This window comes from Gardnerella sp. DNF01141 (assembly GCF_049244255.1).
Classification (GTDB): domain Bacteria; phylum Actinomycetota; class Actinomycetes; order Actinomycetales; family Bifidobacteriaceae; genus Bifidobacterium; species Bifidobacterium vaginale_E.
On record NZ_CP058391.1, the window covers coordinates 346,029 to 461,371 of the forward strand.

The following is a 115,343-nucleotide window of genomic DNA, read 5'->3' on the forward strand; positions in this document are numbered from 1 at the left end:
GCTGCATTCCGCGCTATTCCTCAGCTTGAGGTTGTGCGCCCTGCAGACGAGTACGAGACTGCTGAAGCTTACCGCTACTTCTTCGAGAAGAAGAACAACTACCCAACCGCTATGATTTTGACTCGCCAGGGCGTTCCAACCCTCGCTGAGACTGCTGAAAAGGCTCGCGAAGGCGTAAAGCACGGCGCTTACGTTTTGGTTGATTGCGAAGGCACTCCAGACGTAATCATCATGGCTACTGGCTCCGAAGTTCAGTGGGCTGTTGCCGGTGCCAAGACTTTGGCTGCTGAAGGCATTAAGGCTCGCGTTCTTTCTATGCCATCTCTCGAATGGTTCGAAGAGCAGGACGAAGAGTACAAGGAAGCAATCTTGCCAAAGTCCGTTAAGGCTCGCGTTTCCATCGAAGCTGGCTTGGCATTGCCTTGGTACAAGTATCTTGGCGATTGCGGCAAGGCTGTTTCTATCGAACAGTACGGCTTGCAGGGTGACGGCGGTCAGAACATGATCGACTTGGGCATTACTGCTGAGCATGTAGTAGAAGCTGCTAAGGCTTCTATCGAAGAAGCTCGCGCTTAAGATAAAGTAAGCAAAATAAAAAAATCTTGATGTATCAAAATAAAATTGGTATGTCACAAAACTCGAAGTGCTAACGAAACACTTCACAAGAAACAGCGACGGCGTGTTGATGCCGAGCTACCGTTGGTTTGGCATCAACCGCTGTTTCTTGTAAAAACGCCAAAATACCGACGTGCCCCAATTGGTGGAGCACAGTGTTAAGGAGATAACATGACTGAAGCAACGCAGCGCACTAGCGATTCCGGCGTTTCTATTTGGTTGGACGATTTGTCCCGCACCCGCATTGAGTCCGGCTCTTTGCAGGATTTGATTGCTAACAAGAATGTTGTTGGCGTTACCACCAACCCATCCATCTTCCAGAAGGCTTTGAGCCAGGTCGGTCCATACGATGCACAGCTTAAGGAACTCGGCAAGGTCGACGTTGAAACCGCTATTCGCGAGTTGACCACCACCGACGTTCGTAACGCAACCGATATCTTCCGCGAGATTGCTGAAAAGACCGACTTCGTTGACGGCCGCGTCTCCATCGAAGTTGACCCACGCTTGGCTCACGATACCGCCAACACCGAGAAGCAGGCTGAAGAGCTTTGGGCAAAGGTTGATCGTCCAAACGTTATGATCAAGATTCCTGCAACTTTGGAAGGTCTTCCAGCTATCACCGCTACCCTTGCTAAGGGTATTTCCGTGAACGTAACCTTGATCTTCTCCCTCGAGCGCTACGAGCAGGTTATCGACGCCTTCATCGAAGGTATCGCTCAGGCTGCCGCTAACGGCCACGACTTGAAGCACATTGGTTCCGTAGCTTCCTTCTTCGTCTCCCGCGTTGATAGCGCCGTAGATAAGCTCCTCGAAGCTAACGGTTCCGCTGAAGCTAAGGCTCTTGAAGGCAAGGCTGCTGTTGCTAACGCTCGCTTGGCTTACGAACTCTTCGAAAAGAAGTTCGCAGCTGACCCACGTTGGGCTGAGCTTGAAGCCAAGGGCGCTAAGAAGCAGCGTCCACTTTGGGCTTCTACCGGCACGAAGAACGCAGCTTACTCCGATTGCAAGTACGTTGATGAGTTGGTTGCTGAGCATGTTGTTAACACCATGCCAGAAAAGACTTTGAACGCTCTTGCTGATCACGGCAACGGTGCTGCTTCCATTAAGGGCACTTACGAAGAGAGCCACGCTGTTATGAACAAGCTTGCTGAGCTTGGCATCAACATTAAGGACGTTACCGACAAGCTTGAGGCCGACGGTGTTGCCGCCTTCATCAAGTCTTGGGATTCCGTGATTGCAGACGTTCAGTCTGGTATCGATCGCGTAAACTCCTGATTTTACTAATCGTCTGATAGCGAAACTGCTAATCAGCGAAACTGCTAAATAACGAAAGCCGCACCTTGCGTATGTACTAATCTTACGCGGGCGCGGTTTTTGTTTTGTGTTTTATCAATCGCAATAAAATAAGCTACCCAGTGTTACTGACGCAGTCAACAAACTGCGTCAGTAACGAAAAAACAGCATCAAACGTTACTAACGCAGAACACCAACTGCGTCAGTAACGAAAAAGCGAGATTATACGTTACTAACGCAGTCAAGTATCTGCAAAAAGTAACGGTAACGCTAGAAAACAAATGCCGAGGAAACTTACGGCAAATGTTCAACAGCAGCTCTCAGTTAGGTCATAGTGCTCACAGAAACTCAGCCATAACAATCGGCAAACATTCAATCGCACCAACGCGCTGATAGTCTTTAGTGTAAATCAGCAGCTCGCGCGCAATACGCGAAGAAAACTTGCGCGAGAAAACATCAAGCGAAGCATGAGTTTTATATCCAGAACTTTTCACTTCAATCGGCACAATTTTATTATTTTCCGCAATCAAAAAATCAATTTCATAATTGCTCCTACCACGCTTTTCTGCACTAATCGCAGCACCACTACTTGTGCCATCACTACTTGCACCATCACTACTTGCGCAATCGCCACTTACACCATCGCCTTCGTCAATCAGATCCTCCGCAAAAGTGTGATAATACAACCCGTGCCCATGCGCACTCAACATTTGTGCAACCATATTCTCATAAACGTACCCAAGATTCGCTTGCAACTTACCGCTCAGTAATCGCGCGTAAATATCATTGCTCGTAAACGACTTATCCTTAAAAGAAAGCGTAACAAACAACCCAGTATCCGCAAGCAAAAGCTTAAATTTAGTCAAATCCTTATACTGAGCCATTCCTGCAGAAGGGTCAGAAGTGTGATTCACAATGAGAACGGTTCCGGAATCCTTTAGCTGTGCGAGCTGCTCAAGAATATCATCCGCACCTTTCCCAGCAAGAACACTAGAAACGTGGTATCGCGACGTGTTAGACATAAGTTGCGCAGGAATAGCGTCGAAAATTGCGGAAATTTTACCAGTCGCGTCAATCTTCCTAAAATCATCCTCATACAGTGAAAGAATGTCGCGTTTCACTTGATCCACAGCACTAAAATCGTTAGTTTCAATATAACTTTCTACAGCTTGCGGCATCCCACCGACCAGCATATAAAGACGAAAATCTCTAAGAATCTTCCTGTATGCAGCCTGACCGATTGGCTTTTTAGAATCATATAGTTTACGCAGAAGCGGAATAGTAACTTCATCACCAAGCGCTCGAGTAAACTCCTCATAATCCATCGGATACATTTTCAACTTATGTTCTTCGCTAGGAATAAGAATATCCTTAACATTTTTGTGAATCGAAATTAGCGAACCGGTTTCTATATAGTCATATCTTCCGTCACTTACTAAAGCTTTTATGGCTTGACGCGCTTTAGGGCAAAGCTGTACTTCGTCGAAGACAATGCAAGATTTGCGCTCTTTTAAGCTTGTTTTGTACGCTAGCTGCAGCTGCAAGAAAATATAGTTTATGTCCGAAAGGTCATCAAACAGCTCCTTTACTTCTTTCGATGCGGTATAAAAATCGACAAGAATGTAGCTCTCGTACTCATTTTGGACGAATTCTTTTACGATTGTCGATTTACCTACGCGACGCGGACCTTCGATAAGCAACGCTGTTTTGCCTTTGGACTCGCGCTTCCAGGCTAGCATTTCGGAATAGATTTTGCGCGGGAACTTGAGGGTTGATTTATCACCTTCGTAAACCATTGTAATTCCACCTTTCTTCCCAAAATCGACAATTTTATTTTAGCGTATTACCCCAAAATCGACAATTTTATTTCGCAAATTTACCCCAAAATCAGCATTTTTACTACTCTAATATGAAATAAGCGCAGGTGCATATACGCTGTACCTTCAAACGTTACTAACGCAGCGCGACGACATGCCTGAGCGCTGCTATTTAGCGCGCGAAGGCAACTCGGAGCGCCGAGCTTGCTCAAGGTTGAAAGCACGGGTGTGCTTTCAACGCAAGCGAGGTCTGTCTTCGTCAGAAAAGACGAAGACAGGGCAGATTCGCGCGGTTGCTCATTGGGAATCTGGTTGTGTTTTGTGTGCGCTGACGACCTGCCTGAGCGCTGCGATTTAGCGCGCGAAGGCAACTCGGAGCGGAAACTCGCTTAAGTTGGAAGTCCAGTGGACTTCCAACGCGAGTTTCGTAAGCGAGCGCGTAATCCGCGCGAGCGCCAACTGCACCAGTAACAAAAAAACACGTCTATCCGTTACTAATGCAGCGCACCAACTGCGTCAGTAACGAAAAAGCGAGATTATACGTTACTAACGCAGTCAAGTATCTGCAAAAGTAACGGTAATCACCCAAACACCGTTACTAACGCAGTCAGCCAACTGAGAAAATAACAGTAATTACTTGCCAGAAAGAGTTTGCCAGCGAGATTTGGTTAAAACATTACGATGGCGCACGCGAGTTTCATGCATAAGCGGCACATCAACGGAAGAATCCACGCAATATGCTTCAAAACCACACTTTTCCTGAACGCGCTTCGACTTATTGTTGCCATCGTAATATCCGCACCAAATAGTCGTCATGTTAAGCTCGTCAAAACCGTACTGAATCAAAGCTTTCGCAGCCTCTGGAATATAACCCTTGCCCCAAAAAGGCTTACCAACCCAATAACCCAACTCGCACTCATCATCCCTAGAAGTCATATCCGTATGACCGTTAAGCTTTAGCTCAATACATCCAATCGCTTTGTTACTTGACTTTAAGCACACAGCGTAACATTCTTTTGCGTTAAGAAAAACATTCTTAATAGTAGATTTGCTATCCTCAATACTTTTATGAACAGGCCATCCTGCAATAGGCCCAACATCTGGATCTGCAGCATACTTAAATAAATCTTCAGCGTCATCTTGAGTCCAGGCGCGCAAAATTAATCTTTCTGTTTCGATCATCTGTTTACTCATTTTTTATTCACAATCTACTAAAATATTTTGATGATACATTGTAAAACTGTTTGTATACAAAATTTAGAATAAGTAGATTATTTTCCACACATGTGCGGTTTTGTTTACCTAGTGGTTAAAAATATAAGTAGTAGCTCGGCCCTTTCCACAAACTGAAATATCTCCCCTACTAACTAGATTAGACAACAATTGCTTAGCCTTGGTACTACCCACGTTAAGAATATTTTGCACTTGCTCACGTTTTATTGTTCCATGATTATGCAATGCTTCAATAATCTTTTTATAGCAATCGTCAACACTCATACGTTTATTTGATTTATTAGAATCTTGCAAAAGTGTATTTGCAGTAAGTTCTGAATTATAAGTACTATTCACTAAATTTGACGAATCACCATTAAGCTTAGTTTTGTTTTTTGCAGAACTAGATACAAAGTTATTATTATCGCTTACAAAAAATTCAAGAGTAGTACGGTCTGGATTAAATGACTCACTTAACTTTGGATGGCTTATTCCAGCCCAATCACAACCAGCTCTCATGGCATCAAATCCACTTCCTGCACGTTCAACAACAGAAATCAGTGCAAACATTTTAAGAAGTGCGGGATTCCGAGAATCCGAAAAACCTCCAGCTAAAGCCACTTCTATAGGCATACGTAGACACCCAGGGTTTGCAAAAGAAAGCTTAAAACCAGTATTCACACTATTGGGTTCTATAGAAGACTGTGAAAAACTATCAATCTCATTGTTCACAGCATCATTATATGTAATAACAGTGTTACCCCTCATATAATAATCAGCATGAATCAACGTGTTTGCAAGGGCTTCTCTAACTGCCATATGCAAAGGAGTATCGTCAACTCTTAATGATTGCGAATTAAGCAGAAATGGTACATCAATTTTACGAGAAAGACGTTGCCATACAGTATTCCAAAAATCATAAAGATTCCCACTCCACGAACCATCCGAGCTGGTAATTCTATGACTCCACCTACTGTTAGCATTTGTAACTTCTCTATAGTCGAGAAAATAGTACGGAAATTCCGTAAGAATGCACCACTCATGACCAAACATTAAAAGACCTGCTCGAGTGGGATGTAACTTATTCGACTCGTCCTTTGCTAATGCTCCGATTCTCATAAGAAATTCATCTGTATCAAGCGTAAGCCAAGGATGTTGAGGACGCACTGCACTTAGCATATTGCGATAGGATTGTACAGTATCCATATCAAAATCGTCAACACTACGCTGCAGCAGTGGAGATTGATCCATAGAATTTACACTCGAACCATTATCTCGAACCATAGCTTGATATTCTTCTTGCGAACATTTGTAGTCGCCTTCAAAATTGCGACGATACGTACCACCTATAGGATTTCCATTAATATAAATCGGCTTATCAGAACGATTTGCTCTTGGAACAGTTATGCGAATAATAGATTTATTATCATCCGTTTGTTCAATAGAAATATTTTCTTCAATAAGAATATTCGAACTAATTTTATTCTTATTATTTAGCGTATCCCAAATATCTTTTACCATTTGTTCAGGATTATTTACGCCAACAAGTTGTAAATTATGCTGTGCGTCTTCACTTACACCCAACAAGATAGTTCCACCATTCGTGTTAGCAAAAGCACAATACGTTTCCCACATACTTCTCGGCGTACCATTTGAAGCCACTTTTGCTTCTAATTGATTACTCTCTCTTAGTGAAGATAGTGAATTTATATTGAGCATTGTGGTCTCGCTTTGTAAGTTAGGTTTGTTGCAATGTCGTTTTTTTAATTAAGTTTGTATTTATATCCGTGCATAAAATCGGACGTTTTAAGATGCAAATATATTTTCCGTCCGATTTTATATTCTTTATGACTGATTTTAGTAGTTTTGCGTCCAAAAAACAAGAAAACGTCCGTATTTTACAAGATGCGTCCGATTTATAGCTATTTTGCGTCCGATTTGTATTAGATTTTGCGTCCGATTATGATGATTACAATAAATCACTAGAGCAATTCGTTTTAAGCCAGGTAGCAACGCCATCGTCGTTGTTGGAAGCGCAAACCTCGTCCGCAATCGCAAGCAAACGCTGATTACTATTCGCAACCGCAACACCGTATCCTCCGGCGCGAAACATATCTATATCAATAATATCGTCGCCAAAAACAACAGTACGGCTAGGCTTCACGCCCAAACGATCGCAAATAACGTTCAGCGCATGCCCTTTGTTTGCAAGAGGATTTGTAAGCATCCACAGTACGTCTTCGCTAATATGCAAGGAAAAATCATCCGGAATAATACGCTGAAGATCATTCTTCTCGCTATCTTGCGGCACAATAATAATTTTGTCTGCAATGCCGTGCGGAACGTCAGAAAAGTCAGTAATAACAAAATCTTGCTCATTCCAAAGCATACGCACGTCAAAATTCGTGTAACGAACGTCGTTCATAACAATACCAAGACGGAGCGTAGGAATTTTATCAAGCAATCGCAAGCAAACATCACTCGCATGCTGAGAGTCAAAACCAAAACGAGTAAGAGTATCAATGTTTCGTTGTGAAGTAAGCTCACTAACAGTACTATGCGCGCAATCAAAATCAATAAGCGCTCCATTAAGATACGCGCAAACTTGAGCTTTTAAATCGTGAACAAAATCGAAAGCACTGCCAACAGGACGAGCCGTAATAATTGCAAGCGGAATCCCAGATTCGCGCAATCGCTCAGCTGCCTGCACAGTTTCGCTGCTTAAATAGCGGCCTTCAAAAGTATCGGCATCGTGAAGCATAGTGCCGTCAAGATCAGCAATTACTAAAGAAGGAGAAAAACGCAGCATTGTAAGAACCTAAATAAATGAACCTAAATAAACAAACCTAAATAAACAAAAAGAGCACAATCTACTGACCATGCTCTTTCCAAAAAAGAATACTTAAATTAGAGAGAACTTAGTCATTAAGTTCAAAATAACAATTACCGCAACCCAAATCAGTGCAATAATCACTGTCCAACGGTTCAAATTCTTTTCTGCAACACCAGAACTACCGGCGTTCTTCGTTAAACCGCCGCCGAACATGTCGGAAAGGCCGCCGCCCTTGCCCTTGTGCATCAAAATTAACAGTGTGAGCAAAATGCTAGTAAGCACAAGCACTACCTGCAAAACGATTTTCAGAGCGGACACAAGTAACCTCCTGTCTTAGAGTACTCGACTAATTTTAATAAGAACCGTTGACCTATAGACGCGATTGTGCTGCGGTGAGTCGCACAATATTCGACAACTCCTCTGCATCCAAAGAAGCTCCACCAACCAAAAATCCGTCAACATCAGGCTCAGCAATAAGACTTGCAGCGTTGGAAGAAGTCACAGATCCGCCGTAAAGAATACGAACAGTATCCGCAACGTCACTTCCGAAAGTTGCGAGCAAATCTTCGCGAATAGCAGAAGCCGCTTCCTGCGCCGACTGAGCAGTAGCAACCATGCCCGTGCCGATTGCCCACACAGGTTCATAAGCAATAATCAAGCGCTTAGCTTGTTTTGTGTCCAAATCGCGCGTTACGTCATGAACCTGACCAACAGCAAAATCAAGCTCAATACCCTGCTTGCGTTCCTCAAAACTTTCACCTACGCACAAAATTGGAGTCATTCCAGCCGCAAGAACCGCACGCACCTGGTCTACAATATTCGCATCGTCTTCCGGATGATACTTTCGGCGCTCAGAATGCCCAACAATAACCATTGAGCATCCAAGACTAGCAAGCATATCTGCAGAAACATCGCCTGTAAAAGCACCTTGAGCAGTAACGGAAACTGCTTGCGCTCCGTACAATATTGGCAGACTATCAGACTCAACAAGAACCTGAACGCTTCGTATAGAAGTAAAAGAAGGCATAAGAGCCACTTCGCAATCGCGGTAGTCGTAATGCCAGTCACGCAAAAGCCACGCAAATTTTTGTATAAAATGCGTTGCTTCGCGGTGATTGAAATTCATTTTCCAATTACCTGCGACTAGCGGCTTTCTTTTAACAACCATAATCACCCTTAAAAGTTGAGGATTGAAGATTAATAGTATTACGCAAGATTTTATACAAAATTTTATACAAGATTTTACGCGAATTAGTATTATGCCGACTCCGATTTACAAAAGATTCATAAAATCGAAAGCCGGCATAATTGAAAACATTTAGTTTACTTACGACTTGCGTAAAATTTATTTACGACTTGCGTAAAGCTTATTTACTCAAGCACGCTCAATCCTGGAAGAGTCTTGCCTTCCAAGAACTCGAGGGAAGCGCCACCGCCAGTAGAGATGTGCGAGAAGCCATCTTCCGCAAAGCCAAGATTACGAACTGCGGAAGCAGAATCACCACCGCCAACAATGGTGAAAGTACCGTTCTTAGTTGCGTCAACCAAGCCCTGAGCCACAGCGCGAGTGCCAGCAGCAAACTCTGGAACTTCAAACACACCCATAGGACCGTTCCACACAACAGTCTTGGAGTCAACAATCTTGTCGTGGAAAAGCTTCTGAGAATCAGGGCCAATATCCAAGCCCATCTTGTCTGCTGGAATAGCGTCAGCTGGAACAACTTCTGGAGCAACAGGGGTATCACCTGCTGGGAAGCCAGCGTTCACAACAATATCGGTTGGAAGCACAAGCTCAACGCCGTTCTTCTTGGCGGTTTCAATGTAGCCCTTAACTTTTTCGAGCTGATCCTCCTCAAGCAAGGAAGTACCAACCTCGTGACCCAAAGCTTTGAGGAAGGTGAAGACCATGCCGCCACCAATAACAAGACGATCAGCCTTAGAAAGCAAGTTTTCAATAACGCCAAGCTTGTCGGAAACCTTGGAGCCGCCGAGAACAACAGTCAAAGGACGCTCTGGATTTTCTGTTGCGCGAGAAAGTGCCTTAACTTCCTTTTCAACAAGCAAGCCGGCAGCTGCTGGAAGGTCTGCAGCAACATCGTAGTTAGAGCCCTGAGCACGGTGAACAACACCGAAGCCGTCGGAAACAAAAACCTCTCCAAGAGCAGCAATCTTCTTAGCATAAGCTGCACGCTCGGAAGCATCCTTGCTGGTCTCTTCAGCGTTGAAGCGCACGTTTTCAAGCAAAACAACGTCACCGTTGTTCATGGCAGCAACCTTAGCTTGAGCATCCTCGCCGTAGGTGTCTGCAGCCAAAGCAACTTTCACGCCGAGAAGCTCGCCTAAACGAGCTGCAACTGGAGCCAAAGAAAGCTCTGGAACAACCTGGCCCTTTGGACGACCAAGGTGAGCCATCAAAATCACCTTAGCACCCTGCTCACGCAAAGCCTTAATTGTTGGCAAAGCAGCACGAATACGACCATCATCGGTAATCGTAGTACCCTTGAGAGGAACGTTAAAATCTGCGCGAACCAAAACTCGCTTGCCGCTCAAATCTCCCAAATCTTTCAGTGTCTTCATTGGTATCCTTTCCAAATCTATTGGCTTACCATACTGGCTTAATGCGTTCAAAAAGACGTAAAATCAGCCTAAACATTAACTCAATGCCGTGTGCAATTATACCGCAAGTCTTCAACAATCCATATCACACAGCCACTCCAAAAACCCACCAGCCGAAACCCGAGAATACCGCAAACAAAAAGCGCGAGAAGCGAAAACCGCAAACTCGCGCAATTAAAAATTAACTCTACAATAAACAAGCAGTAAAACAGCACTAAAGCTGCTGCATACGCGACTTCTCAACCTTCGCCGAAAGCTGCAAAAGTCTACGAATTCGTCCTGCAATAGCATCCTTCGTAATTGGAGGATCAGCCAAATGACCAAGCTCTTCCAAGCTTGCATCGCTGTGCTCCAAGCGAAGCTTTCCAGCCATCAACAGATTATCTGGAATATCGTCACCCAAAATATCGAAGGCGTGACGAACTTTTTCGCAAGCTTCGGCAGCGGCTTTCGCACTACGACGCATATTCGCATCATCAAAGTTTGCAAGACGATTAGCTTTTCCTCGGGCTTCACCATCTGAGCGCTTTCCTGTCCATTCGCGAGCAGAACGAGGAGCACCAATCAGATTCAGCATGCGTTCGATTGCGTCGGAATCGCGCAAAGTTACGCGCTCAGAGCTGCGCACTTGGCGAGCTTTAGCTGTAATACCTAAACGAGCTGCCATAGTTTGCAAAGCGTTTGCAGCTTCGTGAGTTGGACACACTACTTCCAAGTAGCTTGCTTTGCCAGGATCGGAAATTGCGCCGTGAGCTAGGAAGGCACCACGCCACGCTGCCTTAATTTGGGCGATACTTCCGCCGATAATTTCTGGGGCTAGTCCTGCAACAATGCGCATGCGGCGGTCAAGTAAACCAGATTGTAATGCTAATGCTGCAGCACCATGATCAACAACTACGTCGTAACGAAGAACAGTACCTGCTGGAGTTTGACGCGAAACCTGCGAGATGGTCGCCTCGCGCTGGAAGTGCGTCTTTAAGACCTCTACAAGCCACTGTGCGGAACGCTGAGAGTCAAACTGAGCGCGAATCACAGCTTGGTTATTTACTGGCCTTAAACCGCCAGCAAAGCGCATCATAGCTGCCGCTTGAGCCATAATGACCGTCGGGAGCTCATTGTTGTTGGAAACGAGTTCATTTTTGACGTCGTCAAGAAGAGCCAAGGGACAACCTCCTACTTTTGTTCTTCTTAAAATATGCGTGCTGTTGGATACTCGCATGATGCGTTTGAAAACGACATGCCCGGCTTTCTGTGATACAGAATACGTTGGACATTTTAGCGTTATTTGCACACGTTTGCATATACTTTTAGCACAAAATTTTTGCGTTTGTTTTATTACTTACTAAATTACTTGCTTTATTACTTGCTACCTGCGCTGCAATTCGCGTGCAGATACAGTAACCTGCAAACCGTACAATCGCAAGCGTTTTGCAAGCTCAATACTTGTAGCAACTGAGCGATGCTGACCACCTGTGCAGCCTACTGCAATCGTAACGTAATGCTTATCTTCTTTAGCAAAACCGTCAATAGCAGTGAGCAGCGCCTTTTCGTAAGAGTCCAAAAAAGCGACCGCTGCAGGATTAGAAAGCACGTAATCACTTACAGCCTTGTCTTTTCCGGTTAAATCGCGAAGAGCCGGAACCCAGAATGGGTTAGGCAAAAAGCGCATATCAACCACAAAATCAGCATCCATTGGCATACCGTACTTAAAGCCAAAGCTGAAAATGTGCACGGCTACGGTGGAAGATCCTTTGCCAAGTAATCCTTCGTAAAGTTTGGTTGAAAGTTGATGAATACTAAGACTTGAAGTATCGATAATAATATCCGCGCAATCTTTCAAATGACCGAGTAGCTCTCGCTCTTCTAAAATGCCGTCAATAAGCCTGCCGCCGCGTTGCAAAGGATGGGGCCTTCTAACGGACTCGTAGCGTTTAATAAGCACGGAGTCGGAAGCGTCTAAGAACAAGATTCGCGTTTTTACTCCAAGCTCGTCAATATGCGCAAGAACCGCAAACAGATCGTCGAAGTATCCGCGCGAACGCACGTCAATAACAGCAGCAAGCTTATGCACTTTTGAGCCGGATGACGTCATCATATCTACCAGCGGTATGAGCAGTTTTGGAGGAAGATTATCAATAACGTACCACCCCATGTCTTCCAACGCGTTAGCCGCGTGCGAGCGCCCAGCTCCGCTCATGCCTGTGATTAGCATAACTTCAAAACCGTCTGCTAATTGCATATTGATTGCACCGTGAGTATTTGAGTCTAATTCTTGATGAGTGCTATTTTGCAGGCTGCTTTGCAGATTGCTTTGCTCACTATTTTGCTCACTATTTTGCTCACTATTTTGCATATCACTTTTCGCATCAGCTTGATCTTCGGCGCTCATAATGCCTCCTGTAATGCTTTTCGCATGCAATTAGTTAAATATTCACAATCTTTAGAATTATCGTAATCTGCGGTCTTGTCAGAAGCATTCTCGAAACTATTTTCCGACTTTTCTTCCGATTTTTCTTCCGAACTTGCTTCCGAACTTACTTCCGATTTTACTTTAGAATTTCTGTACTCAAACGTCATAAGCTTTACTTGCTCTAAAGCTTGGTACAAAAGCATTTCTTCGCCGCCAATTCCTAATCCGTATTGTCTAAAAGCGCTAAGCAGCATGCTTGGTCGAGGATCGTACACAACATCAAGAAGTGTTCCAAGGCTTTTTACGCACCTATTTTGACAGTATGCTTTTAACGCTATTGCCAGGCCGTCTGCAACGTGCGCTGGAACGGTGCTTATTACAATATCTGCTTCTGCGATTGCACGAATTGCGTCTAATGAACTTAAAGATTGCAAAATGAGAGATTCGTCACATTCGAATACTTCTTCGCTAAGTGTTGGAAATTCAATACCTTGCACTGATTCGTATTTTGCATCAGTTTCGCTACTTTCAGTTACACTACTTTCAGTTTCGCTACTTTCAGTCACGCTACTTTCAGTCACGCTACTTTCAGTTACGCTACTTTCTAAGCACGGCTCTATGCTTCTGCTATTTGGAAAATCAGTACAGTACTTTTGCAGAAGATTATTAAAACGTTCAACTCCTTTTACGCTACCGTTATCTTCGGTTCTAGCAATAACTTTAACCTGTTCAAGTTTTGAGGCTTGTGCGATTTCTATAAGTGCTGCCATTGCCGAAGATGCCGTGTTGCCGCTGCCAATAATAACAGCTTTTTTTACTTGGCTTATGCGCTCGTGCAAAGCTACAACAAAAGCTCTGATTATGCCACTTACGTCTGTGTTGCACAGTTCAATTTGCGAAGGCGAAGCTGTTGCAGGATTGCTGGTAAAAATCGCTGTGTTTGCGACTTTAAGCGTTTGAGACCAGTAGTCGCAAGGAGTACCAAGTTTCATTACGGTTTTTTTAAGCGGCATTGTAAGGCTTAAGCCTTTCCAAGAATCGTCAAGATGCGCAATAAAATCAGCTAGCTCAGCTTCGCTTACCTTTTCTTTGCTATATTGCCAATTTGTAAGCCCTAAAGCTTTATAAGCCGCGTTGTGCAATACGGGAGATAGCGAGTGCGAAATAGGATCTCCTAAAACTGCGCAATGATATATTTTTGGCATAATCACTCCTCAGTACGCTAATAAATCTTTTGGATCGACACAAAAACGCAACTCTCCTGCGGCACGCTTTGCCACATGATGCGCTACTTCCTTGTGCAATCGGCTCACTAATTCTTGTCTTAAATAAAGCGGAACTCTTACTACAGCTTTTACACGGTCGTCAAAATCGTCAAAATGCTGGTATTTGTCTGTAACAGGCGGGTGCATTGGAACAACGCCTAACAATGGAGGAATTGTTGAAAAATCAGCATTTTGATCAGAAATATTAGCTTTAGCACTTTGATTATTTTGACTAATTTCGCACCCAAGATTTTCCTGCATTGCCCCAATATTTTCAAGCGCACGCATAACCGCATCGCGCTCTCCCCACACACATGCTGCAGTCACAAATGGCGGCAAAACAGCCTGCTTACGCTCCGAAAGCTCGTTTAGCGAAAGTTGCGTTGTGTCCCACAAAGTAAGCGCTCTAGCCAAAATTGGGTACGTTTCGCCAATCAAAAGAACACTTCCGCCGCTAATTCTAGGAGCGCACAAGCTTGCAGCTTTCATCCAAGCGGTAAGTGTGTCAATTCTGGAATCAAGCCCCGAAGCATACAAGCTCACCCAAGTGTCGAGTATTGCCACAACGCCATACGAGCCGCTTTGCGCACCATTTTGAGATTGAACGCGCGGCTCTGCACCGGAGGTTGCCACAACAATTACAGGCTTTTTATCTATGAACTGAATAATTCCGTTCGGCTGATGCGGCGAAGAAAGCAAAATAGGCACGTTTCTAAACAGTTTTGACACTTCTTGCGCAATACCTGCAGCACCGACGCGTATTGCACGAAGGTTAGTGCTTCCGCAATTAGCACAGGACCAATTGATTGCGCTTGCACCACACCATAAGCATCGAAGGGATTTAATCCCCGAACTAATATCCAAAGGTCCAGTGCAACGCCTGCAACGAGCCTGGTGAAGGCAAGAAGAGCACATTGCAGACTGAGTAACGCCATCTTGAGCAATAGAAAGCAGCACAGGATTTCCGTCTGCAAGAGCCTCGTTTATTGCTCTTACAGCGGTATGCGGTATTCTAGCTCCAATGCTTGGGTCAGCAAGTTTTGACAAAGTTTCTCGATTAAGCCAGCGAACCCACGGAACTATTTTTTCACGCAATTCTTTGCGAACTGTTACAGGAACGCTACTTCCACTTACATCTTTTGCAACTTGCGTATTGGAAGAATACGAATCTACTTCGCTTTGACTTAACGCGCTTCTAGAATACGACATTGCTACAAAAACGCCACCATGCTTTTTTGCGCGAAGTCTCATAACGCCACGAGCTTGAGCGTAAGGCATCATTCCGTCTGCATACTGGTATGCGGTATCTTCAACAATAGCGAATAAAGCATCCCCCTCAACCGGAGCATACATTGCAGCGCGCGTTCCAAGCACGCAAGGAACTATTCCGGAAGCTACTGCACGCCAAGCTCTATAACGGTCAGCCGGAGCATCCGCCGCACAAAGACGCGCAACATCTCCATCAAAACCGCCTGCAGAAAAACCACGGTGATTTTCACTAACGCGCTTATACGGTTTTAATCCGTAAGCCATAAGCGCACGCATAACGTCATTTACTTCCCTAAGCGTTGGCAAAACAGCAACAGCCTGCTTCCCTTGACTTACAGCCGTTACAATCATCCAAGCTAAATCTTGAGCCATTCTTAAAGAGCCGGCAGGTGCATCAACTACAAAAGATTTAACATCAGATTTAGTGGTAGATTTAGAATTATTATTTTCGATTTTTTCGCCGTCAAAATCCGCGTTACTAGCTTTTTTAACTAAAGCGTCATGCAAAATATCCGCATTTTCGTAAGATTCAATCATTCTAGCGAAAGTAGCGATAGAAGAATCAGCTTCATTAGCTTCATTAGCTTCATTAGACTTATAAGCTTTATTACTGCTTTCCAAAAGCTTTTTAAGATTTATGCACCAATCTTTTCTACGATGCAAGCGTATGCTATCAAAAACTTCCTCATGCTCAACTCTGGCAACTCGCTGAGGCACAGCAAGACGAAGAATATTCGCGCTAGTTCCACCATAAGCTTTTGCAATAGCGTCAATATCTTCGCGCAAAGACTTAGAAATCAGCACATCCGATGGAAGCACACGCTCTAAAAATCGCAAAGCAGAAGAAGGAGTATCACTATTAGAAGAACGAGACCAAATAACACCTGTAAGCCTTTGCGCACCAAAACGTACGCGCACGAAAGCTCCCGACTGAGCAGCATCATCTTGATCCTTGGACACTAAATAGTCAAAAGTACGACCTAAATGTGAAGCCTGAACATCTAGCATTACGTGAGCAATAGCACAATCGTCTGCAGGAACGCGCGAAACAGCATTACGCTTGCGTTTAGTTTTACGCGCGAATCCGTCTAACGAAGGTTGCTCTGCCATTTTAGCTTCTACTTTTAGCTCGTACTTTTAGCTTTTTAGATTCTAAATTAGATTCTACTTAAGATTCTACTTAAGATTTAATGCGGCTAGAAGCTGATCAGTTCTATTCGTTTCTTCCCAAGGGAATTTAACATCCGTGCGACCAAAATGGCCGTAAGCCGCGGTTTTAGCGTAAATCGGGCGCAACAAATTAAGCTCGTCAATAATTGCAGCCGGACGCAAATCGAATACTTCACGCACAGCACGAGCAATATCAGCACGCGTAATACCGTCAGCTTCAGTACCAAAAGTCTCAACGTTTACGCTTACAGGATCCGCAATACCAATAGCATAAGCAACCTGCACTTCTGCCCTATGAGCAAGACCTGCTGCAACAATATTCTTAGCAACCCATCGAGCTGCATAAGCCGCAGAACGATCAACTTTACTTGGATCTTTTCCAGAAAAAGCTCCGCCGCCATGATGCGCCGCACCACCGTAAGTGTCAACAATAATTTTTCGACCAGTCAAACCAGAATCTGCAGCAGGGCCGCCCAAAACAAAAGAGCCAGTAGGGTTCACAAGCATACGGTATGAATCGTGCGCAACTTTTTGAGCAAGAACTTCGTCCAACACAGGCTTAACAACATGCTCAACAAGCTGAGACTGAAGCCAATCGCTGGAAACTTCAGGATCATGCTGCGTGGAAATTAAAACAGTATCCAAGCGCTTAGGCGCGCCTTTGGAATCGTACTCAATAGTAACCTGAGTTTTCCCATCCGGACGCAAATGCGCAACGATACCATCTTTTCGAACTTTAGAAAGCCTTTGCGCTAAACGGTGAGCAAGATAAATTGGAAGCGGCATTAAAGTGTCAGTTTCGTCACTTGCGTAGCCAAACATAACACCTTGATCTCCAGCACCTTGAGCAGCATAACGTTCCTCGCGAGAAGCAGCACTTTCGCTATTTGCATCTAAACGAGTAACACCTTGATTAATTTCATCACTCTGCTCAGTTAAAGAAACCATGACTCCGCAAGAATCAGCGTCAAGACCAATAGTGGAACTCGTATACCCAACATTACGAACCACAGAGCGCAAAATTCCTGGAATATCGCTATAAACTTCGCCTCTAACTTCACCAAACACCACAAATTGGCCTACAGAAGCGCAAACTTCTACAGCAACGTGAGCGTGAGCGTCTTGACGGAGCATATCGTCCAAAATAGCGTCGGCAATCTGATCGCACAACTTATCCGGATGACCTTCAGTAACAGATTCTGCAGAAATTAACTTAAGTTCTTCCACAATCCCCTCCAATACAAATACTCGTAAAGTGAAAAACGCAGCCGCACATCCGAGTTTCAAGCACAGATGATACGACTGCGATTATGCGCATAAAAAGACGCTAAAGCAATAAGTATAAGCTTTATTAATCAATCACTTAACTAATTAATAAATAAATTAATTGCCTTCGCTTAAATCGTCTTCACCAAGCGTCTCTTCAAGCAAGCCTCTATTAATCTCACGGAAAGCAATAGACAAAGGTTTTTCTTGATTTTGATACTCAACTAATGGACCAACATTTTGAAGCAAACCTTCGTTAAGCTGCGTGAAATAAGAATTAATTTGACGTGCTCGTTTTGCAGCAAATAAGGCAAGCGCATACTTGGAATCCGCATGTTGCATAAGATCATCAATTGGTGGATTCGCAAGACCCGTAGGTGTTGGCTGAGTGCCTAATGCCATGATATTCTCCAAATTCTATGGTGCCACAATAGTTCCAAAACGCCTATTATAGGCTATAGATTGGATATTGCGGTAAGTTCTATTTATAACTTCTTTATAAACTATTTATAAGTTATTTACAGATCGTATTCACGAGCAATAACGTTCCAAAGTTCGTCCGCCGCTCGCTCAGCATTGTCGTTTACAATAACAACATCAAACTCGCTGGCTGCAGCAATCTCAACCTTTGCTGTTTCCAAACGTTTTGCCTGCTGCTCAGGTGTTTCAGTGCCTCTGCCAATAAGACGACGCTTAAGCTCTTCAAAACTTGGAGGCGCAATAAACACATATACAACTTCCAGACCGAGCCGCGAAGCCTCTTGCTTTACTCGCCTAGCGCCTTGCAAATCAATTTCCAGCAAAGTTGGAATATCCTGCTCAAGATGTTCCAAAACAGGCTGCAGCAAAGTGCCATAGTGTGCCATGCCGTGAACAAGAGCAGTTTCTAAAAATTCTCCATTGCGTTTACGCCGCTCAAACTCTTCCTCATCTAAAAACCAGTATTGAATCCCATTAAACTCACCAGGTCTAGGCGCGCGCGTAGTTGCAGAAACAGACAACCAAATATGAGGATGTTTCTCGCGAAGTATGCCTTCTACCGTACCTTTACCGGCTGCAGTAGGACCAGTTAATACGATTAGGCGACGCTTAGTCTTCGAAGACTCAGAAGCAGCCGCATCATCTTTGGTAGACATTTACCTCACCTCTCAATTACGCATGTTCGCCTGAATCAATAAGAGCCTGACGAATATCCCACGCTATTCGCTCTGTTGCGGCAGAAAGTTCGCCAATACTTGGCCCATGAGACGCAATAGAGCGAGAAACAGTTACCAACACATTACCATGCGTACCGGCAAAAACACGCTTTAAGTCGTTAGCTTCAGCACCCTGCCAGCCATAACCTGGGGAAAGAATTGGGCCGGTAAAGCTTGCTACGTCAATTCCGCCGCCGTTCATCCAATCTCCAATAGTAGCGCCAACAATTAAGCCGACTGAACCCAAGCCCTTAGTTTTATTGTTAAAACTTTGAGCTGTTTGAGCAATTCCGTGAGCTACTGTAGTTCCGCGGTAAGTTCCACTTTGGCGAATTGCAGTTTGCAAGCTTGCGCCTTCGCGGTTAGAAGTTAGCGACGCAATAAAAACGCCGCGACCGTTATTAAGCGCTTCGTTAATTAAGCCGCCCATTGAGCTAGCGCCGTAATACGGAAGAAGAGTAATAGCGTCGGCAAGAAGAGGAGCGCCCGGCTTAAAATATGCGTCCGCAAGCGCAGAAATCGTAGTAGACAATCCACCATGGCCGCTGTCAACAATCGTAATAACGTCCATTTGACGAGCCGCGTAAAGCACACGTTCAAGCGCTGCGAAACCCTTAGAACCGTAGCGCTCAAACATGCTGGACTGGAATTTTACTGCCGCTGCCCTGCCGTTCATAGCCTGAAGCATGCGCATTGAAAACAGTTCAGCGCCGAGAGCATCCATGTTGTATCCCCAATTAAGCAACATTTTGCGATGAGGATCAATACCAACACATAGCGGACCATACTTGGCCATAGCGTTCTTCAAGCGCAAGCCAAAATCGGATCGCTGCGCTTGTAATTCTTGATCACGAATGCTCTCGGTCATGTATTAAGCCCGACTTTCTTAACTTTCTGCCTGTTCAATTGCAAACAGTTGTTGAGCATGCTCTTGAATGCTCATCACCTGATAATCGTTGTTCTTAACAGCCTCAATAGCCATTAATACTGGCGCAAATTCGGTAATAGTTGTGAATTGCGGAAGATCTGCCGCAACAGCTGCTGCGCGAATAGCGTAGCCGTCCGTGCGAGACCCTCTTGAATTCGGCGTATTGAGTACCATGTCAATCTTACCATTCTCAATAAGCTCCACAACATTTTTGCCGATTCTTTCGTGAGCATTCCTGCCATTTGACACATCTTTCGCCGTGTCGCCTTGACTAGAAAGCTTGTCTACGATTACAGAATCAATGCCGTAGCGTCGAAGCACAGAAGCAGTACCTTCAGTAGCCCAAATAGTAAAACCAAGTTCTACTAAGCGCACTGCAAGAAGCGGAAGCTGACGCTTATCCGCATCGCTTACAGACACAAACACGTTGCCACTGGTTGGCAAACCGCCCTTGTATGCTGCAAGCTGACTCTTAGCAAAAGCGTGAGGGAAGTCACGGTCGAAGCCCATAACTTCGCCGGTTGAACGCATCTCTGGGCCGAGCAAAATATCAACCGTGCGTCCAACAGGAGTGCGGAAACGCTTGAAAGGAAGCACAGAAGCTTTAATAGCAACCTGCTGACCTGGGTGAATATCACCACCGTCTCCCTTTGGAAGAAGAAGTCCGCGCTTACGCTGCTGAGCAATGGTTTCGCCAGCCATAATTCTTGCAGCAGCTTTAGCAAGAGCAACGCCCGTTGCTTTAGAAGCAAACGGAACCGTGCGAGAAGCGCGAGGATTTGCTTCGATTACGTACAAAGTATTTGCCATAAAAGCATACTGCACGTTAATAAGACCACGAACAGAGCATCCGCGAGCAATCGAAAGCGTACCTTCGCGAAGGCGACGAATCTGATCGTCCGAAAGAGTGCTTGGAGGAAGAGTGCAAGCTGCGTCACCAGAGTGCACGCCAGCCTCCTCAACATGCTCCATAATGCCACCAATATAAAGCTCGTTGCCGTCGTAAAGTGCGTCAACGTCGATTTCAATAGCGTCTTGCAGGAACTTGTCAATCAAAAGCGGCGAAGGCAAACGGCCAGAAACAACCGTGTCTGCACGAGCCTCATCCAAAGCGCGATCAACATACTTTGCAAGCTGAGCATCATCGTACACGATTTCCATGCCACGACCGCCAAGCACGTAGCTTGGGCGCACAAGAACCGGGTAGCCGATTGCGTGAGCCGCATCTTTTGCTTCCTCAAGACTTAAAGCTGTGCCGTAGCGAGGAGCATTCATGCCTTCTTGGCGAAGAACCTCACCAAAAAGCTCACGGTTTTCCGCCAAATCAATAGCCTCAGGAGTTGTTCCCAAAATTGGAACTCCTGCAGCTTTAAGACGAGCAGCAAGCGAAAGCGGCGTTTGACCACCAAGCTGCACAATCACGCCCTTAACAGGACCAAGCTTCTTTTCTGCTTCGTAAATTTCAAGCACATCTTCGAAAGTAAGCGGCTCAAAGTAAAGGCGGTCAGACATATCGTAATCTGTAGAAACTGTTTCAGGATTGCAATTAACCATAATGGTGTCGTAATCCTTGCCCAATTCCTGAACAGCGTGAACGCAAGTGTAATCAAACTCAATACCCTGACCAATTCGGTTCGGGCCAGAGCCAAGGATAATAACAGCTTCGCGATCGCGCTTCTTCAACTCGCTTTCGTCAGCGTAGCAAGAATAGTAGTACGGAGTTGCCGCGTCGAACTCGGCTGCGCAAGTATCAACCGTCTTGTAAACAGGGCGCAAACCGTAAGCCCAACGAAGCTCACGAACCATGTTTTCACCTTCGTCACCAAGATTACGCAAATGCGCAATTTGAACGTCCGAAAGACCAGCAAGCTTAGCGCGCTTCAAAACTTTAGGAGTTAAAGTTTCAGCTTCACGAACTGCGAGCGCAGTCTCGTTAATTTGAGCCAGCTGCTCAACAAACCAAGGGTCGATTTTTGTTGCGGCAAAAATCTGATCCGGCGTTGCCCCGCCCCAAAGCGCGCGCTGAATTTGCAAGTAACGATGCTCTGTTGGAGTATGCATTTCTTCAAGAAGCTTGATCACTTCTTCCTTGCTTGGGCGCTCTCCGTCCCAGCTAAAGCATGCGTGACGCTTGTCGATTGAGCGCATTGCTTTTCCAAGGGACTCCTGGAAGTTTCCAGCCAAAGCCATTGCTTCGCCAACTGACTTCATGGAAGTTGTAAGCGTGGTGTCTGCTCCTGGGAACTTTTCGAAAGCAAAACGCGGAATCTTCGTTACAACATAGTCGATTGTTGGCTCGAAGCTTGCAGGAGTTGAACGCGTAATATCGTTTTGAATTTCGTCCAAAGTGTAGCCGAGAGCAAGTTTCGTTGCGATTTTTGCGATTGGGAAGCCGGTTGCTTTAGATGCGAGCGCGGAAGAGCGAGATACGCGCGGGTTCATTTCTATTACGATAATGCGACCGGTTTGAGGGTTGATTGCGAACTGAATATTGCAGCCGCCTGTGTCAACGCCTACGCCTCGAATAATAGCGATACCAATATCGCGCATCTTCTGATATTCGCGGTCTGTAAGAGTAAAGCATGGAGCTACGGTAATTGAGTCGCCGGTGTGAACACCTACAGGATCTACGTTTTCGATTGGGCAAACAACTACGACGTTATCTTTTGCGTCGCGCATAAGCTCAAGCTCAAATTCCTTCCAGCCTTCAATGCCTTCTTCAATAAGCACTTCGTCTGTTGGAGAATAGTGAATGCCGGCTCCTGCAATTCGGTGAAGCTCTTCTTCGTTATGAGCAATACCAGAGCCGAGTCCGCCCATTGTAAAGCTTGGGCGTACTACTACCGGATATCCTAAAGTTTCAACAATTTTGTCTACTTCTTCGATTGAGTGAGCAATAAAGGATTTTGCGCTTTCCGCTCCAGCTTTTTCAACTACTTTTTTGAAAAGCTCACGGTCTTCGCCGCGGTCGATTGCTTCCAAAGAAGCACCAATAAGCTCAACGTTATATTTTTCGAGGATTCCTGCACGACCCAAATCCATTGCAGCGTTAAGCGCAGTTTGACCACCAAGCGTTGGGAGAAGCGCATCCGGACGCTCCTTCGCAATAATTCGCTCCAAAATCGAAGTGTCAATTGGCTCAATATACGTTGCGTCCGCAAGCTCCGGATCGGTCATAATCGTAGCCGGGTTGGAATTAACCAAAATTACGCGAATGCCTTCTTCGCGAAGAACTCGGCAAGCTTGCGTTCCAGAATAATCAAATTCTGCAGCCTGACCAATAACAATCGGGCCTGAACCAATTACCATAACCGACTTAATATCAGTACGTTTTGGCATAGTAAATTTCTCTTTCCGTAAATCTTAAAATCTTACTTGCTTTTTCGAGTATTACTTGCTTTTTCGAGCGTTTTCGCGCATCAATTGCACAAAGCGGTCAAACAGATAGGAAGCGTCGTGCGGGCCTGCTGCAGCTTCCGGATGATATTGCACAGAGAACGCTGGAATATCAAGGCATTGCAAGCCTTCTACAACATTGTCGTTCAAGTCAATATGGGAAACTAGCACGCGACCAAAGTGACCGTTTTCGTAAGGAGATTGAACAGGTCCGTCAAGAGGAGCATCCACTGCGAAGCCGTGATTGTGAGCCGTAACTTCCACTTTTCCGGTTGTAACGTCTTTTACAGGCTGGTTAATACCACGGTGGCCAAACTTTAGCTTGTAAGTGCCAAATCCGAGAGCGCGACCAAGCAACTGGTTTCCAAAGCAGATGCCAAAGAACGGATATCCTGCGTCCAAAACTTTACGCAAAAGCTCAACCTCGCGATTTGCTTGGCCAGGGTCTCCAGGACCATTCGAGAAAAATACGCCGTCTGCGTTAAGAGCCTGCAGCGATTCGAAGCTTATTGAGGAGCTTACAACATGCACGCGGCAGCCGCGCTCAGCCAAACGGTGAGGAGTCATAGATTTAATACCAAAGTCGACTGCTACAACCGTGTAAAGCGAATCTTTTCCTTCAAAATCTCCGCAAGGCTCAATCGTATACGTTTCTTTAGTACTGACTTCATCCGTTAAACGCAAGCCCTGCATTTGAGGAGTCTGCTTAATTTCGTCAACGAAAGAAGCGACGGTACGAAAAGCCCCGGTTGACGAATCAACCAGGGCCTTATTAGAAAAAATGCCGGCACGCATAACGCCTACCGAGCGTAAATGACGTACCAGCTTTCGAGTATCAATACCACTAATGCCAACGATACCTTGCTTTTGTAAATCGTCTTCCAAGGAACCTTCAGCGCGCCAATTGCTAACTACTGGGCTTGGCTCCTTAACCACGTAACCCGCAACCCAAATGCGATTAGATTCAGGATCTTCGTGATTCATTCCCGTATTACCTATGTGTGGGAATGTTTGAACTACGATTTGTTGATCATAACTTGGATCAGTTAATGTTTCTTGATAACCAGTCATGCCCGTGGAGAACACAATCTCAGCGCGCGTAGAACCTTGCGCACCAAAAGGCTTACCAACGTAAACCTGACCATCCTCCAACACCAATACTGCATCATCACTGCCGAATCCGGCAAAGGTGTCGTTGTAATCCACCTTAACCCCCTTATGGCTTTAGGATATTCGTGGCAAGTCTACTCAGATTGGCGGACGGGCGACGCGCCGGCGATAAGTTATTGCGCATCCTGCATTCTTGAGTTCGTCTATGAGTTTTGTAACTGATTTAGTTTTTGGTTTTGACGAGGCTGGAAAAATTGTGTTTGCGTGCGTCCCGTCCTTCGGGCGCTCTGGCTGCTAAAGGCGCTTATTGTGTTCGCCTATCTTTAAAGAATGTAGCTTCTCAGTCCTCTTTTAGCACTGAACACAATTTTTCCAGCCTCTCAACATACTAAACAACAACACAAAACTCATAGACTCGTGCAAAAAGTTACGCAAAGTGCGTGGAATAGCGCAATAACTTACGCTTTGTCTTGTAATTGATAGGAATGTTTAGTGTGGCATAAGCAGAGCATTAGTGCTAGTGTTAGCTAATCAACAGAAATCGATGGAAACAGAGCACAACTGCAAAGCTTATTACTCGGCAGCAGCTTCTTCGGTAGACTCTTCCGTAGCAGCGTCGTCAGTAGAAGCTTCGCCATTAAACTTTGCTAAGCAAGCGTCTTTATCTGCCATAATCGCGCTCAAAAGACCGTGAATAAACGCAATAGCTTCCTCATCGCTATACATTTTTGCGAGCGCAATCGCCTCGTCAATCGCAACCTTGTCTGGAATTTCCTCGTTAAGAAGCATTTCCCACACCGCAATGCGCAAAATATTGCGGTCAATAACTGCCATTCTGCCAACTTTCCAGCCGGTTGAATAACGGTTAAGCGTCTTGTCGATTCTGTTGCGTCGCTCTCCTACGCCTCGAACAATCTCAATAGCGTACTCTGGAAGCGGAGTTTGAGCGCCAGGCTCTTTAACGCGCTCCTCTAGCAAAGAAAGAATAGGCTGATTCTTTTCATCCGCCTCATAAAGCGTATTCAAAGCCCTCTTACGAGCAGTGGAACGTGCCATAATAGCGCCCTTCTGTGTAACGTATAAAAATTACTTAATAAAGTTGTATTAAAAATTACGCGACCCAGCAACGAATAATCGCCACCGGGTCACACTATAAAAATTATTTAGAAATAAATAGCTAATTTAATTAGATAACTAATTTTTTAATTAGATAATTAATTCTTTAGTTTTCGCGACCAAGGTAAGAGCCGTCACGAGTGTCGACCTTCACCTTTTCGCCTTCACCCACGAAGAGTGGAACCTGGATTTCAGCACCGGTTTCCACGGTTGCAGGCTTAGTGCCAGCGTTAGAACGGTTGCCTTGCAAGCCTGGCTCAGTGTGCGTAATGGTCAAAATTACGGAAGCTGGAAGCTCAACGCTCAAAGGAGTGCCGTCATGGAAGCTTACGATGCAGTCGGTGCCTTCAAGCAAATACTTGCTCTGCTCACCAACCAAAACCTTAGGAATATAAACCTGGTCGTAAGTGGTCATGTCCATGAATACAAAGTTGTCGCCATCTTCGTAGGAGTATTGCAAGGTACGATTATCAACGGTCTCGAACTCCATCTTCATGCCGGCGTTAAAAGTCTTGTCGACAATCTTGCCCGAGAGCACGTTCTTGATGGTGGTACGCACGAATGCAGGACCCTTGCCTGGCTTCACATGCTGGAATTTAACGACGGTCCAAAGCTGACCATCAAGGTTCAAAACCGAACCATTCTTAATATCATTGGTAGTCTGTGCCACGAGTTACCCGTTTCTTTCGCTAATAAAGCTGCAATTTTAGCAGCTTAAGAAATAAACCTTGCTTATTATGCCACAAAGCGTCAACTAATTAAAATAACAACTAAAATAACAACCGCATTTAACGCAATTATTTGTTACTCTGATCGTTTTGTTCCGAAGACTCTGAGTTTTGACTACGACCCATTGGAATATAGCCACCTTGATCATCCTTAGGATGTGGAGCATCAAAAGGATACCCATTGCCATCTCTACTTAAAAATCTATCGCTCACTTTTTTAATTCTATCTTCGCACTTGCTTATAACAGCTTTTATTTTTTGATAAGCTTGCTTTAACTCTTGATAATTATTGCTGCTTTTAGCAAGAGCATTGCCAGCATCATTAATAGCATTTTCTAGACTTTTAGAAGCAGCAGCTAAAATAGGCAAATTTTTCGCTTTTTCTACAAGTTCTCTAGCTTTTTTAACAAGATTTAATAATTGATCACCAAAAGCAGTTCTGCTAGTTTTTAGTAAATTCTTTGCATGCGTTTTAACAGAATTAGCATCTTTACGCAAAGCATCCAATTTGTCTGAAAGCTTATTTTCAACTGTTGTAGAATCGTAAGAATCCGCGCCAAGTGGGCATACTGGAATATCATCATTTAAGTCATCATTAGCATAGCTTAGAGAAGATTCAAAATCATCTGCAGCGTCTTTAGTGGCATCAAAATCTTCATCAAAATCAGCAGCTTTTATATTAGAAGCATCTTTAACATCTTGACTTGATACAATTTTTTTAAGCTCTTCTTTAGCATCGATTACTTTTTTGCGCAATTGAATGCAAATTTTAGAAGGCTCACTTGCTTTTAGATTAGGCTTAGAGTTATTAGCAAATAATGCAAACCATAATCCAGCAACAACTCCGATTGATATAAGAGATACACAAACAATAACAGCAATATCCTTTTTATCGCTTAACAAGGAGTTGTTTGAATCATCATTAGAAGATCCAAAAATATTTTCTTGCTCATACTGAGCAGGATTATTAAAAGAATCCAAATCGCTAGTATCTTGATATCGATTATCATTGCCTTCCATGTTATAGAGATTATTACAATCTTTTGATATTTTTCAATCACATATAAAAGCATCATTACAAAACATTAATTTATAATTATTTTTACAAAAAAAGAACATAAACTAACATAACTTCCTTTTTTGTTTACATGCGTCTATATAATGAACACGTTCGAACAAAAACGAACATACACATGATTTAACCCAGAAGGAAAACCATGAAGAAACATATATTCGCATCTTGCGCATGCGCAGCAATGATTTGCTCATTAATACCAGTTCATCAAGCCATTGCTAGCGAAGAATTAAACACAGGGTTAACGCAGCAAAAAGAATCTGTTGCGACTAATCCAGAAAACAAAGAAAACAAAGAAAACACACTAAACACTTGGCATGAAGCAAAATATCAGGGATTCTTTGATCCAACTCCTACTGGGCTAAAGTGGAAGTTTGACGAATCCACCAATACTCTTGAAATATCAAAAATTAACGGAACAGATTTTGCATCCAACTCAATTGAAAAGATAATTTCATCTAATAAAAATAATCCAGATGGCGTAAATTTTGATACATCTAAAGTCAAAGTCATAAATATTGTTCAATCAGGCGATCAAACTGAAAATGCTGGAAAAATACAACTCGGCAATGGCGCTAGCAATCTATTTTCAAACTTTGCAAATCTAGAAACAATAAACAATTTGGATTTATTTGACACTTCTAATGTAGAAGATATGTCTGGAATGTTTTCTTCAACTCCTAAGCTAAAAAACATTAATGGAACTAAAGACTGGGATACAAGCCGCGTAACAGATATGAGCAGCCTGTTTGAAGATAGCGGAATAATCAGCATAAATCCAATATCTAACTGGGACGTTAGCAACGTTGAAAACATGCAGCTAATGTTTAGAAACACAAAAAATTTGCACACAGTTCACGGATTAGACGAAAAGTGGAACACTAACAACGTTACCGACATGACTAGCATGTTCGAAGGTAGCGCAATCGAATCTGCAGACGGCATTAGAAACTTTAAAACGCGCAATGTTCATCATATGAACAACATGTTCTACCAAGCACATAACCTTTCAAACGTTAAGGGAATTACTTGGGACAACACCTACTGCGATGAAGCAACTGGAATGTTTGAAGAAAGTGGATTAACAACTACCGAAGGCCTAGAAGTGTTTACAAACAACAATCTTTCTTCAATGGGAAGAATGTTTATGAACGCCAACAAGCTAGAAGACATTAAAGCGCTTGAAAACTGGGATATTAGCAATACTAACGACATTGGCAGAATGTTTACTGGAACAACCGCGCTTAAAGAAGCTAATCTTGGAAAATGGAAAACTTCTTATGTTGGAAATATTGTTGGTCTTTTTGAAAACAGTGGCGTTAAAAAGATAACTGGCTTAGAAAATTGGGATACAAAAAACATTTGGAATATGGGAAAAGTATTTTCAAATACTCTTAATTTAATGCAAATACCGGGAATCGAAAAATGGAACACTTCTAGCGCAACAGATATGAACGATATGTTTGCAAACTCTTCTATAACTTCGCTAGATATTTCTAAGTGGGATTTAACGCAAGCTCTTAATATTCAAACTGGTTCATTAAACCAAGGTGTTAAAAACATGTTTGGCGGCAGCAAAATCGATGATATTACTATTCAATCTGGAGTTGACCTTAAGCAAACAAATCTTTCGGCACTTACTGACATTTGGAAAGAAGCAAGCGCACAAGGTGGAAATCTTCGTATTAAAAAAGGTGGATTCTCAAATAGTGCAGAAGAATTAATAAAAAATAACGCAAAATCAAGCGATAATAAGGCTCCTAGAAGATTCTTACGCGGATACTTTATGGCCGCAATAGAGCACGGTGATGCTAGTATTAGTTGCTTGGTTAATACAAATGGAAAGAATAATTTTGTTGATGCAATTGTTAATTGCCAAGATGCAGACAACAAAATAGTTGACTTCCATAATCTAGATACAAACGCAGCAAATACAACTTTAGCTGCAATGCTCGGATTAAAAGATGAAGTGATTACAGATTGGAATAATGGCAACTCTGTTTTTAACACAGATTTAAGCAATCTTGATTTCAGTAAAGATTTTAATTTGACTGTTAAAACAACTGTTAAAACTCAAAGTACTCAAACGGAAAATTCAAACGTTGTTGAGCCTAGTGCAGATGAATCTTTGGGCTCTGATTTGGATTCTGACTCGAATTCTAATTCGGATTCTAATTCGGATTCTAATTCGGATTCTGATTCTGATTACAGTTTGCTCAAGTTATATAGACTATTAGCTTCGTTCAATCAAAATGACTATAACTATAGCCGTTATTATCAAGCTAGCGCTGCTGCAAAAGCATATTCTGCAGAACCATCTAAAATTGCGGAAGCTAAGACTGCAGAAACTAAGACTGCAGAATCAGCTCAATCGCAACAAGAAAATCAAGATACTTCTTACAAAGCAGAAATCACCAAAAAAACTGCAACAAATAAGAAGCATACCGAGCCAAGCAGCAAATCGAGCAGCAATAAGGCTGATTCCAAAGATTTGCAAAGCAATGATTCTAAAGAAAACAATTCTAAAGATGATGATTCAAGTAAAATCGTAAATAAAAAGAAGGGCGCACTAAAAAATAATAACTCTATCGCAAAATCAGCCTCTTCAAACAAGAATACGAATGTATTAGCGATTGCTATATTAGTTGTATTTGGTTCTACAATTTCTGGAATTGTGACCTTTGTTTTAAAGAAAAACTAAAACATTTGCAATAATCTTCCGCAAAATGTTGTTCTACACGACACGTTTTACAACATTTTGCGGAAAACTCTAAGATTTTTAGATATTTATTAAGCGCCATATTGAAGAAGATATTTAGCAGCGCGCGAAGCTAATTCCTCACTCATTACAGGATTTCCGTCGTCGCCTTTAATACGCTCAGCTGCGGCGAAAATTTCGCGCACGTTTGCAATCGGCAAAACTGGGAATCCGAATTCTTTCTCTACTGCTTTTACTGCTGAAAGCTCGCTGTCTTTTGTGCGCTCCATTCTATCTACTGCCAAAATCAAGCCAACGACTTCCACCTTTGCTTCCGCTTTAAGCTTCGGCAAAGTTTCGCGAACTGCAGTTCCAGCAGTCATCACATCGTCAACAAGCAGAACTTTCATGCCGTCTTTTAACGGTTTTCCAACCATAATTCCGCCGTCGCCGTGATCTTTACGCTCTTTGCGGTCGAAAGTAAAGCCGACTGGCATATTGTGATTATTTGTTAAAGCCATTGCTGTAGAAACTGCCAGCGGAATGCCCTTATAAGCAGGGCCGAAAACAGTGTCGATATTTTTCGGAAGTTTGCCGTCTTCGATTCCTGCAATTACGCGCTGAGCGTAGTATGCGCCTAGATTTGCGATTTTCATGCCGTCGTCAAAAGCGCCCGCGTTAATAAAATAAGGCGATTTACGACCAGATTTTAGCGTAAAGTCACCGAATTTAAGCGCGCCTGAATCGAGCAAAAACTTTGTAAAACGCTCGTCTAATTCTGCCATAATTAGCTCTCTTTCTTAAAATATTTTTTAAATACTTTCTAAATACGCTTACTTTCTTAATTTCAGCGCCAAGTTTTGCCTTCAGCAAGCAAAGACGCAAGCTTTGGACGCGAATCAAGCAAATTATCAAGCTCGCGAGCAATGCGAATCGGAGCAGTAGGGTCCACCAAAGCGGCAGCACCAACTTCTACAGCATTCGCTCCAGCATACAAGTATTCCAAAGCTTTTTCGCCAGAATCAATGCCACCAATGCCAATAATTGGAATATCTGGCATAGCTTGGCGAACTCGCCACACGAATCCAAGTCCAATTGGGAAAATAGCCGGACCGGAAACGCCGCCCGTGCGGTTTGCAATAATCGGCTCGCCGGTTCGAATATCAATTCGCAAACCAACAAGCGTGTTAATCATGCTTAAAGCGTCTGCTCCAGCATCAACCGCAGCTTTACAAATCGACACAATATCCGTCACGTTTGGCGTCATTTTTACAATCATCGGCTTATCTGTCATTGCGCGAAGACGCGTAATTAAGCGGTGCAATGCAACCGGATCCGTACCAACGCTCATTCCGCCGTGAGTTACGTTCGGGCAACTAACGTTAATTTCAAGCATGTCGGCCGCAGAATCAGCGAGCTTTTCCACAACTTGCGCATAATCGTCGTCGCTGTGTCCAGCAACATTAGTAATAACAAGCGCTCCCATGGATTTTAGTTTTGGCAACTCGTCAATAAGATAATGGTCAACTCCCGGATTTTGCAAGCCGACTGCGTTTACCATTCCAGAAGGAGATTCTGCAGTGCGCGGAGAAGGATTTCCTTCCCAAGGAACTGGAGAAACGCCTTTAGTGCAGATTGCGCCAAGTTGACTCACGTCGTAAAAGCGCCTGCATGCTGCGAGTTGGAAGGTTCCGGAAGCTGTACCAACCATGTTCTTCCACTTAACGCCCGCAACTTGAGTTGGATGCTTCCACACATGGCTTGTGTCAAAGCCTAAAGTTTCAGCGGAATTTGTTGCAGAATTTACGCTATTTTCGGAATTATTTTCGGCATTTACGCTATTTACAGAATTATTTACAGAACTCATGATTTTACTCCCAACCCAAACGATTCGCATCAAAAACAGGACCGTCGTTGCAAACTTTCAGCCTGCCTTCCAAAGTGTCAACCACGCAAGCAACGCAAGTTCCATAACCGCATCCCATACGCGCCTCAAGACTCAGCTGGCATTTAACGCCGCGCTCATGCGCCCAGTGAGCCACAGCTTTCATCATTGGCAATGGTCCGCAAGACAAAATAACCGTTGGCAAATCGTCGTCGAAATCAAAATGCTTAACTTTTTCAAGTTCGTCAAGAAGCGTAATAACAGTTCCTTCAGCATTCGTAATACTGTGCACGTCTGAAATATATTCCTTCATTAAGTCGTCTGCAAAACGCTTACTACGGTAGCCAAGAACTGCCGTTACGCTAGAATCCTTGCGCGCACCCAAAGCCTGAGCTGCGAACATTAAAGGCGGCACACCCAATCCGCCACTAACTAGCACGTAATGCGCAGGAGAATCAATATTAAAGCCCAATCCCAAAGGACCTAATGCGTCAACTTTATCTCCAGAGCGAAGATGCGAAAAAACTTCCGTACCCTTGCCAACAACCGCAAAAATAAGCGTAAAAGTATCTCCATCAACGCTTGCAACTCCAAAAGGACGCGGAAGCATAGCAGTTGGGTCAGGGGAATACAAGTTCACAAACTGCGCAGGAGTAGCTTTCTTCGCAATCTCCGCATCCCGCAAAGTCAAACGATACACGCCTTCGTCAAGCTGCTCGTTATTAAGCACTTCTACAGACCTGCGCCCCCAAAGACGCGAATATTTTGCGCTTTTACTTTCATCCTCACAAGTTGAACCGGAAGAGTCAAAAGCGTCTTCACGTAACGTAACTATGGCGTTTCCATAGGCTTTTCGCGTTGGAATAAACATGCCATCACTCATGTGGTTTCCCCTACCCTTGTATGTGTTTTGTACCGTTGCGTTTTATTTTTAAGTTTTAATTATATTTTTAGTTATATTTATTTTAGTTATACATTCTAGCGATACACCGCAGTCCGCAAGTCGTCGCGCATATTTCTAGCAGCAACAGCTGCAGATTCGCACACAATATCAAGAATATTATCAAGAGACATATTTCCTTGATTTTTAGCGTAATCTTCAGACTTTTTCCACGCGCCAATAATACCGCGAGAAGAGTTTACAATAGCACCATCACCGTTTGCATCAAACATTCCAGCAACATCTTGAGCCGTGCCACCTTGAGCGCCGTAGCCTGGAACTAGGAAGAAAGTGTGCGGCATAATCTCGCGCAAACGCTTTCCTTCTTCCGGATGCGTAGCGCCCACAACAGCACCAACCTTGGAATAACCGTGCTTACCAATGCTTGAAGTACCCCAGTTTTCAATCAAATCCGCCATATGCTCATACACTGGCTTTCCGTCTTGCAAAATAAGCTCCTGAAGCTCCTTGCTAGAAGGATTCGAAGTGCGAAGCAGCACAAAAATGCTTTTATTATGCGAAACTGCTTCATCAATAAAAGGCTTCACACCATCCGAACCCATATAAGGGTTTACTGTAAGCGAATCTTCATGCCAAACGTCCAGATTTTTAGAGCTTTTTAGAAGATTTTTAATAGATTGAGGCAGTACGTTACCAGTAGCATTTTCGTCTTCAAAATATGCAGAAAGGTTAGCAAAACCGCTTAAATGAGCCGCATATTGACCAGCTGTAGAGCCAATATCTCCGCGCTTTGCGTCTCCTATTACGATTAGTCCACGCGATTTTGCGTATTCGCAAGTCATTGCGTACGTGTCCATTCCGGCAGAACCTAGCGCTTCATACATTGCTATTTGTGGCTTTACAGCAGGCACAAAATCCGCAACCGCGTCAATAATCGCACGATTAAACTCAAAATAAGCCGTAGCTAAAAGCGTTGGCAGCGCTTCTTCGCCTTCTACTTCTTGCAAAACTTCGTCTGCAAGAGCGCTAATAACTTCCGCAGGAACAATACCAGGTTTAGGGTCCAATCCCACAACGCTAGGATTTTGCTTTGCTGCAATCGCATCAATTAATTCATCCATTTACTACCAACCTAAATTATTTATTTCAATCACATTATTGAAAAAACTTCAATCACAGTCTTGAGAACGCAATTTCCGAACCAATAATCGTCGCAACCGGCCTGCCTGTAAGCTTCCAGCCGTCAAAAGGAGTGTTTCGAGCTTTAGAATGGAAGGAATTTGCGTCAACCACCCACTTTTCTCGCATATTAATCAGCACTAAATCAACGTTTTCAGGATGCTCAGTAATATTTAAGCGCAAAGTTCGCTTGTTTGCGCAGCGTGAAGAAACGTTAAGCAAAGCCGCAATATCCGTAGGTCTTCTGCTCATTAATTGCATTGGATTTACTGCCATTAATTCGATTAAATGCTTGTCATCCGTGTATCCTGCATCAACCAAAACTTTGCGGCACACGCCGTACGCGCATTCAAGCCCAATAATTCCGTTAGGAGTTTCTGCAAAATCGCCCGATTTTTCTTCCGCCGTGTGAGGCGCATGATCTGTTGCAATCATGTCGATTGTGCCGTCTGCAATAGCAGCGAGAGTTGCTTGACGATCTGCTTTAGAACGAAGCGGCGGATTCATTTTTGCCATTGAACCGTACTTCAGCACATCCTCGTCGCACAAAGCCAGGTAGTGCGGAGCTGTTTCGCAAGTAATTGGCAATCCCTCTTTTTTCGCTTTACGAATCGCTTCAAAAGCTGCCGCCGTGCTCACATGCTGAAAATGCACGTGCACCCCAGTTTCGCGGGAAGCGTCAATATCTCGCTGAACTATTGCAAGCTCTGTTGAAGCTGGGATTCCGCCAACGCCAAGCATTTTTGCAACCGGCCCATCGTTTACTGCTCCCGTATCATGATGCTCACAATGCTCAACAAAAGGCAAACCAGTTTTCTTCGCCATAGCTAAAACATCTCGCAAAATCGGTTCAGGAACTGCAGCACCGTCGTCGCTTATGGCGGTAATAGGATGCTTTTTCATAGGAGAAGTTTTTTCGGCGTCGCTAATTCCTGCAACATACTTTTCCCAAAGCTCAATATTGCTTGGTTTTAAGCCTTTACGACCCAAAGATGCGCACACGCTTAAATCGTAGCGAACCGGTAATTTTACGCCGTAAATGCAGCCGTAACGCTGCAAATAGTCAACTACGTTTTCTACATCAAAAGGAGCATCTTCCCAAGGCTCGCAGTCAAGAGCAGGAACAGTATTCGGCATAATCAAAACTTGCGTATAGCCGCCTGCCGCCGCAGAATCTGCGCCGGTCATCATGGTTTCTTTTTCAGTTTGACCAGGATCCCTAAAATGCACGTGCGGATCAGCAAAACCAGGAGCAACAACCAAGTCGCTTGCATCAATATCACCAGAAATGCGCGCATTGCCTTCTATAAGCGCATCCTGACGAACGCCATCAACAATAAGATCAATTCGCTCGCCAGTATCCCACACGGAGATATTGCGCAAAGTTAATGTGCCAGCTTCGTTCATATCACTCCCGTTTTGCCTAAGTTTTCGTAAGTTTTCGTAAATTTTGCGTAAGTTTTCGTAAATTTTACTTATTTTCTGCTTCTTCGTCACAATACATGCAGCGATACTCATGCCTTACGGAATCAGCCTTGTAGAACTTGCGTTTAAGAGTTAGCTCACTGTTTGTTATGCAGCGAGGATTCGGGCAAGTAAGAGTTTCAGGCGCATTCTCGTCGGTTGTGTGCACGCGAGGATCTGCCAAGGAAATTCCGTGCGCGTCAACCGATTGCAGCTCGTCTTCTGTAACGTTCACAAAATCGGTTGGCTCGTAGCCGCAAAGCTCGTCGCCAAGAACGGAACTTTCCAAAGCCATGCGCATAAGCATACCGTTTTTAACCTGCTCAAAGTATGCTGCGCGCGGGTCGTTATCAACATCAACAGCAATCTCGTTAATTCGAGGAAGCGGATGCAGCACAGGCATATGCGACTTAGCTTTCTGCAATTTTTCTTCCGTCAAAATATACGTGTCGCGAAGTCGCAAGTATTGCTCGCGATCCGTAAAACGCTCTTCTTGCACGCGAGTCATGTAAAGCACGTCCAAGTTGCCAATTACTTCCATCAAGTCGCGAGTTTCTTCGTAAGAGCACGATTCGGTTGCGTTTATGCGATCAATAACATATTGCGGAGTTTTAAGCTCATCAGGACTAATTAGCACAAAATGAACGTTTCCAAAGCGGCATAAAGTTTCAATAAGCGAGTGAACTGTACGACCATATGTTAAGTCGCCGCACAAGCCGACAGTGAGATTATTGAGTCGACCAAAACGAGCAAGAATAGTTGCCAAGTCTGCAAGAGTTTGCGTAGGATGCATGTGTCCGCCGTCGCCCGCGTTAATAATAGGCGTGCTCACAGCTTGCGTTGCAACAAAAGCAGCACCCTCCTTTGGGTGACGCATAGCGACTACGTCAACGTAGTTAGAAACGACTTTCAAAGTATCGTTTACAGTTTCACCTTTACTTGCGCTGGAAAGTTGCGCGCCTGCAAAACCGATTACTTTTCCGCCTAAACGCAGCATTGCGGTTTCGAAGCTTAAACGAGTGCGCGTGCTCGGCTCATAAAAAAGAGTGGCCAACACTCTGCCATCGCAAGTGTGAGCCACTTCTTTACGGTGCGAATCAATGTATCGCGCTTTGTCTAAAAGCATTCGTATTTGCGCAGTTGAAATATCATCTAATGTAACAACACTTTTACCGGCAAGAGAATTTGCAATCGTGCTGCAAGAAAAAGTCTGATGCAAAGAATTAGAAGAACTAGATGAATTAGAAGAACTAGAGGCGTTCATTGCGTTCGTCATAAATATCGCTTACCTTTCGTCAGTTGGCAAGACGGCCGCAATCACACGCGACCTACACAATTTTACTGATTAGCGTTGACGAATCCCACATCCGGAGTGGCGACATACTAGCATTAACTACAGCAAAAATTAGCGAGCGTAGAAAAGACGAGACATGATTTCTCGGCACTGACGCATGGTTGCTAAAAGATCGTTTTCAAAAACGCGGCCCTGATTCGGCTCGTAGCCAAGGTAAGTGGCGATTCCGCCCAAAGAATACGAGTCTGTTGGAATCACATCCGCGCGAGACATTGACCCAGACCACAGGAAGTTCGCGTTGCGCACTGCAGAACACATATGCCAGCAGCGCTCCAAAATTTGAGCATCCTCATTCTCAATCAAATGCTCAGATTGTAAAGCTTTCAAAGCTTGCATTGTGCCGACCACGCGCAAAGACTCGTAAGTGCCAGCGTATTGCAATTGCAAAAGCTGAACAGTCCACTCAACGTCGCTTAAACCGCCGCGGCCAAGCTTCAAATGCCTGTCCCTACTAACTCCCCTAGGCAAACGCTCAGCTTCCATACGCGCTTTAAGCTTACGAATTTCAGCAAGCTGAGATTCACTAAGAGGATTTTTGGCGTAACGCAAATCGTTCACAACGCCATCAAGTAGCGCATCAGCCAACTCTTTTGAACCTGCAGCAAAACGTGCTCGAAGCAAAGCTTGATGCTCCCAAGTACTAGCCCATTGACGATAATACTTTTCACAAGACTCCAGCGAACGAACAAGCGGACCGTCTTTTCCTTCCGGACGCAAATCCAAATCAACCATGATTTTCGGCTCAAGAGTAAGAGAACCTTGCAAAATATTTCGCAAAATATCTACAGTTGTTTGCGCAAAACGGTGAGCTGCTTCTAAATCGCAATCTTCACCAACCGGCTTGTAAACTACCATTATGTCTGCATCCGAACAGAAGTTTACTTCCCTACCGCCGTAGCGGCCAAGAGCAATAATCGCAATTTCTGCTTGAGGAGCGGTAAAATTCATGCGCAAAGCAGCCTCGCGCATAGACCAGCACAAAGCCGCGTCTAAAACAGCGTCAAAAACATCGCTCATAGCGCGCATAGAAGTATCGTCATCAATAAGACCACACATCCAAGCTAAAGCAACGCGCTCAATTTCCTGACGGCGAAGAGCGCGCAAAGACTGCGCAAAATCCGCAATATTACTAGCATAACGAGCAACCATTGCGCTAGTTTGCATGTCGAGACTTGCTCTATCTCGCGCAGATAGCACCTCATCGTCGCCAAGCCAAGTAATAGACTGCATAGACTGCATCATGGCGTCACCAAGATAGCGCGAATCTGCCAAAACGTGGCAAAGACGCTGAGCCGCGGAAGGAGAATCACGCAAAAAACCAAGATACGTATTCTTACCGCCAAAACGCTCCGCAAGACGCCGCCACGCAAGCAAACCCATATCCGGATTCTGGCCGTCACCAAGCCACTTCAACACCGCTGGAAGAAGAATTCTATGAATTTTAGCAGCCCTAGAAAGCCCTTCTGTAAGCGCTTCAACATGCAATTGTGCAGCTGCAGCATCCGCAAAACCAATAGAAGCAAAGCGCGCACGAGCAGCTTCCGGCGAAAGCACAATAGGATCTGCATCCGTTTGAGCATTAATCGGAAGCATAGGACGATAGTAAATATCCTTATGCAAATTGCGGATTTCGCGGCGAGCTTTATCAAAACGCTCAACCAACTCTTCCGGCCGCAGCCGCACAGCACGCGCAAGACGACGAATCTGATCATTATTATTAAGCTGCTCGGTAGAAATTGTGCGCGCACGATCCAAACCGCCGTTTCCTTGCGCACCCAAATCAGGGAATAAATGCGTGCGATGCATGTTCCACATTTGTTGACGATGCTCAAGAACACGCTCAAAACGGTAGTGTTCCGCCAAAAGCGCTGCCTGAGACCTAGAAACGTATCCGCCTTGAGCCAACGCCTGCAAAGCAGAAATAGTATCCCTTACTCGAAGCGACTCATCCTCACTTCCGTGCACAAGTTGCAGCATTTGCACAGTAAACTCAACGTCTCGCAAACCACCGCGTCCAAGCTTCATGTCTAAATCGCGCTGCGAAGATGGAATAAGCGACTCCACACGCTGACGCATATGCTGACAGTCTGCCACAAAATGCTCGCGGTGAGAAGCCTTCCAAATAAGAGGCTCAACCATAGCACGGTAAGCTTTTCCAAGATCCGCATCACCCGCAGCAGGACGCGACTTCAAAAGCGCTTGAAACTCCCAGCTACTCGCCCACTTTTCGTAATATTCACGGTGAGATTCAAGACTTCGAACAAGAGGACCATCCTTACCTTCCGGTCGAAGCGCAGTATCAATCTGCCAAAGAGGCGGCTCCAAAGAGCCAACAACTGTTGACTGACACACTTTTTGTAAAACCATCGCAATAGACGCGCCAACGCGCAAAGCAGCATCCTGATTCTGCTTGTTTCCGGAATCTGCAGGCTCAACAACATAAATCAAATCAATATCGGAAACGTAATTAATTTCTTGCGCACCAAGCTTACCCATAGCAATAATCGCAAACCTACACGCGGAGGAACCAGTAACCTGTCCGCGAGCAATCGCTAAAGCAGCCTCCAAAACAGCATCCGCCGAGTCGGAAAGCTTACGGCTAATATCCGGCTGCACTTCAACAGGGTCAGCGCTCGCTAAATCAGCCGCCATAATTGCAGCAACATGCTCACGATAGCGCGCACGAAGAGCAGAAACAGCTTGAGCAAAGCCAAGAGAAGTCAAGTAAATTGTGTTAGAAGCATCATTTGCCGAAGAAACCACAGTAGCCTTGTAAGCCTGAATTGCGCAAAGCAGATCAGCGCAACGCTCATCTAAAGTCATTGAAAACAGATGATTAGGATCATATGAAGCCGCTTTAATAAGATCCGGATGCGTGCGCATAAACATTCCCATAGCGCTAGAAGCACCAAGCACCTGCATAAGCGAAGCAAGCGGACAATTCATAGACGATATTGTAGACATTGAAGCAATATCAGCAATAGTTTGCGGCTGCGCCTGCATAATATTTTGAAGCGCAACTAAAGAAGCATCCGGATCTGCGCAGCGACTTACGCATTCAAGAAATTGCTGCAGACTAACAGCATGATTCATGCAATTTTCGCAAATATTTACGATAGTTTCGCGCGCAAAATCCGGGCGAGCAAAGCCAGCTCTAATAAGACTTCTGGAAGTGAGTGCGGAAGAGTTTGCGCTGCTTTCGTTTAAGTTGGTTTCAGCAGTTGCACTATCTGTTCTATTCGCACTTTCCATACCGCAACTCTACACTGTGGTGGCGTACAAAAATCCCTCGCGGATTATCGAAAGATAAATCGCGAGGGATTAGTTAGTTACGCTAGCTAGTTACGCTAGTTACGCTAGAGCTTACTCGTTAGAATGCTTGCGACGGCGAGAAGCCACGCCTGCAGCACCAAGACCTGCGAAGATTGCAGCAAATCCTGCAAACAAGCCAGTTGCAGCACCAGTCTTAGCAATCTTATGGCCAGATGCGCCACTCAAACTATTAAGCAACGCAGCCTTAGCCGCCTGAAGCTTCCTCAAAGCCGCATCAACCTGAGCCTGGGTAGCATTAGGATCGTTAAGCACGCTCTTAGCCTCAGCCAAAGCCTGCCTGTAAGCCACAGCCTGAGCAGTATTAGCATTAGTTTCCACAGCATTGTTAACTTCGATTTGCAAAGCAGTCTTATCTACCAAAGCACCATAAGACTCATGGCCGTTTACAAAACCGTAGCCATTCCAATCTCCAGTACCATTGCCAGAGCCGCCGAAGTGACTCAAGAAGTCAAGAATACGCTTCTTAGCATCTTTAAGCTTCTTCAAAGCCGCATCAACCTCGGCCTGCGTAGCATTAGGATCTGCAAGCACGCGACGAGCCTCAGCCAAAGCATTCTCATACGCTTCAATATCAGCCTTATTGCCAATAATGAAGTACGGCGACTTACGGAAGTCAGCATCGCCGTCAGCCTCGGACTGAAGCTTAGACTTATCCGTGCTATTTCCAGCCTTAAGCTTAGCCTTAGCATCCTGAAGACGCTTCAAAGCCGCATCAACCTCAGCCTGAGTTGCGTTAGGATCTGCAAGCACAGAATTAGCTTCGTCAAGCGCGTTCTTGTACTCGTCAAGAGCCTGCTTAGACGCATCATCACCCTTAGCTTGAGCATTCTGATACTCAGGAGACTTAGTGAAGTCATCACCAGCCTCTTGGCGCAAATCATACTTGACCGTGCTGTATTTGTCTTCAATCTTCTTCTTGGCGTCTTGGAGAGCCTTTAGAGCAGCGTCGAGCTGCTGCTGAGTTGGGACGCCAGTTGCACCATCCTTTGGCTTGCCAGTAGTGCGGTCGAACTTCTCAAGCATATCCTTGGCAGCCTTGAGCTTATCGTTGTAGTCCTTAAGAGCTTGCTTAGATGCGTCATCACCCTTAGCAGTCGCGTTCTTGAACGCAGGAGTGTTCTCGAATACGTCTGTGTTGGTGTCAGTATCGTCGCCGTCCTTAGACTTATCAACTTCGTCATACAGGTCCTTCGGGCTGGTGATGTAGTTCTTAGTAATCTTATCCTTAATTTCCTTCAGATTATTAAGAGCCTCGTCAACTTCTTGCTGAGTTGGGATGTCGGTTGCATCAGACTTTGGTTTACCGTTATCATCGAACTTTTTAAGCAAAGTCCTAGCTTTCTTCAACGCTTTCTTATAAGCATCGACATCAGCATTATCCGACTTGCCATCATCAGCTTTTTTAGCATCAGCATTCTTGAACTCTGGAGTATTTTCGAAGTCATTGTCACCAACGGAAGTTGCACCATCAGCAGTAGACTTCGCAGCCTCATCCTTCAAATCGCTAGCATTAGTTGCAAAGGCATCATCGATGTCCTTCTTAGCTTTCTTCAAAGCTGCAAGAGCCTCATCAACCTGCTTCTGAGTTGGCTTTTTATCTGGATCGGCGTTAGGGTCGGTACTATTTACCTGAGCAATCAAGTCTTGAGCAGCTTTCAGCTTTTCGTTGTAGGCTTCTAGCTTCTTGGTTGCGGAAGTATCCGAAGTCTTATCTTCCTCTGCATCGGCCTTCGCGAGCGCGTTCTTGTATGGCACAGACGCTTCAAACGGAGGAGTTACAGGCTTGCCGTCTTGATCCTTATCGCCAACCTCGTTCTTAAGCTTGTCTGCGTTAGTCTTGTAGCCATTTGTGACTTTGTCCATAGCCTTTTGCAAAGTCTGAAGCGCTTCATCAACTTCCTTCTGAGTTGGGATTCTGCCTCCCGCTGGTCCCTCCTGCTTTGGCTTGCCGTTATCGTCGAATGCCTGAAGAATCTCGATGGCCTTCTTCAAAGCGCTGTCGTTAGTGCTCTCATCCAAAGCTTCAACGGCAGTCTTAGCCGCGCTCTTCTTTTCTGCATCTGCATTCTGATCATCCTTAAGAGCCACAGCATTCTTATACTCAGGCGTCTTCTTAAAGGCGTCATTTGCAAAGTCTTTAGCATCCTTAAGCGCAGCTGCATCGGTCTTGTAGTTGTCGGTAATTTGCTTCTTGGCTGCTTTAAGAGCGTCAAGCGCATCGTTAATCTGCTGCTGCGTTGGACGCTCGCTGTTCTTCTTGCCTGCCTCCGTAGCAGCCTTTACAAGCTCACGAGCTTTCTTGAGAGCATCCTTGTAGGCTTTAACATCCCCCTTGGCGTCTTCGCTCGTATCTGCGTCGGCGTTCTTGAACTCCGACGTATTCTCGAATTCAGTACCAGCTGCGGTTGAACCGTCAGCAGTAGACTTCGCTGCCTCATCCTTAAGAGCTTCGGCATTCGTCTTGTAATCATCAAGCTTGGTACGTGCTTCATCGAGAGCCTTAAGTGCAGCGTTGACTTCTGCTTGCGTTGGCTTTGCGTCTTGTGGCGTATCTGCACTGTCATGCTTCTTCAAAAGCTCTTGAGCTTCGGCCAATGCCTTGTCATATGCCTTCTTAGCTTCTGCCGCCTGCTTGTTCTTCTCGGTATCTTCAACTAACTTAGTTGCGTCATTTGGATCTGCCTTCATGAAGTGAGGATCAGACGCATTGCGGTATGCGTCGGATGTAACAGTACCTTCGGTAGCAGGCGTGTCACCCTGCTTCTCTTTACCGTGCTTTTCGGCGCTTTCCTTGAGCTTGTCAACATTAGTCTTGTAGGCATCAAGAGCCTTGCGTGCTTCATCAAGCTTCTTCTTAGCAGCATCTACCTTTTCCTGCGTAGCCGTTGGATCTTTCAACAAATCCTTAGCTTCATTAAGAGCTTTACCATAATCACCGGCAGCCTTACGCGCAGCATCGTTCTTGGTTTTATCCGGTCCCGAACCATCATCCTTCTGGTAATTTTGCTGCGAGGCGTTCTTAAACGCAGGGCTTGGATGCGTGGTTGCGTCCTCGTTAATCGACTCAATCAGCTCGTCGGTCTTAGTCTTAAACTTATCCAGACCTTCAACAGCTTTGTTAAGCTTTTCAAGGAGCTTTGTCACATCCCTATTCAAAGGCTGACCCTTAGCGTGGGACTGGATGCTCTTAAGATAGTCAGGGCTACTAGTATCTCCATCCTTTGCAGGAATATTATTTGTTGAGATTGGATCACTATCAGGCTTTCCATCAACCGTATCTTGGGGCATTTCATCATTGAAGGCTTTTTGCAGCTGTTCAAGTGCCTTGTCATATGCGTCTTTAGCCTTCTTAGCATCCGATCCTTCAGCACCAGCGGACGCGTTTTTATACGCTGGGCTATTATGAATAGCCAAACTCTGAAGCAACGCCGCCGAAATCTTGCTGGTGTCGGTGGCGTACTTATCGATTGCCTTACGGGCGTCAAGAAGTTGTTTCTTAACTGCATCAACCTTGTTCTGATCTACGGTGCTCCCCGGCTTATTTAATTCATCCATCAAGTCTTTGGCAGCGTGATAAGCGTCGTTATAGGCTTTGAAGTCCTTTGCAGCTTGAGAATCTTTGCCCTCAGCTTGCGCTTTATCAAAGGCATTGAAGTACGCTGGCATCAAATAACCACTGAAGTTGTCAGCAAGCGCTTTACCAAGATCGGTTTTATCCGTAGAGTACTTATCAGCATGAAGTGCTGCTTCAGCGTCTTCAAGATCTTTTTTGGCCTTTTCTACATCTGCCTTTGTAGCTTTGTCATTGGCGAGAACTTCTTTAGCTTTCTTTAGCGCGTCGTCGTAATTCTTAACGACTTGCTGGGCATCAGGATCGTTAGTCTTCGCCTTTGCATTCTTGTAGAACACGCTTTGCTTGTCAGGTTTGGTTGGATCAGGATTATCGAAGCTCTTCTGCACGGCAGCGTCAAGAGGAGACTTGTCGGTTGCGTTCTTGTCGAGATCCGCTTTAGCCTTTTTAAGATCCTCAATAGCCTTGTTTACTTCCTTCTGCGAAGCTTTTGGATCGGCCGCAACCTTATTTGCTTCAGTCACAGCGTTATCGTAAGCTGTACGTTCTGTCTCGCTCGAGTTCTGGTAGGTTGGGTCGGCAGTCTTGAGCTTTTCGTTAGGATCAGCTTGCGTAGCATCACCCGTGTTCACATGACCATGCTGAGCGATGGCATTATTCAACTCATCCTTGTTGGTGGTGAAGTCGTTAAGCTTTGCGCGTGCAGCGTCGAGTTTCGCCTTGGCGTCGTCAACAGCCTTTTGCGTGGCGTTTTCGTCGTCATTTAACGTCTTAGCGTCTTCGAGAGCCTTGTCGTAGGCTTCTTTAGCTTTCTTAGCATCCTCATTCTTCTTGGTATCAGGCTTGCCATCAGCATCTTTGAAGTCGGGATCGCTTACGTTCTTGAACTGGTTCGTTGCTTGCGTACCAGTTGCAGCGCTAGAGCCTTGAGCAGCTGTGCCGTTCTCGTCGATGGACTTCTTAAGCTCTTCTTTCTTGGTAGCATCACCATCAAGCTCGGCGCGTGCCTTATTAAGGTTAATCGTCGCGTTATCGATTTGCGCCTTTTGCTCTTCGGTAAGCTTCGACTCGTCCGTATCCTTTACTTGTGCATACAGCTTAGTGGCAGCATCAAGCGCCTTATCATACGCATTCTTCTTAGCATCAGATGCGTTGTAGTACGTAGACTCGGTTGGAACATCAGTATTATCAACCTTAATAGTCTTGTGCTCGCCAATCGACTTAGAAAGATCCTTTGTCTTATGATTCGTCTGCGGCACAAAGATAACGTTAATTGCCTTAGGCGTGTTGTTTGGATTCTTTTTATACGGATCTGTGTATACACCGCGATAATATGTCAAAGCATATGGTGCAACAAAAAGACGTGTCTTAAAAACTTTGTTCTGCTTAGCAGCAACAGTTACAGAACCAGCCTCGTCGTCCCATGTATACTTACCCACCTGCGACTCTTCATCACCCATATTCGCATCTGAGTTAGCAACTTGTGGATCGCCTATCCAATATGCGCCATTCATCATACCAAGGGTCAGCTCGGTAGTAGGTTCACCATTTTTATCAATTGAATAATGCATATGAGATTTGGTCGGCTTGCCGTGCGAACCTTCGTGATCGAGCTCTTCACCACCCGTAAGCGGACGCAAACCTGTTTTCTGATCCTTAGGTGTGGCTTTGATAAGTTTCACAATCTCAGGAGCGGTGAACTTTTGAGCTTTGGTTGGGTCATAACGATAGATGAGTGTAGTGTGTTTATCGTCACTCCACGAGAAACCCTCATCGCTATCGCGACCATCGAGCTTTTTCTTTACCAGCTCAACGTTATAATCAGTACGAATATCTGGGAGACGCGTGAGTTTATCTTTGGTTATGTCTGATGTAAACTTCGCAAGTGCTTTATCAGTCTTAATGGTTACATTAATATTATTTTCTTGTAAGCCGTTTGAACGGCCTTTATTAGCATCGCCTGCGCCAGTAAGGTCACCCGTAATGTAGGAAAGTGTAATTTGATCTTTGCTGGTAAGGCCAAGCTCTTTGTTGTCTTTGTTAGCGTCAAAAATAGCTGTTTTAATTCGGTCAAGTTCGGCGCTTGAATATCCAAGAGGATTAGCGACAATGACTGATTTGTCGGCTGTAGGAACAGAAATATCCTTTTCTTCAAGCTTTTTCAAAACGAGGTCGCGCAAAGCAATCTTTGGCGCGTCGTTTGGATCCACGCCAGCAAAGTTGATAGTGAATTCACCCTGGTCGTTAATAGTCACCTGATCTAGGCTTACGTTATTAAGGCGCGCAAGCTTGCGTTTAATATCGGCTTTTACCTCGTCGGACACCTTGGACGGGTCAGTGTCCTCAACAATCGGCTTATCAATGCGCGTATCGTAGCGCGCAACCGTAAGCGGAAGCGCCTCAGACTTAAAGCCCAAATCCGTAACCATATAGGTGTTAAGAGTCTTCGCTCCAACTACGTAAGTCTTATCTTTTGCGCCTTGAGCTGAGGTTTCCTTATTAATAGCATCAAACGTAGTCTTGTCGTAAGCATCATCAGCTTTTAAGTTAATATTTTCTGTAAATTTACCAGAAAGCTGATCATTCACCGACTTTTTATCGCTACGCGCAGTATTAATATTGCCAGCTTCAGTAATTGCTGCTTGAACCTTTTCTGCCGTAAGAGGCTGATTATACTTAAGAACCACAGAGCCGGAAGTCTTTGGCGGAACAAGCGTTACAGCACGGAATACGTTTGTTTTATAAGCAACAGTTTCTTTACCATCTTTATTAGTTACATACACGAAAATAGAGCGACTGGCTGTATACTTCTCAGCGCCACCGATATCACCTTTTCTAAAAAGGGTGCTCATTTCAAGAGTTGCAGAACCGTCAGAATTCTCTGTAAACTTATATTCACCAGAATAAGGTTGGTGTTTGTTTAAATCTTTCGAGTAAAAATCAATACCTCTCTCACTTTTTGCATTATTGAAACCATTCGTCTTAGCAGGGAAAATAGCGATACTGGTAATCTTGCCATCTTTTGGCTTTGCGAAATGGAAAGTAACAGTATGCTTTTCACCATCTACGCTGTACGTATTGTCTGAGCTTCCCCAAGCATACGCATTTGGTACAGTGTCAGCGTTATTCTCGTTAATTTCAATCTTGGTATTAGTGGAATCCGTTGTGTTTGGATTAATTTTATTAGGATCTTGACTTGCTGAACCATCAGAAGCGCGATCCTGAACAGCCGCAGCATCGTCAGACGGTGGATTATCTACCGAGCGCTTACCACGACTCTTTACAACAGTCGAGTTATTTTCAGTACCATCAGTATTTACAGTATTCTCGGATTTCTTCTCAGCCTGCTTATTGGTATCCCCAGCCTCTTTATTAGCTTCAGTCTGATCCTTCTTATCAGACTTACCAGTTTCTGCATCCTTACCCTTTTCGTCTACAGAAGCCTTCTCTTCAGCCTCAACCTTAACCTCAGAATCATCCTTCTTATTAGCCCCAGCCTTCTCGCCAGCAGCCATAGGAGCTTTAGCAGGCTCAGCCGCAGCACCAGCTTCCGCAGCCATTGCCGGAGTTGCTCCAAAAGCGAACGCCGCACCGGCTAATACGCCTGCGGCTCCAACCGTAAACGCAGCCACCTTACGAGCGTCAACAGCCTTTTCAATTGCGTTATTTACTGCAGCATCCAAAGTTACCTTGCGTGCGTGTTTCCTAGAATTTGAGCTGGCCATGATCTATCTCCTTAATACCAGATTCTCTCTTAACAAGTCTTTATGAATTTATTAGTGAAGAGCTTGCTGCAGCAATCAAACGCTGATTGAACTACGGTCAAACACATATGAAACTTCTGCACAGCTCTCTGAATCGCTATCTCTTTTATTGATATTTATATTCAATAATACTGAATATACAAGGCTTTTGCAACATATTTGTTATGATGTATAGCCTACTAGACCCCCCCCGCGGGGCTTTATTCCAACGTTTTCGTCAGGTTTTTGTGATCAAAATTAATATAATAAGTGTAAGCTAGATTACAGTTTTAATGGCGATTCTAAACACATGTTTAATATAGAACGCGATTATTTTATGCATTTATACATAGATATACATTTATACGCAGTCGCACGCGCTCACACACATAAAACTTATCTCGTAAGCGCACTTAACATGCACGCTCACGAGATAATGATCAAAAAGTTACCTCCGGAAGGTTAGCGATTCTTAACGCTCCTACCCAATTTTCGTAAACAGCGGCTTCACATTCGACCAAATCCTTCGAGCAATCCCAGGATGATTCATTGTATACAAGTGAATACCATCCACACCCTCGGCAATTAAATCGTTAATCTGCTGAGAAGCAAAAATGCTACCAGCATCGCGCAAGCACTCAGCGTTACTCCCCCAACGATCCATCATTGCGGAAACTTGTGAAGTAATACGAGACGCACACAAGCTCGTCATGCGCTGCACTTGCGAAGCATTCGCCACAGGCATCACCAGCCTCAATCGGCACGTTAATGCCAGCCGCACGAGCTAAATCACGGAAGCGCAAAAAATCCTCGTTATCGTAAAAAAGTTGCGAAATTAAGTGAGTTACACCCGCATCAACTTTGCGCTTAAGATTCTCAATATCCGCCTGCAAACTTTCCGCTTCCGGATGCTTCTCCGGGTAGCAAGCGCCAAGAATAGGCAAATCCGGGTGCTTTGAACGAATGTAGGAAACCAAGTCACTAGCGTGCTCAAAAACGCCGGCCGCTTCCTGGCCTGCAATCACGTCGCCACGCAAAGCCAAAACGCCGGAAACGCCAGCATTGCTAAACATTTCCAAAGCTTCATCAACAGCATCATAATTAAGGTAGCGAGCTGTTAAATGAGCAACAGCATCAATGCCATATTCGGAGCGAATCGTATGCGCAATACGCGCGGTAGCAGTACGATCCTGCAGCTTTCCAGTACCGTAAGTAACCGAAATAAAATCCGGGTCAAGCCCCTTCAAACCATCCAAAGTATCGTAAATCGTACCAATAGGAGATGTGCGCTTAGGTGGAAAAACTTCCAGCGAAAACTTTGGTTTATAAGTCACAACTCACCCCCTGCTCGGCTGATCGATTAGCTTGTTATCTTGCAATTCTTCCCTAACCTCTTTAGCTGCAGCAACAAGATTCTCCAAGCTTGGCCAAGTTTCAGCGTCGCCACGCGTTTTAAGACCGCAATCCGGGTTAATCCAAAGCTTCTCAGCAGGCATCTTGCGCAAAATCTCGTGAATACGCTCCACAAGCTCAGCCTTACCAGGAACGCGCGGAGAATGAATGTCGTAAACGCCAGGGCCAGCCTCAGTTTCAAAATGCGCGTCATGAATAGCGTCAAGCACAACCAAGTCGCCGCGAGAAGCCTCGAAAGAAATCACATCCGCATCCATAGCATCAATGTCGCGAATAATGTCATTAAACTCCGAATAGCACATATGCGTGTGAATTTGCGTAGTCGCAGTAACTGCAGAATGAACCAAGCGGAAAGCAGCAATCGCCCAATCCAAATACTTCTTATGCCAATCAGAGCGGCGAAGCGGCAACTTTTCGCGCAAAGCAGCCTCATCAATCTGAATCACGCGAATACCAGCGCGCTCCAAATCCAACACTTCATCGCGAATAGCAAGAGCCAACTGCTGAGTCTGCTGCTCGTGAGTAATATCCTCGCGAGGCCAAGACCAGTTAAGAATCGTCACAGGGCCAGTAAGCATGCCCTTAACAATATGCTTAGTGCAGCTTTGAGCGTAAGCGCTCCAAGCCACAGTAATCGCAGACTCGCGAGAAACATCCGACCAAACGATTGGAGGCTTCACGCAGCGCGTACCATAAGACTGCACCCAAGCGTTCTTCGTAAACTTAAAGCCGCGCAAATGCTGGCCGAAATATTCAACCATGTCGTTGCGCTCAAACTCGCCGTGAACAAGCACATCCAAGCCAATCTGCTCCTGATGCTCAATGCACTTGGCAATGCGATCGCGCATAAACTCGTCGTAAGCTTCGCGCGAAATCTCACCCTTACGAAGAGCGGCACGAGCGTTACGAATATCTTTAGTTTGCGGGAAGGATCCAATAGTAGTAGTTGGCAAATCCGGCAAGCCAAGAGCTTCCTTTTGCAAACGCTGGCGCTCAGCCCTTTCCGGCAGTCGCACAAAATCAGAATCTTTAAGATTTGAAAGACGATTAGCAACAGCAGCATCCGCCTTCACGCGCGAACCGTCGAACAAAGCCTGATTTTTAGCCAAAACGTTACTTGATTTGCGGCTTTCGTCACTTTCTGCAGCAAGATTTGCAATATCGCGAATCTCCTTCAACTTTTCAACAGCAAAAGCAAAATGCCGCAAAACATCCGCGCCCAAAGCATCCTCACCAACAGTGCTAAAAGGCACGTGAAGAAGCGAGCAAGCAGAAGAAACAGCCACGCGATCCGTAACATTCTCACGCAAAGCGTCAATAAGCCCAAGGCTCACAGCATAATCGTTACGCCAAATATTACGGCCGTTCACAACGCCTGCAAAAAGCGTAGTATTATTGTTCACACCATAACGCTCAATGGCAGCAAGATTTTCATCCTTGCCTTCCACCAAATCAACACCAACGCCGTCAAAACCAAGATTATTCACAGTTTCGTAAGCGTCAGCAATATTTCCAAAATAAGTGTTAAGAAGAATCTTAACTTCCCCACTTCTAGCATCAAGCAAAGGCTTATACAAAGCTTCAAAAAGCTCCAAATCGCCATCTTCTTTATCAAGCGCCAAATAAGGCTCATCAAACTGCAGCCAAGTTGCGCGAAGCTCGCCAAAACGCTTAACAATACTCGCATAAGCGTTAGCCAGAGCCGAAATCACAGACTCAGTTACTTCCAACTCCTGAGCCTCAGGAGTACGAGCCAACTTCAAAAAAGTATAAGGACCAATCAACACAGGCTTCGTTTCCAAGCCCTGCGCGCGAGCCTCCAAAAACTCGTCAAAAGGCTTAGTTCCAGCCAAACGCAAGTCTTGCGGATTCTCAACTTCCGGCACAATATAATGGTAGTTAGTAGTAAACCACTTCTTCATCGGCAACGCCGTCACATCGCCGCGCTCACCCTGGTATCCACGCGCAATAGCAAAAAGCGTATCCTCAGCATGCTCAAAATTCAATTTACGATAACGCTCCGGCACAGCACCCAGCAAAATAGCAGTATCGAGCATTTGATCATAGTAGCTAAAATCATTACTTGGAATTAAATCAATTCCAGCTTCCGCCTGCAAACGCCAATGCTTAGCACGCAAAGACTGAGCAACATCACGCACATCATCCAAAGAAGCATCCTGCTTCCAGTAGCATTCAATAATCTTCTTCAACTCACGATCAGCACCAATACGTGGAAAACCAGACACCGAAGTTAAAACCGTAGACATACATCCTCCAAAAAATTTCTTTTCGACTCACATTTACATTTGTTTCTTTCGACTCGCTTTAGCCTAGCAAAGAAATGCGCGACTGTGGTCATTAAAGAACTTGGGGTGTCGTTATAAGCTTAATTTATATGCTTAATTTCGTATGAACTAACCAGTTGTGAGCAATGGGAATTACTAGCGCGCCACCTTGTTTAATGTGGTGCGAGTTTGGGGGATTTCTTTCCTCGCACGTCCCGTCCTTCGGGCGCTCTGGCTGTTAAAAGAGTTTAGCGTGTTCGCCTTTCTTAAAGAATGTAGCTTCTCAGTCCTCTTTTAGTGCTCGTAAAGAAATCCCCCAAACTCTGCATGCTAATTCGTTAATAACCATGCACATCGCAGAGATTTTTCGATTTTTCTTCTTCGCTCGACGAATCAGCAGCCTACGGCTCTGACGTTCGCCTCGCTCAGTGCGAAAAATCTCAAATCTCACCACACGAATATTCATACACTAAAGTAACGAAATTAAGCTATGGGTGGGTGCGCGGTAGGTAGGAGTGGTTGGTGCGATGTGTGCAGCAGCAATGACGCTAGTGTTTGCTAAGCAACAAGTAATCACCGTCCGCAGAGCAATACTGCAAAGCCACAAAATCACTGTTCACAAAAGCAATACTGCAAAGCTAGGCGAAGGATTTGGGGGTTAGGATTGCGAGAGCCGTGGCGCCTCGCAAGCCGCAAGTTGCAAACGGTCGATCGGAAGCAAGCACCACAATCGACGCATTAGCAAGCCCCAAACGCATCGCCCCAAGCACATCCGGATCCGAATCAGGCGAAGAAAGCCACTGCGCAGCCATAGACATCGTCGGCTCATGACCCACAATCATCGTCGTATGAACATCACCTCGAACCGCCTGCAACTCGTCCATAACCGACTGCATACCACCATCGTAAAGACTTTTGCGCGACTCAACCACAGGCGCATCGCCAAAACGCTTCAACATTCGCTTCAAAGTTTGCTCAGTGCGATTCGCACTAGAACACACAATATAATCCGGCACAAGCTTCAAAGACTCCAAGCCTTTTGCCATAATTTTCGCCTGCTTCAAACCCTTATCGGTAAGGCCACGACCCCAGTCATCACCCATTTCAGGCGCCTCAGCTTTAGCGTGACGCATCAGCAACAAAACATACTTACTATGATGTGCTTTCTTCATAAGCTTTTTCATTGGTGATGCCATAATGATCTCCTACTTAGCTTGACTATGCTCTATTTCTTGCGATTGCACAGTTACTTGCGATTGTAAAGCTTGCAAATCTTGCGGCAATTGCGCAAGCTGCACGTCTAAATCGCGCAATACTTTACGAAGTTTACGATCCGAAATATCGCGCAAAGACAAGTCTTCCAACTGCTCAGCGCGCTCTTCGGCTGTCATATCGTCAATATCGCTCACAGTATCTTTAGTACCATGCTCACGTTTTTTCAAAGCGCTAAAACCTTCAGCCATTGCGCGCGAAACAATCAAAAATCCAGTGTGTCCAATCATCGCGTGATCCGGCCTAACAGCCAAACCTTGCGCTTTCCAAGTGCGCTCCAATGTTTCCTGAATCTCCGGCTCAGTCCACACGCCGCTTTCTCTCAAAGCTTCAGCCATTCGAGACATTTGCGTAGTAGTCGTAACGTACGCAATAAGCACGCCACCAGGCACAATAACGCGATGCGCTTGTTCAAGTCGATTCCAAGGGTCAAGCATGTCTAGCATAATTCGATCCACGCTGTGAGCGTCTAAAGTTTTTGCAACAGAATCAAAATCGCCAGTAAGTAAATTCCACCATTCTGGACGCTTACCGTAGTACAAAGTTGCGTTGGACTCGGCAATACGCGCAAAATCCGGTCGAAGCTCAATAGTAGTCAGCTTTCCACTCTCCCCAACTGCGTCCAAAAGGCTTAAGCTCATAGCGCCAGATCCAGCGCCCGACTCCAAAACGCGCATACCGGAGCGAATATCTCCTAAAGCGATTACTTGCGCAATATCTTTAGGATACATAATTTGCGCGCCTCTAGGCATAGAAAGCACGTAGTCAACCATGCGCGGTCGCATGACTACGTAATCCCAGCCACCAATAGCGCGCGCTGCTTTCCAAGGTTTGTTGGACGATTTAGAAGGATCAGCAATAGTTTGTTGAGCTTCACGCTTCGCACTAACAGTAGTAATTACAACGCCTTCGCTTTGACCAATCACGTCATCGTGACAAATAAGACCATGCTCAGTTTGCGTAACCCCGCCTGAAACAAGTTGTGCAGTAATTCGCTTACCTTTACGATCGGTGAACTGAATCTTTTCACCTACTCGCAACACACCACTACGCGAATTAACTGACTGCACAAAACACCTCACTTATTTTAGAGCGACTTTTTAGAGCGACTTTTTAGCGCGACTTTCATTATTTCTACTATTATAAACTCACCGTTGTAAGCGGCATAGCAGAATCAATAGCAAAGTCAGGCGCTGAAGGGCGAACCCCTGCTTCCACCAAATTTACGCCAAGCATTGCAACCATCGCACCGTTATCCGTACAAAGCTTCAATTCCGGCAAACGCACTTCAATTCCATGCTCCTTGCCGCAAGCCAGCAAATGCTCACGAAGCTGCGAGTTAGCGGAGAATCCACCGCCAATCATAAGCGTTTTAGAACCGTACTGCTCGCAGCCCATCATAGCTTTGCGTGAAAGCACATCCGCCACAGAATTAGCCAAAGAAGCACACACGTCATCAACTGGAATTTCAAGACCCTGAGCCTCACGTGCCTCCACCCAGCGCGCAACAGCAGTTTTTACACCCGAGAAACTGAAATCGTATGGATGCTCCTTGCCGGAACGACCTTGCGTCAAACCTTGCGGCACTTTCAAAGTATCCGGATTGCCAAGCCTGCCATGCCTATCAATATGAGGACCGCCCGGGTATGGGAATCCAAGAAGTCGCGCAACCTTGTCAAAGCACTCGCCTGCAGCATCGTCCAAAGTTGTGCCAACAACGTCAATGCTTCTAGCAATATCATTCACGTGAAGAAGCGAAGTGTGGCCGCCGGAAACAATTAAAGCCAACACATCTTCCGGCACGTCACCGAATTGCAATTGCGTTACTGCAATATGCCCGATTACGTGGTTAATGCCATAAATTGGCTTATTTGCAGCCCAAGCCAAGGCTTTAGCTCCAGAAACTCCCACAGCTAAGCAGCCTGCTAGACCAGGGCCTGCACTTACTGCAATCGCGTCAACATCGCTTAAATCCATGTTTGCGTCTGCCAAAGCTTTAGAAACAACCGGCACAAAAGCTTCAGCGTGAGCGCGGGAAGCAATTTCTGGAATTACACCACCGTAACGCGCGTGCTCCTGCATTGAAGATGCCACCACATTTGACACCAGCGTACGTCCGCGCACAATAGCTGCGGCTGTTTCGTCGCAAGTCGATTCAATTCCTAATACGATTGCTTCGCTCATTGCTATTCCTCGTTATTCCTCAGTTCCGTTATTTTTTGTGGTTAGATCAGCGCACATTGTGTACGCATCAACACCTTCCGGCTGATAGTATCTTTTTCGCAAACCCATTTTCGCAAAACCAAAGCGATTATACAGTGCGAGCGCAGGAACATTGTCAACTCTCACTTCCAGAAGCATGCGTTTAGCGCCAATTTGTTTTGCGGTTTTAATCATGGTTAATAAAAGCTTAGAGGCTACTCCTTTTCGTTGATATTGCTTTGCAACGCCAATTGTCATGATTTGTGCGTCATCGCCGTCAAACCAGTAGCCAGCATACCCGCATAACGTATGCGTATTTTCGTCGATTTGAGCATAATACGCGCGCATAGGAGCTTGCAATTCTTGCGAAATCATGCTCTCATTCCATGAGCCTTTTCCAAACAAATCGGCTTCAATTGGCGCTATTTTTTGCGCTAACTCATCGCAAGTAAAATCGCATTTCGACACTATATTGCAACCTTCGGCTACTGCTGGAAATTTAGAACGCGTTATATCAACAATCATAATTACTCAAATCGTTACAACGCTTCTATTTTTCTTTAGCTCTATTTGCTTCGCCAGATCCAAGTACGTGCTTAAGCGGATTTGGAACGGAAACGTCCGGACGGCGCAAATACAGCGGTTCAACAGCTTTTACGTGCTCATCTTTATTTGCACATTCCAAAGAGCACTGTTCGAAAATCTGCAAGCCTTTCACACCCAAATCAAGTGCAGAAACTTCGGCAATAACGCCAACGCGAGCAATATTTCGCCAATCTTCAGCATACTTTTTAGCACCGTGTCCGAGCACATCCACGCAATAATTTTCGTCATTTACGCTAGCTAAATACTCATTCACACGAGACACAACATTCTGCGGATAGTCAATATCCATATCGATTAACGTATTTCCTTCATCGTCGTACAAAGACATGTACACTTGGCGACGGCGCGCATCGTTTAGCGAAAGCACATAGTTACGAATATTAGAATCGCAAGAATCAGCAGAATCCGGAAGATTTAGCAGCAAATTCTTTTCTATACTGCCATTTTTTACAGCTTCTTTAAATGCACCAGAGCGCATCATAAGACTTTGAGGAAGAAGACTATCGCACCCCAAAATTTGGGCATTATTTGCAAACGCGATTGCTTTCGCAGCAACTAATCCCGCGCGAAGACCAGTAAAAGGAGCAGGACCTACTCCAACAACCACACGATTAATATCCGAAGGCTTAAGCCCCGCATTTTCCACAACTTTCGCAATATTTACTTGCAAACGCTCCACGTGAGTGCGAGAGTCGGTTTCAACGATTGGCTCATGGCCCACAATTCCAACAGTAGAACCAAATGATGTGTCAATAATCAGCGTATTACTCATGTTTATTCCTCGAAGTCATGTACCTGACTAGCTTACTCGCTTACCACAACTTGCTTTATTTATTGCGATATTTGTTGTAATATTTTCTGCTATATTTTCCGTGTATTTCTTAATTACAATTTTGCAAGTCGATTAAGCCAATCCTTGCCAACAGCTTTCAAAGTTACGATTCGCTCACCATCACTAGTAAAGTCGTCAACTTGCGAAGAATCAATAGGCCTTGCAATATGAACTTCTAAGCGCTCAGATGCCAGCACTCCAGCCATTTGCTCACCCCACTCCATAAGCACAACAGTGCCGTCTCCTGGCTCTTCCAAAGCTTCGTCAAGACCCAAAGATTCAAGCTCGTCAAGCAAACGCGAAACAGTATCTTGGCCCGGGGCAAAATTCTCACCACCCAAACGGTAAGCGTCAACGTGAATTAAAGTTGCAGGCTTACCATCCGCAAAAGTGCCGTGCAATTCACGCGCAATCGTAAAAGTTGGAGACACAATCGGCTCACTAATTGAAAGACCCGCGCCAAAACCTTGAGCGAACGTTGTTTTACCAGCCCCAAGAGGACCAGAAAGCAGCAAAACGTCTCCTTCTTTAACCAGTTTTGCCACAGATTTACCAAGCTCGCGCATATTAGTATCCGTAGGCACAGTACGAACTTTTTGCTGTTCTAACACCGTTTCTTCTTTCATACTTAACACAATCTTTCACATAATATTTGTAATTTACGATTTTTAATTTCCTTTAGACGAAATTATCATAATGCATTTTTCAAGCGCATAATTCGCGTCGCTAGATCCGCCTTTGCACTGCTCATCCGCCCAAGCTAAAGCTTGTAAACTTTTAGAAACTCCAGCACTACTCCAGCCTGCAAGCTGACGCATTGCCATTTTAAACGCCCACGGATTTGCTTTCGCTTCCGCACTAGAAATCGTGCCGTTACGAACTGCCATTGCAAGCGCAATTAAACGAACTTTTGAAGCCAAAGCGCCGATTAACGCTATAGGGTCAACTCCTTGCGCAACTGCAGTTCTTGCAGAAAGCACCGCAGAGCCTAAGTGACCTGTAACAGCTTTATCTGCCACAAAAAAGCCGGTAACTTGCGGATCTGCAATAAGATAGCGGTCAACAATATTAAGAGTTATTGGATTATCGTCATAGTCGAAGCATAATTGCGAGCACAATGCTGCAAGCTCGCCTGTTTTTCCACCCAAAACCGCCACAAGTCGTTGCGCAGCTTGCGGCTCAACGCTTCGATTGTAACGATCAAATATGCTCATAACAAAGTTGAGTTTTGCATCGTCTTTTTTAAGATCCGGCACTGTGATTATTTGAGCACCAGCTTTTGTAAGACGAATAACAATAGATTTTCCTTTAAGACCGCCTTCATGACGAGCAATAACCCAGCTTGCAGAAGATTCTACAAAATTATTTTCGTTATTTTGAGCTTGTTTGCAGAATTTTTCAATCGCTTCTACTAAAGACTCATCCGCATTTTGCAAATCGTTAATAGTAACGATTGTGCCGTCGCCAAAAAGCGAAGGGCCAACAGCTTCGTCAAACGCGTACTTATCTGCGGATGAAACGTCAAGCTCAATAATTTCAGCATCCGGAGCATTCTTCTGTATTTTTTCTCGCAAAGTTCTAGCATTAAGATTATTTAAGTAATCATCCCCGCCAACTACAAGAGTCACCGGCATAATACGTTGTGCGCGATTATTACTTGCTGCCATAATGCTCCTTAAACAAACTAACTTTAACCATCATAATATTCCTCTAGAATATGCGTACATATTTAACTACTCGAAGATTTGCGCGGCTTCACTTATGGTTCGCTTTACAGAAGATGCCCATAATTGCCCGATTATGCTTATGCGCTGAACGTAGTAACGATTGTGAAAACTGCGAAAAACAAGCATAAAAACAGCAAATATTACAACTTCTGCACATGCCATCATCCACGCTCCAGCAGCACCCTTCATCCAAGGAAACACGCCAAAAGATGCTTCATCACACCAATACGCGCACTTTTCCATAAAACTTGTTCCAATTGATGAAACTCTCGCAAAAACAAGCGATGCCCCAGCATTAAAACTCGCGCAAGCAAGCGAAATTAAGCCGAATACTGTTGCCCAATCCATAAAAGGCGCAATTATTAGATTCGCCGGCACAGACATAAAAGAAACTTCCGGCTGCATAAGAATTTGCACTGGCATCGTCCACAATTGTGCAGACAAAGTTATTGCGAGCGCAGAAGCGATAAAATGCGGCACATATTGCGAAAATGTTTTCGACAACGGCACTCCCATAACAACAATTCCCAAAGTTGCTGCAGAAGAAAGCGCAAAAGCATAGTCCCAAGCGTACGAAGGGTTTACTAGTAACACTCCAATAACAGTCCAACTTAGCGCGCTTGCCGACTGGTATGGGCGCTTGCAGCACCACGCAACCGCGGATATTATTCCCATAATCAGCGCCCTAAGTACAGATGCTGAAGGGTAAACTATTGCGGCTAAAGAAATCTGCAACGCAATTTGTATTGAAGAAGTAGCCCAACGCGGAAGTAGTAAATATGAGCAGCATCTGTAAATAATCATGCTAAGTAGCAAAAAGTGGCCTCCTGAAACAGCCATAACGTGCATAATTCCAGCATGCTGAAAATGCTGACGAGTCATAGTTGAATAAGTTGCGTCTATTGGATTTAGCGAATTTGTTGCTTCCGTTGGCACATACTCTTGCCCCAACATTCCAATAGTTATTCCCGGAACCAACATTCTTCCTTGAGTATCAAGGTTATTTGTTACGTTATAAAATGATTTCCACAAATTGTTAGCAGAGTTTTGCCAAAAGTTTGCGCCTTGTATAATTTGCACATTTTGCTGAGTTTTTTGCACATGCAATTCAGGCTTATTGTCAAAACGCGAAGATTTTAAGCTAACAGGAACTCGAATCCTCATACCGTAACTAATATTCCTGCAAACTGGATTGTATGCGTAAAACCTGGCATTAACGTAACTTTGAGTGTTTGCAAATTTGTAGACGCGCACATTAGCTTGACAATCTCCATTAAAACTTTTCGAAGCTCTAAAAGGAGTCAACACTCTAACTTCCGCCTCCGCAATATGAGTATTCAAAGTAGATTTATAGTTAGAATAATGAATTTTAGTAAGGTTTTCTGCACGTATTTCTTGCATAATAACGTCTTTTGAAAGCACGCATTGGCCAAGGTATGAAATCATGCATGCTGCTAAAGAAACGTACGCTACTGTTTGAATAGTTCTGCTCCAATCATTGCATTTACGACGCAGAAAAAATGCTACTAAAAAAGCGAAGAAAAATCCTATTATTGCAACTATTCCTGCGTGGATTACTCGCATTTGGCTCAACCATTTTCCTATTAGGCATCCAGCCCAGTAAGCTGCAGCAACAGGAATCATTCTAAAATCTCGACTTCCAGAAACGTTTTCTACTTTTTCTCGCATAATTCACCTATTTAACTTCAACATTTCCGCGGAATTTATTCAAAGTTTTAGGACCAATGCCCTTTATTTGCAGCAAATCTTCCAAACTGTTAAAACCGCCAACTCGTTTTCTATGAGCAATAATGCGCGCAGCTGTTTTTGGGCCGATTCCTTTTAAGCTTTGCAGTTGATCCACTGTTGCAGTGTTAATATTTATGCGAAAAGTATCACTCTTATTAGAAACAGATTTGCTTTTTCTACTTTTCCTACTTTTTCCGCTTTGACTGTTTCGACCGTTTTCAGATCTTTCGCTACTTTCGCCACTTTCGCCACTTTCGCTACTTTCGATACTTTCTCTACTTTCGATACTTTCGCTACTTTCACTACTTTCGATACCGTAGTCAGATTCACCATTTTCGTTATTTTTCTTAGAATTACTATCTTCTAAATCGTCAAAAGAACGCTTTGAATAATCCGCATTATCTTCTATTTTTTGCAATGATTCAGACTTACTATTTTGCACACGCTGATACGTTAACGACTGCGAAATAAGCATGGTAAGACTCGCACACAATGCAACGACAAGCACGAACATAATTGCCAAAGTATGGACTGGCTTCATATGAAAACGCGGAGAAGATTTTATGTTTCTAATAGTTTCGTCAAAAGAGTTAAAAGAGTCAAAATAATTTTCGCGCTTACTTTCGCGCATACTTTCGCGCATATTTTCGCTAAAGTCGTCGTCAAAACTTCGTTTAGAAAATTCTTCTAAAGAAGATGCAATACGCCGCCTAGGCAAGTCAATACCAGGCCTATCAATAGGCAAATTATTAGAATAATGCCGACCAGAATTTTGCCCAAAGTCTTCCATTAAATCCCCCAAATCTTAAAGTTCTTAACTTAACTATTGGGAAACTTATAACACTTCGCAACAAAAATCATCCCCTGTGGTTAAAACCTTTAACATTCTCTACTGTTCAAAGAACACTAAAATTAAAGCTCTGCTGACACCACACTAAACACAAAAACCACAAACTACCCCGCAGCTTAATTGTGTGACTTTAGTTGCACTTAGTAAACCACGCACTTGCGTAACAAACTTAACTAGTCTATGAGTTTTGTGTTGCGGTTTAATGTGTTGAGAGGCTGGAAAAATTGTGTTCAGTGCTAAAAGAGGACTGAGAAGCTACATTCTTTAAATATAGGCGAACACAATAAGCGTCTTTAGCAACCAGAGCGCCCGAAGGACGGGACGCACGCAAACACAAATTTTCCAGCCTCGTCAAAACCAAAAAACTAAATCAGTTACAAAACTCATAGACGAAACCCAAGAATAACAAAAAATGCTGTAAAGCGCGAAAGCAGGCCGTCGCGCAATACAGCATTAATTAAGCCGAATCTTACCTCTCGTCAGGCACAATAGACACAATCTTCGGAGCCTTCACAATCACCTTGCGCGGAGCCTTACCACCCAAGCGATCAGCTACAGCTTCCAAAGCGAGCTTTTCAAGCTCAGAAGCGTCAATATTTGGATCAACTTCAAGCTTTGCTCGAACCTTGCCCTTAATTTGCACAACGGCAGTAACAGTATCCTCACCAACGTAGCGAGAATCCGCAACAGGCCAATCTGCGTGAGCAATAGACTTATCATGCCCAAGCTTGCTCCACATTTCTTCGCAAATATGCGGCGCAATTGGAGCCAGCATAAGAATTAGTGGCTCAACAGCTGCTCGTGGCACGTGAGGAAGCGAAGTCAAGTGGTTGTTCAACACAATCAGCTTAGCGATTGCAGTATTTGGACGCATTGCTTCCATTTCCACAGTCACTTCTGCAATTGTATTGTTAAGAAGCTTAAGCGTTTTCTCATCGAGTGCATCTTCTGTTACTACGCAAGCGCCGGTTTCTTCGTTCACAACGTTACGCCACAAGCGCTGAAGGAAGCGCATGCCACCAACAACGTTACGCGTGTTCCAAGGGCGAGACTCAGAAAGCGGACCCATGCTCATTTCGTACAAGCGGAACGTATCTGCACCGTAGTTTTCGTACATGTAGTCCGGAGTCACAATATTCTTTAAGCTCTTGCCCATTTTACCGAACTCACGGTTCACACTTTCGCCATGCCAAGTAAACGTTGGTTCACCAGCGCCGTTTGATGCGACTTCTTCAACTTCGTCTGCTGGAACATACTGTCCGCGCTCATCCGTGTACGCATAAGCTTGAATCATGCCCTGGTTAAACAGGCGGTGGAATGGTTCTGCAGAATCCACGTAACCCAAATCATAAAGCGCTTTATGCCAGAACCTGGAGTAAAGCAAGTGCAAAACTGCATGCTCTACACCACCAACATAAAGGTCAACGCCGCCAGATACATGCTCTTTGCCTGGACGTTTCGTACCCATCCAGTAGTCATATTCGTCGCTGTCAACCATGTGCTCAGCGTCATTTGGATCCAAGTAGCGCATGTAGTACCAGCAGGAACCAGCCCAGTTCGGCATAGTGTTGGTGTCGCGGTAGTAGGTTTTTACACCGTCTCCAAGATCAATCTGAACTTTTACCCAATCATCGTTTCTGCTCAAAGGCGCTTCAGGCTCCGAATTTGCGTCGTCTGGAGCGTAAGTTTTTGGCTGATAGTCTGGAACGTCCGGCAAAGCAATCGGAAGCTCGCTATCTGGAACTAAGTGAGCTACACCATCCTCGTCGTAAACGATTGGGAATGGCTCACCCCAGTAGCGCTGGCGAGAAAACAGCCAGTCGCGAAGTCGGTAAGAAACCCTACCTTTTCCTACGCCTGCAGCTTCAAGCCAGGTCGTCACCTTTTTAATAGCTTCATCCACGCGCAAACCGTTAATAGACAAAGCGTCACCAAGCTTGTGCGTATGCTCTACTGCAGAATTAATAACAATTCCGTCGTGTGACACGAACGGAGCTTTACCTTCGTAATCTGCCAACTTTTCGTCAGAACCAGGCAGAGGCTCAACCGTGTAGATTACCGGTAAACCGAAGGCTTTTGCAAAATCGTAATCGCGCTGATCTCCGCCAGGAACTGCCATAATTGCTCCGGTGCCGTAATCCATAAGCACGTAGTCGGCAGTAAAGAGCGGAAGTTTTGCTCCAGTTACAGGATTAATTGCGTAAAGACCAGTGAACAAGCCTGTTTTTGCGCCTGCGTCTTCTGTGCGATCTTTAGCTGTTTTTGCGCGAGCTTGAGCTTGATACTCTGCCAAGCCTTCTTTAAGACTTGCGTAGCCACCCTTCCAGCTTTCTGGAACGCTAGCTTCCCAAGCTTCTGGAATATGTTTAAGAATTGGATGATCTACGGAAACAACCGCAAAAGTTGTGCCAAAAAGCGTGTCTGGACGAGTAGTGTACACTTCCAAATCGCGTGTTTCGCCGTCCGCACATGGCACTTCAAAGTGCACGGACGCGCCGTGAGATTCACCAATCCAGTTTCGCTGCATAAGCTTAACTTTTTCTGGCCAATCAATAGTGTTCAAATCTTCTACCAAGCGGTGTCCGTAAGCTGTAATTCGCATGGACCATTGGCGAAGGTTGCGCTGGAATACTGGGAAGTTTCCGCGCTCAGACTTACCTTCTGCAGTAACTTCCTCGTTTGCAAGCACAGTTCCCAAACCTGGGCACCAATTTACAGGAGATTTAGAAATATAAGCAATACGGAAGTCGTTCAAAACGTCCGCTTGTTCTACCTTGTTAAGCTCTTCCCACTTTTTGCCTGCAAATCCTGGGATTTCACGCTTACCGCTCTTAAACTCGTCAACGAGCTCGCAGATTGGTCGAGCAGAACCCTTTCCGCCGTCTTTGCGAACAAAATCAGGGTCGTACCAAGCGTCATAAAGCTTGGAGAAAATCCATTGCGTCCAACGCACATAATTCGTGTCAATCGTTGCAAAAGACCTACGATCATCAAAGCTCAAGCCCATGCGATGCAGCTGCCTGCGCATATTGGCAATATTTGCCTCGGTAGTAATGCGCGGATGCTGACCAGTTTGCACAGCATACTGTTCAGCCGGCAAACCAAAAGCGTCGTAACCCATTGCGTGAAGAACATTCTCACCCTTCATGCGGTGGTAGCGGCTTACAACATCCGTTGCCAAGTATCCAAGAGGATGCCCAACGTGCAAGCCTTTACCGGAAGGATACGGGAACATGTCCATTGCAAAGAAAGAAGGACGACCGTCAGCATTCCTGCCTTCGCCATCCTTCAAATTGCCCTTAACATTAGCAGCCCAGAACGTGCCCTGCTCGTCCCAGGTTTTTTGCCAGCGCTGCTCAATATCTTGTGCGAGCTGCGCGTTGTAACGAAAAGCTGGCTCAGCAATAGTAGCTTTATTGTCAGCTGTTGCATACTGTTGATCGTTGTCGTTCATACCCTAGGACTATAGCGTCTTATGCAGTCATTATGCAACACTTTTTACAAGTTTTATTGATATTTTATTGAGAAAATATGTAGTTTTAACGTAAGTTTTCCTAATACGCGCACAAAATTAAGATTTTATGCTTATTTTGCAAAATAAATCATTACAATAGTAAATAAACTTTTTAAGCGAATAAAGATTAGAAAATTAGGTAAAATTCAATAAAACTATAAATATTAAAGAGGTTGTGAATTGAAAGTACAAAAAAATACGTTACTACTTATTGCTTGCTTAGTTTGGGGCGCTGCTGGTTTTAATATTCTTAAGATTGGCTTGTTGGCTTACCAGAATTATTTGCAACCGCTGAATTACGCTTTGTCTCTAGTTGTTTTTGCAATATTCCAATTCCTGATTTTTGGAAAACTCGTTAAAAAACATACTCAAAGAATCCTCGCATACAAAGAAAAACAATTTTTCCTCAAATTCTTTGACGTTAAATCTTTTATAATCATGGCTTTTATGATGACTTTTGGAATTGTTTTGCGCGCAACCAACATAGCTCCCGAACAGTTTATTGCAGTGTTTTACACCGGTTTGGGTTCTGCACTATTTTTAGCAGGATTGCTTTTTGGCTATCAGTTTGCAAAAACATTCTGCCCTGCATTTAAACACAGCTTGTCTGATTGTGCTAATACTTCAGTAAAATAGTGAGATTGGGAATAATTTAGTTTATTCGTAAAATATTTATTAAGTGTGTAACGATAAGCCGTATATGCATAAGCTGTATATGCTAGTACGTTAAGAAGGCTGCTATGGACAATAATGTGTATAAAAAAAGCAGATTATACGCACCTGAGCGTTTTTTTGAATGCGAAGGCAAGGGTTTGCAATGGTTGCAAGAAGCCCATAAGTTTGGCGGCCCTAGAGTTGCAAAAGTGTTTGATTGGGGAAACGACTACCTTAATATTGAGCGAATTGACACTGCTTCCCCAACTCCTTTAGCTGCTTTTGAGTTCGGTGCAGCTCTTGCACACATGCACGACTATGGTGCGAAATATTTTGGTCAAGCTCCTGCTGATTATGATGGAACATGCTATTTTGGACCTTTAAGCGACCCTGTTAATATGCCAACTGGCGAGTGGAATAACGTTATTGACTATCTTGCGGATGGGCATTTGCGTCCTATGGTTGAGCTTGGGATTGCTCGCGGAGAGCTTACTAAAAGCGATTTGGCTCTTACGAACGAAGTTATTGATGCGCTGCCTGATTTATTAGGAAAGACTGCGGAAGATAAGCCTGCGCGCGTTCACGGCGACTTGTGGAGCGGAAACGTTTTGTGGACTAAAAGCGAGGATGGAGAGCATACTGAGGCTGTGCTGATTGATCCTGCAGCCCACGGCGGGCACCGCGAAGAAGATTTAGCTATGCTTCACCTGTTTGGAATCAGCTATTTTAAGCAGATTTTGGACGGATACCAGTCTGTACATCCACTTAAGGCAGGTTTTGAGCAGCGCATGATTATTTGGCAGCTCTACCCTATTGCAGGCCACTGCGTATTCTTTGGCGGCGGATACGTAAGCGAGTATCGAGAAATGTGCAGAAGATTATTAAATAGCTGATTTTCAGCAGTAAACAAATAAAACATTTAAAGACTTAATCGTAAAAATTACGAAAGGCCATTAGTATGATTCGTTTGCGTGTAAGCACTTGGAAAAGAATTATAGTTGTGCTAACAGCACTAGTTTCAACACTATTTGTTGTTAGTGCATGCGGAACTACTTCTAAAACTTCTTCCAGTCCTAAAAACGTGCAGCAAACGTATCGCGGAAATGTTGTTATTTTCACCCCTTCAGATGGTTTAGCTTTAACAAGACACAAGCCACTAAGCACATGGGATCATCTTGTTCCAGAAATCGTTAAAGACTTAAAAAATAAGGGTTTTAACGATGATTCTATTACTACAAAAACTTCTTCTAGTCTTTCGCAGCAGAGTCAAGACGTGCAGGATTATGTTGTGAATTTGCTAACACCATTGCATTTAGAAAATCATAACAATAAAAATAAGCAAAATACTGGCAATTCAAACGAAAAAATTAAGAAGAAGCTGAGTAAAACCACTATTGTTATTGCTCCATGGACTAATAAGAATGGCAATAATAATTATGGGGATTACGCAACTTTGCCTACGTCAAACAAAACAGAAGACACAAAAAATAAGCAGGGTCTTTTAGCGGGTAAAAACGATTCTGAAGACACAGACAAAAATATTCTTCTTTCTCAAAAGCGTTTAGCCTCATCTCTTCGACTTGCTCAAAAATCTGGAATGCACGTAGTTATGCTTTCGCGTTCAATTCCAGGATTTAAGCCAGATGTTCTTTTCCACCTTTCTGACGCTAGTAGCATTGGCGAAACTCAAGCAGAAACATTAGTTCAAAAACTTGCTCTCGACCGTGCTACTCGCGAAAATCCGCGCTATATTGAAGTTCTTTTGCCATGCCACAATCAGAAAAATATAAATTTGCACGCAAAAACTAATAGTGGCACAAACGGTCAAAACTCAAACGATTCAAACGGTTCAAACGATTCTGACTCAAATAATGCAGATTCTAACAGTGAAAACCAAAATTCTTCCTCAAATAATAATCAAGAATCTCAAAATAGTGGCGAAAATAGTTCAAAAGATAATGCAGATAACAGCTCCTCAACACAGTTAGAAGACGAGTTTGCAAAAGAAGCTTTTGCAGGAATGTGGAAAGTACTTAGACCATATTTTGCTTCTGGCACTCTGCTTAGCACTTCCGGAAAATTGCATGCAAATAGTAGCGAAAAAGACTGGATTAACGTTGCTTTTGACGCAGATAATTCGGATGCTGTAAAAACTGAGTTGAAGAATCGTATTACTAAAAACGATAATCTTCTAACTCCTTCACCAATGCATGTTGACGGCATTATTGCTCTTGACGATCAAGTTGCTTTGCAAGCTTCGCAAACTTTAAGCGATTTAGGCTACGAAGGAAGCGCTGCAGACATAAATCCTTCGTTTACTTTGCCGAATGTTATTGGAAACTTCATTGGTAAAAGAAATCTTATTAAGCGCCCTGTTCCTTCTCCTAAAAACAGCTCCAATAAGAACGCAAAAGACGCGCAAATTAGCAAGGAACAGTCCGAAGATGCTAACGATGCTGCTAACGCAAAAAAATGGCCTGCAATAACCGGCTACGGAGCATACAAGAATATTATGCCAAATATTGTAAGCGGCAAGCAGTGGATGACAACTATTGAGCATCAGGCACAGATTAGTAAAGATATTACAGAAATGTGCGATTCGTTAAATAGCACCGGAAATCTTTCTACAAAGATTGCAACAAAACAATCGACAATTGAGCCTGGAATTACGGTTCCAACTGTTTATGAACAGCTGATAGCAGTTAGTGCAACGAATTTGAAGGCTCGCCTAATAGACCCGGGCTACATTTCCCTAGCTGATGCAGGATTGTAAAGTTACGCTTAGTGCTTTCGAGGAGCGTAAATAACGCGCTCAATAAGCTCGTGGTAACGCTCAACAACTGCCTGACGTTTAGCTTTTAAGCTTGGCGTAAGCAGACCGTTATCTTGCGTAAAAGCGTCCGGCACTATTTCAAACTTACGAATAGACTCCGCCCTAGAAACAAGCAAATTAGCTTTAGTGACGGCACGCTCAACTTCTGCACGCACAATTCCGTTTACTGACGCTTCTTTAAGCGAGCGCACTTTGCACGCTCCTCTGGAAGCAAGCCAAGAATTTACTTCCGCCAAATCAAGCGCAATAAGCGCCGCAACAAATGGCTTTCTGTCTCCAATAACAACCGCTTGAGAAACAATTGGAGAAGACATTAACGAAGCTTCTAACGCGTTTGGAGATAAATTCTTTCCGCCAGCCGTAATAATAAGATCTTTCTTTCTGCCGGTAATACGCACAAAACCGTCATCATCTAAAGAACCAAAGTCACCCGTATGCAACCAGCCGTTTACAATTTGTTGACGAGTAAGCTCCGGATTATTATGATACCCTTTGCATACTGCTGGGCTTTTAATACACAGCTCACCATCATCCGCAATTGCAACAGACACGCCTTTTACCGGCAAGCCAACAGTTCCAATACGGTATCCGCTTGTAGGATTCACCATAGACGGAGCGCAAGTTTCAGTCATTCCGTAACCTTCAAGCAAAGGCAAACCGATGCCGTTAAAGAAGTGCGCAATCGACATATCGAGAGGAGCGCCTCCGGAAATAGCGTACGAAACAGAACCGCCAAAGACTTGCAAAAGTGGCTTATAAACTAATTTTTTGCATAATGCGTGGCTTAAAGCAAGCATAGGTGGAACCATCGCTTTAGACTGCTGAGAATAAGACCATTGACGCGCAACTTTTGCCGCATAAGCAAAAATAAAACCTTTAACTCCCCTGCCGGCTTTTTGCGAAGCAGCGTTATAGATTTTTTCAAAAATACGAGGAACGCCAAGAATAAAAGTCGGCTTAAACGTTTGAAAATCAGACAAAACTGTTTTCAAATTGCTCGTTAAACCAAGCGTAACGTTTCCAGCAAAGCAGAAGAATTGCATAAATCTTGCGAACACGTGAGCAAGAGGCAAAAACAGCATTAAGCGAGGATTACCTTTTAAGGCAATATCTGGCATAGAAACAACGCCTGACTTTGCAATAAAAGCAAAATTACTATGCGTAAGCTCAATTCCTTTAGGCTCGCCTGTTGAACCGGAAGTGTAGACAATTGTTGCTAAATCACTTCCGCAAACCGCGTGAACTCGCTCGTAAAACTCCGAATCAGTTACAGTTTTACCGTACTCAATAAAAGCATCAAGCGCTCCACGGTTTATAACATAAACGTCGTGAAGAGTAGAGCAATCATCCTTAACAGCTTCTATTTTTGGAAGCATATCGGCAGACTCAACGAATATTGAGCAAACTTTAGAATCCTCAACAATATGCTGTATTTGAATAGATGAGCTAGTTTCGTAAATTGGCACGGTTAAAGCGCCAATAGACATAATAGCCATGTCAAGAACCGTCCACTGCCATGAGGTATGCGCAATAATCGAAATAGAATCCCCCGGCATAACTCCGCGCGCAATAAAACCTTTAGCAACAGCAACTACCATATCTCGAAATTCTTTAGCAGAATAAGACTTCCACGAACCTAAAGAATCAACATACTCAATTAACGAATCATTCGCGCAGCGAGAAACTCGATCTTCTAGCAGAGAAAAAATATTAACATCTGTATCAATAGCTTCATCAAGTGGACGAGAATATTCTTGCATATGCGCTCCTGTGTTGCATAATCGATATTAATCTTTACTATACGCTGTTCACACCCTCACACTATGGCAATATCTACAAGATTGACGCAGATTTTGTTCAGTTTTCTACAAATATGAATATTAATTATGCTATTTAGTTGACTGGCTTAAGAACGATTTTTTTGCGAGCAGTCATACTTGCAGGGTTTACGTAAGTACGATTCTTTCGTTTTAGACCCCATTGCACGCAGCGATTTGCGCAATGATCCGACCCACCTTCAACATGAGCAAATTTTTGCCCCTGCTTTACAAACACTCCAACAGTAAGATTTGTTACCGCAGGCTCAAAAGTAGAAGTAAGCTCACCATGCCTAATTGTTACAACAGACTTTCTAGCAACTTTACCAACAAAACTAATAACACCATCTGCAGGAGCATAAAGAGGAGTTCCTTTTGAAGCTGCTAAATCCACACCGCGATGCCCAGCCATCCAAGGCTTAGGCGGCGGATTAAAAGCTTTTACAATACGAGGAGGCTTTACCGGCCACTTCATAGCAGATTTGCATGTTTCTTCACTATAAAAACTTTTAGCAAGAGCGCAGCTTTTACAGCATACGCCTAAAGATTTAGAAGCGTAGTATTTAGCAGGATTATTTTGCTGCATTTCGTATTGCGAAAACAGCGTATCTAATAAAATAACTGAGATTATAAAAATCCCCAAGCAGGCAGCTATTCGGCAATATAATTCATAATTTTTGCGAATACACATATATCCCCCATAAATATTTATAAAGCGACTTTTATAAAAGTTTTGCAGCTAATTTGCCAAAATCATAAGCTTTTAGCGCATTGTGGATAAAACATATGCTTATAATCACTATTTCGACACGCCAAAACACGCCATATTTGCATCTTCAAAAATTCCGTGTAATATAAATGTCTTGTGCGCGGCAGTAAGCCTGCACAAAATATTCCTGCGTAGCTCAGTTGGCAGAGCGTTCGACTGTTAATCGAATGGTCGCTGGTTCAAGCCCAGCCGCAGGAGCCATCAAGCCACTGGAAGTCCAGTGGCTTTTTTGTTTTTAAAAACACGAGAATACCCCGCGAATTGCTAATTAGGCTTAAGGCAACACCCTCAAATATCAACAAGATATACGCCTAACAAAGTGGCTAACTTAAAAGCTTTGTCGTAAAATAGATACAAATGTGTCATCAGAAGATACGCATTGGGCAATCATTAACAAACAGAGGAAAACAATGATTCAACACACCTCCGAAAGTGCCGATAAAGGCAAAAAGAAGAAGCTAATCATCCTTATTGTAGGTATTGTTGTACTTGCATTAGCTCTTAGCGCACTTGGCGCATTTTGGTACGTAAAACAAACCGAGCGCACAAAGGCTGCACGTAAACAGTGCGAAGTTAAAGTTGCCCAAGTTATGAAAGCTAAGAAAACGTGGGACGCTTTAGTAAAAAACAGAATTCTTATTAAGCTTTCGAAAGATAAGTCTGAAAATGGCAAGAAGCTTGCGGAAATAATAAAAGAGAAAACTCCTGAAGCTGTAAGCTGCACAGCAAACTCTCCGGAAGAGCTTGGTAGCCAAAGCGCTGAGGCTTTGGCAGCTTCTGAATGGTATGCGGTTAAAGCAAAAGAAATTAGAGCTTTAGCTATTGAATTAGTAGATAGCGTTGACACAAAAGCTGAAGACAAAGATAAGAAAGAAGAAAAGAAGGAAGAGAAAAAGGAAATACAGAAAACAACCAGCAGTGTGATTAGGCGCTCTAACATTATTCCTCAAAAGACGAATACCACACCTAAGGATAACAACAAGGACAAAGACAAGGACAAGGACAAGAACAAGAACAAGGACAAAGACAAGGACAAGAACAAGGACAAAGACAAAGACAAAGACAAAGACAAAGACAAAGACAAAGACAAGGACAAGAACAAGGACAAAGACAAAGACAAAAACAAAAACAACAGCGGCAACGGAGACGAAAACGGCGGCAGCACCGGAAACGGCAACACCGGCACCGGCAGCGGTAGCGGTAGCGGAAGCACCGGCAGCGGTAGCGGTAGCGGAAGCACCGGAAGCGGCAGCACCGGAAACGGTAGCGGAAGCACCGGCAGCGGTAGCGGTAGCGGAAGCGGAAGCACCGGAAGCGGCAGCACCGGAAATGGCAGCGGAAGCGGAAGTGGAAGCACCGGAAGCGGCAGCAACTGAAATACTAAAGAAAATGATGGTCAAAAAGATTCAAACAGTGATACAAAAGTAGACAAAATCCTTCTAAAAAACCGGATATAGTAGCAAAAAGAAAAAGAAGACAATAAAACATATTGCGCTGTTATCTGACTCAATATAAAAGCTCCCAACGAATCCGTTGGGAGCTTTATTTGTGCCTTTATAAATTAAATACTTTCTTAAGCTTTTACTTGATTAGCAGCTTTAATACCGGCTAAATCAACTTCTTCAAGCGGAATAACCTTAGTATGATTCTTAATCTTGTATCCAACGTACAAAATCAAGAACAGTGGCACAGACATGTACGTAATGCCAATAGCCTGCCAGTTAAGAGTTGCAAATGAGTGCAAATCCTGGCCAACAATAACCAAAACGCACAAAAGGAACGCAACAATCGGACCAAAAGGATACCACTTTGCTCGGTACACTAAATCGTCCAAAGAATGTCCTTGAGCCACATACGCTTTTCTAAAGCGGTAATGCGCTAAAGCAATACCCGCCCAAGCAATAAAGCCTGTTAAACCACTTGCAGCAACCAAGAACATGTATATTTGCGAGCCAAAAATACTCATGAAGAACGTGAACAAAGCCACCACAAATGTTGCAATCAAAGCTGGAACTGGAATACCACGGAAGCTTACTTTGCCGAAAACTTTCGGAGCATTACCGTCTTTTGCAAGAGCATAAAGCATTCTAGTAGAAGCGTACATTCCAGAATTTGCTGCAGAAATAACAGAAGTCAAAATAACGGCATTCATAACTGCTGCAGCGGCTGCAAAACCGACACGCTGGAACACGAGTGTGAATGGGCTTATAGCAATATCAGTTACTTCGGATCCAAGCAAATTCTTATCGGTGTAAGGAATAATGCATGCAATAACGAAAATCGCAAGAATGTAGAAAAGAAGAATACGCCAGAACACTTGCTTTACAGCCTTTGGAATACTCTTTTCTGGAGTTGCAGACTCGCCTGCAGTAATACCAATAAGCTCAGTTCCTTGGAACGAGAAGCCGGCAATAGCAAACGCACACAACACTGCAGGAACACCACCGGCAAACGGAGCATCCTTATGCGTAAAGTTTTGCAAGAATGGAGCTTTGCCGCCAATAATGCCAACAATTGTAAGCATGCCAACAACGAGGAACACAATAACCGCAACAACTTTCACAATAGAAAGCCAGTATTCTGTTTCGCCGAAGCACTTAACTGTAAGAACGTTAATCAGCAAAATAAGCATAAGAACCGAAAGCGAGAAAATCCATATTGGCACTTTCGGGAACCAGTATTGCAAAACAATTGCTGCAGTACTAACGTCTACAGCCACCGTAATAGCCCAGTTAAACCAATAGTTCCAGCCCATTGCGAAACCTAAAGCAGGATCAACAAAGCGTCCGGAGTACGAAGCAAACGAGCCACTAATTGGCATAAACGTTGCCATTTCGCCAAGAGAAGTCATAAGGAAGTAAACCATAATGCCGATTGCGCCGTACGCAAGCAAAGCGCCGCCAGGACCAGCCATGTGAATTGTTGCACCACTAGCAACAAATAAACCGGTACCAATGCTGCCGCCTAAAGCAATCATGGAAATATGACGTGTTTTCAAAGCACGATGAACATCGTGATTCTGCTGAGAAGTTTGTTCAGCAGTAGATGGTAATGAACTATTACTCATTTTTCCTCCTTTTATGTCGTCTCAGAGGCAAAACAAGCAACAGCGTGCGTGTCGATAGCGCTCCGCAGCGAATGCCGAAATCGCTGCGACAGTACTTGGTTTATTAAACCAAGTCCCAGCATACTACCTTTGGAAATCAGCAGTAAACTTCGGCGCTCTCCCCTTTTGTAAGTAATCAACGCTTTTCCGAGCTCATACTTACTACTCTTGTTGAGCGCAACCTCTGGTCGATGGTGTTCATTATTAGTACTACTTAGCGACAAACATACAGAATTGCGGCGTGGCGAAAAAAGAATAAAAAAAAAATCTCGGCAAATTATGTAACCTGCCGAGATAAATCGTGGAGCTAGGGGGATTCGAACCCCCGACCCCCTCCATGCCATGGAGATGCGCTACCAGCTGCGCCATAGCCCCATTTTTAGTTATGCTGTTCAAGCGAACCTTTGATAGAATACAACAAATTAGCGCTCTATCCAAATGCGGCGTGTCGAATCAGCTTAAATATTACTAAAAATATCGCTACTTAATTACCGTTTGAACTACCGGAATTTTCTGCATTTCCAGAAGTAGACGCTCCGCCTGAAGCTCCCCCTGAAGAAGATCCTGAACCACCGTTAGAAGAGCTACCTGAAGCACCACCAGGAGCAGTTGACGACGAGGAGGACTCCCCGCTTGAGTTACTTCCCGAAGTTGATTCTCCAGAATGCGATCCGCCACTTGTTGAAGAATTATCACCACCAGGCTCACCGTCAGTAGAATTTCCTAAATTAGAATCTGAGTCATCGCGGGAATGTAAACCGTTGTTTTCATCCTCTTTTTCTGAATCCTGATTTTCTGAATCACTATCAGACGGCTTCTTATGCTCAACGCCATTATTGCTATTTTGTTGAGGATTTACCTGATTTTTAGGCTTCTGCTGAATCTGCTGAGGCTGAATATTGTCCGTTCCCTTGCCTTGCGTAAAAAGCAAAACAATTCCTGCAGTAACAACAACAGCAACTAAAGCGCTTATTACAGCTATAGCAATAGTTGCAGCATAACTATTCTTAGGTCGATTTAAATTACTTTCGTTAGCATAATTAGAATCGCGAATAGCTTTAGATAACGGCACAGGCTGACTCAACTCGCCTTCCGACAATTCCATATCTTCTTCGCGCTGCTCTCGTAAAGCAGAAAGCTCTAAAAGTCGCGTATTTTCTAATTCTGGATCTTTAGCTTCAGAGCTTATAGTTCGCCCAGAATTAACTTCACTATTTTGCCTAGAATACGCCATACGAGCATCATCTCCCGCGACTTTATATCCAGCATTTCTTACTTCAACATTGTAGACAGGATGCATGTTAAGAGTTTGAACATTATCTTTATATTGCTTCGAATCATTAGCATAACCAGCAGCGTCAGAAGTGCCAGCAGAATCAGAATTATTAAGATTCTTAGGATTTGCTTCAGCTAACTTGCGAGAAGAAGCGTGAATAACATTCTGATACAGCTGAGAAGCCACAGCCGACACAATCGAACCAATAGCCACACCAATAACCGAACCGGCAATACCAATTTTAGAAGCGAGCAAAAACGAGGTCACTGCTGCCAGCGAACCCGCTAAAACCTGCGTAAATGATATGCCTTTGAAGAAATTCTTCACGTGTTTACCTTAACTACCTAACAATGTATTGCGAAACATAAATGCAATATGTATAAACTTATTACAAATTACAAATTACCACTCACAACGATGGTATCACTCAAGGCATGAGTTGGATAGCTATTTTAGGAATCTACTTAGTTCTTTCTTTGCTTCCATAATGTTCGCCCAAGCTTGCAATAATAATGGCTGCAAATATTAAAGCAAATCCCACAAATGCCATATTTGACACATACTCATGGTAAAGCAGCGTAGAAAATAGTAGAGTAAATAAGCTTTCAGTGCACATAATAACCGATGCGTTTGCCGTAGAAAGATTAACCAAACTATAGTTTTGCATAATTTGCGCAGCAACAGTCACCACAACAATTAAGTAGAACATGTTTGCAAAAATAGAAAGATTATCCGCGCCGTTGAAATTAGGCAAAGGCTCATAAATTAACGCTCCAGCTAAGAACAGCACTCCTGAAACAACAAATTGTCCAAAAGTTAAAGTTACAGGATTATATTTTCTTGAATAATACGCAAGGAACGTAAGATTAAAAGCGAAAACTGCAGCGCATACAAGAGTCAGAATATCACCATAAGAAAGCGTAAGAGCGAACATTCCTGGCTTTAAAGCCACAAAACCAACGCCAGCAACACAAACTACAGCAGCAATCAAACCTAGTATTGTAGGCTTTTTCTTAACAATTAGCCAAGCTGAAAATGGTGTAATAACGCAGTAGGCTGCAGTAAGAAAAGCACTACGACCCGGATCAATTGTTTGCAATCCTTCAGTTTGCAAAACTAAAGTCGCATAGTATGTAACACCAGTTATTAGCGAAGGAATAATCAATTTTTTTGTAAAAGTTTTACGAAGAGTGCCGAAAAAAATTATAAACATAATCGCGCACGCACCAATCATGCGCACTCCCATAAGCCATTGAACCGGAAAAACTTCGAGAGCATACTTTGAAGAAACGTAGCTGCCACCCCAAATAGCAGCACAAACTAACAACATTAGTTGAGAAATATGAACACTGTTCCCTTTAGGCATGCCAGATTTATCAACTATTGATTTAGCTGCTTCACCATCAGCTTTCATAATGCCTCCCCTTCAACTATAAAAGTTAATCCACTAATAAAAGTCGCTTCCTTAAAGCCGCTTCATAAAAGTTACTTCATTAAAGTATCTTCCTTAAAATTTTCTTTTATTTAGTGAATTTAGTTTATAAAATACACAGATTAGCCATAAAATCGGGAAAAGTACAACTTTTCGGCGTTCCTCAGGAAAATTTCCGATACGCGCTTCATAAAACCGATATACTTAACTATTTTGCTTTATATCTTTCACATAAGTAATTTTTATAAAATTCGGTGATTTATATCACAACTGCGTAATTTTTTGCAGCACACACTCGTATACTCTTCTAAAGAAGCGTAATGTAAAAGTAATGACTTGTTTAATTGCACACCACAGACGCGCGCAATTTTACTAATAACGAAAGGAAATATTATGGCAACTCTTAATGCAGATATGAAAGAATTTATTGCTAATAATTTGGCTTGGATTGCAACAGTAAGCAAAGATGGCGAACTTGATTTAGGACCAAAAATGTCTATGTTCGTGCTTGACGACAACCACCTTGCCTACCACGAGCGCACTGCAGGTCAGCATTATAAGAACTTGCAAGACGGCAGCCAGCTAGTAGTTGCTTTTGCTAATTTGGCAGAAAAGAAGGGTTATCGCTTCCGTGGAACCGTAACTCTTCACACCGATGACGCAATTTACGAGGAGCAGGTTCGTGTGGCCGAAGAAAAAGGCACAAAGAAGCCAGCTGCAGTTCCAGTTATGGAAATCACTGAGATTCAGGACTTGACTTCTGGAGCTACTGCCGGCAAAACAATCGCAAAAGATTAATTTATAGCTTTCGCAAAACGCCGAATTAGTACGTTTCAAGCAAGCGGAATACAATATCGAGTGGCGTTCGTCCTCAACGGCGAAGATGAACACCACTCAATTCTTTATTTAATTATTTAGTTGTTTCTAATTTACTTATTTTCTTTACGCAATGCTTGCAACCTAACATTCATTTCTTCCGCTTTCTTCTTCTCGAAGTAATAAATTATTGCAGCAATAGGAATCGGTAAAATAACAGTGAACGCAATCCATCCGCAAATCACCGCTGGATCATCTTTAAATGAAATCCATCCAACAATCACAGACACAATAAATTGAATAGCAATTGGCGGAACTAGCGCAAAAACGAACTTCGCAAGATTTGACATGCGTTCATTCGACCAAAAAATAGCGAATACTCCATAGCCTATGCCTATAACAAACGCGGCTACAGCATAAGATGCAATTCTGTTTCCAACCGCGCTATGCGCTAACAGGCTTGAAATAAAAGACATTACTGTAAAAATAATGCATCCTATGCTAATGCCTTTAGCAATATTTTTTACAATTGTTTTACCTAAAGTTGTAACTTGCTTTTCCATAATAATCGCTTCCTTTTAAGTATTAAAATCTAGTATTAAAAAAAATCAGTATTAAAATTTTGATAGTTTTATATTTGACTACATTCTAGCTACATTCGTTATTACTATAACTACATCCCTAAGCGCTTTTTGAACCCAGCTAAGCATCTGCGACTAATCCACTCAACGCTTCCATCGTCCATTTTTACGCTCATACTTCCACCAAATCCTGGATCGACTCGAACAATGCGATTCAAGTTCACGATTGCGGATTTAGATATGCGCACAAACGACGCGAATTGCGGATTGTCAAAATCCATTAGGCGCTTGTAAGACACGCACTCGCCTTTATCACCGTGAATGATTACGCGCGAATTTTCAACGCAAATCATAATCACATCTGGCTCGTGCATAACAATAATCGAATCGTTAATATAACCGTATATGAATGGATTATTGTTGCTCAACTTATCTGAAGTATTAATTTCAGTATTATTTTCAGCACTTCTTACATTTGCATCATTGGAGTCAATGCTTTGTAACTGAGCGATAATGTGCTTAAGCTCATCGTCAATATTGTGAATTGACAACTGAACTGACTGCTCTTCCTCAGGCGGAACGATAGCAATAGTTACTTTCATCAAGCCTCCTTTCCGTACACTACTGTTAGCGTTTGTTAGCTTTTTGTTTTGTAATTTTGACTATACGGCACTGTAAATAGTCTGTCTTTACAAAATCGCTAAACGGTAGCTTTCGGTAATTAAGCGGTAAAGGAGAGATTACGCAGCACCCCAAATGCGAATAAGACGCTGGCTTGTAGGGTCAGCTGCAGGACCTTGATCATAAGCATCCAAACGCCAATGAATCGAACCATCAGCGTTAAGACTTGGAATTAAGCGCGCCCAACGGCCGTTTCCCATGCCGCCAATCGTCTTGTAAGAAGGATCTACTTTATCTAATCCAAGCAGCTTATGAACAGTTTGCGAAAGACAGGAACCATGCGAAAATACTAGCAAATCACGGTCTGCGCCAGTTTTGCGAGTCCAATCTTCTACTGCAGCAGCAGCGCGCTCTCCTACTTCCTGCTTAGCTTCAGCACCATGACGAAGCTCCCCGCCTTTACCTTCAACCCAAGCTTTGAAATCTTCCGGCCACTGCTCGCTAATCTGCTGACGATTCAAACCTTCCCACTCGCCAAAGAAACGCTCGCGCACACCATTTTCAACATGCACATGAAGCCCAATCTTATCTGCAAAAGCATGAGCAGTCTGTTGAGCACGAATAAGTGGAGAAACAATCGCCACAAAACTCGCGTCCGCTTCTTCTGGCGTAATGCGCACGTGTTCAGTGCTGTTCGGGTCCTTTGGATCTTCTAAATCAGAAGCACCAAAAAGCACGCGCAAAGCTTTTCCAGAGCGAGTCACCTGATCCATTCCAGACTCATCCAAAGCAATATCAATCATGCCTTGCAAACGGAACTGTGCATTATACGGAGTTTGACCGTGGCGAATAAGCATAACAGAACGAGCAATTCCTTCATGCGCACTATTAATGGAATTATTTACGTTACTCGCAACGTTTTCAACAAAATCAACCATAATCTACCGCCTTCTAAAGCCTTTTATAAATAATTTAACGCTCCCAGCTAGGCTTCCAGCCTTCAATTACGTGCTGAGTATTTTCCGAATACACCATAGAATCAGCTGGAACATCGTGACGCACAACAGAGCCAGCACCCGTAGTTACGCCATCAGACACATTTACTGGAGCCACAAAAAGATTACCTGCACCAACGTGAACACCAGAACCAATACTCGTATGATTCTTATGCACGCCATCATAGTTTGCAGTAATCGTGCCACCACCAATATTCGTACGCTCGCCCAAGTTTGCATCGCCAATATAGCTTAAATGCGGAACCTTAGTGCCGTTACCAATATGCGCCTTCTTCATTTCCACAAAAGCGCCGGCCTTACTTTCTTCACCAAGCACATTTCCTGCGCGCAAATACGTCCACGGACCAATGTTAGCAGCCCTGCAAATATGCGATTCTTGCACGCGCGAACGCTCAACTACAGCATCCTCGTCAACTTGCGCATCAATAAGAGTCGTATAAGGGCCAACAACAGCGCCGCTTAAAACAGTAGTATGACCCTGAAGGAAGCAGCCAGGAAGAACAGTTACATCTTGAGCAAGAGTTACGTCATCTTCAATCCAAGTAGTATCCGGATCAAGAATAGTTACGCCTTCAAGCATCCAATGCTCGCACACGCGCCTATTATAAGCTTTTGCGAGCGCAGCCAATTGCACTCGCGTATTTACGCCTTCTACGCTAAGCGGATCTGGAGCAGACATTGCTCCCACATGACCAAACTTTCTAGCATGCTCCAAAGCGTCCGTTAAATAAAACTCGCCTTGAGCATTTTGAGAATTTAAGTTTGCGATTGCATCACTTAGCACATCGGCATCAAATACGTATACGGAAGTGTTTACTTCTTTAATTGCAAGCTCTCCAGCATTTGCATCTTTATGCTCTACGATTCGCAAAACATCGCCGTTTGCTTCGCGAACAATACGGCCGTAGCCAGTAGCATCGTCTAATACTGCTGTAAGAACAGTTGCAACATTACCATGATTATTGTGAAAATCTACTAAAGATTGAAGAGTTTGAGTGTCCAAAAGAGGCATATCGCTTGCTGCAATTAACACAGCACCTTTTAGCGTTTCGCCAGTTTCTTTTTTAGCGATTTCGTTAAGATCTTTAATAGCGCACTGAACTGCGCGGCCAGTTCCAGGAGTTTCGTCCTGATTCACAATATGCACATTTTCGTTATAGCTAACAGCGGCAGCGGTTACACGCTCAGCCTGAGCATGCACAACTACAGCCAGCTTATTTGGATTTACGCCAGCCACAGCATTCATAACACGATTTAAGAAAGTTTTTCCAGCAAACGGATGCAGTACTTTCGGAGTTGCTGAACGCATACGCGTCCCATCACCTGCTGCCAAAATTATTGCCGCAGCTACATCATGCTTTTCCACGCATGCTCCTTATGTTGTATAAATAATATTCTTACTGATTTAATTCTATTACGTCTTAACGCTTATCCAAAACAAAAACGCTACTTGCAAAACAAGTAGCGCCTGTATAAGCTCCCTCACCTGGATTCGAACCAAGACAAAGGGTTCCAAAGACCCGTGTGCTGCCATTACACCATGAGGGAACGGCGGAAAAACCGCCAAGTCACTATTATGCCACACGAATTGACTTCGTCAAATTTGGCGTGGCGCACATTATTAGACAGTTTAATGTGCGTGTGCTGATTTCATTGGTGAGGTGTGCGTGGGTGGCAAATTACTTGTCTCGCAGCGCTACACTCTTATACCTTATTTGGACTTAGCGGTTGCATAGTTAAGTTTAGTTTTTTACTTACTTTCTTTCAAAAATATTTATTTATCAAAAAGATATTACTATCGCTCCGCTTTTATATTGCTCGACCAAGCAATTTCCACCCCGCACAACTAACCAATCAAAGTAAAATCAGCAACGCAATTAAACGAAAGCCCTAGCTCAGAGGTTGGGCATCTTGGTCAATGTGTGCAGCAGCAAAGCCGCTAGTGTCATCTTAAGCAAATAACAACCAAAATGTACAGCAATAAAAATGTACGGATATTAAATCACTTATTACTGTCACACGCACATTACTAATTTTACGCAAATAGGAAGCCTTGACCGTGATGCTCCGGATAAGTGTCGAAAAGCTTCGCAACCGAACCATCTTCAAATACTGCTTTAATTGCGCTTGCAAGAAGAGGAGCAATAGAAAGAACAGTCAAACCATCCCAACGCTTTTCTTCCGGAATAGGCACAGTATCCGTCAACACAACTTCGCGAGCGCCGCAAGCCTTCAAACGTTCAACCGCAGGGCCAGAAAGCACGCCGTGAGTTGCAACAACTGTAACAGACTTAGCTCCAGCTTCCTTCAACACGTTGCAAGCGCCAGCAATAGTGCCAGCAGTATCAATCAAGTCGTCAACCATAACGCAATCGCGACCAGCAACGTCACCAACAACGCGGTTTGCAACAGCCTTATTCGGGCATGTAATATCGCGAGTCTTATGCACAAAAGCCAAAGGACCGCCGCCTAAGCGCTGCGCCCACTGTTCAGCCACGCGAATACGGCCAGCATCTGGAGACACAACAGTTACGTTTGCAAGATCATCACGGAAACGATCACGCACATAATCAACCAAAACAGGCATAGCAATCAAGTGGTCAACCGGACCGTCGAAGAATCCTTGAGACTGAGCCGCGTGCAAATCAACGCTCATAATGCGGTCAGCGCCAGCAGTCTTAAGCAAATCAAACATCAAACGGCAAGAAATAGGCTCACGACCGCGATGCTTCTTATCCTGACGAGAATAGCCAAGAAGTGGGCAAACTGCAGTAATCGAACGAGCAGAAGCGCGCTTCAAAGCGTCGATCATAATCAACTGTTCCATAATGGACTTGTTAACAGGATCGCTGTGACTCTGCAATACGAACACATCCGTACCGCGCACCGACTGCGTGTAACGAACATACATTTCACCATTAGCAAAATCGTATGCCGTTGTTTCCAATACATCAATGCCAAGCTGGTCTGCTACATCACGAGCAAGCTTCGGATGGGCGCGACCAGTAACGAGAACAAGGTTTTTATCTGGCTTTCCTTCAAGGACGATGCTCACCATATCTCCAAACGTTAGTTCGCTTTAGTTCGCGAAATGAACATACTTAATACTAACTTTTTGCGCAGACTTGCGGCGACAAGCCGAAAAAGTAAATAGTCACGACCTATACAAGCCGTGCTTAACAATGTACTGCACAACTCCATCTGGAACTAAATACCATACTGGTTCACCATGCTCAGCGCGACGGCGAACATCCGTAGAAGAAATCGACAATGCTGGAATCTCCAAAATATCAACCGGCAAATGTTCAGAATCGCAGTGAACAATATCGTCATAATTTGCAACATTTCCAGCACTGTTCACATTCAGCTGCCTAGTAATAAAAGGCAAATTAGACTCCAACTTTTCCGGCCTAGAATACCCTGGGCGAGTTACTGCCACAAATCGCGCCAAATTCCACATTTCGCGCGCATTCTTCCACTGCATAATTTCCGCCACAGCGTCCGCTCCAGTAATGAAGAAAAGCTCCGCATCCGGATGCTGCGCGTGAATATCTTGCAAAGTATCAATAGTGTAAGTAACTCCTGGACGGTCAATATCAACCCTAGAAACAGTAAACTTAGGATTAGAAGCCGTTGCAATAACCGTCATTAAATAACGGTCCTCAGCATTCGTAACTTTTTTATCAAGCTTAAAAACAGGCCTACCAGTTGGCACGAAAATAACCTCGTCCAAATCATAAACCCACGCAACTTCAGAAGCCGCAACCAAGTGGCCGTTATGAATAGGATCAAAAGTTCCACCCATAATGCCAATACGCTGACGCTCATGAACGTTACCGCGTGCAGAAGTGCGCTTTCGCATAGAAGTTGCTACCGCAGGAGGAGCCGATTCTTTTCCGGTAAACGAACCTTGAAACAGGTCAGACATTCGCCGCTGCGCATCCGTGTTATTTTCAGGACTCATTCGCTTCAGATTCCTTATCTTCAGCCTCAGTTTCACTAACCACCCCAGAAGCATCATTCGCACTATCTGGGTTAATATTCCCCATCTCCTCATCCCACTCGTCCTTAACAACACGCTGAATTTCAGCAAAAGTTGGAAGAGGGAAATCAGGCTGATACGTGCCGCGAATTTTTGCCACAGATTCAGTGATTTTAACAAGCATTGATGTCATTGCATCAACATCATTATTGCGCTCTAAAGCACTAAATTCACGAATATTCTTTTCCATTCGACCCATTTGCTCAAGAACGCTAGAAAACGCATCATCTTCAGGAAGCGTTACGTCATTTGCATCAGCATCCGGCCATCCCATAAGCACAGCATCCGCATATTCAAGCGAGGAACGCTGTTGCGCGGAGGCAATACCATCCTCAATTTGCACCAAAAACACATAGCGCACAATCGACAAACGCTCAGCCGCAATATTAAGCGCTTCAGCCGGAGTTATATTCACATCATTCTTAGGCATATCATTAGGCATACTCTTACCTTACCGCCACGTAACTATCAAAACCAGTACTACTCGCGTATCTGACCGCTGCCGTAGCCAATCCACTTGGTTGTTGTCATCTCACGCAATCCCATAGGGCCTCTTGCATGCAATTTTTGCGTCGATATTCCAAGCTCAGCACCAAAACCAAACTCTCCACCATCTGTAAAGCGCGTTGAAGCATTCACCATCACCACTGCAGAATCAACATTCGCAATAAAACTTTGAATCGTTTCGTAATCTTCAGCAATAATTGTTTCCGTATGCCCAGTAGAATACTTCGCTATATGATTTGCAGCATCAAAAGCATCGTCCACAATTTTTACGCCCATATTTAGAGACAAATACTCGCGTTTCCAATCCTCGCAAGTTGCATGCTCAAGCTGTAAACCTGCAATATTAGCAGATTGCAAAATTTCGTAAGATTTATCGTCAGCATGCAAAATAACATTATGCTCAGCTAAAGCAGCGCCAACTTGCGGTAAAAATTCCTGCGCAATATTGCGATTTACCAATAATTTTTCTGCCGCATTACACACGCCTACGCGCTGAGTTTTTGCGTTAATAACAATCGGTATAGCTTTTTTAATATCAGCGCTTTTATCTACATAAATATGCACATTTCCAGCACCAGTTTCAATAACCGGCACTGTAGACTCTTTAACAACCGTAGCAATAAGATTCGCACTACCACGCGGAACTAAAACATCAATATGACCATGCGCGTGCATCATGGCCGTTGCCCCCGACCTACCTAAATCGTCAACCGACTGAATTAAATCTGCACTAAAACCGGCTTTTTTAAGCACACTTCCAATAATCTCAATGCTTTTTTGATTCGTATTTTGAGCCGCACTTCCGCCTCGCAAAATTGCAGCATTACCAGACTTTAAACACAAAGCTGCAACATCAATAGTGACGTTTGGGCGAGCCTCATAAATCATTCCCATAACACCAATTGGCACACGAACTTGCGAAAGTTTAATACCATTAGGAAGAGTGTATCCGCGAACAACTTCTCCTACAGGATCTTGCAATTGCGCAATTTTCCTTACGCTTTGAGCAGAATTTTTCACACGCTTTTCGTCAAATTTAAGCCTGTCAAGCTTTCCAGCATCCATTCCTTTAGCTTCGGCTTCTTTAAGATCTTTTTCATTAGCGGCAGCAATATCTAAAGCTGCTAAATCCAAAGCGTCTGCCATTTTTTCAAGAAGCTCATTTTTTGTTCTAGTATCCGTTTTAGAAAAATCTCGCCAAGCAAACCTTGCTAAATCCGCGCGCCCATTAACTAAATTGTCAACGCTCAACGCTCCCACCTGTAGATTATTGGCTTCATTTTCCTGTTTAGAATCAAGAGTTGTCATAATTATGAGATTAGCACACGCCCGTTCGCCCAGCGCTTCGGGTAGCATATTTTTATAAGACGATGCATAATTTGCACAAATATTCCATATGATTATTCGGTTACGGAGACATTATGGCAGAAGATACAGCTATTTTTCATAGCACGCGCGCAACTACTCCAACTTGCACTGCTAAGCAGGCAATTCGTCAAGGTATTGCCGAAGACGGCGGATTATTTGTAGCTGATAGCCTTGGTAGCGAGCGTTATGATATTTCTAAATTGCAAGGAAAATCCTACCAGGAAATAGCTCAAGATATTTTGCAAATCTTGCTTCCTGATTACTCTCAAGAAGAGCTTTCTGATTGCGTAAAGCTTGCATACGCAGACCAATGGTCTAACTCTGACATTACTCCAATTCGTCAGCTTGGAAATACTCGCGATTTTGTTATGGAACTTTTCCACGGTCCTACTTGCGCTTTTAAGGACGTGGCTTTACAAATGCTTCCACAGCTTATGAGCCGCAGCCAAAACAAAACCGAAAAATCTGAATCAAACAATAATCAGAATGTTATGATTTTGACCGCAACTTCTGGAGATACTGGAAAAGCAGCTTTGGCTGGTTTTGCCGATGTTCCAGGCACTTCTATGGTTACTTTTTACCCAGAAGGAAAAGTTAGCCGTGTTCAAGAATTGCAAATGACAACTCAAGCTGGTAAAAACGTGCAAGTTTGCGCAGTCCGAGGCAATTTTGACGATGCTCAAACTGGCGTAAAACAGATTTTCACGAATAGTGATCTTAATAAAAATATTGAAGAATCTTCGAACACTGAATTATCTTCTGCTAATTCAATAAATGTTGGACGACTCGTGCCACAAGTCGTATACTATTTTGCGGCTTATAAGCAGCTTGTTGAGCGTAAAGCAATAGCTCTTGGCGACGAAGTTGAGTTTTGCGTACCAACCGGTAATTTTGGCGATATTCTTGCTGGATATTACGCAAAAATGCTTGGTCTTCCTGTAAAACATCTTATTGTTGCAAGCAATAGCAATAATGTTTTATTCGATTTTTTGGTAAGCGGAACTTATAACCGTCAGCGCCCATTCCATCACACTGTTGCTCCTTCTATGGATATTTTGGTTTCTTCTAATTTGGAACGAATGCTTTACTACATGTGCGATAAAGACACGCGTTTAATACAAATGCTTATGAATGATTTAGCTCAGTGGGGCGCTTTTGAGATTCCAGAAAACGTGCTTGCAAAAATACGAACTATTTTTGGCTGTGGCTGGGCAAATGAGGATCAGATTCGCGAAGCTATTTCTGACTGCTGGAACAAGTACAAGTATGTTATTGACCCTCATACTGCTTGCGGATACTTTGTTATGCAGCATATTCCGCATGATGAAAACGTGCCGCGAGTGCTTTTAAGCACTGCAAGCCCTTATAAGTTCCCGCGCGTAGTGGCTGAAGCTTTAGGACTTAAGAATGTGAAAGATATGGATGATTTCCAATGCATGGATGCTCTTAGTGAAGCAACAGGAACGAAAGCTCCAAGCATGCTTAGAGAACTTGAAAATAAGACGCCACGTTTTACTGATGTTATTGATATTTCACAAATGCCTAGCTATGTTCAAACGCAGGCGAATAATTTCGCTAAATGAACGCGATTTAGGTAAAGGAAAAGTAAAACAGTAAATAGTAAAATAGTAAAAACAATAAAAACAATAAAAAGAGGCTGGCTTATTAGAAACCAGCCTCTTTTATTATTCATTATCACTTATAAACAAAGCGGCATATACTTCGTTAATAACGTTTAAATCATGCCCTTTTCTAGCAGCAGCTGCAAAAAATCTGCGTCTTCTAACTAAAGGCTCAAGATTTTTCGTACGTTGAGCAGTTTTTCGGCCAAGCTCCCAAGCTGCTTCAGTAAATACTCCAGAGTTTTGAGCTAACTCCACGCATTTCGAAATAGCGTCAGGATCAACATTCTTACGATGCAATTCCATGCGTGTAGCTCTAGCACCAAGAAGCCGTACTACGCAAGAGCGAATTACCATTTGAGCGTATTGATTGTCATCAAGAAGATGCAATTCAATTAAACGATTAATAACCGAATCAACAACAACTTCACAGTATCCTTTTTCTTTAAGACGCTGACGCATATCTGCTACAGAGCGAGGAGCATAATCTAAAAGTCTTAAAGCTGCTTCCCTACAATCATCTTCATCACCTTCACAAGGCTTGTTACTCGCGCAAAGCTCGTCACTTGCGAAATTCTTATCGTTTAAATCACACTTGTTAGCGCCTTTTACATACGGCATGTTGTTTGTATTAGTTTTTGCGCTTAAACGTGATGATTTACGCGATGTGCGCCTACGAGTATTAAGAGTGACGTCATTACTTTCATCACCTTCTCTAGTAAGCGTTACTGGATGATTGCGAAGAAAACTCGCTACACTAATCACCATATCAATTCGCTTTATACGCTAATCTTCTATTACTTTTCTGCTGAAGATTTTGCAGTAGAACTTTTAGCATCAGAAGATTCATCTGCACGATCCAATTCTGGATCCTCAGCAAATTGATCATCTGGATGCATTAAACCTAATGCTGCCTTAATCTTTTCGCTAATTTCTTCAGTAATAGCTGGATTATCTTTTAGGAATTTACGAACGTTTTCGCGACCCTGACCGAGTTGCTCACCTTCGTAAGTAAACCACGAACCGGATTTCTTAATAACATCAGCCTGCAAGCCCATGTCAATAACAGAACCTTCTGTGGAAATACCTTCACCGTACAAAACATCAAACTCAGCAGTTTTAAATGGCGGAGCCATCTTATTTTTAACAATCTTAACTTTAGTGCGATTACCAATAGCTTCTTCGCCCTCTTTAATAGTGGAAACTCTACGAATATCCATACGCACAGACGCGTAGAATTTCAAAGCCTTACCACCAGTAGTTGTTTCAGGATTGCCGAAGAATACACCAATTTTTTCACGAAGCTGATTAATAAAAATAGCGGTAGTTCCAGCTTGAGAAAGAGCACCAGTCATTTTACGAAGAGCCTGGCTCATTAAGCGAGCCTGCAAACCAACGTGACTATCTCCCATATCTCCATCAATTTCAGCCTTAGGAACTAAAGCTGCCACAGAATCAACAACAATCACATCTAAAGCGCCAGAACGAATAAGCATATCCGCAATTTCCAACGCCTGCTCACCGTTGTCTGGCTGAGAAACAATAAGTGCATCAGTGTCTACACCGAGTTTTCTAGCGTACACAGGATCCAAAGCGTGCTCTGCATCAATAAACGCTGCTACTCCACCGTTTTTTTGAGCATTAGCAACAATATGCAATGCAAGAGTTGTTTTACCAGATGATTCTGGACCGTAAACTTCAACAATACGTCCACGAGGAACACCACCAATACCCAAAGCAGTATCCAAAGCGATTGAACCTGTAGGAATCACTTCTACACCTTGCATAGGCCTGTCACCCAAGCGCATTGCAGAACCTTTTCCGTATTGTCTTTCAACATTAGCTAATGCAGTTTCCAGCGCGGCTTGACGACGAGGATCTGCCTTATCTGCATCAATAAGACGATCAACAGTGCTTTTACCTTTTGCTGTTTGCGCCATGTTTGCTACTCCTTTCGCATGCCGTTATGTATCGAACGACATTAGTTCGACACGCGATGCTGCTGCAAGCGCTTTTGAGCAATGTGGATAAAAGCTAAAGCTAAATATTCACCATGACGCTTGAGCGCGCTGCAATCATCTCAACAATCTCAAGTATACTACAAATGCGAACATTTGTTCGATACTGCGTGTCTTGCTTGTAAATCAGCCAAAAGTTCAAATATTACTCGAATACAGACAGTAAATAATCTAAAATTTTAAGCAAATTATGTACCGTAGCTTTACGCACTTGCTCACGACTACCTTCTAAATTAAGTTCAAAAACAAGAACAACATCTTTTTTAGAAATGTAATCCCACATATTGCTAACACAATCCAGGTCAAGAAGCTCACTAGATTTTTGCAAAATCAAATCGCGCAAATTAAAAGATTCAGGAAGCAAAACGCCAACATAAACCAATCCAGCAGGTTTACTTCCGTCCGGACCAGGCCCTGCAACTCCGGTTGTTGAAAGACCAATTATTGGAAATCTAGAATCTACCGAAGAATCATCTTCATACTCCCAACCAGCACCACGGTATATGCGAGACGCCCCCACTGCCATCTGCATAGCAACATCCCTAAAAACCGCACCTTCTGTCTGTAAAAGATGAGCGTCGACGCCTAAAATTTTAGTTTTAGCGTGAATATCGTAAGTAACAGCAGAGCCACAAAATACGCGAGAAGCTCCAGGAACGCAAACAAAAGCGTCTGCAAGTAAACCGCCTGTTAAAGATTCGGCAGCAGCAATATGAAAACCTAGCTGAACGCTATTAGATAATATGCGCGCAGCTAGGTTTTTGAGATACACAGGAGAAGAATTATTCATTGCAACGGCGGCAATGGAGCTTCATTAACTTGCTTATCTGCTTGAGAATCATCAACAGAATCCTTCTCAAAGAAAGCACTGTACACGTACAGCACTGCAGAGTAGAAAGCAAAGCCCAAAGAAATACCGAGCAAAGCAAAAGCTACAGAATAGTAAAGCGTAAGCCACCATGGAGGCGTAACTTGAGTATTAAAAATAACAGCCATAGGAGCAATAATCATTGCAAGACCAATAACCTGAGTTAAAGTCTTGTACTTTCCTGCAGAAGAAGCGGCAATAACCCTACCATTTCGGCCAATAACACAGAAACGAACAATTGTTATGCTGATTTCACGGATTAAGAACAGGATTGTAATCCACCAAATAACTTCTTCAAAAATAGAAGCAATCACAAGAGCTGCCAAAATTAACACTTTGTCTGCAATTGGATCAAGCAACTTGCCTAATTTGGTAACCTGATTATATTTACGAGCTAACCAACCATCAAGCTTATCCGTAACCGCCGCAATAACAAACACAGCAAACGCCGCCCAACGCATTGGTACGGAGTTATGACCCCACTCACCTGCGAGCAAATATAAAACAATAAAAACAATTGCCAACGCAATACGCACATAAGTTACGATATTTGGAGCACAATTCCAGCCTTCAAAAAACGAAGACTTAGCATTCTTCTTCATACGCATACCTTTATCTTATCGCAAACTAAAAACTTCTAGCGCGCCACCCAACACAGTTGTGCAACACAATAACACTACTTTATAACGAGTCAGACTCGCCACGAATAAATGCCAAAACTTTTGGCAAATCTTCCGGCTGAACCAAAACTTCGCGAGCTTTAGAACCTTCAGAAGGCCCCACAACGCCGCGAGATTCCAGCAAATCCATAAGTCGCCCAGCCTTAGCAAAACCAACACGCAGCTTACGCTGAAGCATTGAAGTAGAGCCAAATTGCGAGCTAACAACAAGCTCAGCAGCCTGAAGCAACTCGTCCATATCGTCTCCAATATCGCTTGTTTTAAGCTTGTTTTGAGCTTGAGCATCCGCTTTTTGAGCCATTTGCTCAATATCTTCACGATACTTTGGCTTGCGCTGAGTACGCACGTATTCCACAGCTTTACGAATCTCCGACTCACTAACCCAAGATCCTTGCACACGCTGAGGTTTTGCAGCACCCATTGGAAGGAACAAAGCGTCGCCTTGACCAATCAAAGTTTCTGCACCAACAGTATCGAGAATAACCCTGGAATCTGTTGCAGACGAAGTAGCAAAAGCCAAGCGGGAAGGAATATTCGCCTTAATTAAGCCGGTTACAACGTCAACGGACGGACGCTGAGTAGCAAGAACCAAATGCACGCCTGCAGCTCGAGCAAGCTGAGTAATGCGCTGAATAGAACTTTCAACATCGTTCTTAGCAACCATCATTAAATCAGCCATCTCGTCCACAACCACAAGCAAATACGGGTATGGAGCAACTTTTCGCTCGGAGCCAGCCGGTGCATGAACTTTGCCTTCACGAACAGCCTTGTTGAAATCTTTAACATGACGGAAACCAAAGAATTGCAAGTCGTCGTAACGAGCATCCATCTCTTTAACAACCCACTCAAGAGCTTGAGCTGCCTTCTTAGGATCCGTAATAATCGGCGTAAGCAAGTGCGGAATACCAGCGTACGCGGAAAGCTCCACTCGCTTAGGATCAACCATAATCATGCGAACTTGCTCAGGAGTAGCCCTCATAATAATCGAAGTAAGCATTGAGTTAATAAAACTCGACTTACCAGAACCAGTAGCACCAGCAACAAGCAAATGCGGCATTTTATCGAGAGCTGCAGTTACGAAATGGCCCTCAACATCTTTTCCGACGCCTGTAAGCATAGGATTAGTGTCGTTAAGAGCTTTTTGCGAGCGCAGAACATCTCCCAAATGCACAATTTCGCGGTCTACGTTTGGAATTTCAATACCAATAGCAGACTTTCCTGGAATTGGAGACAAAATACGCACATCCGTACTTGCTACAGCGTATGCAATATTTTTTTGCAAATTCGTAACTTTTTCAACTTTTACACCAGGTCCAAGCTCAACCTCGTACTGCGTAACAGAAGGGCCTCTAAGAAAACCGACTACTCGAGCATCGACGTCAAACTGTTCAAAAGTGGAAGTTAGAGCACGAATAACATTGTCATTTGCTTGAGTTCTAGCAGCATGAGGTTTTCCATGAGCAAGAATGTTCAAATCAGGAAGCATGTACGGTTGCAAAGCAGAATCTTCCGAAGAGTTTAGATTATTTTTAGCGCTTTCGTCAGCTAAATTATCTTCATTTTCTTGATCTTTTCTATATTGATCCATTTGCTCCGCCGGAATACTAGACCATGGATCTTTAGCAGAATCAACAGAACCGCTCATAGGAGCTTTAGGCAAGGTTTCTGCAGAAGTTAGTATTGGCGAAGAAGAAGCACTTCTAGGATTATTGCTTGATTTATCATTATTTGATTGCGAAGAATCTTTAGTATTTACAGGAATATAATTCTCGCTGTAGCCTTCAACATTGCTTACTGTTCTAACGCGTTGAGGTTTAGGTTGAGGTTTAACACGATCAAGATTTTCACTTGTTTCTGCATTAACGGCTGCAGCATGCGAAAATGCGTCATCTCCAGCATATTCGTCGAGCAAAGTATTGTCTTTTTCTTTATTTTTTCGATTAAATAGAGATTTCCACAATTTCAGCAAGTAAGCTGCACCTAAATTAGCGCTTTCTTTTTTAGAAGATTTTCCGTCGTGCGTTGGCACACCTTCGGCAAATTCCAAAGGCTCATCTTCATACGAATCCTTAGTTTTACCTGATTTAATTGATTCATTCACATCGTCTGATTCATCCGACTCGTCTAATTCATTTGACTCGTCTGAAGAATCCTCATCCTGCGAATTTTTCTTGTTTTTCTTTGAGAAGATTGACACAACACAGTTTGCAATATCGCTTACATGAAGACGAGCAATCATTAAAACTGCAAAAATAGAGATGATTACGAAAATTATGAGAGCAAATATGCGAGAAAAACCCCAAGATAGTGGAGAGCCTAAAGCAAAACCTAGCAATCCGCCCGCTTTTCTAACTGATTCAAAATCAAAAGCGTGACTTTTAGATGTAAGAGAAATATCGAGAATCGAGCATATTGAGCACAGAAGAATAATAAAACCAAAAACAACTCGATGATTCCCAGATTTTGCTCCACTATTTCGCATTAAGCGAAAAGCAATAACACTTAGCCACACAGGGAGCACGACGCTCATAACGCCAAGAGCGCCCGAAGCTAAAATATGCAACCCAACGCCAATAAAACCGCTTACATGGAACCATTCAGAAGCGCAGAATAATACGGCAAGAATTAGCATAACAAAGCATAAGCCGTCCCTGCGGTAAGCTTCATCGTATTCACCTACCCCAAAAAGTGAGCGAACTGCTTTGCCTAAAAGTCTTGGCACAAACAGAAGCATTGTCTGCCACCATGGTTCCTTAGGCGCTGCCTTACCAGCCATACAATACTCCTTCTGCACTATGTGCTATTAGTACGCCATGTCATCATCAACATACATATGTGTAACCATACCAGTCTACTCCATAGGCTGCGTTCGCTTAAGCGGGAGCAGTTACATAACAAAAAAACGGCCGATAAATACCAGCCGTTTAAGTGGGGTGGCTAACGCGGCTTGAACGCGCGACCTTCTGAACCACAATCAGATGCTCTACCGACTGAGCTATAGCCACCATGCGCATGAAACGAATAAAACGAATCGAATCACACAACAGAGGAATACTATACACGATTTTCTTGATTTATGCTAGCTCAACACACTTCGGCGCGTCGCAGTCAAAACATAAATTATTCGACAATAGCAAATGCAACAATAGTTATATGAGTTTTTCTGAGCAAAATCAGCGCATATTTGGCGTAACTGAAAACAGCAACAACCTGACCGCACTTCTTCTCGGTTCAGGCGAACTTGGCAAGGAAATTGCGATTGAGCTTATGCGATTAGGCGTACGCGTTTGTGCAGCAGACAGCTATAAAAACGCTCCTGCAATGCAAATAGCTCACGAATACAGAGTGCTAGATATGTCTGATGCTGCTTCTCTTAAAAATCTTATTGATAAAGCGCATCCGAATATTATTATTCCGGAAGTTGAAGCTATTGCTACTACAGTTTTGAAAGATGCTGCTAAAAAGAATATCCAGGTTGTTCCTAGCGCAGATATAGCAGCAATTGCAATGGATCGCGAGCGCTTGCGTAGGATTGCTCACGAAGATTTAGGTTTGCCTACTACCCCATACCGTTTTGCGTCTTCTTATAAGGAGTTAGATGATGGCGCTCAGCACGTTGGCTACCCTTGCGTTGTTAAGCCTGTTATGAGTTCTTCTGGTCACGGACAGTCTATAGTTAAAAGCCCAGAAGCACTTAAAGCTGCTTGGGATGAAGCTCAGCATGGAAGACGCGCGGCAGCCGGCCACGAAAACGAGTGTTCTCGCGTTATTGTTGAGGCTTTAGCTCCGCTTGACTACGAGCTTACAGTTCTTACAATAAGTTCTTGCGCAGGAATTACTACTTGCGAACCAATTGCTCAGCGTCAGCAGGATGGCGATTATAGGGAATCTTGGCAGCCTGCGAATATTCCTGAATCGATTCGCACTAATGCGAAGAATATAGCAAAGCGTGCCGTAGAAGGTTTAACTAATATTGCTCACGATTCTAACGAAACCGGTTGGGGCGTGTATGGTGTTGAGCTATTTGTGTTAAAAGATGGTTCGTTGCTTTTTAACGAGCTTTCTCCTCGCCCGCACGATACTGGCATGGTAACTATGATTTCGCAACATTACAGCGAGTTTGCGCTTCATGTGCTCGCTATTTTAGGCGTGCCTGTTACAGCAAACTTCACTTCGCTTTCGTTAAAAGATAACGAGGTTGCTGCAAGCCATGCGATTGTTGTTGAGGGCGAAGGAGAAGTTGGCTTTACTAATATTTCCAATGCTCTACAAGCGGACGAAAATTATAGAAGCGGCTTGCGTATTTTTGCTAAGCCTTCAGTTCACAGCCACAGACGTATGGCTGTTGCTCTTGCTACAGGATTTAGTCAAGAGTCTGCAAGAAAAAATGCGACACGCATTATAAGAGAATTGCATACGGACAGTTCAAATGCTGAAATACTTTGAAAATAAAGGTATTAAACAATAATTTATATTGCACCTCGGCAATATTTGCCGGAAATTTTGTAGGTAACAATTGTTACGCTAATCGTGCTGGCCAAGGTCAGGTAAACCTACAAATACTGTTGGTTTGCGCCTACAACTATGAATGCACGTAAGAGAGGGCATATCATGGAAAAACTTGACAAGTTGTATGAAGGCAAAGCCAAAAAACTGTACGCTACCGATGACACCAATGTGCTCTGGGTTGAATATATGAACCAAGCAACCGCTGGTAACGGTCTGAAAAAAGCTCAGATCGCCGGTAAAGGCAGTTTAAACAACCGGATTACTTCTTTACTATTCCATTTACTTGAGGCGCGCGGCGTAAAAAGCCACTTCCTCGGACGTATTTCCGATACTGAACAACTCGTAAAGCGTATGCGCATGTTCCCGCTGGAAATTATTATGCGCAATACTGCTGCTGGTTCTTTCGCAAAACGTTATAACGTTAACGAAGGAACCCCATTAAAGAAGCCATTGTTGGAGTTCTGCGTGAAGTCCGACGAACTTGGCGATCCATTTATTAACCCAGAAGGCGTTGTTGCTCTTGGATTAGCAACAGATGAAGAGATGGCGGAAATCACTCGTCAAGCTCACGCTGTAAACAATGCTTTGCTTGATATTTTCTCCAAGATTGATGTTCAGCTTGTTGACTTCAAGATTGAAGAAGGCGTGGACGCGCAAGGCAATATTCTTCTTGCGGACGAAATTACGCCTGATACTTGCAGACTTTGGGATAAACGCAATGCTGGCGGAAACTCTGGCACGAACGGCGTAAGTCATTTGGATAAAGACTTATTCCGACGCGATTTGGGAGACATAATACCGGCTTATGAAGAAATTCACAGCAGGCTGGAAAACTTAGCAAAAAGCGAAGGTTTAAACGTTTGCGTGCGTAAACCGGATGATTGTGTGAATCAATAAAGTTTTGTTGTGGCTCGTGCCCTTAGGGGTGCGAGCCACACGCATTCTTACATAATTTAACCAATAATTTAACCAATAATTTAAGCCACAACTTAACACATAACTTAACTAACAATTTATAACTTAAAAGCCCATAACAAACACTGCTCATACCGCACTTTCAACAAGGTAGGTTTCTCGTGGTATTTCGCGTATATGTGGAAAAACGCAATGGTTTTGACGTTCAAGCTCAACAACTTTTACATGAGCTTAAGGAAATTCTTGGCATAAGCGCGATTACTTCCGCACGAATTATCAACAGATACGATTTAGAAGGTATTGACGAAGATTTGTTCAATACTGCTGTGCGAACTGTATTAAGCGAGCCGCCGGTTGATAACACCTACGACTATTTGCCTATTGAAACAAGCGAGCACGTGTTTGCTGTTGAATTTTTGCCTGGTCAGTTCGACCAGCGCGCGCAATCCGCAAGCGAGTGCATTCAGCTTATTAGTCAAGGTGAGCGCCCAACTGTGCGTACTGCTAAAGTAATTGCGCTAAAAGGCAATCTTGACGAAGAAGCCATGGATGCTATTAAGCATTACGTTATTAACCCTGTTGAGGCTAGAGAGGCAAGTCTTGACGAAGTAAAGAGTTTGCAGCGAGAAACAGTAGTTCCTGCGGACGTTGAAGTAATTAATACTTTTAACGATTTAGACGAATCTGGATTACAGAAGTTTATTGAGGATCGCGGCTTAGCGATGGATTTGGCTGACGCAAAGTTCTGCCAGCAATACTTCAGGGAAGAAAATCACAATCCTACTATTACAGAAATTCGCGTTATTGATACGTACTGGTCCGACCACTGCCGTCACACAACTTTTGGCACGGAGCTTACAAATATTACGATTGACGATAGTACAGTTCAAGAAGCGTTTAATCGTTATCTTGATTTGCGAAAAGAGTTAAATCGCGAAAATAAGCCTGTTTGCTTAATGGATATGGCAACTATTGGTGCTAAATATTTGAAGCATACTGGCGAGCTTAAAAATTTGGATGAGTCGGAAGAAATCAACGCTTGCACGGTAAAAGTTAAGGTTGATGTAAACGGCCACGATGAGGATTGGCTGTTCCTGTTTAAGAACGAAACGCATAATCATCCTACAGAAATTGAGCCTTTCGGTGGAGCTGCAACTTGCATTGGCGGATGCATTCGAGATCCTCTTTCTGGCAGATCCTACGTTTACCAAGCTATGCGCGTAACCGGTGCTGCAGATCCGCGCACGCCTATTAGTGAAACTTTAAACGGTAAGCTGCCGCAGCGAAAGATTGTAACTTCTGCTGCAGCCGGCTACTCTTCTTACGGAAATCAGATTGGTTTAGCTACAGGCGAAGTGCATGAGTTATACCACCCTGGGTATGTTGCTAAGCGTATGGAAGTTGGCGCTGTTGTTGCCGCTACCCCAGCCGACCATGTGCGCAGGGAAACTCCTGCTCCAGGAGACGTGATTATTCTTCTTGGCGGACGAACTGGACGCGACGGCATTGGCGGTGCAACTGGCGCTTCAAAAGCGCAGGATGTTGAAAGCATTGAAGAATGCGGTGCAGAAGTTCAAAAAGGTAACGCTCCTATTGAACGCAAATTGCAAAGGTTATTCCGCCGCAAGGATGCTTGCCAACTTATTAAGCGTTGCAACGATTTTGGCGCTGGCGGCGTTTCTGTGGCAACTGGCGAAATTGCCGACGGTTTAACTATTAATCTCGACAAGGTTTCTAAAAAGTACGAGGGTCTCGACGGCACTGAGCTTGCTATTTCTGAATCCCAGGAGCGTATGGCTGTTGATGTTGCTGCCAATGATGCTGATGCATTTTTGAAGTATGCTCGTGAAGAAAATTTGGAAGCAGAAATCATTGCGACTGTTACCGAAGAAGCTCGAATGCGCATGACTTGGCGCGGAAAAACCATTGTAGACTTAAGCCGCTCATTCTTGGCTTCTAACGGTGCTCCAAAACAGCAGGTTCTTCATATTGAAAGTGGAAAATCTTACGATAACCCATGGCAGAATCAGTCTAATTTGACTCTCACTGAACGTATGCGCTTACTTGTTTCAAACATTAATATTGCTTCAAACAAGGGTTTGGCAGAACGCTTCGATTCTACAATTGGTGCAGCAACTGTGCTTATGCCTTTTGGTGGACGTCGTCAGCTTACTCCAGCTCAGGCTATGGTTGCTAAATTCCCAGTATTTGGCGAAACAAACACTGCTTCCGCAATGGCTTGGGGCTTTAATCCGTATTTGATGGAAAATAATCAGTTTACTGGAGCTTATGTTGCGGTTGTTGAGTCTTTGGCAAAGCTAGCAGCAAGCGGTTTCACGCGCGAACGTGCTTACTTGAGTTTGCAAGAGTATTTTGGCAAGCCTCACGATGTTCCAGAACGTTGGGGAAAGCCAGCTGCAGCAGTTCTTGGCGCTTTAAGCGCTCAGCTTGATTTTGGTGTTGGCGCTATTGGCGGCAAAGATTCTATGAGCGGCAGTTTTGAGAATTTGGATGTTCCACCAACTTTAATTTCCTTTGCTGTTTCTACTGGAGATGCGCGTTTAACTGTTTCGCCAGAATTTAAGGGCGTAAATCATAAGGTTTTGCGAATTGCTCCACAATATAAATCCGACGGAATTACTCCAGAAAAGGAAAGTTTCCTTAAAACTCTTGAATTAATCGAAAATATTACGAAGAACAAGCAAGCTCTTGCTGTTGCCACTCCTGGCTACGGTGCGAGCGCGGAAATCTTATTCAAGATGACGCTTGGAAATCATATCGGTCTTAAATTATTCAATAATTTAAGCAACGATGATTTATTTAAGCCAGCATACGGAAGCTTCTACGTTGAGCTTAAAGAAAACGCTGAGGTTCCATCTTCAGATAACACAAGCTTGGTTGACGTTGAGATTATTGGCGAAACGACTGAGAATTACGCAATTATTTCCGCAAATGGCGAAGAAGTTGATTTAAGCGATTTGCAAAAGATTTGGGAAAGCGAACTTTCCTCAATCTTCCCATATAAAAAGCCTGGTGAGATTGTAGAAACTATTAGTAACGAAAATAATGCTTCTACTACAAACCACGCGCACACAGGAAAGCCAAAGCCGCTTTCTCACCCGCGCGTTATTATTCCAGTCTTCCCTGGAAATAATTGCGAGTACGATACTCAAGCTGCTTTCGAGCGTGCAGGTGCCGACGCTCATACGCTTATTATTAACAACTTGAGCGCTAAAGATATTGCAGAGTCTGCAAAGAAACTTGTTGAGGAGATTAATAAGAGCCAGATTGTTATGATTCCTGGCGGCTTCTCCGGCGGCGACGAGCCGGACGGTTCAGCAAAGTTTATTGCATCCTTCTTTAGAAATCCGGAAGTGACTGACGCTGTGCGCGATCTGCTTAAGAATCGAGACGGACTTATGCTGGGCATTTGCAACGGTTTCCAAGCACTTATTAAGCTTGGTTTAGTGCCTTTTGGCGATATTGTTCCTATCGATTCTAACTGCCCAACGCTTACTTATAACACGATTGGCAGGCATCAAAGCCGAATTGTGCGTACTAGAGTCGCTTCAAACATGTCTCCATGGCTTAAAAATACTGAAGTTGGCGATATTCACACTGTTGCTATTTCTCATGGCGAAGGTCGTTTTATTGCAACGCCAGAAGTTATGGAAAAGCTTATTAACAACGGCCAAGTAGCTACGCAATACGTTGATAGTAATGGCGTTCCAAGCATGAGTTTGAATGTGAATCCAAACGGATCGATTATGTCCGTTGAAGGAATTACCAGCCCAGATGGTCGAGTTTTTGGAAAGATGGGTCATTGCGAGAGAGCAGGCGAAGGCTTGTACGTGAACATTCCTGATTTCCACGAACAGCCACTGTTTGATGCCGGAGTCCAGTACTTCACGGCGTGAGCATGAGCGGCATGAAACGTAACATTAGCTTATTAGAAGCATGTGCAACAATGAGTATAGTTTCGCGAATTAAAGTAAGCGATTACAAGGGGGTTAAAGATGTCTGCAGAGCTTGAGGACATTCACGAAGAGTGCGGAGTGTTTGGTGTTTGGGGTCACAAAGATGCTTCCAGGCTCACTTATTTTGGCTTGCATGCGCTTCAGCATCGCGGCCAAGAGGGAGCTGGAATAGTATCTAACGATAACGGCACTCTTCACGGACATCGCGGACTAGGCCTACTTACGCAAGTTTTTAGCAACGAGCAGGTTATGGAACGTTTAACAGGAAATCGTGCTATTGGCCATGTGCGTTACGCTACTGCAGGATCTGGAAGTGTTGATAACATTCAACCTTTCTTATTCCGCTTCCACGATGGAGATGCAGCTTTAGCTCATAACGGAAATTTGACGAATTGCACAAGCTTACGCAATTCTTTAGAAGACAATGGCGCTATTATCCACTCAAATTCCGACACTGAAATACTAATGCACTTAATTAGACGCTCTAATAAACCAACTTTTATGGAACGTCTTAAAGAAGCGTTACTAACTGTTCACGGCGGATTTGCTTACCTGCTTCTTACAGAAGATTCTTTAATTGGCGCTACGGATCCAAACGGCTTCCGCCCGCTTGCTCTTGGTCGCATGCAAAACGGCGCCTACGTTCTTTCTTCTGAAACTTGCGCTTTTGATATTGTTCGCGCCGAATTTATTCGAGATATTGAGCCTGGAGAAATAATCGTTATTAACGACGAAGGCTACACGATTGAGCGCTACACGGATCATGTGCAACAAGCAGTGTGCTCAATGGAGTTTATTTACTTTGCTCGCCCAGATTCTAATATTTACGGAATTAACGTGCATGCTGCAAGAAAGCGCATGGGATCTCGTTTAGCTCAAGAATCCCCTGTTGAAGCAGACATGGTTATTGGAGTTCCTAACTCTTCTCTTTCTGCAGCCGCAGGATACGCAGAAGCAAGTGGCCTTCCTAACGAAATGGGATTAATAAAAAACCAGTATGTAGCTCGCACTTTTATTCAGCCAACTCAAGAATTGCGTGAGCAGGGTGTGCGCATGAAACTTTCTGCTGTGCGCAGTGTTGTTGAAGGAAAACGCGTTATTGTTATTGACGATTCAATCGTGCGCGGCACAACTTCTAAGCGCATTGTGCAATTGCTTCGAGAAGCTGGCGCTAAAGAAGTGCATATGCGTATTTCTTCCCCACCTCTTAAATATCCTTGCTTCTACGGTATTGATATTCAAACAACTAAAGAACTTATTGCAGCAAAACATTCAGTTGAGGAGATTCGCGAGTATATTAACGCCGATTCCTTAGCGTTCCTGTCTTTGGACGGTTTAGTTGACTCAATTGGGTTAAATAAGCCTGCTCCTTATGGCGGATTGTGTGTTGCATACTTTAATGGCGACTACCCTACTGCACTTGACGATTACGGAGAAGAATTCTTGGCTTCACTTACTACTGAAGAACGCGAGCATCTGCAGGAAGTAAGGAAACACAGTAAATATTCACACGAAAACCTTATATAACTTAATATTTTACTTATTTACGGCAATTTATTAACAAATATTTAAGAAAATACGTATAACAATTTAGGAAAGGAATCAACATGCCGCACGCATATGATGAAGCTGGCGTAAGCGTAGAAGCAGGATACGAAGTAGTACGTCGTATTAAATCACATGTGAATCGCACGAAGCGTCCAGGCGTTATGGGCGGCATCGGCGGATTCGGCGGCTTATTTGATTTAGCATCACTCGGCTACAAAGAGCCAGTGCTGATTTCTGGCACGGATGGCGTTGGAACCAAGCTTATGGTTGCCAAAATGATGAATAAGCACGATACAATCGGCATTGATTGCGTTGCTATGTGCGTAAACGATATTGCAGCACAAGGCGCAGAACCACTGTTCTTCCTTGACTACATTGCTTGCGGAAAAAATAATCCTGCACTACTTGAGCAGGTTGTTGCAGGAGTTGCAGACGGTTGCGTGCAATCAGAAGCAGGCTTAATTGGCGGCGAAACTGCTGAAATGCCTGGAATGTATGCAGAGGACGAGTACGATCTTGCAGGTTTTGCAGTTGGCGTTGCAGAACGCTCAAATATTGTTGACGGATCCACAATCACCACTGGCGACGTTCTAATAGGCTTGCCTTCTTCTGGAGTTCACTCGAACGGTTTCTCGCTTGTGCGTAAAGCTTTGTTTGAAGAAGCAGGCTACGACGTAAACACCAAACTTGAAGAGCTAGATGGAAAAACTATTGGCGAAGTTCTGCTCGAACCTACGCGAATTTATGTAAAAGCTTTGAAACCGCTTTTTGCAAAGCATCTTATTAAGGGAGTGGCTCACATTACAGGCGGCGGATTTATTGAGAATATTCCACGCATGTACGCTGACGGTTTGGCTGCAAAAATCGATACGTCAAGCTGGAATGTTCCGCCTATTTTTGACGTTATTGAAAAAGCTGGAAACGTTAATCATGCAGAAATGTTCAATGTTTTTAACATGGGAATCGGCATGATTTTGGCGGTTGATAAAAACAAGGCCGAAGAAGCACTTAGCACACTAAGCGAAAATAACGAAACAGCTTATGTTATTGGCAAAATGATTGAGCGCGAAAACGCTGCAGTTGAGTTGCAATAAAACTATAAAGGACAGAAAATGAAAGTTTTAGTTGTTGGTTCCGGCGCTAGAGAACACGCTATTGCACACGCACTTCTTAAAGGCAAAAGCGTTGAAGAAGTAACGGTTGCGCCTGGAAACCCGGGTATTGCAGCAGATGGAATTAAAACCGTAAACATTAGTCAGTCGGATCACGAAGCTCTTATTAACTTCGTTAAAGAGCACAACTACGACTTTGCGTTTATTGGCCCAGAAGTGCCGCTTATGAACGGAATCGTGGACGATTTTGAAGCCAATAACATTCCCGCTTTTGGCCCAAACAAGGCGGCGGCTCAAATCGAAGGCTCTAAGGATTTTGCAAAAAAGCTTATGCATCGCCACAACGTTCCAACAGCAGCCTACCAAACTTTTGACGCTTTAGAACCAGCACGCGCATACGTGCTTGAGCATGGTGCTCCAATTGTTATTAAAGCCGACGGTTTAGCAGCAGGAAAAGGCGTAACTGTTGCAATGGACGAGCAAACCGCAATTGAAGCTTTGGAAGATATTTTCGTTGATCACCGTTTTGGTCAAGCCGGAGCAAAAGTTGTTATTGAAGAATTTTTGCAAGGACAAGAGTTTTCGCTTATGAGCTTTGTAAGCGGCACTGATTTTTGGGTTATGCCAATTTCACAAGATCATAAGCGCGCCTACGATGGCGATAAAGGACCAAACACTGGCGGAATGGGAGCTTATAGCCCTGTGCCACAAATCAGTAGCGAAACTGTTAAGCGCGCTATTGACGAGATTGTGCGACCAACTGTTGAAGGCTTAGCTAAAGAAGGAACGCCTTTTACAGGCATACTTTACGCAGGTTTGATTGATACAGCTTCGGGTCCTAAAGTTATTGAGTTTAACGCTCGATTTGGAGACCCAGAAACAGAAGTTGTGCTTCCTCGCCTTACTTCAGATTTTGGTGCAGCTATATGGAATATTTTGCAGCATAAAACACCAACTTTTACTTGGAAGAATAGCGGTGTTACGCTCGGCGTAATAATTGCAAGCGAAGGCTACCCTGGAACTTTAGTTACTGGAACTCCACTTCCGCACATTCCTGTTGATGAAAATCAAGGTCAGCACGTGTATTATGCAGGAGTTAAAAGCCAGGAAGAAACCGGCAATCTCGCGACTTCTTCCGGACGCGTAGCGCTTGTACAAGTGCACGGAGAAGACGTAGAAGATGCGCAAAAGAAGGTCTACGCAATATTGGACAATCTTAATCTTCCACACATGTTCTTTAGGCACGACATAGCTTCAAAAGCGCTTAAATAACCACATAAGCTATAAACTTTTTGTTTAGTGTGGCGCGAGTTTTGGGGGATTTCTCTCCTCGCACGTCCCGTCCTTCGGGCGCTCTGGCTGTTAAAGGCGCTTATTGTGTTCGCCTATCTTTAAAGAATGTAGCTTCTCAGTCCTCTTTTAGTGCTCGTAGAGAAATCCCCCAAACTCTGCATGCTAATTCGCTAATAACCGTGCCTTATCTACGGCATAGTAAAGAAGTTAGTGTTGCGAGTGTAGTTCTTTCCGGCTGTAACATCGTACTGTATAAGCTTATAGTCGTCCAAAAGCTGCTTAGTTTGCTCATCCATTGCTGAGTAAACCATTGGTCTGCCGTCGTGATCAAGGTAAATTGGTTGACCCTCAGGGATTCTATCCCAGCCTTGAATTGTGTTAACAACAGGCGGCTCCATTGCACTAATATGCTTATGAAGCTTTGTAAGGAAAGCAACATACGGCGAAACCTTAGCGTTCATATGACGCGCAACCTGGGAAATAAAGAAGTTTGGAGAAGAATAAGCTTCTGTTTTTGCGTTAATCTTCTTAGAAGATTTAAGATTTTCTTTAGCAGCCTTATTTGACCAAATAAAGTAATCTGTTAAATGCAAAATAAGAGAATTATTCTTATCCGCACTAGCTGTAGAGTATGCTCCAGGAAGATGATCACCATAGAACAATACGGTTACAGGCTTATTGAGTTTGTTCAGATTATTAAGGAACTTAGAAGTTGCTTTATCCGTATAATTTGCGCCTTTAGCGTATGTTTGAATAATAGAAGCCTCTTCCTCACCCAAAGGCTTGCTTGAATCAGTAGAAGACACCTTAAAATCATTATTCTTATACCAATCGTTATAAGGCATATGATTTTGCATTGTAACAAGCTGAATAAAATCAGGAGAAGACTTGCGCGAAATAGATTCTAAAACGCTGGAATACGCGGAATCATCCGACACGTACGGCGCTAAATCAATACGCTTCTGATACTTAATAACATCCGGCTTGCGCAAAGAATAGAACTTAGTAAAACCGAACTTCTTATAATTCTTAGCGCGCAAATACATGGAAGGCTCAAACGGGTGGAAAGCAAAAGAGCTTTTACCATCGTTCCAATAACGGTTTATTGTTGGAGTCCACGACTTTTTAGGAACTAGCTGCTGATACGGGCTTGTAAGCGAAGGATCAAAATTAACCATGCTTAAACCGGTCATAGTCATGTATTCAAGATTTGCTGTTCCTCCGCCGTAGCCAGAAGAAAGCATAAGACCGCTATCCGTATTCTTTTTCACACTGTCAATAAAAGGAATAATCGCCTTATTAAAAGAAATTCCAGGAACGCGTGAAGGATTTGCAAAAGATTCGGAAAGAATAACAATAAGAGTGCTGTTATTTATTTTATTCTTACGAGAAGCGTTAAGTTTGTTAGCTGCTTTCTCGTAGCGAGCTACCACTTGTTTCATGGTTTCTTCGCTATAGTTTGCAGGCTTCGACATGATTTTTGGATTAACCTGCCTAGTAAAAGCAACTATTGGTCCGTTAAGTTGCGCATCGTAAGCAGAATCCCACATTGCAGGACGGTCGCCCATAAATTGGTTAAAAGAATTAGCAACAGAACCAACAGTGCCAACAGAAGCAACATACCACGAGAAGGATGCGAAAATCAGCACAAAAATTCCAGCTCGCACACCGTAGCGCAAACGCTTGTCTTCAAACCAAACTACTTTTCCACGGTTCTTATCTAATAAATGAATCGTCATAAAAACTACAACGAAAATAATCACGCAAATTATTGCGTATAAAGTAACGCGAGCAGCATTAGGCGGCAAAAATGTTGAAATATTGCCGGTATCGCTTTGCAAAAAATTCAGGTCAGCAGGAAGAATTGCCTCATTTCGCACAAAAATCTTCATGTACTCAATAATCGAAATAATTATGCAAAGAGACAGCAAAACCATTGAAGTAAGCCAAAAACGGTTAGTAAGAATAATAATTAATCCATAAATAACCGCAAAAATAAGCAAATTAAGCACAAATATGAAGTTTAAATTTTCCCAAATGTTGCTGAACATTCGCGTAATATTTTCAATCAGACCATTCAAAACCTGGCTGCGAGAGCCTGTTTGCACGCCCATCTGAAAAATAACCATCATTCCAACGCTATTTAGAACGAAAAATACTATATAAAGCCAGCGCGGAATAGCTATTTGATGCTTATTTAATATCTTTAGCAAAGATGAAAAGAAATTTTTGGAATTACTCTGCTCTTTAGAGTCTTCCCCCTTATAGTCACCCTCTTCCTTCTCGCTTTTTGAAGACTCCAGCGCAATTTCATCCATAATAATTCCAATCGTTCCTAGCTAAACGAATCCTTATACATGCACAATAATTGATTATTGTAGTTATTGCTATCGTCATACTTGCATATTTATTAGTACAAGTAGCTCGACATGCTGATATTTTTCATACTTCCGGTGGATTACAATATATGTTTCGGCAACTACGATTAGAACAGTAAAAACTATAAAAATAGAACAGCAAAAACTATAAAAACTAAAGCAAATATTAAGAAAAAATTAAGATACATAAACTATATTTCAGTTGGGTGAAATATTGCGAGTATCGTTCACTTTAAAAGTTGTTTGCACGTAGTTAAGCAAGAAAGTGTAGGATTCAAGCATGCTGCAATTGGCAAAAATAAGTCTTTTGCAAGGCTGGTTACCAACAAGCTTATTTAGTTTAACCGGCTTAACTTTATTCGTGCTGATTTTCACTAAATCAAAACGCTCAAAACACTTATTTAGCATAATAAACCTGCTTATACAGCTAGGTGTTGCAAGCATATTTTTCATAGTTGGCGGATTAATTGCTTGGCTAATTTCAGACGTATTCCTTGTGTTTGGAGTAAGCCTTGGTTGGCTTGTTATTATTTGCGTTGCAATAGGATTTGCTCTTGTTGGCTTTGCTGGCACAGCATTCGTGTTCACTAAAGGTTGGAAACGACTAGTTGCTGTTATTGCTATTGTTTTAACTCTTATTAGCACAGCTTTAAGAGTTGATATGGTTTACGGTGAATACACAACACTTGGATCAATTTTTGGAATGGGTAATTTCCCAAAGCTTGAGGTTAATAAGGAAAAATCTGCTACTGCAAGCATTGAAGAATGGTACAGTTTAGCAAAACAAAATAAGCTTCCAAAAATGCCTAAAAAAGGTATTCTTCGCTCAGCACACATTCCTAACACATACTCAAAGTTCAAAGCTCGCACAGCAAACGTTTATTTGCCTCCTGCAGCGCTTGTAAAGCATCCACCAAAGCTTCCAGTTATGGTTATGCTAGCAGGACAGCCCGGTAGCCCAAATCACTTCTTTGCAGCCAGCGACATTGCTGAAACTTTAGACGATTACGCAAAATCTCATAAAGGCTTAGCTCCTATTGTTGTAGCCCCAGATCAAAACGGTGAAGCGACACATAACTCACTTTGTGCAGATACTGGAGTTTACGGCAAAGCAGAAACGTATTTAATTCGCGACGTGCCTAACTGGATTCGCAAAAATCTTCCAGTAAGCAAAGACCCAAGCATGTGGCTTATGGGAGGCTTTTCTCAAGGCGGAACTTGCGCTACTCAATTAGTTCCAGCGCATCCGAATATTTTTAGAAGCATGTATTCTGCCGGCGGCGAACTAGAACCAACGTATCAAAACCGTCAAGAAACAATTAAACGCTACTTTAACGGAAATACTTCAGCATACGAGCGTCACGTTCCTAGTAAAATAATGCGAAAAAACGCTCCGCTAAAACAAAACTATTATGCTATTGCCGGCTATTGGGATCCTAAATCTCAAGCAAATCAGGCGACTATTGCTTTAAGCGCACACAGCGCAGGTATTAACGTTTTAACAATGCTCGCTAAAAATTCTGGACACGATTGGCATACAGTAAAAGCAGGATTGAAAGTAGTTCTTGATCTTTTCTGCAAGCAAACAGGCATTTCAAAAACTGTTCCAAATCTAAATACGTATCCGAATGTAAAAATTCTTGTTCATAAAAAAGTGAATCGAGACTAATATGGCACTGTCTTTTTTCAATAAGCATAAGCTCAGAAGCCAGGAAGATGGTCAACAAAAAAGCTTAGACCGTAGCAGCAATCAAACATCTAGCCATATTAGAGTTTTTCTGCACGACTTTATTTCCTGGCTTCGCCAGCGCGTTTTTGCTCTTACAATCACATGCATTTTTATTGTTATAAATTTCGCACATTGGTTTACAAGAACATTAATGCACATATACACTTACGGCACAAACGCAACTCTTGCGCAACTTTTTATGCGACACCATCCCTCAAAAGGATCTAGCTTCCTCTTCGGCCACGCAAACATGTCGGAGCTGCTGCTAAAAATCTGCCACTCGCTTGTTTTCGTAAACAGCATGCCTTCACTTTTAGTCAACTGTTTCCTCGTTATTATTCTCATAGGCGTTGCAGAAACTCGCATAAGCAGACTTCGTATTGTTTCTATTGCTGTATCTAGTACGCTAATTGGAATAGTTGTTGGACTGACGATTATTGGCAATCTTTCTATGCTTATTAGCAACATGCACTGGATTACTAGAATCCCTATAAGATTGTCTCCATTTACGCTGTTTATTGGCGCTTTTATGGCATCTTCGGCAAACGAATCGATTTTGTGGCATAGACGAATGCTTGTAATCGGCTACGCTGTTACTTCTGCAATGATGCTTTATAGTGGAAACCCTGGCGACTATTGCACTATTATTGCTGCTTTTACAGGCCATATTATTGGCAATATTGTGTGCAAACCAAAGGGAATAAAGCATAACGTAAACTGGTGGGAAGGCACAGATTACGAGATTCGAAAGCTTTTTGCATACGCTCAAGGAATTATTGCTCTTGGACCATTATTAGCATTATCTTCGCGCTCACACGCCGGCATTCTTACAACTCTTGGACTGTTTATGTCTCCGCAAATGGGTTCAAAGCCGTGGATTACTCGCTGCATTAGCAATTACAGTGCAAATAGTTGCTTGCTTCATTCTGGATTGCATCACGCGACTATTGGCGGAGTGTGGATTCGTATTCTTCTGCCAATTGTAACTATGCTGATTGTTGCGTGGGGAATGTTACGCGGACGTAAGCTTGCAGCATGGACTTCCATTGTTATTAACGCAATTACTGTGCTTTATGCTGGAATGTACTTCACAATTTTGCCGCTTATTGCAACAAATCAGCATATTTCAATACACCAGAATAATGCTGTTGCTGTTGCGTTTATGCTTACCGCTCTTCCGCCTCTGCTTATGACTATTCTTCTTGCTATTAATCTTAAGCATTTTTCGATTACTACAAGCCGTTTTCAAGTTCGCGTAGGATTAGTCGCAATTATTGTAACGCTGTGGATTACAGCTGTAGGCTACGTAACTTTTGGCCTTATGATAGCAGACAACTTTAAGCCTATTGCAAATATTCATCATCTTTTGCGAGATTTACCTGGACGATGGATGCCTATGGGCTTTGGAAACCGTTCTAACGCAATGCTTCGCACGGAAACACCACTATCTTCCATATTAGCGCAATCTGTTGGCGTAATATTTTGGGCTGTTCTTTTTATAGTTTGCTTTACATGGTTTAGAAGCAAAATTTCAACCAACGAAAAAGATAGAGAAAAAGCAAGCTCACTTGTGGAACTTGGCGGAAACACTATGAGCTTCATGACCACTTGGCCAAATAACCATTATTGGTTCTCCCCAAGCGGAAAATCCGCAATCGCATACCGCTTAAGCTACGATATTGCACTTACTCTTACCGGGCCGTTTGGAGATTCCAAAGAATATAAGCAAGATCTTCGTGGATTTATTAGCTTATGCGAAAAAAATTCGTGGTCTCCAGCATTTTACGCAGTTCATGAGAATGTGCGTCAAGAGTTAGAAAAGCTTGGTTTTACGTCTATTAAAGTTGGAACAGATATGCTTGTAGACCCAAGTAAGTGGCAGACTCGCGGAAAAAAATGGCAAGATATTCGTACCGCTATCAATAAAGCAAAACGAGATGGAATAAGCGATATTTTAACAACATATAAACAAGCTTCTTTTGACGTTCAGCAGCAGATTGTTGAAATTTCGGAAGAGTGGGCTGAGCTTAAATCCCTTCCGGAAATGAAATTTACTTTGGGTGGTTTGGATGAGCTTCAAGACGAGCGCGTAAAAATACTGTACGCAATCGACGAAAATGAACGCGTACTGGGCGTAACAAGCTGGATGCCTACTTATAGAAATCATAAAATTATTGGCTGGACGCTTGATTTTATGCGACATCGCACAGATAGTCCAAACGGAATTATGGAATTGCTGATTGCAAGAATGGCAGAACGCTTGCGCGACGAGGGATTAGAAAATCCTGAATCTGCCGTGGAATTTATGAGCTTATCTGCAGCACCTTTGGCAGGAATAGGCGAAAACGCAGACAGTAAAAATGCAGAAAGCGAAAGCTCAGAAAGCGAAAGCTCAGAAAGCGAAAACGCAACAATAGCAGATTCTCAACAATCTTCAAATGTTATTAACCATGCTCTGGCAATGATGTCCGATATTTTGGAACCTGCTTACGGATTCAAATCGCTTTACTTCTTCAAAAAGAAGTTCCAGCCGGAAGCTAGCTCAGTTTACGTATGCTATTTGGATTCTGCAAAACTTGCACAAATATCTTTGGCTGTAACACACGCTTACTTACCTGAAGCTAGTGCAAAACAAATCTTGGAAATGGCTAAATCATTACGGCCAAAAACACGTGAACTTAACAAATAATTTGTTAAGTTTTGCATAAAACTTCGGCGAGTTCTCCCTAGTGTTGCGTAAAGTAGCAATTGCACGTCAGGGAGGTTCATCGTGTTAGAAATAAAGCCAACCGTTGCTGTCGTCATGGGATCCTCAAGCGATTGGGAAACTATGCGTAACGCTTGTGAAATCCTAGATAAATTCCAAGTTCCTTACATGAAAAAAGTTATTTCTGCACATCGTACGCCAGAACTTATGGCAGACTTTGCGCACAATGCTCGTAAAGAAGGATTCCATATTATTATTGCCGGAGCAGGTGGAGCAGCTCACTTGCCTGGAATGATCGCAGCACAAACCACACTTCCTGTTATAGGCGTGCCAGTAAAATCTCACGCACTTTCGGGCTGGGATTCTTTGCTTTCCATTGTGCAAATGCCAGGAGGTATTCCTGTTGCAACAACTGCAGTTGGAAATTCTGGAGCAACAAACGCAGGTTTGCTTGCAGTAAGTATTCTAAGCACAACCGACGAGCGTCTTGCAGAAGAGCTCGCAACATATCGCGAAGAACTCAAAGCGAAAGTTGAGGAATCCAATGCCAACCTTATCTGAAGTAACTAACGGCGCTGTTGAACGCTTAATGCCAGGCTCTACTATTGGAATTATTGGCGGCGGCCAGTTAGGGCGCATGATGGCTATTGCAGCTCGCCACATGGGCTTTAGAATTGGCGTTCTTGACCCAACTCTTGACTGCCCAGTGTTCCAAGTAGCAGATTTGCAGGTTGAAGCTAATTACGACGACCCAGAAGGCTTGCGCGAACTTGCAGAACGTTGCGACGTACTAACATACGAGTTTGAAAACGTAAATGCGGATGCACTCGATAAAGTTCGTCATCTTACTGCTATTCCTCAAGGCACAGACTTGTTGCGAGTTACGCAAGATAGAGTAAGCGAAAAAACGTTTATTAATAGCCACGGAATCAAAACAGCCAAATGGCGCGAAGTAAATAATCTTGACGATTTAGATACTGCTATTGACGAAATAGGCTTGCCGGCGATTTTGAAAACTCGTCGAGGCGGCTACGACGGTCACGGTCAGGATGTTTTGCGCACAGAAGAAGACGTTGCAAATATTCACCACCGCGCAGATCGCGGCGGCAAATTCCCACCTTCAATTCTAGAAGGTTTTGTTGATTTTGCTTTTGAAGCTTCTATTCTTGTTTCCGGAAACGGCAAAGACTTTGTAACGTATCCGCTTGTAAAAAACGTGCATCACAATAGTATTTTGCACATGACCTTGGCTCCGGCAGTAGTTGATCCACAAGTTGAGCATGCAGCGCACGAATTAGCTTTAAGATTAGCTCGCGGATTTGAGCTCGCAGGAACGTTAGGAATTGAGCTTTTTATTACTAAAGATAATCAAGTAGTAGTAAACGAGCTTGCTCCACGTCCACACAATTCCGGACATTATACGATTGAAGCTTGCGATATGGATCAGTTCGAAGCTCATATTCGAGGAATTGTTGGATGGCCTTTAAAGAAGCCTTGCCTACTTTCCCCTGCTGTTATGGTAAATGTGCTCGGACAGCATGTGGCTCCTGTGCGCTCACTTATTTTAGAGCACCCAGAATGGCACGTGCACGACTACGGCAAAGCGGAAGTTAGAAAAAACCGCAAAATGGGTCATATTACAGTACTAAGCGACGACCCAGTTGAAGCCGCAGCAGCATTAGATTCAACAGGCTGCTGGGATGACGAACTTGAATACTGTGATGAACAACGAAAGGATTCGAGATGACTAGCGAACCTGTACGTCGTCACACTCGACAAAAAGAAATCGTACTCTCCTATTTGCGCGAATCTCGCAATTTTGTTTCTGCACAAGATTTGCACAGACTTTTGGCAAAAGACGGCGAAATTATTGGCTTGGCTACAGTCTACCGTCAGCTTAACGCGCTAACTCAAAGCGGCGAAGTAGACACTGTGCGCTTTAACGGTCAGCAATTATTCCGCATTTGCGACGAAAACACACACCATCACCATTTAGTGTGCGAACGCTGCGGAAAAACAGTTGATATTGAGCCACCCGATGACGAAGGATGGATTCATAAAATAGCTGAATCTCACGGATACACTGTTGTTGATCACACGCTAGAAGTATTCGGCTTATGCGAAAACTGCCGCAATGAAGATAAGTAGCGCGCTAACAAACGCTCCGCATTAGACGCATTAGACGCATTAGGCAAATGCCTTCCGCGAATATTCCTCTTATTTTTGCGCGCGGAAATTGTTGCAACAATCATAGTAGTTAAAATCACAGCACACCCAACAAGCGCAATAACAAACAGCGTCATCCAAAGCGGCCACTGCAAATGATCGTCAGGCGGCTTAACAGGATCCGGCAGCACACGATACCCCGTTACCAGCAGCCTCTGCGAGTTCACACCGTACGGCGTGCAAGTAAGCAGCGTAGCCAAATCGCGCCCCTTCTCGCGCTGAATAAGCCTAATATCATTCGGGTCAACAACGCTAATGCGAAACACCCTATATCTTAAGGTTTTACCTTGCACATCAAAATAGAAGAAATCGCCTTTTTTAAGGTAGATTAAGTCGTCAAACATAGTTGCATGCGGCAAACCCGTATGCGCCGTAATAACAGCATGCCTGTTTTTGCCGCCAACTGGCAAATCCGTGCCATACAGGTGACCCGCGCCATACGCTAAAACATCCTGCGAACTGCCGTGATAAATAGGCAGCTTAACGCCAATCTTCGGGATTTTTACGATTCCCATAATCCCCATCGGCTCATCTAACTGCTTTTCATAATCCTTATACTCAGGCGTTTTCTTAAAATCTTCCGTGCCATTATAAGGGTCCGCCGTAAAAATCGCGCTGCGATGCGCGTTATACTCGCGCGCCTTATCTAAGTTAATTGCGCGCGCATCTTTAGGCTGCTCACGGCTAAGCTTGTCGTAAGCGGCAGAAAGCTGCTTAGACGCGTTATTATTCCACAGCGTAGAAGCCACTGGGTACGTGAAGCACAGAATTGCGGCGACAGCCAGCGCGATTGGTTCTAAAATGCGGCGAAGATGCGACTTAGGCTTTTTTGGCGTAGGCTCTGCTCCTGGTTTTGCTGCTAGTTTTGCTGTGGGTCGCTTGAAGAAAGCATATACTTTCGTAACAGCGCTGTTTAATTTCATGCTTCCTCGGTTCGTGTTTTTCTTATCTTTGATTTACTGATTTTTGAGTATCGTCTATGAGTTTTGACTGGTGTTTGGCTGGCGTGTTTTCTGAAGTGCTGTGAGAGATAGGAATTACTTATCTCGCAGCGCTACGCTCGTGTTTGCTGTTGCGCGAGTTTGTGGGGATTTCTTTCCTCGCACGTCCCGTCCTTCGGGCGCTCTTGCTGTTAAAGGCACTTAGTGTGTTCGCCTTTCTTAAAGAATGTAGCTTCTCAGTCCTCTTTTAGTGCTCGTAAAGAAATCCCCCAAACTCTGCATGCTAATTCGTTAATAACCGTGCTAATCGCAGAGATTTTTCGATTTTTCTTCTTCACTCGGCGAATCAGCAGCCTACGGCTCTGACGTTCGCCTCGCTCAGTGCGAAAAATCTCAAATCTCACCACACAAATATGAGTCTAGGATTTAGTTAAGTAAACCCTAGACTCACACTTTGCCATTAGACTACAAGACCAACTTTAGAAAGCGCATCAAGCGTTCTGCTGCTGCTCTTCTTCCTTGCGATTGCGCATGTACAGGAACACGCTAGCCGCAATCAAGCCCATGCCAGCAAGCGCAAACAGAATCACGCCAGCAGCACCAGTTGCAGGAAGGTTGAACCAAGATTCAATGTTGAGATCACTAATCTTGGTATTAGGGAAGTCAACTGTTGTTGTTTTTCCTTCCTCAACAGTTACACCTCTAACCTCATTAGCTAAAGCGTAATCAGTAGGAGCCTTAACCTCAACAAGGTAAATCATTTGACCAGCTAAAACCTTTTGATCAGTGTCAAATTTACCTTGATCGTTTGTGGTTCCAGTGAACTGCTTGGAAGCATTATCAGAGCACTCAGTAGGAATATCAGTACTATCAGCAGCGCGCTTAAGCAAAGCAGCCTTGCAAGCATCTGCTTTTTCTTCGGAGTTGAAAATCTTAAACTCAGCTCCTTGAAGCTTGGTGGCAGGAGTCTTCTTATCGTGCTTATTTACCTGAAGGTAGCCAAGCTTAACGGTAGAAGTACCTTTACCATCATCGCCAGACACGATTGGGTCTGGATCCTTAGTGGCGTTATCTGGATGAGACTTAAAGAAGCCAGACTTGTTCTTAATCTCTTTCTTGTCAGTATCATTCTTATAGGAATCACTTAACTTGAGCGAAACTGTAACATGAACCTTAGGCTCAGTTCCAGTCTTTGCCTTGTTCAAAGCATCGGCAATTTTGCCCAAGCCATCTTCAGTGAACTTAACCAAGATACGCGTGTGTTGGGCTGCGAGATTATTGTCGTCTCCATCAGTTGTAATAGCCGCTGCAGTATCGTTCTTCTTTATTTCAACGGTGTAATCCGTGTCCTTCGTAAGAGCATCATTAACACCATCAACAGTCACAGACTTAACAGCAGTGTCCGCCGTAATAGTTTCAAACGCCTCGGTTGGAGCGTCATCGAATACAGCATAATCCTGAATGCTCTTTGCATCCAAAGTTCCAGCAGGATGATTCACTTCCGCACTAATCTTGTAGTCAAAAGTATCCTTAACCGAAACGGCGTTGCTACCTGTTTCGGTGCTGAAAACCTTTGTTATTGCGCTAGAAAGATCCTTGTTCTTAATCTTTACAACAGGATTGTAGTTGTAGTTTGTATCGACTTTGTTGGCATCATCCTTATTTTTCGTACGCTCAATCTGCGGCAAAGTCATATAGAACACAGTCATGTCGTTTGCGCCGTAGTTGCCAGCAGGCATCTTGGTTTCTTCAACCTTGTAGAAGCCGAGAGCAACGTTTTCGAACTTTGCTTCGCCGTTGGCACCAACGGTTTGAGTCTTTATATTGTTTGAATTCTTATCAAGATTAATCTTTGCTTCGCCTTCTTTGCCGCGGTTCAAAGCGTCGATTGTTCCAGCAATTTTGGCCCAAATTTCTTCCTTCTTGAAAGCTTCAGCATTAAGCTCAGTATCGCCAATCTTCTTGATTGGTGTAAGCTTAAATTCAGCGCCTGTAAGTGGCTTGTGACCAGACTCGCACTTAGATTGGCCTTGGGAATCAGCAACCACCTTTGCATCGCAATTGACGATTGTAATAGTACCAGTTGTTT

General features: G+C 43.7%; 80 protein-coding genes, 4 tRNA genes, 1 pseudogene and 1 riboswitch (2 of these 86 cut by a window edge). Of the genes and pseudogenes, 21 read left to right on the top strand and 64 right to left on the bottom strand.

Annotated elements, in window-relative coordinates; genetic code table 11:
• Positions 1 to 576 carry the end of a transketolase gene (gene tkt, locus HXT35_RS01300; protein WP_019261077.1) on the top strand. The gene continues 1,524 nt to the left of window position 1, outside the view, so 576 of the gene's 2,100 nt are visible here — the last part of the coding sequence; its start codon lies off the left edge, out of view; the stop codon is at positions 574 to 576.
• Positions 577 to 786: 210 nt separating this feature from the next.
• Entirely contained in the window at positions 787 to 1,890 is a 1,104-nt protein-coding gene (gene tal, locus HXT35_RS01305) for a transaldolase (protein WP_004127219.1), read from the top strand.
• A gap of 356 nt (positions 1,891 to 2,246) precedes the next feature.
• Here tal and HXT35_RS01310 read toward each other — a convergent pair whose 3' ends face one another.
• The 20 genes from HXT35_RS01310 to HXT35_RS01405 form a co-directional block, all read right to left on the bottom strand.
• Positions 2,247 to 3,704: an ATP-binding protein gene (locus HXT35_RS01310; RefSeq protein WP_421788200.1), complete on the bottom strand. Its 1,458-nt coding sequence runs from the start codon at positions 3,702 to 3,704 to the stop codon at positions 2,247 to 2,249.
• A gap of 654 nt (positions 3,705 to 4,358) precedes the next feature.
• Positions 4,359 to 4,907 carry a GNAT family N-acetyltransferase gene (locus HXT35_RS01315; RefSeq protein WP_004127215.1) on the bottom strand — a complete coding sequence of 183 codons (549 nt, stop codon included), beginning with the start codon at positions 4,905 to 4,907 and terminating at the stop codon, positions 4,359 to 4,361.
• 120 nt (positions 4,908 to 5,027) lie between these two features.
• On the bottom strand, positions 5,028 to 6,656 hold the full coding sequence (locus tag HXT35_RS01320) for an RNA-binding domain-containing protein (protein WP_080572221.1): 1,629 nt from the start codon (positions 6,654 to 6,656) through the stop codon (positions 5,028 to 5,030).
• A 250-nt stretch (positions 6,657 to 6,906) separates the two neighbouring features.
• Positions 6,907 to 7,746: an HAD hydrolase family protein gene (locus HXT35_RS01325; protein ID WP_421777428.1), complete on the bottom strand. Its 840-nt coding sequence runs from the start codon at positions 7,744 to 7,746 to the stop codon at positions 6,907 to 6,909.
• Between the two features lie 93 nt (positions 7,747 to 7,839).
• Positions 7,840 to 8,088: a preprotein translocase subunit SecG gene (gene secG, locus HXT35_RS01330; protein WP_019261082.1), complete on the bottom strand. Its 249-nt coding sequence runs from the start codon at positions 8,086 to 8,088 to the stop codon at positions 7,840 to 7,842.
• Between the two features lie 52 nt (positions 8,089 to 8,140).
• Positions 8,141 to 8,938: a triose-phosphate isomerase gene (gene tpiA, locus HXT35_RS01335; protein WP_421788202.1), complete on the bottom strand. Its 798-nt coding sequence runs from the start codon at positions 8,936 to 8,938 to the stop codon at positions 8,141 to 8,143.
• Positions 8,939 to 9,141: 203 nt separating this feature from the next.
• A complete protein-coding gene (locus tag HXT35_RS01340; RefSeq protein ID WP_102694678.1) occupies positions 9,142 to 10,347 on the bottom strand; it encodes a phosphoglycerate kinase in 1,206 nt (401 codons plus the stop codon).
• Between the two features lie 253 nt (positions 10,348 to 10,600).
• Positions 10,601 to 11,548 (bottom strand): DNA-binding protein WhiA, encoded by a 948-nt coding sequence (gene whiA, locus HXT35_RS01345; RefSeq protein ID WP_032843402.1) that lies wholly within the window; start codon positions 11,546 to 11,548, stop codon positions 10,601 to 10,603.
• Between the two features lie 204 nt (positions 11,549 to 11,752).
• The gene (gene rapZ / locus HXT35_RS01350) at positions 11,753 to 12,625 is read right to left on the bottom strand and encodes an RNase adapter RapZ (protein ID WP_421788365.1); all 873 of its coding nucleotides are present in this window, start codon (positions 12,623 to 12,625) and stop codon (positions 11,753 to 11,755) included.
• A 146-nt stretch (positions 12,626 to 12,771) separates the two neighbouring features.
• A complete protein-coding gene (locus HXT35_RS01355) occupies positions 12,772 to 14,001 on the bottom strand; it encodes a shikimate dehydrogenase family protein (RefSeq protein WP_421788204.1) in 1,230 nt (409 codons plus the stop codon).
• A gap of 9 nt (positions 14,002 to 14,010) precedes the next feature.
• Positions 14,011 to 16,440, bottom strand: a complete 2,430-nt coding sequence (locus tag HXT35_RS01360; protein ID WP_004127194.1) for a primosomal protein N' — start codon at positions 16,438 to 16,440, stop codon at positions 14,011 to 14,013.
• Between the two features lie 66 nt (positions 16,441 to 16,506).
• Positions 16,507 to 17,727: a methionine adenosyltransferase gene (metK, locus tag HXT35_RS01365; protein WP_004127191.1), complete on the bottom strand. Its 1,221-nt coding sequence runs from the start codon at positions 17,725 to 17,727 to the stop codon at positions 16,507 to 16,509.
• 156 nt (positions 17,728 to 17,883) lie between these two features.
• Positions 17,884 to 18,168 (bottom strand): DNA-directed RNA polymerase subunit omega, encoded by a 285-nt coding sequence (gene rpoZ / locus HXT35_RS01370; RefSeq protein WP_004127189.1) that lies wholly within the window; start codon positions 18,166 to 18,168, stop codon positions 17,884 to 17,886.
• Between the two features lie 116 nt (positions 18,169 to 18,284).
• Complete coding sequence (gene gmk, locus HXT35_RS01375; protein ID WP_421788207.1) at positions 18,285 to 18,902, bottom strand: guanylate kinase; 618 nt, start codon at positions 18,900 to 18,902, stop codon at positions 18,285 to 18,287.
• 16 nt (positions 18,903 to 18,918) lie between these two features.
• Positions 18,919 to 19,830, bottom strand: coding sequence for an orotidine-5'-phosphate decarboxylase (gene pyrF / locus HXT35_RS01380; RefSeq protein WP_004127176.1), 912 nt, complete (start codon positions 19,828 to 19,830; stop codon positions 18,919 to 18,921).
• An 18-nt stretch (positions 19,831 to 19,848) separates the two neighbouring features.
• Positions 19,849 to 23,229 (bottom strand): carbamoyl-phosphate synthase large subunit, encoded by a 3,381-nt coding sequence (gene carB / locus HXT35_RS01385; RefSeq protein WP_004127173.1) that lies wholly within the window; start codon positions 23,227 to 23,229, stop codon positions 19,849 to 19,851.
• 51 nt (positions 23,230 to 23,280) lie between these two features.
• On the bottom strand, positions 23,281 to 24,492 hold the full coding sequence (gene carA / locus HXT35_RS01390; protein WP_004127171.1) for a glutamine-hydrolyzing carbamoyl-phosphate synthase small subunit: 1,212 nt from the start codon (positions 24,490 to 24,492) through the stop codon (positions 23,281 to 23,283).
• Positions 24,493 to 24,969: 477 nt separating this feature from the next.
• A complete protein-coding gene (gene nusB / locus HXT35_RS01395) occupies positions 24,970 to 25,452 on the bottom strand; it encodes a transcription antitermination factor NusB (RefSeq protein WP_004127168.1) in 483 nt (160 codons plus the stop codon).
• Positions 25,453 to 25,618: 166 nt separating this feature from the next.
• Positions 25,619 to 26,182: an elongation factor P gene (gene efp / locus HXT35_RS01400; RefSeq protein ID WP_004111770.1), complete on the bottom strand. Its 564-nt coding sequence runs from the start codon at positions 26,180 to 26,182 to the stop codon at positions 25,619 to 25,621.
• Between the two features lie 127 nt (positions 26,183 to 26,309).
• Positions 26,310 to 27,260, bottom strand: coding sequence for a hypothetical protein (locus HXT35_RS01405; RefSeq protein WP_004127165.1), 951 nt, complete (start codon positions 27,258 to 27,260; stop codon positions 26,310 to 26,312).
• A 197-nt stretch (positions 27,261 to 27,457) separates the two neighbouring features.
• Between HXT35_RS01405 and HXT35_RS01410 the strand changes: the two genes are divergently transcribed.
• Positions 27,458 to 30,016 carry a BspA family leucine-rich repeat surface protein gene (locus tag HXT35_RS01410; protein ID WP_004127156.1) on the top strand — a complete coding sequence of 853 codons (2,559 nt, stop codon included), beginning with the start codon at positions 27,458 to 27,460 and terminating at the stop codon, positions 30,014 to 30,016.
• 89 nt (positions 30,017 to 30,105) lie between these two features.
• On the opposite strand, the gene pyrE is transcribed toward HXT35_RS01410, so the two are convergent.
• The 20 genes and pseudogenes from pyrE to leuS form a co-directional block, all read right to left on the bottom strand.
• Complete coding sequence (pyrE, locus tag HXT35_RS01415; protein WP_421788209.1) at positions 30,106 to 30,798, bottom strand: orotate phosphoribosyltransferase; 693 nt, start codon at positions 30,796 to 30,798, stop codon at positions 30,106 to 30,108.
• Positions 30,799 to 30,860: 62 nt separating this feature from the next.
• Positions 30,861 to 31,880: a dihydroorotate dehydrogenase gene (locus HXT35_RS01420; protein WP_004127150.1), complete on the bottom strand. Its 1,020-nt coding sequence runs from the start codon at positions 31,878 to 31,880 to the stop codon at positions 30,861 to 30,863.
• Positions 31,881 to 31,884: 4 nt separating this feature from the next.
• On the bottom strand, positions 31,885 to 32,781 hold the full coding sequence (locus HXT35_RS01425; protein ID WP_004127147.1) for a dihydroorotate dehydrogenase electron transfer subunit: 897 nt from the start codon (positions 32,779 to 32,781) through the stop codon (positions 31,885 to 31,887).
• Between the two features lie 95 nt (positions 32,782 to 32,876).
• Positions 32,877 to 33,920: an orotidine-5'-phosphate decarboxylase gene (gene pyrF / locus HXT35_RS01430; RefSeq protein WP_004127144.1), complete on the bottom strand. Its 1,044-nt coding sequence runs from the start codon at positions 33,918 to 33,920 to the stop codon at positions 32,877 to 32,879.
• 52 nt (positions 33,921 to 33,972) lie between these two features.
• The gene (locus HXT35_RS01435) at positions 33,973 to 35,385 is read right to left on the bottom strand and encodes a dihydroorotase (RefSeq protein WP_004127141.1); all 1,413 of its coding nucleotides are present in this window, start codon (positions 35,383 to 35,385) and stop codon (positions 33,973 to 33,975) included.
• A gap of 64 nt (positions 35,386 to 35,449) precedes the next feature.
• Positions 35,450 to 36,718 carry an aspartate carbamoyltransferase gene (gene pyrB, locus HXT35_RS01440; RefSeq protein ID WP_004127138.1) on the bottom strand — a complete coding sequence of 423 codons (1,269 nt, stop codon included), beginning with the start codon at positions 36,716 to 36,718 and terminating at the stop codon, positions 35,450 to 35,452.
• Between the two features lie 129 nt (positions 36,719 to 36,847).
• Positions 36,848 to 40,048, bottom strand: coding sequence for a bifunctional [glutamine synthetase] adenylyltransferase/[glutamine synthetase]-adenylyl-L-tyrosine phosphorylase (locus tag HXT35_RS01445; RefSeq protein ID WP_004127135.1), 3,201 nt, complete (start codon positions 40,046 to 40,048; stop codon positions 36,848 to 36,850).
• Positions 40,049 to 40,159: 111 nt separating this feature from the next.
• On the bottom strand, positions 40,160 to 47,425 hold the full coding sequence (locus tag HXT35_RS01450; RefSeq protein ID WP_421788213.1) for a peptidase: 7,266 nt from the start codon (positions 47,423 to 47,425) through the stop codon (positions 40,160 to 40,162).
• 499 nt (positions 47,426 to 47,924) lie between these two features.
• Positions 47,925 to 48,777 (bottom strand): annotated as a pseudogene (metF, locus tag HXT35_RS01455) (methylenetetrahydrofolate reductase [NAD(P)H]).
• 3 nt (positions 48,778 to 48,780) lie between these two features.
• Positions 48,781 to 51,123: a 5-methyltetrahydropteroyltriglutamate--homocysteine S-methyltransferase gene (gene metE, locus HXT35_RS01460; protein ID WP_421788215.1), complete on the bottom strand. Its 2,343-nt coding sequence runs from the start codon at positions 51,121 to 51,123 to the stop codon at positions 48,781 to 48,783.
• Positions 51,124 to 51,779: 656 nt separating this feature from the next.
• The gene (locus HXT35_RS01465; protein WP_004127113.1) at positions 51,780 to 52,337 is read right to left on the bottom strand and encodes a SixA phosphatase family protein; all 558 of its coding nucleotides are present in this window, start codon (positions 52,335 to 52,337) and stop codon (positions 51,780 to 51,782) included.
• Positions 52,338 to 52,346: 9 nt separating this feature from the next.
• Complete coding sequence (locus HXT35_RS01470) at positions 52,347 to 53,483, bottom strand: tRNA (adenine-N1)-methyltransferase (RefSeq protein ID WP_004127111.1); 1,137 nt, start codon at positions 53,481 to 53,483, stop codon at positions 52,347 to 52,349.
• Between the two features lie 70 nt (positions 53,484 to 53,553).
• The gene (gene tsaD, locus HXT35_RS01475) at positions 53,554 to 54,597 is read right to left on the bottom strand and encodes a tRNA (adenosine(37)-N6)-threonylcarbamoyltransferase complex transferase subunit TsaD (protein WP_004127109.1); all 1,044 of its coding nucleotides are present in this window, start codon (positions 54,595 to 54,597) and stop codon (positions 53,554 to 53,556) included.
• Between the two features lie 12 nt (positions 54,598 to 54,609).
• A complete protein-coding gene (gene rimI / locus HXT35_RS01480; protein WP_004127104.1) occupies positions 54,610 to 55,140 on the bottom strand; it encodes a ribosomal protein S18-alanine N-acetyltransferase in 531 nt (176 codons plus the stop codon).
• Between the two features lie 25 nt (positions 55,141 to 55,165).
• A complete protein-coding gene (gene tsaB, locus HXT35_RS01485; RefSeq protein WP_004127102.1) occupies positions 55,166 to 55,993 on the bottom strand; it encodes a tRNA (adenosine(37)-N6)-threonylcarbamoyltransferase complex dimerization subunit type 1 TsaB in 828 nt (275 codons plus the stop codon).
• A 113-nt stretch (positions 55,994 to 56,106) separates the two neighbouring features.
• Entirely contained in the window at positions 56,107 to 56,679 is a 573-nt protein-coding gene (tsaE, locus tag HXT35_RS01490) for a tRNA (adenosine(37)-N6)-threonylcarbamoyltransferase complex ATPase subunit type 1 TsaE (protein WP_004127080.1), read from the bottom strand.
• Positions 56,680 to 56,721: 42 nt separating this feature from the next.
• Positions 56,722 to 57,720: a DNA polymerase III subunit delta gene (gene holA, locus HXT35_RS01495; protein WP_004127075.1), complete on the bottom strand. Its 999-nt coding sequence runs from the start codon at positions 57,718 to 57,720 to the stop codon at positions 56,722 to 56,724.
• Positions 57,721 to 57,786: 66 nt separating this feature from the next.
• Positions 57,787 to 59,469 carry a ComEC/Rec2 family competence protein gene (locus HXT35_RS01500; protein ID WP_421788217.1) on the bottom strand — a complete coding sequence of 561 codons (1,683 nt, stop codon included), beginning with the start codon at positions 59,467 to 59,469 and terminating at the stop codon, positions 57,787 to 57,789.
• A gap of 7 nt (positions 59,470 to 59,476) precedes the next feature.
• Positions 59,477 to 60,319 (bottom strand): ComEA family DNA-binding protein, encoded by an 843-nt coding sequence (locus HXT35_RS01505; protein WP_004127069.1) that lies wholly within the window; start codon positions 60,317 to 60,319, stop codon positions 59,477 to 59,479.
• A 529-nt stretch (positions 60,320 to 60,848) separates the two neighbouring features.
• Positions 60,849 to 63,833, bottom strand: a complete 2,985-nt coding sequence (gene leuS / locus HXT35_RS01510) for a leucine--tRNA ligase (protein WP_004127067.1) — start codon at positions 63,831 to 63,833, stop codon at positions 60,849 to 60,851.
• Positions 63,834 to 64,073: 240 nt separating this feature from the next.
• On the opposite strand from leuS, the gene HXT35_RS01515 reads away from it, so the two are divergent.
• From HXT35_RS01515 to HXT35_RS01525, 3 genes are all read left to right on the top strand, one after another.
• A complete protein-coding gene (locus tag HXT35_RS01515) occupies positions 64,074 to 64,529 on the top strand; it encodes a hypothetical protein (protein WP_004127064.1) in 456 nt (151 codons plus the stop codon).
• A 104-nt stretch (positions 64,530 to 64,633) separates the two neighbouring features.
• Positions 64,634 to 65,440: a fructosamine kinase family protein gene (locus HXT35_RS01520; protein WP_421788219.1), complete on the top strand. Its 807-nt coding sequence runs from the start codon at positions 64,634 to 64,636 to the stop codon at positions 65,438 to 65,440.
• A gap of 65 nt (positions 65,441 to 65,505) precedes the next feature.
• Complete coding sequence (locus HXT35_RS01525; RefSeq protein WP_004127060.1) at positions 65,506 to 67,320, top strand: hypothetical protein; 1,815 nt, start codon at positions 65,506 to 65,508, stop codon at positions 67,318 to 67,320.
• 8 nt (positions 67,321 to 67,328) lie between these two features.
• Here HXT35_RS01525 and HXT35_RS01530 read toward each other — a convergent pair whose 3' ends face one another.
• Positions 67,329 to 69,140 (bottom strand): AMP-dependent synthetase/ligase, encoded by a 1,812-nt coding sequence (locus HXT35_RS01530; protein WP_004127058.1) that lies wholly within the window; start codon positions 69,138 to 69,140, stop codon positions 67,329 to 67,331.
• Between the two features lie 133 nt (positions 69,141 to 69,273).
• Positions 69,274 to 69,888 (bottom strand): M23 family metallopeptidase, encoded by a 615-nt coding sequence (locus HXT35_RS01535; RefSeq protein WP_004127056.1) that lies wholly within the window; start codon positions 69,886 to 69,888, stop codon positions 69,274 to 69,276.
• Positions 69,889 to 70,091: 203 nt separating this feature from the next.
• Here HXT35_RS01535 and HXT35_RS01540 point away from each other — a divergent pair.
• Positions 70,092 to 70,167: transfer RNA gene (locus HXT35_RS01540), tRNA-Asn, on the top strand.
• Between the two features lie 209 nt (positions 70,168 to 70,376).
• Complete coding sequence (locus tag HXT35_RS01545) at positions 70,377 to 71,342, top strand: ATPase (RefSeq protein WP_421788221.1); 966 nt, start codon at positions 70,377 to 70,379, stop codon at positions 71,340 to 71,342.
• A 197-nt stretch (positions 71,343 to 71,539) separates the two neighbouring features.
• Here HXT35_RS01545 and HXT35_RS01550 read toward each other — a convergent pair whose 3' ends face one another.
• The 4 genes from HXT35_RS01550 to HXT35_RS01565 form a co-directional block, all read right to left on the bottom strand.
• Positions 71,540 to 73,033 carry an amino acid permease gene (locus HXT35_RS01550; protein WP_004127052.1) on the bottom strand — a complete coding sequence of 498 codons (1,494 nt, stop codon included), beginning with the start codon at positions 73,031 to 73,033 and terminating at the stop codon, positions 71,540 to 71,542.
• 47 nt (positions 73,034 to 73,080) lie between these two features.
• Positions 73,081 to 73,268: riboswitch (Lysine riboswitch) on the bottom strand.
• Between the two features lie 106 nt (positions 73,269 to 73,374).
• A tRNA-Ala gene (locus HXT35_RS01555) sits at positions 73,375 to 73,447 on the bottom strand.
• A 109-nt stretch (positions 73,448 to 73,556) separates the two neighbouring features.
• Entirely contained in the window at positions 73,557 to 74,675 is a 1,119-nt protein-coding gene (locus HXT35_RS01560) for a hypothetical protein (protein ID WP_421788223.1), read from the bottom strand.
• Positions 74,676 to 74,808: 133 nt separating this feature from the next.
• Entirely contained in the window at positions 74,809 to 75,714 is a 906-nt protein-coding gene (locus tag HXT35_RS01565; protein WP_421788367.1) for a DMT family transporter, read from the bottom strand.
• Positions 75,715 to 76,173: 459 nt separating this feature from the next.
• Between HXT35_RS01565 and HXT35_RS01570 the strand changes: the two genes are divergently transcribed.
• Positions 76,174 to 76,578, top strand: a complete 405-nt coding sequence (locus HXT35_RS01570; protein ID WP_004127046.1) for a pyridoxamine 5'-phosphate oxidase family protein — start codon at positions 76,174 to 76,176, stop codon at positions 76,576 to 76,578.
• Between the two features lie 131 nt (positions 76,579 to 76,709).
• On the opposite strand, the gene HXT35_RS01575 is transcribed toward HXT35_RS01570, so the two are convergent.
• The 9 genes from HXT35_RS01575 to HXT35_RS01615 form a co-directional block, all read right to left on the bottom strand.
• A complete protein-coding gene (locus HXT35_RS01575; RefSeq protein ID WP_421788225.1) occupies positions 76,710 to 77,159 on the bottom strand; it encodes a DUF3021 family protein in 450 nt (149 codons plus the stop codon).
• A 110-nt stretch (positions 77,160 to 77,269) separates the two neighbouring features.
• Positions 77,270 to 77,779: a LytTR family DNA-binding domain-containing protein gene (locus HXT35_RS01580; RefSeq protein ID WP_064340409.1), complete on the bottom strand. Its 510-nt coding sequence runs from the start codon at positions 77,777 to 77,779 to the stop codon at positions 77,270 to 77,272.
• Positions 77,780 to 77,917: 138 nt separating this feature from the next.
• Complete coding sequence (locus tag HXT35_RS01585; RefSeq protein ID WP_116971100.1) at positions 77,918 to 78,736, bottom strand: histidine phosphatase family protein; 819 nt, start codon at positions 78,734 to 78,736, stop codon at positions 77,918 to 77,920.
• A gap of 34 nt (positions 78,737 to 78,770) precedes the next feature.
• On the bottom strand, positions 78,771 to 80,180 hold the full coding sequence (gene glmU, locus HXT35_RS01590) for a bifunctional UDP-N-acetylglucosamine diphosphorylase/glucosamine-1-phosphate N-acetyltransferase GlmU (protein ID WP_004127038.1): 1,410 nt from the start codon (positions 80,178 to 80,180) through the stop codon (positions 78,771 to 78,773).
• 111 nt (positions 80,181 to 80,291) lie between these two features.
• Positions 80,292 to 80,362 (bottom strand) — tRNA-Gln (locus HXT35_RS01595).
• A gap of 487 nt (positions 80,363 to 80,849) precedes the next feature.
• Complete coding sequence (locus HXT35_RS01600) at positions 80,850 to 81,872, bottom strand: ribose-phosphate diphosphokinase (protein WP_032843399.1); 1,023 nt, start codon at positions 81,870 to 81,872, stop codon at positions 80,850 to 80,852.
• Positions 81,873 to 81,968: 96 nt separating this feature from the next.
• A complete protein-coding gene (nadD, locus tag HXT35_RS01605) occupies positions 81,969 to 82,778 on the bottom strand; it encodes a nicotinate-nucleotide adenylyltransferase (protein ID WP_421788227.1) in 810 nt (269 codons plus the stop codon).
• The gene (locus HXT35_RS01610; protein ID WP_004137492.1) at positions 82,768 to 83,298 is read right to left on the bottom strand and encodes a hypothetical protein; all 531 of its coding nucleotides are present in this window, start codon (positions 83,296 to 83,298) and stop codon (positions 82,768 to 82,770) included. Before HXT35_RS01610 ends, nadD begins: the two co-directional genes overlap by 11 nt.
• A gap of 38 nt (positions 83,299 to 83,336) precedes the next feature.
• The gene (locus HXT35_RS01615) at positions 83,337 to 84,671 is read right to left on the bottom strand and encodes a glutamate-5-semialdehyde dehydrogenase (protein WP_421788229.1); all 1,335 of its coding nucleotides are present in this window, start codon (positions 84,669 to 84,671) and stop codon (positions 83,337 to 83,339) included.
• A 113-nt stretch (positions 84,672 to 84,784) separates the two neighbouring features.
• Here HXT35_RS01615 and thrC point away from each other — a divergent pair, with 113 nt between their 5' ends.
• Entirely contained in the window at positions 84,785 to 86,314 is a 1,530-nt protein-coding gene (gene thrC / locus HXT35_RS01620) for a threonine synthase (protein WP_421788231.1), read from the top strand.
• Positions 86,315 to 86,416: 102 nt separating this feature from the next.
• On the opposite strand, the gene HXT35_RS01625 is transcribed toward thrC, so the two are convergent.
• From HXT35_RS01625 to HXT35_RS01650, 6 genes are all read right to left on the bottom strand, one after another.
• A complete protein-coding gene (locus HXT35_RS01625) occupies positions 86,417 to 87,121 on the bottom strand; it encodes a regulatory protein RecX (RefSeq protein WP_421788233.1) in 705 nt (234 codons plus the stop codon).
• 29 nt (positions 87,122 to 87,150) lie between these two features.
• The gene (recA, locus tag HXT35_RS01630; RefSeq protein ID WP_421788235.1) at positions 87,151 to 88,293 is read right to left on the bottom strand and encodes a recombinase RecA; all 1,143 of its coding nucleotides are present in this window, start codon (positions 88,291 to 88,293) and stop codon (positions 87,151 to 87,153) included.
• A 223-nt stretch (positions 88,294 to 88,516) separates the two neighbouring features.
• Positions 88,517 to 89,161 (bottom strand): CinA family protein, encoded by a 645-nt coding sequence (locus HXT35_RS01635; protein WP_421788237.1) that lies wholly within the window; start codon positions 89,159 to 89,161, stop codon positions 88,517 to 88,519.
• Positions 89,158 to 89,841, bottom strand: coding sequence for a CDP-diacylglycerol--glycerol-3-phosphate 3-phosphatidyltransferase (gene pgsA, locus HXT35_RS01640; protein WP_421788239.1), 684 nt, complete (start codon positions 89,839 to 89,841; stop codon positions 89,158 to 89,160). Before pgsA ends, HXT35_RS01635 begins: the two co-directional genes overlap by 4 nt.
• 79 nt (positions 89,842 to 89,920) lie before the next feature.
• Entirely contained in the window at positions 89,921 to 92,695 is a 2,775-nt protein-coding gene (locus HXT35_RS01645; protein WP_421788241.1) for a DNA translocase FtsK 4TM domain-containing protein, read from the bottom strand.
• A 153-nt stretch (positions 92,696 to 92,848) separates the two neighbouring features.
• Positions 92,849 to 92,924, bottom strand: a tRNA-His gene (locus HXT35_RS01650).
• Between the two features lie 148 nt (positions 92,925 to 93,072).
• Here HXT35_RS01650 and purT point away from each other — a divergent pair.
• The 6 genes from purT (at position 93,073) to purD (ending at position 103,252) form a co-directional block, all read left to right on the top strand.
• A complete protein-coding gene (gene purT / locus HXT35_RS01655; protein WP_421788243.1) occupies positions 93,073 to 94,365 on the top strand; it encodes a formate-dependent phosphoribosylglycinamide formyltransferase in 1,293 nt (430 codons plus the stop codon).
• 165 nt (positions 94,366 to 94,530) lie between these two features.
• Positions 94,531 to 95,325, top strand: coding sequence for a phosphoribosylaminoimidazolesuccinocarboxamide synthase (purC, locus tag HXT35_RS01660; RefSeq protein ID WP_421788245.1), 795 nt, complete (start codon positions 94,531 to 94,533; stop codon positions 95,323 to 95,325).
• A 179-nt stretch (positions 95,326 to 95,504) separates the two neighbouring features.
• The gene (locus HXT35_RS01665) at positions 95,505 to 99,260 is read left to right on the top strand and encodes a phosphoribosylformylglycinamidine synthase (protein WP_004126983.1); all 3,756 of its coding nucleotides are present in this window, start codon (positions 95,505 to 95,507) and stop codon (positions 99,258 to 99,260) included.
• 99 nt (positions 99,261 to 99,359) lie between these two features.
• Positions 99,360 to 100,847, top strand: a complete 1,488-nt coding sequence (gene purF / locus HXT35_RS01670; RefSeq protein ID WP_004126980.1) for an amidophosphoribosyltransferase — start codon at positions 99,360 to 99,362, stop codon at positions 100,845 to 100,847.
• Positions 100,848 to 100,927: 80 nt separating this feature from the next.
• Positions 100,928 to 101,962: a phosphoribosylformylglycinamidine cyclo-ligase gene (gene purM / locus HXT35_RS01675; RefSeq protein WP_004126978.1), complete on the top strand. Its 1,035-nt coding sequence runs from the start codon at positions 100,928 to 100,930 to the stop codon at positions 101,960 to 101,962.
• Between the two features lie 18 nt (positions 101,963 to 101,980).
• Positions 101,981 to 103,252, top strand: a complete 1,272-nt coding sequence (gene purD, locus HXT35_RS01680; RefSeq protein ID WP_004126975.1) for a phosphoribosylamine--glycine ligase — start codon at positions 101,981 to 101,983, stop codon at positions 103,250 to 103,252.
• Between the two features lie 209 nt (positions 103,253 to 103,461).
• On the opposite strand, the gene HXT35_RS01685 is transcribed toward purD, so the two are convergent.
• Positions 103,462 to 105,591 carry an LTA synthase family protein gene (locus tag HXT35_RS01685; RefSeq protein ID WP_004126972.1) on the bottom strand — a complete coding sequence of 710 codons (2,130 nt, stop codon included), beginning with the start codon at positions 105,589 to 105,591 and terminating at the stop codon, positions 103,462 to 103,464.
• A 340-nt stretch (positions 105,592 to 105,931) separates the two neighbouring features.
• Here HXT35_RS01685 and HXT35_RS01690 point away from each other — a divergent pair, with 340 nt between their 5' ends.
• The 5 genes from HXT35_RS01690 (at position 105,932) to HXT35_RS01710 (ending at position 112,235) form a co-directional block, all read left to right on the top strand.
• The gene (locus HXT35_RS01690) at positions 105,932 to 107,320 is read left to right on the top strand and encodes an alpha/beta hydrolase-fold protein (RefSeq protein ID WP_032843396.1); all 1,389 of its coding nucleotides are present in this window, start codon (positions 105,932 to 105,934) and stop codon (positions 107,318 to 107,320) included.
• A gap of 1 nt (position 107,321) precedes the next feature.
• On the top strand, positions 107,322 to 110,069 hold the full coding sequence (locus HXT35_RS01695) for a bifunctional lysylphosphatidylglycerol flippase/synthetase MprF (RefSeq protein WP_421788248.1): 2,748 nt from the start codon (positions 107,322 to 107,324) through the stop codon (positions 110,067 to 110,069).
• A gap of 114 nt (positions 110,070 to 110,183) precedes the next feature.
• Entirely contained in the window at positions 110,184 to 110,648 is a 465-nt protein-coding gene (purE, locus tag HXT35_RS01700) for a 5-(carboxyamino)imidazole ribonucleotide mutase (protein ID WP_419185102.1), read from the top strand.
• Positions 110,632 to 111,834 carry a 5-(carboxyamino)imidazole ribonucleotide synthase gene (gene purK / locus HXT35_RS01705; protein ID WP_004126958.1) on the top strand — a complete coding sequence of 401 codons (1,203 nt, stop codon included), beginning with the start codon at positions 110,632 to 110,634 and terminating at the stop codon, positions 111,832 to 111,834. Before purE ends, purK begins: the two co-directional genes overlap by 17 nt.
• A complete protein-coding gene (locus HXT35_RS01710; RefSeq protein ID WP_004126956.1) occupies positions 111,831 to 112,235 on the top strand; it encodes a Fur family transcriptional regulator in 405 nt (134 codons plus the stop codon). The genes purK and HXT35_RS01710 overlap by 4 nt, the downstream gene beginning before the upstream one ends.
• Here the strand turns inward: HXT35_RS01710 and HXT35_RS01715 are convergent.
• Positions 112,181 to 113,236, bottom strand: a complete 1,056-nt coding sequence (locus HXT35_RS01715) for a class C sortase (RefSeq protein ID WP_004126952.1) — start codon at positions 113,234 to 113,236, stop codon at positions 112,181 to 112,183. The two genes, HXT35_RS01710 and HXT35_RS01715, sit on opposite strands and share 55 nt — an antisense overlap.
• A 509-nt stretch (positions 113,237 to 113,745) precedes the next feature.
• Positions 113,746 to 115,343: the 3' portion of a SpaH/EbpB family LPXTG-anchored major pilin gene (locus HXT35_RS01720; protein WP_004126947.1), read on the bottom strand. The gene runs 169 nt beyond the window's last position; the window shows 1,598 of its 1,767 coding nt (coding positions 170-1,767); its start codon lies beyond the right edge, outside the window; the stop codon is at positions 113,746 to 113,748.

What these genes read in the sequence shown, in the direction of transcription:
- tal (WP_004127219.1), top strand. Translation starts at nt 787, where the DNA reads ATGACTGAAGCAACGCAGCGCACTAGCGATTCCGGCGTTTCTATTTGG.
- HXT35_RS01310 (WP_421788200.1), bottom strand. Translation starts at nt 3,704, where the DNA reads ATGGTTTACGAAGGTGATAAATCAACCCTCAAGTTCCCGCGCAAAATC.
- HXT35_RS01315 (WP_004127215.1), bottom strand. Translation starts at nt 4,907, where the DNA reads ATGATCGAAACAGAAAGATTAATTTTGCGCGCCTGGACTCAAGATGAC.
- HXT35_RS01320 (WP_080572221.1), bottom strand. Translation starts at nt 6,656, where the DNA reads ATGCTCAATATAAATTCACTATCTTCACTAAGAGAGAGTAATCAATTA.
- HXT35_RS01325 (WP_421777428.1), bottom strand. Translation starts at nt 7,746, where the DNA reads ATGCTGCGTTTTTCTCCTTCTTTAGTAATTGCTGATCTTGACGGCACT.
- tpiA (WP_421788202.1), bottom strand. Translation starts at nt 8,938, where the DNA reads ATGGTTGTTAAAAGAAAGCCGCTAGTCGCAGGTAATTGGAAAATGAAT.
- HXT35_RS01340 (WP_102694678.1), bottom strand. Translation starts at nt 10,347, where the DNA reads ATGAAGACACTGAAAGATTTGGGAGATTTGAGCGGCAAGCGAGTTTTG.
- rapZ (WP_421788365.1), bottom strand. Translation starts at nt 12,625, where the DNA reads ATGCAATTAGCAGACGGTTTTGAAGTTATGCTAATCACAGGCATGAGC.
- HXT35_RS01355 (WP_421788204.1), bottom strand. Translation starts at nt 14,001, where the DNA reads ATGCCAAAAATATATCATTGCGCAGTTTTAGGAGATCCTATTTCGCAC.
- HXT35_RS01360 (WP_004127194.1), bottom strand. Translation starts at nt 16,440, where the DNA reads ATGGCAGAGCAACCTTCGTTAGACGGATTCGCGCGTAAAACTAAACGC.
- rpoZ (WP_004127189.1), bottom strand. Translation starts at nt 18,168, where the DNA reads ATGGCATTAGGCACTCAGCCAACACCTACGGGTCTTGCGAATCCACCA.
- gmk (WP_421788207.1), bottom strand. Translation starts at nt 18,902, where the DNA reads ATGTCTACCAAAGATGATGCGGCTGCTTCTGAGTCTTCGAAGACTAAG.
- pyrF (WP_004127176.1), bottom strand. Translation starts at nt 19,830, where the DNA reads ATGACCGAGAGCATTCGTGATCAAGAATTACAAGCGCAGCGATCCGAT.
- carB (WP_004127173.1), bottom strand. Translation starts at nt 23,229, where the DNA reads ATGCCAAAACGTACTGATATTAAGTCGGTTATGGTAATTGGTTCAGGC.
- nusB (WP_004127168.1), bottom strand. Translation starts at nt 25,452, where the DNA reads ATGGCACGTTCCACTGCTCGTAAGAGGGCTTTGAATACGCTTTATGAG.
- HXT35_RS01405 (WP_004127165.1), bottom strand. Translation starts at nt 27,260, where the DNA reads ATGGAAGGCAATGATAATCGATATCAAGATACTAGCGATTTGGATTCT.
- HXT35_RS01410 (WP_004127156.1), top strand. Translation starts at nt 27,458, where the DNA reads ATGAAGAAACATATATTCGCATCTTGCGCATGCGCAGCAATGATTTGC.
- pyrE (WP_421788209.1), bottom strand. Translation starts at nt 30,798, where the DNA reads ATGGCAGAATTAGACGAGCGTTTTACAAAGTTTTTGCTCGATTCAGGC.
- HXT35_RS01420 (WP_004127150.1), bottom strand. Translation starts at nt 31,880, where the DNA reads ATGAGTTCTGTAAATAATTCTGTAAATAGCGTAAATGCCGAAAATAAT.
- HXT35_RS01425 (WP_004127147.1), bottom strand. Translation starts at nt 32,781, where the DNA reads ATGAGTGATGGCATGTTTATTCCAACGCGAAAAGCCTATGGAAACGCC.
- pyrF (WP_004127144.1), bottom strand. Translation starts at nt 33,920, where the DNA reads ATGGATGAATTAATTGATGCGATTGCAGCAAAGCAAAATCCTAGCGTT.
- HXT35_RS01435 (WP_004127141.1), bottom strand. Translation starts at nt 35,385, where the DNA reads ATGAACGAAGCTGGCACATTAACTTTGCGCAATATCTCCGTGTGGGAT.
- pyrB (WP_004127138.1), bottom strand. Translation starts at nt 36,718, where the DNA reads ATGACGAACGCAATGAACGCCTCTAGTTCTTCTAATTCATCTAGTTCT.
- HXT35_RS01445 (WP_004127135.1), bottom strand. Translation starts at nt 40,048, where the DNA reads ATGGAAAGTGCGAATAGAACAGATAGTGCAACTGCTGAAACCAACTTA.
- HXT35_RS01450 (WP_421788213.1), bottom strand. Translation starts at nt 47,425, where the DNA reads ATGGCCAGCTCAAATTCTAGGAAACACGCACGCAAGGTAACTTTGGAT.
- metE (WP_421788215.1), bottom strand. Translation starts at nt 51,123, where the DNA reads ATGTCTACGGTTTTAACTTCGGTGTCTGGTTTTCCACGTATTGGTGCT.
- HXT35_RS01465 (WP_004127113.1), bottom strand. Translation starts at nt 52,337, where the DNA reads ATGGCATCACCAATGAAAAAGCTTATGAAGAAAGCACATCATAGTAAG.
- tsaD (WP_004127109.1), bottom strand. Translation starts at nt 54,597, where the DNA reads ATGAGCGAAGCAATCGTATTAGGAATTGAATCGACTTGCGACGAAACA.
- rimI (WP_004127104.1), bottom strand. Translation starts at nt 55,140, where the DNA reads ATGATTGTTGATATAACGCGTTCTAAATTTCCAGCAGTAGCCGAAGGT.
- tsaB (WP_004127102.1), bottom strand. Translation starts at nt 55,993, where the DNA reads ATGAGTAATACGCTGATTATTGACACATCATTTGGTTCTACTGTTGGA.
- tsaE (WP_004127080.1), bottom strand. Translation starts at nt 56,679, where the DNA reads ATGAAAGAAGAAACGGTGTTAGAACAGCAAAAAGTTCGTACTGTGCCT.
- holA (WP_004127075.1), bottom strand. Translation starts at nt 57,720, where the DNA reads ATGGCAGCAAGTAATAATCGCGCACAACGTATTATGCCGGTGACTCTT.
- HXT35_RS01500 (WP_421788217.1), bottom strand. Translation starts at nt 59,469, where the DNA reads ATGCGAGAAAAAGTAGAAAACGTTTCTGGAAGTCGAGATTTTAGAATG.
- HXT35_RS01505 (WP_004127069.1), bottom strand. Translation starts at nt 60,319, where the DNA reads ATGGAAGACTTTGGGCAAAATTCTGGTCGGCATTATTCTAATAATTTG.
- leuS (WP_004127067.1), bottom strand. Translation starts at nt 63,833, where the DNA reads ATGAACGACAACGATCAACAGTATGCAACAGCTGACAATAAAGCTACT.
- HXT35_RS01520 (WP_421788219.1), top strand. Translation starts at nt 64,634, where the DNA reads ATGGACAATAATGTGTATAAAAAAAGCAGATTATACGCACCTGAGCGT.
- HXT35_RS01525 (WP_004127060.1), top strand. Translation starts at nt 65,506, where the DNA reads ATGATTCGTTTGCGTGTAAGCACTTGGAAAAGAATTATAGTTGTGCTA.
- HXT35_RS01530 (WP_004127058.1), bottom strand. Translation starts at nt 69,140, where the DNA reads ATGCAAGAATATTCTCGTCCACTTGATGAAGCTATTGATACAGATGTT.
- HXT35_RS01535 (WP_004127056.1), bottom strand. Translation starts at nt 69,888, where the DNA reads ATGTGTATTCGCAAAAATTATGAATTATATTGCCGAATAGCTGCCTGC.
- HXT35_RS01545 (WP_421788221.1), top strand. Translation starts at nt 70,377, where the DNA reads ATGATTCAACACACCTCCGAAAGTGCCGATAAAGGCAAAAAGAAGAAG.
- HXT35_RS01550 (WP_004127052.1), bottom strand. Translation starts at nt 73,033, where the DNA reads ATGAGTAATAGTTCATTACCATCTACTGCTGAACAAACTTCTCAGCAG.
- HXT35_RS01565 (WP_421788367.1), bottom strand. Translation starts at nt 75,714, where the DNA reads ATGCCTAAAGGGAACAGTGTTCATATTTCTCAACTAATGTTGTTAGTT.
- HXT35_RS01570 (WP_004127046.1), top strand. Translation starts at nt 76,174, where the DNA reads ATGGCAACTCTTAATGCAGATATGAAAGAATTTATTGCTAATAATTTG.
- HXT35_RS01575 (WP_421788225.1), bottom strand. Translation starts at nt 77,159, where the DNA reads ATGGAAAAGCAAGTTACAACTTTAGGTAAAACAATTGTAAAAAATATT.
- HXT35_RS01580 (WP_064340409.1), bottom strand. Translation starts at nt 77,779, where the DNA reads ATGAAAGTAACTATTGCTATCGTTCCGCCTGAGGAAGAGCAGTCAGTT.
- HXT35_RS01585 (WP_116971100.1), bottom strand. Translation starts at nt 78,736, where the DNA reads ATGGTTGATTTTGTTGAAAACGTTGCGAGTAACGTAAATAATTCCATT.
- HXT35_RS01600 (WP_032843399.1), bottom strand. Translation starts at nt 81,872, where the DNA reads ATGGTGAGCATCGTCCTTGAAGGAAAGCCAGATAAAAACCTTGTTCTC.
- nadD (WP_421788227.1), bottom strand. Translation starts at nt 82,778, where the DNA reads ATGAGTCCTGAAAATAACACGGATGCGCAGCGGCGAATGTCTGACCTG.
- HXT35_RS01610 (WP_004137492.1), bottom strand. Translation starts at nt 83,298, where the DNA reads ATGCCTAATGATATGCCTAAGAATGATGTGAATATAACTCCGGCTGAA.
- HXT35_RS01615 (WP_421788229.1), bottom strand. Translation starts at nt 84,671, where the DNA reads ATGACAACTCTTGATTCTAAACAGGAAAATGAAGCCAATAATCTACAG.
- thrC (WP_421788231.1), top strand. Translation starts at nt 84,785, where the DNA reads ATGGCAGAAGATACAGCTATTTTTCATAGCACGCGCGCAACTACTCCA.
- HXT35_RS01625 (WP_421788233.1), bottom strand. Translation starts at nt 87,121, where the DNA reads ATGGTGATTAGTGTAGCGAGTTTTCTTCGCAATCATCCAGTAACGCTT.
- recA (WP_421788235.1), bottom strand. Translation starts at nt 88,293, where the DNA reads ATGGCGCAAACAGCAAAAGGTAAAAGCACTGTTGATCGTCTTATTGAT.
- HXT35_RS01635 (WP_421788237.1), bottom strand. Translation starts at nt 89,161, where the DNA reads ATGAATAATTCTTCTCCTGTGTATCTCAAAAACCTAGCTGCGCGCATA.
- pgsA (WP_421788239.1), bottom strand. Translation starts at nt 89,841, where the DNA reads ATGAAGAAGAATGCTAAGTCTTCGTTTTTTGAAGGCTGGAATTGTGCT.
- HXT35_RS01645 (WP_421788241.1), bottom strand. Translation starts at nt 92,695, where the DNA reads ATGGCTGGTAAGGCAGCGCCTAAGGAACCATGGTGGCAGACAATGCTT.
- purT (WP_421788243.1), top strand. Translation starts at nt 93,073, where the DNA reads ATGAGTTTTTCTGAGCAAAATCAGCGCATATTTGGCGTAACTGAAAAC.
- purC (WP_421788245.1), top strand. Translation starts at nt 94,531, where the DNA reads ATGGAAAAACTTGACAAGTTGTATGAAGGCAAAGCCAAAAAACTGTAC.
- purF (WP_004126980.1), top strand. Translation starts at nt 99,360, where the DNA reads ATGTCTGCAGAGCTTGAGGACATTCACGAAGAGTGCGGAGTGTTTGGT.
- purM (WP_004126978.1), top strand. Translation starts at nt 100,928, where the DNA reads ATGCCGCACGCATATGATGAAGCTGGCGTAAGCGTAGAAGCAGGATAC.
- purD (WP_004126975.1), top strand. Translation starts at nt 101,981, where the DNA reads ATGAAAGTTTTAGTTGTTGGTTCCGGCGCTAGAGAACACGCTATTGCA.
- HXT35_RS01685 (WP_004126972.1), bottom strand. Translation starts at nt 105,591, where the DNA reads ATGGATGAAATTGCGCTGGAGTCTTCAAAAAGCGAGAAGGAAGAGGGT.
- HXT35_RS01690 (WP_032843396.1), top strand. Translation starts at nt 105,932, where the DNA reads ATGCTGCAATTGGCAAAAATAAGTCTTTTGCAAGGCTGGTTACCAACA.
- HXT35_RS01695 (WP_421788248.1), top strand. Translation starts at nt 107,322, where the DNA reads ATGGCACTGTCTTTTTTCAATAAGCATAAGCTCAGAAGCCAGGAAGAT.
- purE (WP_419185102.1), top strand. Translation starts at nt 110,184, where the DNA reads ATGGGATCCTCAAGCGATTGGGAAACTATGCGTAACGCTTGTGAAATC.
- purK (WP_004126958.1), top strand. Translation starts at nt 110,632, where the DNA reads ATGCCAACCTTATCTGAAGTAACTAACGGCGCTGTTGAACGCTTAATG.
- HXT35_RS01710 (WP_004126956.1), top strand. Translation starts at nt 111,831, where the DNA reads ATGACTAGCGAACCTGTACGTCGTCACACTCGACAAAAAGAAATCGTA.
- HXT35_RS01715 (WP_004126952.1), bottom strand. Translation starts at nt 113,236, where the DNA reads ATGAAATTAAACAGCGCTGTTACGAAAGTATATGCTTTCTTCAAGCGA.